General features: G+C 61.8%; 100 protein-coding genes, 3 tRNA genes, 1 other RNA gene and 4 pseudogenes (2 of these 108 cut by a window edge). 28 read left to right on the top strand and 80 right to left on the bottom strand.

Annotation, left to right across the window (positions count from 1 at the left end; genetic code table 11):
- The 4 genes from H9L06_RS04725 to H9L06_RS04740 form a co-directional block, all read right to left on the bottom strand.
- Positions 1–1457: the 5' portion of a helix-turn-helix transcriptional regulator gene (locus H9L06_RS04725; RefSeq protein ID WP_187556079.1), read on the bottom strand. 970 nt of this gene lie to the left of the window's left edge; the window shows 1457 of its 2427 coding nt (coding positions 1–1457); it begins with the start codon at positions 1455–1457; its stop codon lies beyond the left edge, outside the window.
- Between the two features lie 1079 nt (positions 1458–2536).
- The gene (locus H9L06_RS04730; RefSeq protein ID WP_223165216.1) at positions 2537–3376 is read right to left on the bottom strand and encodes a class C sortase; all 840 of its coding nucleotides are present in this window, start codon (positions 3374–3376) and stop codon (positions 2537–2539) included.
- 180 nt (positions 3377–3556) lie between these two features.
- Positions 3557–5044, bottom strand: a complete 1488-nt coding sequence (locus H9L06_RS04735; protein WP_187556081.1) for a SpaH/EbpB family LPXTG-anchored major pilin — start codon at positions 5042–5044, stop codon at positions 3557–3559.
- A 92-nt stretch (positions 5045–5136) separates the two neighbouring features.
- Positions 5137–7956, bottom strand: a complete 2820-nt coding sequence (locus H9L06_RS04740; RefSeq protein WP_187556082.1) for an Ig-like domain-containing protein — start codon at positions 7954–7956, stop codon at positions 5137–5139.
- A 248-nt stretch (positions 7957–8204) separates the two neighbouring features.
- On the opposite strand from H9L06_RS04740, the gene H9L06_RS04745 reads away from it, so the two are divergent.
- From H9L06_RS04745 to H9L06_RS04755, 3 genes are all read left to right on the top strand, one after another.
- Entirely contained in the window at positions 8205–9155 is a 951-nt protein-coding gene (locus H9L06_RS04745; protein WP_187556083.1) for an NADP-dependent oxidoreductase, read from the top strand.
- Between the two features lie 63 nt (positions 9156–9218).
- Positions 9219–9992, top strand: a complete 774-nt coding sequence (locus tag H9L06_RS04750) for an SCO4651 family lipoprotein (protein WP_187556084.1) — start codon at positions 9219–9221, stop codon at positions 9990–9992.
- Between the two features lie 104 nt (positions 9993–10096).
- Positions 10097–10900: an ABC transporter ATP-binding protein gene (locus tag H9L06_RS04755; protein ID WP_187556085.1), complete on the top strand. Its 804-nt coding sequence runs from the start codon at positions 10097–10099 to the stop codon at positions 10898–10900.
- Positions 10901–10967: 67 nt separating this feature from the next.
- On the opposite strand, the gene H9L06_RS04760 is transcribed toward H9L06_RS04755, so the two are convergent.
- Entirely contained in the window at positions 10968–11396 is a 429-nt protein-coding gene (locus H9L06_RS04760; protein WP_187556086.1) for a pyridoxamine 5'-phosphate oxidase family protein, read from the bottom strand.
- A gap of 72 nt (positions 11397–11468) precedes the next feature.
- Between H9L06_RS04760 and H9L06_RS04765 the strand changes: the two genes are divergently transcribed.
- From H9L06_RS04765 to H9L06_RS04780, 4 genes are all read left to right on the top strand, one after another.
- Positions 11469–12683 (top strand): MFS transporter, encoded by a 1215-nt coding sequence (locus H9L06_RS04765; RefSeq protein WP_187556087.1) that lies wholly within the window; start codon positions 11469–11471, stop codon positions 12681–12683.
- Between the two features lie 196 nt (positions 12684–12879).
- Positions 12880–14112: an L-lactate permease gene (locus tag H9L06_RS04770; RefSeq protein ID WP_343069261.1), complete on the top strand. Its 1233-nt coding sequence runs from the start codon at positions 12880–12882 to the stop codon at positions 14110–14112.
- Between the two features lie 83 nt (positions 14113–14195).
- A complete protein-coding gene (locus tag H9L06_RS04775; RefSeq protein ID WP_223165217.1) occupies positions 14196–15218 on the top strand; it encodes an NAD(P)H-dependent amine dehydrogenase family protein in 1023 nt (340 codons plus the stop codon).
- Between the two features lie 175 nt (positions 15219–15393).
- The gene (locus H9L06_RS04780; RefSeq protein WP_187556089.1) at positions 15394–17178 is read left to right on the top strand and encodes an N-acetylglutaminylglutamine amidotransferase; all 1785 of its coding nucleotides are present in this window, start codon (positions 15394–15396) and stop codon (positions 17176–17178) included.
- An 81-nt stretch (positions 17179–17259) separates the two neighbouring features.
- Here the strand turns inward: H9L06_RS04780 and H9L06_RS04785 are convergent.
- The 6 genes and pseudogenes from H9L06_RS04785 to H9L06_RS04810 form a co-directional block, all read right to left on the bottom strand.
- A tRNA-Phe gene (locus tag H9L06_RS04785) sits at positions 17260–17332 on the bottom strand.
- A 77-nt stretch (positions 17333–17409) separates the two neighbouring features.
- Positions 17410–17486: transfer RNA gene (locus H9L06_RS04790), tRNA-Asp, on the bottom strand.
- A gap of 30 nt (positions 17487–17516) precedes the next feature.
- Positions 17517–17589, bottom strand: a tRNA-Glu gene (locus H9L06_RS04795).
- A 113-nt stretch (positions 17590–17702) separates the two neighbouring features.
- Positions 17703–17987 (bottom strand): hypothetical protein, encoded by a 285-nt coding sequence (locus tag H9L06_RS04800; RefSeq protein ID WP_187556090.1) that lies wholly within the window; start codon positions 17985–17987, stop codon positions 17703–17705.
- 70 nt (positions 17988–18057) lie between these two features.
- Positions 18058–19400 (bottom strand): annotated as a pseudogene (locus H9L06_RS04805) (M18 family aminopeptidase).
- 21 nt (positions 19401–19421) lie between these two features.
- Positions 19422–20978, bottom strand: a complete 1557-nt coding sequence (locus H9L06_RS04810) for a leucyl aminopeptidase family protein (RefSeq protein ID WP_187556091.1) — start codon at positions 20976–20978, stop codon at positions 19422–19424.
- 52 nt (positions 20979–21030) lie between these two features.
- On the opposite strand from H9L06_RS04810, the gene H9L06_RS04815 reads away from it, so the two are divergent.
- From H9L06_RS04815 to H9L06_RS04825, 3 genes and pseudogenes are all read left to right on the top strand, one after another.
- A complete protein-coding gene (locus H9L06_RS04815; RefSeq protein ID WP_187556092.1) occupies positions 21031–22668 on the top strand; it encodes a SulP family inorganic anion transporter in 1638 nt (545 codons plus the stop codon).
- 68 nt (positions 22669–22736) lie between these two features.
- A pseudogene (locus H9L06_RS04820) lies at positions 22737–22985 on the top strand (LLM class flavin-dependent oxidoreductase); the annotation flags it as partial.
- A 217-nt stretch (positions 22986–23202) separates the two neighbouring features.
- Positions 23203–24162 (top strand): phosphotransferase family protein, encoded by a 960-nt coding sequence (locus H9L06_RS04825; RefSeq protein ID WP_141783620.1) that lies wholly within the window; start codon positions 23203–23205, stop codon positions 24160–24162.
- 90 nt (positions 24163–24252) lie between these two features.
- Here H9L06_RS04825 and H9L06_RS12035 read toward each other — a convergent pair whose 3' ends face one another.
- The 7 genes and pseudogenes from H9L06_RS12035 to H9L06_RS04860 all read right to left on the bottom strand — a co-directional run bounded on the left by H9L06_RS12035 (position 24253) and on the right by H9L06_RS04860 (position 30841).
- Positions 24253–25116 (bottom strand): hypothetical protein, encoded by an 864-nt coding sequence (locus H9L06_RS12035; RefSeq protein WP_382336369.1) that lies wholly within the window; start codon positions 25114–25116, stop codon positions 24253–24255.
- 460 nt (positions 25117–25576) lie between these two features.
- A pseudogene (locus H9L06_RS12040) lies at positions 25577–25990 on the bottom strand (relaxase/mobilization nuclease domain-containing protein); the annotation flags it as partial.
- Positions 25987–26577, bottom strand: coding sequence for a hypothetical protein (locus H9L06_RS04840; RefSeq protein WP_141783622.1), 591 nt, complete (start codon positions 26575–26577; stop codon positions 25987–25989). The gene H9L06_RS04840 and the pseudogene H9L06_RS12040, both read right to left, overlap by 4 nt.
- Positions 26574–28826 carry an RNA helicase gene (locus tag H9L06_RS04845; protein WP_211350533.1) on the bottom strand — a complete coding sequence of 751 codons (2253 nt, stop codon included), beginning with the start codon at positions 28824–28826 and terminating at the stop codon, positions 26574–26576. The genes H9L06_RS04840 and H9L06_RS04845 overlap by 4 nt, the downstream gene beginning before the upstream one ends.
- Complete coding sequence (locus H9L06_RS04850; RefSeq protein ID WP_141783623.1) at positions 28826–29074, bottom strand: hypothetical protein; 249 nt, start codon at positions 29072–29074, stop codon at positions 28826–28828. The genes H9L06_RS04845 and H9L06_RS04850 overlap by 1 nt, the downstream gene beginning before the upstream one ends.
- A complete protein-coding gene (locus tag H9L06_RS04855) occupies positions 29071–29286 on the bottom strand; it encodes a hypothetical protein (RefSeq protein WP_141783624.1) in 216 nt (71 codons plus the stop codon). Before H9L06_RS04855 ends, H9L06_RS04850 begins: the two co-directional genes overlap by 4 nt.
- 178 nt (positions 29287–29464) lie before the next feature.
- Positions 29465–30841 carry a recombinase family protein gene (locus H9L06_RS04860; RefSeq protein ID WP_425490010.1) on the bottom strand — a complete coding sequence of 459 codons (1377 nt, stop codon included), beginning with the start codon at positions 30839–30841 and terminating at the stop codon, positions 29465–29467.
- 92 nt (positions 30842–30933) lie between these two features.
- Between H9L06_RS04860 and H9L06_RS04865 the strand changes: the two are divergent.
- Positions 30934–31728: pseudogene (locus H9L06_RS04865) on the top strand (LLM class flavin-dependent oxidoreductase); the annotation flags it as partial.
- Between the two features lie 179 nt (positions 31729–31907).
- Here H9L06_RS04865 and H9L06_RS04870 read toward each other — a convergent pair.
- Positions 31908–32594: an aquaporin gene (locus H9L06_RS04870; protein ID WP_343069263.1), complete on the bottom strand. Its 687-nt coding sequence runs from the start codon at positions 32592–32594 to the stop codon at positions 31908–31910.
- Between the two features lie 5 nt (positions 32595–32599).
- Complete coding sequence (locus H9L06_RS04875; protein WP_187556096.1) at positions 32600–32950, bottom strand: ArsR/SmtB family transcription factor; 351 nt, start codon at positions 32948–32950, stop codon at positions 32600–32602.
- Positions 32951–33178: 228 nt separating this feature from the next.
- Here H9L06_RS04875 and H9L06_RS04880 point away from each other — a divergent pair, with 228 nt between their 5' ends.
- Positions 33179–33583, top strand: a complete 405-nt coding sequence (locus H9L06_RS04880; RefSeq protein WP_187556097.1) for an arsenate reductase ArsC — start codon at positions 33179–33181, stop codon at positions 33581–33583.
- Positions 33584–33782: 199 nt separating this feature from the next.
- On the opposite strand, the gene H9L06_RS04885 is transcribed toward H9L06_RS04880, so the two are convergent.
- On the bottom strand, positions 33783–34124 hold the full coding sequence (locus H9L06_RS04885; protein ID WP_187556098.1) for a hypothetical protein: 342 nt from the start codon (positions 34122–34124) through the stop codon (positions 33783–33785).
- A gap of 62 nt (positions 34125–34186) precedes the next feature.
- On the opposite strand from H9L06_RS04885, the gene relB reads away from it, so the two are divergent.
- The gene (gene relB, locus H9L06_RS04890) at positions 34187–34411 is read left to right on the top strand and encodes a type II toxin-antitoxin system RelB family antitoxin (RefSeq protein WP_187556099.1); all 225 of its coding nucleotides are present in this window, start codon (positions 34187–34189) and stop codon (positions 34409–34411) included.
- Between the two features lie 130 nt (positions 34412–34541).
- Here relB and H9L06_RS04895 read toward each other — a convergent pair whose 3' ends face one another.
- Together H9L06_RS04895 and H9L06_RS04900 are read right to left on the bottom strand one after the other, a co-directional pair.
- A complete protein-coding gene (locus H9L06_RS04895) occupies positions 34542–34952 on the bottom strand; it encodes an ASCH domain-containing protein (protein WP_187556354.1) in 411 nt (136 codons plus the stop codon).
- Between the two features lie 196 nt (positions 34953–35148).
- Entirely contained in the window at positions 35149–35610 is a 462-nt protein-coding gene (locus tag H9L06_RS04900) for a peptidoglycan-binding domain-containing protein (RefSeq protein WP_223165218.1), read from the bottom strand.
- A 168-nt stretch (positions 35611–35778) separates the two neighbouring features.
- On the opposite strand from H9L06_RS04900, the gene H9L06_RS04905 reads away from it, so the two are divergent.
- A complete protein-coding gene (locus tag H9L06_RS04905; protein WP_187556101.1) occupies positions 35779–36261 on the top strand; it encodes a GNAT family N-acetyltransferase in 483 nt (160 codons plus the stop codon).
- 83 nt (positions 36262–36344) lie between these two features.
- Here H9L06_RS04905 and tatA read toward each other — a convergent pair whose 3' ends face one another.
- The 4 genes from tatA to H9L06_RS04925 form a co-directional block, all read right to left on the bottom strand.
- Positions 36345–36569 carry a twin-arginine translocase TatA/TatE family subunit gene (gene tatA, locus H9L06_RS04910; RefSeq protein WP_187556102.1) on the bottom strand — a complete coding sequence of 75 codons (225 nt, stop codon included), beginning with the start codon at positions 36567–36569 and terminating at the stop codon, positions 36345–36347.
- A gap of 98 nt (positions 36570–36667) precedes the next feature.
- Positions 36668–36865, bottom strand: coding sequence for a twin-arginine translocase TatA/TatE family subunit (locus tag H9L06_RS04915; protein WP_187556103.1), 198 nt, complete (start codon positions 36863–36865; stop codon positions 36668–36670).
- Positions 36866–36904: 39 nt separating this feature from the next.
- Complete coding sequence (locus H9L06_RS04920; protein WP_187556104.1) at positions 36905–37270, bottom strand: hypothetical protein; 366 nt, start codon at positions 37268–37270, stop codon at positions 36905–36907.
- A gap of 34 nt (positions 37271–37304) precedes the next feature.
- Entirely contained in the window at positions 37305–37670 is a 366-nt protein-coding gene (locus H9L06_RS04925; RefSeq protein ID WP_187556105.1) for a sterol carrier family protein, read from the bottom strand.
- Positions 37671–37693: 23 nt separating this feature from the next.
- Here H9L06_RS04925 and purD point away from each other — a divergent pair, with 23 nt between their 5' ends.
- The gene (gene purD / locus H9L06_RS04930; RefSeq protein WP_187556106.1) at positions 37694–38956 is read left to right on the top strand and encodes a phosphoribosylamine--glycine ligase; all 1263 of its coding nucleotides are present in this window, start codon (positions 37694–37696) and stop codon (positions 38954–38956) included.
- A gap of 44 nt (positions 38957–39000) precedes the next feature.
- Here purD and H9L06_RS04935 read toward each other — a convergent pair whose 3' ends face one another.
- Positions 39001–39756 (bottom strand): SRPBCC family protein, encoded by a 756-nt coding sequence (locus H9L06_RS04935; protein ID WP_187556107.1) that lies wholly within the window; start codon positions 39754–39756, stop codon positions 39001–39003.
- A gap of 37 nt (positions 39757–39793) precedes the next feature.
- On the opposite strand from H9L06_RS04935, the gene H9L06_RS04940 reads away from it, so the two are divergent.
- From H9L06_RS04940 to purQ, 3 genes are read left to right on the top strand one after another with little or no spacing between them, the layout of a single operon-like run.
- Complete coding sequence (locus H9L06_RS04940) at positions 39794–40759, top strand: phosphoribosylaminoimidazolesuccinocarboxamide synthase (RefSeq protein ID WP_246454502.1); 966 nt, start codon at positions 39794–39796, stop codon at positions 40757–40759.
- A gap of 58 nt (positions 40760–40817) precedes the next feature.
- The gene (gene purS / locus H9L06_RS04945) at positions 40818–41084 is read left to right on the top strand and encodes a phosphoribosylformylglycinamidine synthase subunit PurS (protein ID WP_187556108.1); all 267 of its coding nucleotides are present in this window, start codon (positions 40818–40820) and stop codon (positions 41082–41084) included.
- Positions 41084–41788 (top strand): phosphoribosylformylglycinamidine synthase subunit PurQ, encoded by a 705-nt coding sequence (gene purQ / locus H9L06_RS04950; protein ID WP_187556109.1) that lies wholly within the window; start codon positions 41084–41086, stop codon positions 41786–41788. Before purS ends, purQ begins: the two co-directional genes overlap by 1 nt.
- Positions 41789–41921: 133 nt before the next feature.
- Here purQ and hemQ read toward each other — a convergent pair whose 3' ends face one another.
- From hemQ to H9L06_RS04980, 6 genes are all read right to left on the bottom strand, one after another.
- The gene (gene hemQ / locus H9L06_RS04955) at positions 41922–42608 is read right to left on the bottom strand and encodes a hydrogen peroxide-dependent heme synthase (RefSeq protein WP_187556110.1); all 687 of its coding nucleotides are present in this window, start codon (positions 42606–42608) and stop codon (positions 41922–41924) included.
- Complete coding sequence (locus tag H9L06_RS04960; protein WP_187556111.1) at positions 42605–43423, bottom strand: iron ABC transporter ATP-binding protein; 819 nt, start codon at positions 43421–43423, stop codon at positions 42605–42607. The genes hemQ and H9L06_RS04960 overlap by 4 nt, the downstream gene beginning before the upstream one ends.
- Positions 43420–44448: an iron chelate uptake ABC transporter family permease subunit gene (locus H9L06_RS04965; RefSeq protein WP_246454503.1), complete on the bottom strand. Its 1029-nt coding sequence runs from the start codon at positions 44446–44448 to the stop codon at positions 43420–43422. The genes H9L06_RS04960 and H9L06_RS04965 overlap by 4 nt, the downstream gene beginning before the upstream one ends.
- Positions 44441–45523, bottom strand: a complete 1083-nt coding sequence (locus H9L06_RS04970; RefSeq protein WP_187556112.1) for an ABC transporter permease — start codon at positions 45521–45523, stop codon at positions 44441–44443. The genes H9L06_RS04965 and H9L06_RS04970 overlap by 8 nt, the downstream gene beginning before the upstream one ends.
- Positions 45520–46527: a siderophore ABC transporter substrate-binding protein gene (locus H9L06_RS04975; RefSeq protein WP_223165219.1), complete on the bottom strand. Its 1008-nt coding sequence runs from the start codon at positions 46525–46527 to the stop codon at positions 45520–45522. The genes H9L06_RS04970 and H9L06_RS04975 overlap by 4 nt, the downstream gene beginning before the upstream one ends.
- Before the next feature lie 216 nt (positions 46528–46743).
- Entirely contained in the window at positions 46744–48096 is a 1353-nt protein-coding gene (locus tag H9L06_RS04980; RefSeq protein WP_187556113.1) for a hypothetical protein, read from the bottom strand.
- 115 nt (positions 48097–48211) lie between these two features.
- Here H9L06_RS04980 and purL point away from each other — a divergent pair, with 115 nt between their 5' ends.
- Positions 48212–50539: a phosphoribosylformylglycinamidine synthase subunit PurL gene (purL, locus tag H9L06_RS04985; protein WP_187556114.1), complete on the top strand. Its 2328-nt coding sequence runs from the start codon at positions 48212–48214 to the stop codon at positions 50537–50539.
- A 75-nt stretch (positions 50540–50614) separates the two neighbouring features.
- Here purL and hemL read toward each other — a convergent pair whose 3' ends face one another.
- From hemL to hemE, 6 genes are read right to left on the bottom strand one after another with little or no spacing between them, the layout of a single operon-like run.
- On the bottom strand, positions 50615–51922 hold the full coding sequence (hemL, locus tag H9L06_RS04990) for a glutamate-1-semialdehyde 2,1-aminomutase (RefSeq protein ID WP_187556115.1): 1308 nt from the start codon (positions 51920–51922) through the stop codon (positions 50615–50617).
- Positions 51919–52905 (bottom strand): porphobilinogen synthase, encoded by a 987-nt coding sequence (hemB, locus tag H9L06_RS04995; RefSeq protein WP_187556116.1) that lies wholly within the window; start codon positions 52903–52905, stop codon positions 51919–51921. The genes hemL and hemB overlap by 4 nt, the downstream gene beginning before the upstream one ends.
- Positions 52902–53714 (bottom strand): uroporphyrinogen-III synthase, encoded by an 813-nt coding sequence (locus tag H9L06_RS05000; RefSeq protein WP_187556117.1) that lies wholly within the window; start codon positions 53712–53714, stop codon positions 52902–52904. The genes hemB and H9L06_RS05000 overlap by 4 nt, the downstream gene beginning before the upstream one ends.
- Positions 53711–54736, bottom strand: a complete 1026-nt coding sequence (hemC, locus tag H9L06_RS05005) for a hydroxymethylbilane synthase (protein WP_187556118.1) — start codon at positions 54734–54736, stop codon at positions 53711–53713. Before hemC ends, H9L06_RS05000 begins: the two co-directional genes overlap by 4 nt.
- Positions 54733–56133 carry a protoporphyrinogen/coproporphyrinogen oxidase gene (locus H9L06_RS05010; RefSeq protein WP_187556119.1) on the bottom strand — a complete coding sequence of 467 codons (1401 nt, stop codon included), beginning with the start codon at positions 56131–56133 and terminating at the stop codon, positions 54733–54735. Before H9L06_RS05010 ends, hemC begins: the two co-directional genes overlap by 4 nt.
- Before the next feature lies 1 nt (position 56134).
- Positions 56135–57262, bottom strand: coding sequence for a uroporphyrinogen decarboxylase (gene hemE / locus H9L06_RS05015; protein ID WP_187556120.1), 1128 nt, complete (start codon positions 57260–57262; stop codon positions 56135–56137).
- Positions 57263–57371: 109 nt separating this feature from the next.
- Between hemE and H9L06_RS05020 the strand changes: the two genes are divergently transcribed.
- Entirely contained in the window at positions 57372–58736 is a 1365-nt protein-coding gene (locus tag H9L06_RS05020; RefSeq protein ID WP_187556121.1) for a glutamyl-tRNA reductase, read from the top strand.
- Here H9L06_RS05020 and H9L06_RS05025 read toward each other — a convergent pair.
- From H9L06_RS05025 to H9L06_RS05085, 13 genes are all read right to left on the bottom strand, one after another.
- Positions 58669–59889, bottom strand: coding sequence for a glycoside hydrolase family 3 N-terminal domain-containing protein (locus tag H9L06_RS05025; protein ID WP_187556122.1), 1221 nt, complete (start codon positions 59887–59889; stop codon positions 58669–58671). The two genes, H9L06_RS05020 and H9L06_RS05025, sit on opposite strands and share 68 nt — an antisense overlap.
- A 31-nt stretch (positions 59890–59920) precedes the next feature.
- Positions 59921–60871 (bottom strand): siderophore-interacting protein, encoded by a 951-nt coding sequence (locus H9L06_RS05030; RefSeq protein ID WP_187556123.1) that lies wholly within the window; start codon positions 60869–60871, stop codon positions 59921–59923.
- The gene (locus H9L06_RS05035) at positions 60849–61661 is read right to left on the bottom strand and encodes an ABC transporter ATP-binding protein (protein ID WP_187556358.1); all 813 of its coding nucleotides are present in this window, start codon (positions 61659–61661) and stop codon (positions 60849–60851) included. The genes H9L06_RS05030 and H9L06_RS05035 overlap by 23 nt, the downstream gene beginning before the upstream one ends.
- A 5-nt stretch (positions 61662–61666) precedes the next feature.
- Positions 61667–62740: a FecCD family ABC transporter permease gene (locus H9L06_RS05040; RefSeq protein WP_246454505.1), complete on the bottom strand. Its 1074-nt coding sequence runs from the start codon at positions 62738–62740 to the stop codon at positions 61667–61669.
- Complete coding sequence (locus H9L06_RS05045; protein WP_187556360.1) at positions 62737–63741, bottom strand: FecCD family ABC transporter permease; 1005 nt, start codon at positions 63739–63741, stop codon at positions 62737–62739. Before H9L06_RS05045 ends, H9L06_RS05040 begins: the two co-directional genes overlap by 4 nt.
- A gap of 41 nt (positions 63742–63782) precedes the next feature.
- Positions 63783–64817: an iron-siderophore ABC transporter substrate-binding protein gene (locus tag H9L06_RS05050; protein WP_187556124.1), complete on the bottom strand. Its 1035-nt coding sequence runs from the start codon at positions 64815–64817 to the stop codon at positions 63783–63785.
- 154 nt (positions 64818–64971) lie between these two features.
- The gene (tmk, locus tag H9L06_RS05055; RefSeq protein ID WP_187556125.1) at positions 64972–65613 is read right to left on the bottom strand and encodes a dTMP kinase; all 642 of its coding nucleotides are present in this window, start codon (positions 65611–65613) and stop codon (positions 64972–64974) included.
- On the bottom strand, positions 65614–68385 hold the full coding sequence (gene topA, locus H9L06_RS05060; protein ID WP_187556126.1) for a type I DNA topoisomerase: 2772 nt from the start codon (positions 68383–68385) through the stop codon (positions 65614–65616).
- A gap of 156 nt (positions 68386–68541) precedes the next feature.
- Positions 68542–68886 (bottom strand): Rv3654c family TadE-like protein, encoded by a 345-nt coding sequence (locus H9L06_RS05065; protein WP_246454506.1) that lies wholly within the window; start codon positions 68884–68886, stop codon positions 68542–68544.
- Between the two features lie 6 nt (positions 68887–68892).
- The gene (locus tag H9L06_RS05070) at positions 68893–69243 is read right to left on the bottom strand and encodes a TadE family type IV pilus minor pilin (protein ID WP_187556127.1); all 351 of its coding nucleotides are present in this window, start codon (positions 69241–69243) and stop codon (positions 68893–68895) included.
- Between the two features lie 13 nt (positions 69244–69256).
- The gene (locus H9L06_RS05075) at positions 69257–69670 is read right to left on the bottom strand and encodes a DUF4244 domain-containing protein (protein WP_246454507.1); all 414 of its coding nucleotides are present in this window, start codon (positions 69668–69670) and stop codon (positions 69257–69259) included.
- A gap of 36 nt (positions 69671–69706) precedes the next feature.
- On the bottom strand, positions 69707–70603 hold the full coding sequence (locus tag H9L06_RS05080; protein WP_187556128.1) for a type II secretion system F family protein: 897 nt from the start codon (positions 70601–70603) through the stop codon (positions 69707–69709).
- Between the two features lie 37 nt (positions 70604–70640).
- Positions 70641–71618, bottom strand: a complete 978-nt coding sequence (locus tag H9L06_RS05085) for a TadA family conjugal transfer-associated ATPase (protein ID WP_187556129.1) — start codon at positions 71616–71618, stop codon at positions 70641–70643.
- A gap of 154 nt (positions 71619–71772) precedes the next feature.
- Here H9L06_RS05085 and acs point away from each other — a divergent pair, with 154 nt between their 5' ends.
- Entirely contained in the window at positions 71773–73785 is a 2013-nt protein-coding gene (gene acs / locus H9L06_RS05090) for an acetate--CoA ligase (RefSeq protein WP_187556130.1), read from the top strand.
- Between the two features lie 168 nt (positions 73786–73953).
- Here acs and H9L06_RS05095 read toward each other — a convergent pair whose 3' ends face one another.
- Together H9L06_RS05095 and sp36 are read right to left on the bottom strand one after the other, a co-directional pair.
- Positions 73954–74430 (bottom strand): RidA family protein, encoded by a 477-nt coding sequence (locus H9L06_RS05095; protein WP_187556131.1) that lies wholly within the window; start codon positions 74428–74430, stop codon positions 73954–73956.
- A gap of 1 nt (position 74431) precedes the next feature.
- Positions 74432–74599: a Sp36 family protein gene (gene sp36, locus H9L06_RS05100; RefSeq protein WP_187556132.1), complete on the bottom strand. Its 168-nt coding sequence runs from the start codon at positions 74597–74599 to the stop codon at positions 74432–74434.
- Between the two features lie 91 nt (positions 74600–74690).
- On the opposite strand from sp36, the gene H9L06_RS05105 reads away from it, so the two are divergent.
- Together H9L06_RS05105 and H9L06_RS05110 are read left to right on the top strand one after the other, a co-directional pair.
- A complete protein-coding gene (locus H9L06_RS05105; RefSeq protein WP_246454508.1) occupies positions 74691–77318 on the top strand; it encodes a transglycosylase domain-containing protein in 2628 nt (875 codons plus the stop codon).
- Complete coding sequence (locus tag H9L06_RS05110; RefSeq protein ID WP_187556133.1) at positions 77302–78237, top strand: metallophosphoesterase; 936 nt, start codon at positions 77302–77304, stop codon at positions 78235–78237. Before H9L06_RS05105 ends, H9L06_RS05110 begins: the two co-directional genes overlap by 17 nt.
- On the opposite strand, the gene H9L06_RS05115 is transcribed toward H9L06_RS05110, so the two are convergent.
- The 5 genes from H9L06_RS05115 to H9L06_RS05135 all read right to left on the bottom strand — a co-directional run bounded on the left by H9L06_RS05115 (position 78206) and on the right by H9L06_RS05135 (position 85457).
- The gene (locus H9L06_RS05115; protein WP_187556134.1) at positions 78206–79450 is read right to left on the bottom strand and encodes an LL-diaminopimelate aminotransferase; all 1245 of its coding nucleotides are present in this window, start codon (positions 79448–79450) and stop codon (positions 78206–78208) included. The two genes, H9L06_RS05110 and H9L06_RS05115, sit on opposite strands and share 32 nt — an antisense overlap.
- Positions 79451–79478: 28 nt before the next feature.
- On the bottom strand, positions 79479–80546 hold the full coding sequence (locus H9L06_RS05120; RefSeq protein ID WP_187556135.1) for an aspartate-semialdehyde dehydrogenase: 1068 nt from the start codon (positions 80544–80546) through the stop codon (positions 79479–79481).
- Between the two features lie 45 nt (positions 80547–80591).
- Positions 80592–81869 (bottom strand): aspartate kinase, encoded by a 1278-nt coding sequence (locus H9L06_RS05125; protein WP_187556136.1) that lies wholly within the window; start codon positions 81867–81869, stop codon positions 80592–80594.
- Positions 81870–82143: 274 nt separating this feature from the next.
- A complete protein-coding gene (gene recR / locus H9L06_RS05130; RefSeq protein ID WP_187556137.1) occupies positions 82144–82758 on the bottom strand; it encodes a recombination mediator RecR in 615 nt (204 codons plus the stop codon).
- 2 nt (positions 82759–82760) lie between these two features.
- On the bottom strand, positions 82761–85457 hold the full coding sequence (locus H9L06_RS05135) for a DNA polymerase III subunit gamma and tau (protein ID WP_187556138.1): 2697 nt from the start codon (positions 85455–85457) through the stop codon (positions 82761–82763).
- A 102-nt stretch (positions 85458–85559) separates the two neighbouring features.
- Between H9L06_RS05135 and H9L06_RS05140 the strand changes: the two genes are divergently transcribed.
- Positions 85560–86912, top strand: a complete 1353-nt coding sequence (locus tag H9L06_RS05140; RefSeq protein ID WP_187556139.1) for a hypothetical protein — start codon at positions 85560–85562, stop codon at positions 86910–86912.
- Positions 86913–86946: 34 nt separating this feature from the next.
- On the opposite strand, the gene H9L06_RS05145 is transcribed toward H9L06_RS05140, so the two are convergent.
- The 7 genes from H9L06_RS05145 to H9L06_RS05175 form a co-directional block, all read right to left on the bottom strand.
- Entirely contained in the window at positions 86947–87777 is an 831-nt protein-coding gene (locus H9L06_RS05145) for a nitrilase-related carbon-nitrogen hydrolase (RefSeq protein WP_187556140.1), read from the bottom strand.
- A gap of 46 nt (positions 87778–87823) precedes the next feature.
- Positions 87824–89005 (bottom strand): acetate kinase, encoded by a 1182-nt coding sequence (locus tag H9L06_RS05150; protein ID WP_187556141.1) that lies wholly within the window; start codon positions 89003–89005, stop codon positions 87824–87826.
- Positions 89002–91116 carry a phosphate acetyltransferase gene (pta, locus tag H9L06_RS05155; RefSeq protein WP_187556142.1) on the bottom strand — a complete coding sequence of 705 codons (2115 nt, stop codon included), beginning with the start codon at positions 91114–91116 and terminating at the stop codon, positions 89002–89004. Before pta ends, H9L06_RS05150 begins: the two co-directional genes overlap by 4 nt.
- A 45-nt stretch (positions 91117–91161) precedes the next feature.
- Positions 91162–92421 carry a diaminobutyrate--2-oxoglutarate transaminase gene (gene ectB, locus H9L06_RS05160; RefSeq protein WP_187556143.1) on the bottom strand — a complete coding sequence of 420 codons (1260 nt, stop codon included), beginning with the start codon at positions 92419–92421 and terminating at the stop codon, positions 91162–91164.
- Between the two features lie 18 nt (positions 92422–92439).
- Positions 92440–92536: signal recognition particle sRNA small type (ffs, locus tag H9L06_RS05165), an RNA gene on the bottom strand.
- A gap of 31 nt (positions 92537–92567) precedes the next feature.
- Entirely contained in the window at positions 92568–94640 is a 2073-nt protein-coding gene (locus H9L06_RS05170; protein WP_187556144.1) for an ABC transporter ATP-binding protein, read from the bottom strand.
- Complete coding sequence (locus H9L06_RS05175; RefSeq protein WP_187556145.1) at positions 94640–96457, bottom strand: ABC transporter ATP-binding protein; 1818 nt, start codon at positions 96455–96457, stop codon at positions 94640–94642. Before H9L06_RS05175 ends, H9L06_RS05170 begins: the two co-directional genes overlap by 1 nt.
- A 468-nt stretch (positions 96458–96925) precedes the next feature.
- Here H9L06_RS05175 and H9L06_RS05180 point away from each other — a divergent pair, with 468 nt between their 5' ends.
- Both H9L06_RS05180 and H9L06_RS05185 read left to right on the top strand, forming a co-directional pair.
- A complete protein-coding gene (locus tag H9L06_RS05180) occupies positions 96926–98620 on the top strand; it encodes a sodium:solute symporter family protein (RefSeq protein ID WP_187556146.1) in 1695 nt (564 codons plus the stop codon).
- 12 nt (positions 98621–98632) lie between these two features.
- Positions 98633–98770, top strand: a complete 138-nt coding sequence (locus tag H9L06_RS05185; RefSeq protein WP_187556147.1) for a putative transporter small subunit — start codon at positions 98633–98635, stop codon at positions 98768–98770.
- A gap of 195 nt (positions 98771–98965) precedes the next feature.
- Here the strand turns inward: H9L06_RS05185 and H9L06_RS05190 are convergent, their stop codons facing one another.
- From H9L06_RS05190 to H9L06_RS05215, 6 genes are all read right to left on the bottom strand, one after another.
- A complete protein-coding gene (locus H9L06_RS05190) occupies positions 98966–99709 on the bottom strand; it encodes a hypothetical protein (RefSeq protein WP_187556148.1) in 744 nt (247 codons plus the stop codon).
- 351 nt (positions 99710–100060) lie between these two features.
- Positions 100061–101140: an ABC transporter permease gene (locus tag H9L06_RS05195; protein ID WP_187556149.1), complete on the bottom strand. Its 1080-nt coding sequence runs from the start codon at positions 101138–101140 to the stop codon at positions 100061–100063.
- Complete coding sequence (locus H9L06_RS05200) at positions 101137–102651, bottom strand: sugar ABC transporter ATP-binding protein (protein WP_187556150.1); 1515 nt, start codon at positions 102649–102651, stop codon at positions 101137–101139. The genes H9L06_RS05195 and H9L06_RS05200 overlap by 4 nt, the downstream gene beginning before the upstream one ends.
- A 10-nt stretch (positions 102652–102661) precedes the next feature.
- Complete coding sequence (gene torT, locus H9L06_RS05205; RefSeq protein WP_187556151.1) at positions 102662–103888, bottom strand: TMAO reductase system periplasmic protein TorT; 1227 nt, start codon at positions 103886–103888, stop codon at positions 102662–102664.
- Positions 103889–103953: 65 nt separating this feature from the next.
- Complete coding sequence (locus tag H9L06_RS05210) at positions 103954–104337, bottom strand: cupin domain-containing protein (RefSeq protein WP_246454509.1); 384 nt, start codon at positions 104335–104337, stop codon at positions 103954–103956.
- Between the two features lie 182 nt (positions 104338–104519).
- Complete coding sequence (locus tag H9L06_RS05215; RefSeq protein ID WP_187556152.1) at positions 104520–105125, bottom strand: TetR/AcrR family transcriptional regulator; 606 nt, start codon at positions 105123–105125, stop codon at positions 104520–104522.
- Between the two features lie 210 nt (positions 105126–105335).
- Here H9L06_RS05215 and H9L06_RS05220 point away from each other — a divergent pair, with 210 nt between their 5' ends.
- The gene (locus H9L06_RS05220) at positions 105336–106781 is read left to right on the top strand and encodes an aminobutyraldehyde dehydrogenase (RefSeq protein ID WP_187556153.1); all 1446 of its coding nucleotides are present in this window, start codon (positions 105336–105338) and stop codon (positions 106779–106781) included.
- A gap of 179 nt (positions 106782–106960) precedes the next feature.
- On the opposite strand, the gene rplL is transcribed toward H9L06_RS05220, so the two are convergent.
- The 3 genes from rplL to H9L06_RS05235 all read right to left on the bottom strand — a co-directional run bounded on the left by rplL (position 106961) and on the right by H9L06_RS05235 (position 109103).
- Positions 106961–107344: a 50S ribosomal protein L7/L12 gene (gene rplL / locus H9L06_RS05225; protein WP_187556154.1), complete on the bottom strand. Its 384-nt coding sequence runs from the start codon at positions 107342–107344 to the stop codon at positions 106961–106963.
- A 90-nt stretch (positions 107345–107434) separates the two neighbouring features.
- Positions 107435–107944: a 50S ribosomal protein L10 gene (gene rplJ, locus H9L06_RS05230; protein WP_187556155.1), complete on the bottom strand. Its 510-nt coding sequence runs from the start codon at positions 107942–107944 to the stop codon at positions 107435–107437.
- Between the two features lie 436 nt (positions 107945–108380).
- Positions 108381–109103: a response regulator transcription factor gene (locus H9L06_RS05235; RefSeq protein WP_187556156.1), complete on the bottom strand. Its 723-nt coding sequence runs from the start codon at positions 109101–109103 to the stop codon at positions 108381–108383.
- Between the two features lie 165 nt (positions 109104–109268).
- Between H9L06_RS05235 and H9L06_RS05240 the strand changes: the two genes are divergently transcribed.
- Entirely contained in the window at positions 109269–109874 is a 606-nt protein-coding gene (locus H9L06_RS05240; RefSeq protein ID WP_187556157.1) for a YqaJ viral recombinase family protein, read from the top strand.
- Positions 109875–109883: 9 nt separating this feature from the next.
- Here the strand turns inward: H9L06_RS05240 and H9L06_RS05245 are convergent, their stop codons facing one another.
- The 4 genes from H9L06_RS05245 to H9L06_RS05260 form a co-directional block, all read right to left on the bottom strand.
- Positions 109884–110552, bottom strand: coding sequence for a PH domain-containing protein (locus tag H9L06_RS05245; protein ID WP_187556158.1), 669 nt, complete (start codon positions 110550–110552; stop codon positions 109884–109886).
- A 19-nt stretch (positions 110553–110571) separates the two neighbouring features.
- Positions 110572–112209: a flotillin family protein gene (locus tag H9L06_RS05250; RefSeq protein ID WP_246454510.1), complete on the bottom strand. Its 1638-nt coding sequence runs from the start codon at positions 112207–112209 to the stop codon at positions 110572–110574.
- A 52-nt stretch (positions 112210–112261) separates the two neighbouring features.
- Positions 112262–112876 carry a hypothetical protein gene (locus H9L06_RS05255; protein WP_187556159.1) on the bottom strand — a complete coding sequence of 205 codons (615 nt, stop codon included), beginning with the start codon at positions 112874–112876 and terminating at the stop codon, positions 112262–112264.
- Positions 112877–112952: 76 nt separating this feature from the next.
- Positions 112953–115343, bottom strand: the 3' portion of a protein-coding gene (locus tag H9L06_RS05260; RefSeq protein WP_187556160.1) for an ABC transporter ATP-binding protein/permease. 78 nt of this gene lie beyond the right edge of the window; only the last 2391 of its 2469 coding nucleotides appear in the window; its start codon lies off the right edge, out of view — the gene reads right to left on this strand; the stop codon is at positions 112953–112955.

Below are 115343 nucleotides of genomic sequence, written 5' to 3' on the forward strand. Positions count from 1 at the left end.
TTGTAGTGCCCTTGCGCCAGCTGAGCCATGCCATAGAGAGCCCGCGCCGTGACCCTAATGCCTTCGGGGTCAAGGCGCTTAAGTTCTCGATAAACCCGCGTAGCATCTTTCAAGCGGCACCCAATCGTGAGCACCTGCAGTTGAGTTTCGAGAAGCACAATTTGTATGTTCTGAGGCAGGTCCTCTGTGACTTCAAGGGCAGCTTCAAACCCCTCAGGCACAGCTCTGCAATCGGCCAAAATACTGATTCGCTTCGCGTCGAGCATGCGGCCATACTCCTTGAGTTCTGGAGCGCGAGTTTCCAGCAGTTCAACAGCCTGGTCCACTTCAGACATCCTGTAGGCGAGCCACTCCGCCTGGCGCGCACAGAATTCTGCGCGAGAGGCGAGGTCTCCTGCTTCCCAATCTGTCTCAGTAAAAATGCGTTCGATCGTCGGGCACGTTGCCTCGAGCCCAATTTGGGAGAGCACCTCAAGGTAACTGTTCGCCGAACTCACGGTTGGGGTCTTCTCCCACTCATATGACGCGACCAACTGGAGTGTTTTCGAGTTCTCTCGAAGCATGCCCGCGAACAGTGCATCCTTCTGTTCCGCACCCGCGTCTGGCGTATCCCAAGTCGAGTCAATGTCGAAGTTTCTCGATGTTGTTCCAAGCACATCATTGATCCGCTCGGTGAGTCGAATACGTCGCGCTGAAAGTGGATCGTGACGAAAGTAACTATTGAACAGCGGCGGTACAACAGAAACCAAATTGCTCCGTGCGCCCTGCGCAAACGCAATCATCGCCCGTTCCTCGAGAACTTCGAGCGTGGTCCAGTCAACGAGATTCCTCACGGTTTCAACGTCAGCAGGGCCGATCATAGCGATCGTTTCGAGGGCGTCTCGGGCCACTGGCTCGAGACTTTCCAGGTGCATCTCCATGACAGCGCGCAATGCTGGACTCCATAACTCGCCAGCGGCCGTCCACGCATTTCCGTCGATTTGAACCAGCGCGCCATCACGGCTCATTGCGTCGACGAGCGAGAGCGCGAGACCCACATTTCCACCCGTCTTTGCATAGATGCGCCTCGACGTTCCGGGTTCTATTGGACCGCCGAGATAACTGCTTACCGCAGCGTCTAGGTCGTCAAACCGAAGCGGGAGCATATCGATAACATACGTTGGCTCCAACGTAGATGCGTGCAGACCTGTCGGCGTATGGCGTGCACGTAGCCCTTGGAGCCGCGAAATCACGATTGGTACACCGGTGGTACGTCGCACGTACTCAATGACACCCCAGGAAGCCTCGTCCAAGTCATCCCAGTCGTCGAGAAAGAAGACCGTCTGGTCATCAGTAACCAACTCAGTGAGTTGTCGCCCGATTTCTTCGATGACCCCATCGATGCGGCGGGCGGGCGCCAGCTCAACGATGCCTGAGAGCGCAAGAGCGGCGAATGCGTTCTGTCGCAAGGAAGCCACTCCACGAACCTGAAATACAGTCCATTGGTGACTGGTGAGGCGCGATGACAACTCCTGCATAAATGCAGTCCGGCCGCTCCCGCGGCTTCCTACAACATCTACGCTCAGCCCAGCCTCGATAAGGCTCTGAGCTTTCGCAAGACTTCGGTCGCGCCCCTTCACGTCCGGCGCCTCCCTCCTCATCGAGTTCCTCGCTTATCCTTAACGGTAACACGCGCCAAAAAGCTCGCGGAGCACGAAGCCCAATCCACTGACTGGCGTTTACGTGTGCGCTCCATCGACTCCCTAATCTTCAAACTGCGTCGCAATAACTATCTCGCCATGAGAGAAGCAGGACTCTTAGATGCGTCCCAGTGCTTCGCCAGCGTACGCGCACGCGCGTGGCTGTTTGCAACGGATGTCTAAGACTCAGGGCATCCAGTCTCAATTGCCGTATGAATTCTCATCCAATTAAGTAGTTAAGAGGCAAAAGTAAGTAGTGAGACGGTGCAATATGCGTGTTGAAAAGCGGTGACGATTGCGGAGATTGTCTCGAGAGGCAAACCTTTTCCCGCTCTCGCGCTGACATTCACCGATCCGCTCCGCGCTAAGCAAACACGTAAAGGTCTTTGATTTGAGACACAATCATGGCTTCTGCATACGTAAAGCAGAGACTTCTCCTACGTATTCTGACGCGATTCGTACGCAAAGTGACGAAATCGTCATTTCCTGGGGGCTCGGCAGGCCAAACTAGTGAACGTACTCGAGACCTCACCAAAGAGCATCCCCCAATTTAACTCCACGGTGCGGTTACCTCAGTACGACAGAACCCTATCTGTCAGACGCTCCGGTGGTTTCTCCCCCTAGTTACCACCGGAGCGTTGGGGTCTCTACGCAGTCACCCGCAAGACGAGTTCGACGCGGTCACACGCAGATATCAGCTAGGCACAGAAGCGATCACTAACGCAGCAGCCTATACGGCTGAAAGCTATGTATATGCGAACAGTCGACCAGGCGGCACTCGAAACTCAACAAGCGTTTCAGAGGTGTCCCCACAGCGGGTGTCAGGCAAATTGAACGACGGCCCTAGAACGGGCGCCTTATTGTCGTGCGCGCCGCCGTCCGCGTTGCCCGTTGCGATAGCCGGCGCGCCAGAAAGTAACCCAGACGGCTGCAGTGCCGACGGTGTAATAGACAGCCCACCAGGGAAATCCAGGCACCTGCGGGCGAGTATTCGCCATTGTGACATCTTCTGCGGGGGTTGGAGTCACCCGCTCACCAGTGATAAGTATGCGATGCGTGTTTATGCCAAGTGGCGTGCAGGTGACCAGCGTGACGAGATCTCTATGCGCTTCGGCGCGAATTTCTTCGGTCGCGTCGGGGTCGACGACCTCGATCTTCATTACTCGGTAGGTCAGCACTTCACCAAGAACCTCGATAATTATCGAGTCGCCCTTTTCGACTTTGTCGAGGTTGGTGAACATGGTCGAGTTCGCAAGGCCACGATGCCCTGTGAGCACAGAACGAGTGCCAGCTCCTCCGACCGGAAGTGAAGTACCCTGCAGATGGCCAACGCCTTTGAGCAAGGTCTCGTCGCTCGTGCCGTGGTAGACAGGCAGATCTAGATCGATTGATGGCACCAAGAGGCGCGCCATGGTTCCAGTCGGACTTGCTTTGAGGAGTTTCCAATAGTCGAAAGATTCGCCTGCTTCGGAAATAGCAATTCCGGTTCCCTCTGCGACATTCGCGCCACCTGAGTAGATTGCGCCAGATTGCAGAAGTTCATTATATTTGCGTGCCTCAGAGAGACCGACTTTCAATTTGTTTCGAGCTGCCTCGGCGTTAGCTTCAACTTGATCGAACACGATGTTCGACTGGTTGTACTGCGACACCCAGGCAGCCGCGGATGGGTAGAGAAGTAGCGAGAGTCCGACTTGCACGAGCAAGGCAATGGAAAGGCTTGATCTACTAAGTTTCCAATGTCGAATGCGTTGTGTGTCGCTAGTTCGTGCCATGACGAGGTTCCCCACCCTAGTTTTCGTTTGATAGCTGCATCGGGAGCGTGCCTTCAGAGGGATCTCCGATGACACGCTCCCAAGCCAGTAGCGTTTGCTAGTTGGCTATGCTTCCTGCGGCTGCTCTTCGCGACGGCGGCGGGCCACCAGGAAGATTCCAGCGCTGAGTGCGAGGAGGGATGCACCGGCTGCCATCATCAAGACGGTTCCCGACCCACCGGTGATTGGGAGCGAAGGCAGGTCGCCCTCAGTCGCGCCAACCTGATTATTCACGATTGTCACGTACGGTGAATCCGCATCGGCAACGTTCAGGAGCATTCCGCCGTTCAGCGGCTTGAAGCCGAGCGGAGTGACCGACTCGTAAACGCAGTAGTTGCCTTCAACCAGGGTGGTTTCCGATACGAAGCCGTTGGCGTCCGATTCGAGACCCGCGAACACGCGAGTCTCATTCGCATCTGGTTCAGCAGGACAATCTACGGCGTCAGCGGCCGCGGTATAGACGTCAAACTGTGCTCCAGCGAGAGGTGAGTTCGCCTGATTTTCATCTTTCCAGTTCGCCACTTTGTAGATCCACGACTTCGAAACAAATGTTTCCGGATCAACGACCTGGGGACCTGTGCCCGGATCAGTGCTCTTGTTGTTGACAGTGATTACTGCCTCATTCTCGGTTGAGGCCGTGCCATCTGCCTGACCGTCAATGGTGAGCACAATCTTTCCGCCGATGTTTGCGTCGAGCTTTGCGAGTCCGCTCGCCGTCAACGAGAGGACTACTTCTTCCCCGCCCACAGTCGAGGCAGCTGCAGGTGTCAACGTGTAGTCACCGCCATCAAGTGTGACTTCTGCCCCACTCGAATCATGCAACGCCACGGTTGCGCTCTCAAAGATAATCGCATCGTTCAGCTTGTCGTTGATGCGAAACTCTGAGTAGTTCTCCCCGTTGGAAAGAGGCATCACTGGGACGGTGACGGTAAAGGTGACCTGATCACCAACCATGTCCGCAGTTTTCGTTGAACCGGATCCAGCAACGATATTCTTCGGGTAGATCACTGGGTTGTAGTTCCACTGAGTACCAGAAGTACCGGGATACGGCAGCGTAATCAGCGATGGCTGCGCGACCGACACCGCGTTGGCCGCTGGGGTCGATTCGTAAACAACGTATGCGAGATCCGAAGCCAGGTCCGAGAACTGAGTTTCACCAGTGGTTCCGCTCGTGGTTTGTTCACTGCCACAGGTGAGCGTGAGCTGAGTCGCCCCCTCCATGACTACTGGCGTGTTGTCTACGCCGAGCGCAACACTCAGGTCAGTGAGTCGCTGCCAATCTGCCGACTTGGTGAGGTCGATTCCGTCAACCGAGCAGGCTGTGAAGCCAGCTACCAGTGGCGTTGCACCAGTGGTATCGAGCGCGGTGCCGTCGTTCGGGCCGAACGACGTCGAAGGCTGCTCTAGCTTGTAGACCGTAATCGAGCCGGGGGTCCCGTCTCCCGGTGCCGCAAAGGCAGGAGTTGCCACTGTGGCAAGTACGCCTGCCGCAAGCGCGGCAGCACCGAAGCGGGCGACTCGTCGCCTCGACGATGTGTGCGTGTTCTTGATCATTTGTTCCTCTCATTTGTTGGTTGTGCGTAAGCACGGCGGCGCGACAGCGCCCTCGGCAACTCGGTGCCGAAATCTGTTAAGACTGACGGTTTCTAGTGCATGGCCAGGCGTCGGCGTCGAGCTTCAAAGCCGATGAGTGCGAGTGAAAGTGCCCCCAGTCCAAGCGCAGTAAAGATCCAACTTCCAAGACCACCAGTCAGCGGAAGTGTCGGCCTGGCCTCGGCAGATACTGCGACCGTGCGGAAGATGTTTGGTTGGCCTTGAACGACAGTGTCTACCGCGTCCTTACCGCCGAGATCTTCCCAGCATTCTTCGGGCACAGTCGTTGGTACGGCAGACGCAGCCAGACAATCGTTGTCCTCAAGATTGAGCTTCTGAATCGCGAGTACTGTCGTCCCATCGGGAGCGGTCGCGCTGAGCGAGTATCCGCCCGGCAGAGTCTCAAGTACGTTTGCACCCGCTCCAAGTTCAAAGTTGAACTCTGAGTTTGAGGCCTCGGCGGAGAGGGTCCAATCACTCGTAGGCTCAAGAGTTTGGCCCCCAACCTGCTTCGTCACCAAGGCCGTGATTGCCGCTTGGTTAACAATCGAGCAGCGGATCGGTTCCTTCACGTCGTCCGTGAGGCTGATCTTGAGTTCACTGGCCTGTGGATCAAATATCTCATTCGGCAGTGTTACCCCATCGGCATCGGTACATGTAGGGGTGCCCTTCTGCACGTAAAAGGCGGCATTGCTGGAAGTGTTTTCATCTGAATGCAGACGCTCGCCAATCGTGTAGATCACGTCTCGTTCAAGCTTGACTGGATCGCTACCGTTCAACACGTACTCGCCGCTAGCGCTCGTGGCAGTGATGTCCCAGTTACCCGCCCCCGGTAGGGTGTTTCCAGACGGCCCGTTTTGTATAGGCGCGACGACCTTGGACCCCTGAGTCTCAACGCTCGTGGATACTCGAACCGCACACGGTGGTGCCGAGTGTTCCGATTCGTTTCCTGCTTCGTCGACCTGGGTAGCAGTGAAATTGTAGTTTCCGCTCTTGAACTCAGTGTCGAAGGTGTAGCTCCAGGTACTTCCAGAGATTGCTGCGTCGGCTACATATTCACCGTCTTGATACACGCGTACCGAAGCTCCAGCTTCAACACCTCCGCCACCAACGGTGGGAGTTGTGTCCTCAGTTGGCGATGCCGGACAATCCATCGAAACTGCCGCTGGCGCAACCGTATCTACGGTGAATGTCACACCCCAGCGTGTGGGAGCCTCGATATCGTCAGGGTTTGACGGGTCACTCGTAATACTGAACCCTGACGCATGTTCAGTTTGCAGTGCTACCACGGAGTAGGGCCCATCAATAAGTGGAGTCTCTGGCACAAAGGTATAGGTCCATCGACCAGACTCGTCGACCATCACTTCACAAGTTGCAGATTCGCAATCGTGATCGCCATCGGCGATGACATTAAGAGAGCTACTGTGCACGTCCGTGATCGTGGATGCTGCCCCAAACTTTAGAGTTATCGAATGTCCCGGTGAGCCGGTGCCACTCAAAACGATGCTGCCGTTGTTATTTGTGGAGGAACCGACGGCCGGCACTTCGATTACTGGCGCGTCTGGCGCATGAATTTCATACTTGTATACGGCTGTACCCGCGGTCCAACCTAATGCACGGGCAGCTTCAACCATTTCTCCGTCGGGTGCGAAAAGATCGCCAGCAGTGTACTGCGCCGCCGGTGCTTTTGACTCTGCTTCAGCATTTGTAATGTTCAGGGGGCTATGTGCCTCAGGCCATACGATGAGGCGGTAATAACCGGTTCCTCCGGCGTCCGTAAAGTCAACGGAACCATCCGTGCCAACTCTTTCAGTCAGACCCTGCGCGGCTGCTTCCTCGGTATACGCTAGCGTGGGCGCCCCAGGCGTTGCGGGAACAACATTCTTCACGACATTGCTGTTGCTCGCGGTGTATGGGCCGCGACTCGGAGTAACTCCGGACACATGTATCGGGGCGGTGTTGATCGCCGTAACCAGGCTGCCATCTTCGTGAACCCAAGCAAACCAAAATGAATCACTCACCGAATTTTCGGGTCCACTGTCTACCGAATTAAAGGCGTTGTTGACGAGTTCAACGCCAATAGAGTTTGCAGGAAGAACGCCAGGGCTGAAACCGTTGAGTCCGAAGTCGAGCACTGCTGCCCAGTTGGCCTGACGTTGTGACCACAATGAGTGCCGATCGTCGTACTGAACCTGCACAACCGGACCCTGTGTGGCGTTCACACCTTGGATGAAGCCTCCGTAGTTCCAGTAATCTACTGGAAACTTGGTGAGGGCAGAGCTGAACCAATTATTCGTATCGGCAGAATAGGATAAGTACCAGTTCATCTGACCCGGATCGACAATGTTCGGCACGGAATCGATGAGATTCATATCGCCAACAGCAGAGATGACAAGGAAGTCATTCTTGCCGCTCGAGATCACTTTGTGAATTGTGAAGTACTGGTCCTGGTTGCGTGACCAGCGATCTGCGCCAGCACCACCGTCCATGGTATTGAGGTAGTACAGATTTACTGGGTTGCCGTGCTTGCCGGCGAAGTCGTAACCCAGGCGCAAATAGTCGCCGTCAACAGCAGTGAGCTGTCCCGTGGTTGGATTCACATACCCTCGTGGCACTTTCAACACGAACGAGGTTCGAAATTCATCAACAGCCGTGTCGATCTTGTCATTGAACGCAATGAACTTGAAAACTTCAGGTGCTGCCTCGGCAGTCGCCGCGTGCGCCGCAGTTACATTCTGCGGCCCTACTGTAGTGGCTGCGCCAATCGAGCCTCCCAGCATCGTCGCTACGATTGCTGCCGCCCCAAACATGCGCCCGCGTGCGGCGACGCCATGTTTGCGTTTGCGACCGAAAATTCGAGCCGAAAGCTTCATTCGCCTACCTCAAGTTGACTAGAAAATGTGTATGACGTTTCGGCGTGATCTTCAAAGGTTCAGCCCGTCGTCAGCTCCCCGTATCGGGCAAGCACTAGTAAGTATGAGGTTGCGAAGGTTTAGAAATAGTTCTCTACCTATAGTTCAGAACATCAACCCCCAAGATTAAGTAGTCTTCGCTCGCGTTTAGGTAGTGGCGGGATCAAATTAAGTAGTCGAAGGAGAAACCATACGGAATACTGGGGGTCATGAACTCCGGATCCACAATGCGAGCAATTGGTCAGCAAGAACTTGGCGGAGCCGAGGTACTTGAAATATTCATGGCCGAACGACCCAAGCCTCGAGCGAACGAGGTTCTCATTCGAGTGCACGCAGCGAGCTTGAACCCAACGGACTGGAAGCACCGCGCGACGGGAGGATTTCTCGGATCACCTCCGTTCGTCCTCGGTTGGGACCTCTCGGGGACAGTGGAGGACGTAGGAGTTGGCGTCGCGAGGTTTGCGCCGGGCGACGAGGTGTTCGGAATGCTGACCTACCCGTTTGGCCATGGTGCGCATGCGGAATACGTGAGTGCTCCTGCAAGATTTTTCGCGCACAAACCAACCGAAGTGGATCATGCGCAAGCGGGGGCGCTCCCACTCGCATCTCTGACTGCCTGGCAGGCTCTTGTCGAGTACGCAGACGTACAGCCTGGCCAGCGTGTGCTCATTCACGCGGCAGCGGGTGGAGTAGGCCATCTCGCAGTACAGATCGCGAAGGCACGCGGAGCATATGTCATTGGAACCGCCAGCGAACCAAAGCACGAGTTCCTCAGAAGCATCGGGGCGGACGAGACGATCGATTATCGATCCACCGACTTTGCAGATGTACTTAGCGACATCGATGTCGTGCTCGATACGCTTGGCGACGACATCTCGATGGGGTCGTTGAGAGTATTGCGCCCTGGCGGAATTGTCGTGTCGATACGGCCCACTGGGCCGCAAGAGTTTTACGACGAAGCGGATCAACTAGGAGTGAGAGCCTTACGGATGCTCGTCGACTCGTCGGAGCACAACATGCGAGAAATAGCCGAACTCGTTTCAACAGGGAAACTACGCGCGACTATTGCGCAAAGCTTTCCGTTCACGGAAGCCGCAGAAGCTCATCGGCTGGGTGAAACAAATCGCACGGTTGGGAAGATAGTACTAACGATGGATTGAGTTATCCACAGTTAGACGCAAGCTGGGCGGGCAGCGCCAGCGATGCCCCTAGGATTGTGCACCATGAGTATTTTCTGGAAACGAACCCTTGCCATCACCACTATCACCGCAGCTGCGACCCTAGGCCTCACCGAATGTGGTGACGGGGCCGCCGAGAAAGCACCCTCGACAGAACAGTCAACCGAAACCCAGAAGACAGAATCCACTCAGCTCACCGAAGAAGATTTCGCTGAGCGAATTGGCGCAGCGCAGATTGCCGCCGGCAGCGTGCACAACGAGGTGACTATGACCGCAAATGGTCAGTCCACAATGATGAGCGGCGATGTCCAGCTTTCAGATGACCCCTCGGCCCTCAAGATGAGCATGTCGATGTCAGCCCCCAGCGCTATGCAAATCGTTGTCGTCGATTCCATGTTGTACATGAACATGGGAGAGATGACCCAGAACAAGTTCGTCGCAACAGACCTCAATTCTCCCGAGGCAGGCCAGTACGCTTCGATGATTTCGCAGAGCAACCCCCAGAAGCAGATGGAGCTGTTTTCTGAAGCACTCACTGATTTCGAGGTTTCTGATGAAACCGTTGAGGTCGACGGAGTCGAAACTTACGAATACACGCTCACACTTGACACAGCGACGCTGCTCTCGGGCCAGGGTGTGCCCACAGAGGGTGCAGAGCTCCCTGAAACAATGACCTACGTGATGAACGTAGGTGCCGACGATCTTCCTCGCCGATTCGTCATGGACCTGCAGGGCACTACCGCAGAGTCGAACTTCACCAAGTGGGGCGAACCCGTATCGATCGAGGCCCCATCGGCTGACCAAATCGTCGAGATGTAGCCGCGCTATTTACTCAGGTTTACGGGTGCCCTTCACTGGCGCGCTTTGTTTGATTGCTAGAGTTGCTCTGGTAGAACCACACTGGGCGCGATGGAGGGCACCTATTGACTGAGATCCTCAGACTCGAACACGTAGATTTCATACGGAGTCACCGCCACATACTTTCGGACATTAACTTCACTGTAAATGCCGGTGAACATTGGGCACTAATTGGGCCAAATGGTGCGGGGAAAAGCACCATCATGAGCATGTGCGGTGCCGTCAATCACCCCTCGGGCGGCTACGTATACGTGCTCGGGCACCGGCTAGGTCGCGTCGACATTCGTTTTCTCCGTCAAAAGATCGGCCATGTGAACCCCAGGCATCCGTTGAGATCTGCCCTCACGGGGCGGCAAGTTATGCTTACTGGACTCACCGGAACCACCGAGCTCATGGTGCGTTGGGAATCCGACGTCGACGCCGAGTCTCGTGCCGATGAACTTGTTGGACTACTCGGAATGCATGACCTCCAACATCGAAACTGGGAAACCATGTCGCAGGGAGAGCGCGGGCGCACGCTCATAGCGAGGGCGCTTATGTCTGATCCACCACTGCTGCTGCTCGATGAGCCATCAACCGGGCTCGATGTCGCGGCGAGGGAGGAATTTCTCGCCACCGTCGATGAGCTACACGAGCTCCAACCTGAGCTTGCGACCGTCTTAGTAACCCATCACCTCGAGGAGCTTCCCGAGACCACGACCCACGCGATGCTCATCAGGGACGGGCGAGTACACGCTTCAGGAGCAGCGACCGAGGTGCTCACAACCGAGCTCGTCTCAGAATGCTTTTCGTACCCCATCAAAATTGATCACCAAGACGGGCGTTGGCAAGCGCGCGCAATGCGTGTGAGATCGAAGGTGACGGCGTAAGGCCCGGGCCGGAAGGCGCCAGCCTTGGACCCCGCCTTCTAACGACCAAAGCGTGTGAGTCTACCTCTCACCCTTCTTGCTCTACTTCAGGTTCTGGCCCGAAAATGAAGGAGTTACCGGTAATTGCGTCGACCTCAATCCGCACAAAGGTCGGCTTCCGTGTCGCCACGTAGGGGCGTAGCGGCAGTTCTTCAGCGGCAGCGATCTCTTCATCGGTATCGAGTATGCGAGCTTGACCGTGAATGACGACACTCCACGCCCCCGTTTCACCGATGAGATCGACCTCAAAGGTCACTGCGGGGGTGATCGTGAGCCCAGCAAGCTTGCTTCCCGCACTCGTACGAATAACAAGCCCACCGTCACAAATGACGTAGTTCACTGGCACGATATCAACGAGCTCGCGAACACGCGTAGCGATGCGGCCGACGCTCTGTGTCGCAAGATGTTCCCAGCACTCAGATTCAGTGAGTTTCTGGACCGGCTCCCTATCGTTCATATCCCAATTCTTCCCTACCCAGCGGGCAAATGGAAGACACCTGTTGTCTGACCTCAAAGGTAGACTTCGGGGGTGCCCGAAACGCAGAAACCTCGCCTCCCGTTCGAGGTGTGGGCTCTCGTCGCAGGGGGTTTCAGCGTTGCACTCGGTTATGGGGTTGTGGCACCTGCGATCCCCCAATTTGCACTCGAGTTTGGTGTGACGAATTTCGCCGCCTCGGCGATTGTCAGTGCATTCGCACTCATGCGCCTGGTTGGCGCACCCCTCGCTGGTTGGGTGACAAACAAACTTGGTGAGCGACGCACCTACACGATGGGAATCCTCATCGTCGCCGCCTCGACCGGAGCCGCAGCACTCGCGCAGAACTACGTGCAGTTCCTCGGGCTCCGTGGCATTGGTGGCCTTGGATCCGCAATGTTCTCAATCTCGGCAACCGCGCTAATCATCAAGCTGAGCCCACCCGACGCACGGGGCCGAGTCGCAAGTCTCAACGCAGCAGGCTTCCTTCTCGGAGGCTTGCTCGGGCCCGTGTTTGGCGGACTCGTTGCAAGCTTCGGGATCCGCGCACCGTTTGTCTTCTACTTTTTCACCCTGCTCGCTGCTGCTCTCGTCGTCGCGGTTGCTCTGCGCAAGTCAACCCTTGCTGCCAGAGCCACCCCTGTCGATGGCGACGACACAGGCATGCGCTTTGGTGACGCGCTCAGAGTGCCTCAGTATCGCTCACTGCTTCTCTCCGTCTTCACATTTGGTTGGGCGTCGTTCGGGGTTCGGGTGTCCATCATCCCGATCCTTGTCGCAGTGGCGTACGGAGGCGACGCGGCGATGGCCGCATGGGTACTCGCTGGCTACGCGGCCGGTAACGCGCTGCTCATCTTCCCGTCAGGCAGATGGAACGACTCGATCGGCCGAAAGCCCATGCTCATCATCGGCATGGCCGTGCTCGCAGTCTCATACTTCGTCGTACCGGCATCACCGAATGTCTGGGTGGCCCTTGCTGTCATGGCGGTGGCCGGTGCTGGCTCAGCGCTCGTGAATCCCGGGCAACAGGCCGTACTCGCGGATGTGCTTGCGCAGCGCCGCGGCGGCAGCGTCGTGGCCGGCTATTCGATGACGAGCGACCTGGGCGGGGTGCTTGGCCCGCTCATCGCGGGCGCAATCGTGGATTTCGCGGGATTCGGATGGGCCTTCGGAGTGACAGCTGTGCTACTCGCGATAGCTGCAATCGTGTGGACAATACTGCCCGACTCACGCTCACTCAAGACCGATGAGACAGCGAAGGTCGAGTAGCTTGGAGTATTTTCTTGCTTCACTCCCACTAGCGGTCATAGTGCTGCTCCTACTGATTCGAGTCCCGGCTCTATATGCCATCTCAGCAACGATCGTGCTCACACTTATCTTGGCCTGGGAGTTCCCGCTACGATCTGCCGTACTGACAGAGTCTCTGCCTTCGACGCTTGAACTTTCAATTACACTCGCGCTTATCATGTTCGGTGGTATCGCACTCGCGAACCTGCTGCATGCCTCGGGGGCACAGAAAGACATCAACACCTGGTTGAATCGTCTCGTGGTGAGCCCCGAACGGGCCGCGCTGTTTTATGGGCTTGTGCTCGTGCCACTCATTGAGTCTCTAGTCGGATGGGGCCTCGGAGTGATCACGGGCATACCCATGCTGCTCGGCACTGGGCTTTCGAAACTCAAAGCGATCCAGATTGCCCTGCTCGGAATGATGCTGTGTCCCTGGGGAGCATTCGCACCATCGCTCATTGTCGCGTCTGACTTCACCGGTTTCAGCCAAACGACTATCGGCACGGTCACCGCGTTCTACAATGTGCCGGTCATCTTCATACTCGCGATCTCGATACTCGTGGTGCACGGCGGCGCGGCACTGCGCGTAAAGATGTGGATCGAGTGCCTTGCGACGGCTTCGATGATGGGCATCACGTTGATTGCTGTCAATGCGTTTGTGGCACCATCGCTCGCGGGAGTTTTGGCATCGCTAGGAGCAGCCGTCATCCTCGTGCTTTTTGCTCGCCGGGGACAACAGGAGTATCACCCACCAACAGCGTTGGCCGTGCGAGGCATGATGCCCTATGTGATCGTGCTCGTTGGGCTCGCGCTGAGCACGATCCTTGCCGCCTTCGTCGGGCCATCGACGTACACGAAGCTTCTTACGAACCCGGCCACCTGGCTCACAGTCGCGGTTGCCTTCACCCCGCTACTCGTTCGCATGGCGTCGCGCGACACCTGGAGTTCGCTGGCCTCGAGCACCCGCGCCTGGGGGCCAGCATTCAGCGTGACGTTACTGTTCGTGCTATTTGGTGTCTTGCTGAGCCTGAATGGAATGGGAACGTCGCTCGCAGAAGGCATCGCTCTGCTGGGCGGGGCGTTCGCTGTGCTTGTTCCGATAAGCGGCTTCATCGCGGGATTCGTCACCAGTTCTAATACCGCCTCTGCCGCGATGCTCGCCGGGCCTCTGAACGTTTCGGCATCCGGGCTCGGGTTAGATTCCGTGCACGCAGTCTCGGTGCAGACGGCGGCCTCAGGTGCCGCGGTGATGTGTTCGCCAGCTCGCGCGGAGGTTTCAAGGCAAACAGCGAATTTGCTCTCCCCTGGGGGCGACGAAGGTGTCACCGTCGCCCGAATACTGTCGCCGGCGCTCCTCGCTAACACAATCATTGTCGCCCTACTTGCCGGGCTCGGGTACATCTTTTTCTAGGCGACTCCCCCATCACTCGGCGCGCGTCACTAGTATGGGGGCCACGCGTCTTGCGTATTGAATTGCCAAAGGAGTCGATTCACGTGGGTACACCAACTGTTGTTATGTATGGAGTTGGCGCGATGGGAAGCATCATCGCGCGCATGCTGACCGAGCGCGGGGCCGAAATCGTCGGCGCCGTCGGCCGGTCGACGATCGGAAAGCCGCTCAGCGAGGTCACGGGCATACCGAACGTCACGGTCACTATTGAGGGTGACATCGAGGAAGTCGTGCAACGTACACGACCGGACCTAGTCGTGATGACTACCGCGAGCTACATGGAAGATGTGAAGGAGGGCGTGCTTGCGTGTCTGAAACACGGAGCAAACGTGATCTCACTCGCTGAGGAGAACCTCTACTCGTGGCACACAAGCCCAGAGGACACCGCCGAGATTGATGCAGTCGCGAAAGAGCACGGCGTCACATACACGTGCTCGGGTCACCAAGATGGGTACTGGGTGCAACTCGTCGCCACGCTCATGGGCACCGCGCACCACATTGATGAGGTACGCGGGCGGGCTTCGTGGAACGTCGAGGACTTCGGTCCTGAACTCGCGAGAGACCAGCAGGTCGGTGACACGCTCGAGGAGTTTGCAGAGTGGCTGCGTGGGGCTGAGCGCCCGCCGACATTCGGAAGGCCGACGCTCCACGCGGTGGCCGCGGCAAGCGGTCTCACCGTCGTTGAATCATCTACGGCGACCGAACCCGTTCTCGCGACCGAAGACACCTACTGCAAGGCGCTTGAAATGACAGTGCCTGCTGGCAAGGTGCTTGGTTTCACCGATATCGATACCGTGCGCACTGCTGAAGGGCCCGTACTCGTGCTCGAGATGACTGGCAAGGTGTACGTCGAGGGTCAAGCAGACAGCAACGCTTGGGAGCTAAAAGGTGAGCCCGACCTCGATCTCGAGAACCAAGTACTTCCGACGCACCTTACGACCTGCGCAACGCTCGTGAACCGTGTGCCGCAGGTATTGAACGCCGAGCCCGGTTACGTGTCAGTCGCTGAGTTGCCGCCCTTGCGGTTCCAGCCTGGCAATATTGCGGATCACCTCACCGCACGCTGAGCGAGTTAGATTATAGGTCATGAAGGGAGATACGCACAGTGGATACTGCCTCTTGGCGAGTTCGAGAAGAATGAATACACCAAGAGGGGTCGCTAACGGACAGATCCACCGTCGCTGACGCTGAGAGCATTACCAACCGCGCCCTTATCGCCACCAAGGAGGGCCCAGCTGAGACATGTGCGGAATTGTTGGAGAACTGCTGTTCACACCAGGTGCGCCAGATATGCGTGCTGTGGAGCGGATGATGGCATCAGTCGAGCATCGCGGCCCCGATGACGGAGGTATGTGGAGCCGGCAGTGGGCAGCATTCGGACACCATCGTCTTGCGATCATTGATCTCAGCGAGCGCGGGTCACAGCCAATGACCGACGAGAACCTCGGCCTTACCGTCGTGTTCAATGGGTGCATCTACAATCATCACGAACTGCGCGAAGAGCTACGGGACGAGTTCGAATTCACGTCAGAGAGCGACACTGAGGCAATACTCAAGGCGTACGCAAAGTGGGGCGAGGATTTTGCCGATCACTTGTATGGCATGTTCGCGATCGCAATCTTCGACGAACGCCGAAACCGCGTCGTTTTCGCGCGCGACCGCCTCGGCATCAAACCGCTCTACTTCACGCGCAACGATGGGAGGCTCCGATTCGCCTCGACGCTACCCGCACTCATCGCGGGCGGGGGCGTCGATACAACGCTCGACCCCATCGGACTGCACCACTACCTGAGTTGGCACTCGATCGTTCCCGCACCTCGCACGATCTTGCGGGGCGCAGAGAAGCTTCCGCCCGCCACCGTGCGGGTGGTTGAAAGTGATGGTCGCACCCGAGATCGCGTGTATTGGTCAGCCGACTACCGGAGAGACGCGAGCCGCTCAGAGTGGGATACCGACGACTGGATAGAGGCGCTGCATATGACGCTCAGCGCTGCGGTCAAGCGACGGCTGGTCTCGCATGTTCCGGTCGGTGTGCTGCTGTCGGGTGGACTCGACTCAAGCCTTATCGTCGCACTACTCAACGAACTGGGCGTCGAAGGTCTACAAACCTTCAGCATTGGCTTCGACAGCATCGGCGAACGGCAGGGTGACGAGTTTGCATACTCCGATCTCATCGCAAAGCACTTTGATACAGATCACCACCGATTGCACATTCCAGGAGACGACCTGCCGTCCGCCGTTCCTCACGTGATCGAGAGCATGAGCGAGCCTATGGCTTCGCACGATGTGGCCGCCTTCTACCTGCTCGCAGAAGCCGTCTCCGAGCACGTGAAAGTCGTGCAGACGGGGCAAGGTGCCGATGAATTGTTCGCGGGTTATGGCTACCATCAGCCACTTGCCGACGCCTCGCGGTTGCATGCGCTCGACCTGTTCACTGCTTCGTTTCGTGACCGCAGCCACGACGAGTTACGCGAGATACTCGAGGCCGAACACGTGGGCGAGACCGATGTGAGTATGAAGCTGCTTGAAGAGCAATTTGCCGACCTCGCAACCGACACTGCGGTCGACGCTGTACTGGGGCTCGACACCCACACGTTCATGCCCGACGACCCGGTGAAGCGAGTAGACAATATGACGATGGCATGGGGTCTCGAGGCGCGCGTTCCGTTTCTTGACCACGAGCTAGTTGAACTTGCGGCGCAGTGTCCGCCAGAGCTCAAGACGATGCAGGGCGGTAAAGGCCTGCTCAAGGAGTTGGGCAGAAGAATGCTGCCTCACGAGGTCGTTGACCGACCAAAGGGGTACTTTCCGGTACCCGGCTTCACCGAGTTGCGCGGTGAGGTGCTCGACATGGTCGGTGATGTTTTGACAAGCCGAGCAGCGCGCGACCGCGGAGTTTTCCGTGGCTCGTACGTCGACGAACTACTGAGCAATCCCAACGGGCACAACACCCCGGCGGGCAGTAACCCGCTGTGGTCAATCGCAGTGCTCGAGATGTGGTTGCAAAGACACCTTGTCGGGTCGTAACCCGAGGACTGCGGTAAAAATAAGGAACCCCCACGAGTAGAAGCCTCATGGGGGTTCAGCAGCGGCGTAATGACCGCTACGTGGCTCCGACCGGCATCGATCCGGTGACCTTTCGATTTTCAGTCGAACGCTCTACCAACTGAGCTACAGAGCCAGGCGATCTCTTGACCTGAAACCAGAGCAGTCAATCACCTGAGATAAAGAAACCCCTCCGAAGAAGGGTTCTTTATCTGGCGACCCTGACGGGACTTGAACCCGCGACCTCCGCCGTGACAGGGCGGCGCGCTAACCAACTGCGCTACAGGGCCATGGTGCTATTCAGTTGTAAGTGGTAACAGTGACCCCAACGGGATTCGAACCCGTGCTGCCGCCGTGAAAGGGCGGTGTCCTAGGCCGCTAAACGATGGGGCCGAAGCGATTTCTCGCTTGCTACCGAGATATGAGCTTATGGCACAAACCCGGTCACGCGCAAATCGAGACCCTCGCCGTGCAGCCCTGGCGTGTCGCAAGCCCGAAAACTTGCGTCACCCACCGAGCGCGCGCTGCACTCTGTTGAGTGAAATGTTCTCAAGTCGCTGCACACCGCTGCCGGTTCGCTGCTCGAAGTGATACCCCATACGCCCCTGACTCAGCATGCCTATGAGGTGTGGTTCATCTGGGTTCCACAAAATCCACGTGGGCTGACCATGTACATTTGGTCCGAGGAAGGTGAATTCGATCTCCGACTTACCAATACGTTGGATCTGCGGCGTGAGCCGCTCAGTGGAGAGCGCAACGATACCATCCCCGTGTTGTTGCACCTCGCTCATACGATGATCCTATCTAAACCACAGTGAAAATTCGACGCGAGCCACACCTTGGTTCAGATTCATTTATCCCTCATTTATCAGCGTAAAAAGCGCCGATCACGCGAGCAAGACCGTGCAGGTCGTCGACGTGAGCGAGCTCGCGTGCTGAGTGCATCGAGAGCAGCGGCACGCCGACGTCTACGGTGCGCATTCCGAGCCTCGTTGCGGTGAGCGGTCCGATCGTTGATCCACACGGAACAGTGTTGTTCGAAACGAACGACTGCGTTGGCACCTCGGCCGCTTCACACAGGCGCTGCCAGAGCGCGGCACCGTGCGCGTCGGTCGCGTAGCGCTGGTTTGCGTTGATCTTCAGCATGGGGCCTTTGCCCGCGAGTGGGCGAACGTTCGGATCATGTCGATCCGGGTAATTCGGGTGCACTGAGTGCCCGGCGTCGGCCGAGAGGCACCACGACCCAGCCATTGCCTGCGCTGCCTCTTCGCCACTCGCACCCAGGCCCGCGCGCAAACGAGCGAGCACGTCTTCGAGGAACGGCCCGCACGCCCCTGAGCGCGTCTCTGAGCCGAGTTCTTCATGATCAAACGAGGCGAACATCGAGATCGAATCTGGAGCCGTCTCGGCCTCGATAATCGCGACGAGGCCCGCGAACGTCGAGCTCAAATTATCGAGCCTCGGTGAGGCGAGAAACTCGCGATTCGCACCGATCCGCGCGCCGCTCTGGGTGTCGTAGAGACGCACGTCGGTGCCGACGATGTCGTGGGGGTGGATCGATCCACCATCTGCGGTCAAAACAACGGATGACGCCCCGCGAACGGTTCGCCAGGTTGCGGGAGGTTTGCCGCGTCAGCGAGGATGCGGAGCACCGATGCGCCCGGCGTCGAGACCGCGAGCACCGGCTGCATGTGCCGCTGCTTATCGAGCTCGAGCCCGTTGTTCACCCCGCGATCGAGGTGGATCGCAAGCTGCGGGATGCGCGCGACCGGTGGGGACTGCACGAGCTTCTCTTGCCCGTCACGGGTCACAATGCGACCGGCGAACCCGAGGTCTCGGTCGAGCCACGAGTTGATGAGCGGGCCGCCATACACCTCAACGCCGGCCTGCGACCATCCGTCAGAGACGAAGTCGGGCGAGGGCTTCAGCACGAAGCCAGGCGAGTCGGTGTGCGCACCGAGCACCCGAACCGGGCTCGTCGCGGTGACTTCGCTGCCCGCGCGCCAGGCAATGATCGCGCCGTCGCGCACCACGAAGCCGCGCGACCCAGGTGCCACAGGCCCCCAGGGTTCGGTCTCATCGTGCTCGGTGAACCCCGCCGCGTCGAGCAGGAGGGCCGAGAATCGTGCCGCGTGGTACGAACTCGGTGAAGACGAGACGAAGTTAATGATCTCGTCGATGAACGCATCGCGGTTCGCGAGCAAACTCTCGGCCACTGACGCTCCCTAGTTCGCTTCGCTCTGAGAGGTGCCTTCGCCCGACTCTTCAACCGTGGGCGCTTCGAACGCTGCGGCGAACTCTGCGAGCAGGCGAGCACCGAACCCGGTGGATCCCTGGCTTCGCCAGAGGTCATCGCGTTCAACCTCCATCGTCGCCGCGATGTCGAGGTGGCCCCACGGAAGGTCGTCGACAAATTCGTTCAAGAACAGAGCCGCGAGGATCGCGCCACCGAGCGGTCCTCCGATGTTCGAGAGGTCAGCAATGTTTGACTTCAGCTGTTCGCGGTACCTGTGGTCAAGAGGCAGCGGCCAGATCCGCTCGTCAGTGAGCTTCGCGGCGGCCGAAAGCTGCTCTGCGACATCCTCGTTGTTCGACAGGGTCGCCGCGGTTCCGAGGCCGAGCGCCGCCATCGCGTTGCCGGTGAGCGTCGCGATGTCGACAATTGCGTCTGGGCGACGCTCTTCTTCGGTTGCGAGCACAAGCCCATCGGCCATCACAAGACGACCTTCGGCGTCGCTGTTCTTCACCTCGACGGTCTTGCCGCCGCGCATCGTGAGCACGTCGCCGATCTTTGTCGCGGTGCCCGAGAGCATGTTGTCGGTGCACATGAGCCAGCCGGTCACGACCGACTTGACCCCGAGTTCACGGAACGAGGTCATTGCGGCAAGCACTGCGCCTGCGCCCATCATGTCCATCTTCATGCTGCCCATGGAGTTCGCGGGCTTCAGGCTGATGCCGCCCGAGTCGAACATGATGCCCTTGCCGACGAGTGCGAGGTGCGGGGTTTCTTCGGTCGCGCCCTCTGGCACGTAGCGCAGCTTGACCATGCGCGGTTCCTCGGTGCTGCCAGCGTTTACGCCGAGCAGGCCGCCTGTGCCGAGCTCGACGAGCGCGTCGTGGTCAAACACCTCAACCTCGAGCCCGTGCTTCGAGCCAAGTTCTTCTGAGAGCTCAGCGAATCGAACCGCGTTGAGGTGACGAGGCGGGGCGTTACCCAGGTCACGCGCCAGGCCAGCGATGCGGGAGAGCACAAGCGCCCGATCCACACCCTGCTGCGCGGAATCGCGGTCTGCGTCACCGACGCCGAGCACGAGCTTCTCGAGCGCAACCGTCTTCGCCTCGCTCTTCAGCGCCTCGAAGCGGTAGCGTGCGAGCACCGCACCCTCGGTCGCCGCGAGCGCCGCGTCATGCGCCGAAAGCTCGTCGGTCACCACGGCCGCGAGATCGACACCGAGCGTCGCCACTTCGCCAGCAGCGCGGGTAAAGGCCGCCACCGCGTCGCGCAAGTCGGCGGTCGAAGCAATGCCCTTGCCAACGCCGACGAGCACGCGCAGCGATGCTCCGGGAATGCGCAAGGTCTGCCCCGCAGCACCCGTAAATCCGGCCGCCTTCAGCGACTCGCGAGTGAGCCCGTCGAGCGCACTTGGCAGGTCGCCCTCGGCCGTGACAAACGTCGCGTAAGCCGGGGCCTCGGCGACATCGGCCGCGGTGCCAAGCACGACATCTGCGGTGAGCGCGAGAGAAGGGACGGGATCGAAGGATGAATCAATCACAACAGTCATGGTTCAACCCTACTCTCACAGACCTGCACCGTCGCGGTAAGATGAGGAGGCAATGAACCGCGCTTCGTTCCTCTCCCTGCTCCCCTCACGGGATGACTATAGAGATTTTCGACGCACTTGGAAGGACGATCTTGTCGCGGGCGTCACCGTTGGCATTGTCGCGTTGCCGCTCGCACTCGCGTTCGGCGTGAGCTCAGGTGCCGGCGCCGAGGCTGGGCTCATCACCGCGATCGTTGCGGGCCTCATCGCCGCGGTGTTCGGCGGATCGCACGTGCAGGTCTCGGGTCCGACAGGCGCCATGGTGGTCGTGCTCGCTCCCATCGTCGCCCTGCACGGCGTCGGCACGGTTGCGCTCATCAGTGTCATGGCGGGCATCATCGTCATAGTTGCGGGCGCACTACGGCTTGGCAGGGCGGTGACCTATATTCCCTGGCCGGTGATCGAGGGATTCACCGCGGGTATCGGCATCATCATCTTTATGCAGCAGGTGCCGGCGGCGGTGGGAGTCGCTAACGAAGGCCACTCGACGAACGCAGTCGTCGCAGCGTTTCAGTCGATCGGCGAGGCAAGTTGGCCGGCCGCATTCATGCCAGTCGCCGCGGTCGCAGCAACGGCCGCAATCATGCTCGTGCTCGGGCGCTTCCTCCCCCGCATCCCTGGCTCGTTCATCGCGATCCTTGTCGTGTCGGTCATCGTCATCGGGGCCGGTCTTCCGCTCGCATCGATCGGTGAGCTGCCGAGTTCGCTCCCCGCGCCGTCGCTCCCCTCGTTCAGTCCCGACTTACTCCTCACACTCACTGGCCCCGCGTTTGCCGTCGCAGCGCTCGCCGCAATCGAGTCGCTGCTGTCTGCGCGCGTTGCCGCGACTCTCGCCGACACCGGCACGGTGAATGCTGACCGCGAACTCGTCGGGCAGGGCTTGGCCTCGCTCGTGACCGGGTTCTTCGGTGGTATGCCAGCGACAGGCGCGATTGCGAGAACCGCAGTGAACGTACGCAGTGGGGCCCGCACGAGAGTCGCATCGATCGTGCACGCGCTCATTTTGCTGCTCGTGGTGCTCGTCGCTTCGACGGTCGTCTCAAAGATTCCGCTCGCTGCGCTCTCAGGCGTGCTCATGATGACCGCGGCGCGCATGGTTTCGATCTCGACCATGCGTCAGGTTGCTGGCTCCGGTCGGTCGAGTCTGGCCGTGTACGCAATCACGCTCTTTGTGACTGTTGCGTTTGACCTCGTCGTCGCTGTCGGTATCGGGCTCGCGTTCGCAGCGTTCTTCGCGCTTCGAGCACTCAGCCGCCTGAGCGGCGCGCATCGCGAACCTCTGCCGGGCGAACACGAGTCGGGTGACGAGCGCATCGCACTCTTCCGCATCGATGGGTCGCTGTTCTTTGGCGCGGCGGATCGCCTGAGCGACGAAATCACCCGAGTTCCAGGCATCGAAGTGGTCATTTTGCGGCTTTCGCAGCTGCAGCTCGTCGATTCAACGGGTGCGCACGCACTCGCAGAGCTCATTGAGGTGCTTGAGCGACGGGGCGCGACCGTGCTCATCAAGGGTGTGCGTGATGAGCACCGCGATCTCCTCGAGAAACTCGGAGTGCTCGACGCGCTGCGCCACCCCAATCACCTGTTCGCAGAGCTCGAACCCGCACTCGCTCACGCACGCGATCATGTGCAGCGTCCGCAAGATCATTGATCCACACCTGACGACCCAGCGATTTACATGCGCAGGAATGTAATTGCAACCCGCGCGTTATACCCCACATGCGTTCATTTGGATTTCTCTCGTTCGGTCATTACGGGCCAGTGCCCGGCTCACGCGTGCGCACAGCGGGCGAAATGCTCAAGCAGACGATCGAGCTCGCTGAGGGCGCCGATGAAATTGGTGTGAACGGCGCGTACGTGCGCGTGCACCACTTCGCGCGTCAGGCGGCGTCGCCGATCCCGCTGCTCACCGCGATGGCCGCCCGCACGAAGCACATCGAGGTCGGCACCGGCGTCATCGACATGCGGTAGCGCATATCTCTGCTGTAACACCGGCTATCGGACTGGCTTCGCATCCTTCTCCACCTGTAACGACAACATCAGCTTCGGTAATCGCTCGGGGTCAGCATCGTACGTAGGTGCACCCTCATTGAGAGGTCGTCGACTTGGGGGGCAGGTTCCGCTCACCGCGTTCAGTGCCAGCAGAACCCTACGTCCTGGACTCTGATTTGAGATGATGGATGGCATGGATGATGGAGACTCTGGTGCCCCGCTGGAAGTGATGGATCGACTCATCGCGGCTTCAGGCTTGCCTGCTCCTGTCTCAGTCCAAACGATTGACAGCGACGGCAATGGGCTAGACAACAGGCTGATGAGGGCCGAATTGACCGATGGCCGCATGGTAGTCATGCGGCAGAGCCGAGTGGCTACCACGTCACCGCGTCGGCGAGTCGACTTCCTGCGCGCCAACGGCATCAACACACCGAAGCTCTTTGCATCTGATGACGCTGGAGCCGCACTTTGGGAGTACATCTCCGGTCAAACACTGGCCGATTCAGTCGCGAACGGTACAGCGGACCGCACGGCATGGCGAAGGACCGGTGCTGCCCTGGCCGAATTGCACGCCGTCACATTTCCCGCCTCACTTGAGGGAACAATCGATGCAGATTCTTTGAGCCTACGAACTACCGATCCGGTCGAGAGTTTGCTCGACAACCTCGCTGCTAGCGGTCCATGGGTCGAGAAGCATCGTCCGCGACTGCGCGGTGCTCTCGAACACGTGAGGTGCTTTATCGCTGACCGGGCGACTCAGATCCGTACCGCCCGACCGAGCGTGCTTCATGGCGACGTCAACCTGCTGAACATCGTCGTCAACGAAGACGAAGCGCGGCTGATCGACTGGGATTTCCCACGTGTTGGCCAGCCCCTGGCCGAACTCTCCGCACTTGATGAGCACGCTTACCTCCACGGACTCGACGGTCTCCCTTCTTCGTTCTTCGAGGGGTACGACCGCCCCGTGCCTCGTGACCTGCTCCTGGCCTACCGAATCGTCGGATGCATCGGATGGCTCGCCAGTGGTGACTGGGAGGAGTGGGACCGTGCTCCAGAGCTCCCAGACGCGGCTCGGTCGCGCTTGGACAAGTGGCACCAGCGTCTACTCGACTGGTCGATTGGAATACCCGAGGTAATCACTACGCTCCGGTGATCAAGACTAGCCATCTGAATGACATAGGCCCAGGTCGAGCCACTCGAGCTCGCCTTCTTGGCTCACGCTGCACAGCAGGAGAAGCGCCAGTCACCCGCGCCCCCGCCAGGTCTCTACGAGGCCGGCGACCCAGCGGGCGGACGCGAAGAGCCCGTAGCCGGCCCCGGCGATGCCCACGGCGACCACGAGCCAGCGCCCGATGCCGAGCCACACGCTCCCGTCCACGTCCAGCGCCCACTGCGTGCCTGTGATGAGCCCGGCGATGCCCATCCAGAGCCCGGCGACGACCACGGCGACCGGCAGGAGGGCGAGGCACATCGCGGCGGCGGCACTCCAGAGCTGACGCGCTTCGAGCTTCGCTGTGGCGGCGATGATCCGCTCGGCCCAGGCGTTCGAGGCGTCGAGCTTCGCCGTGACGACCTGTCCTGCCTCCCCGGCGACCTGCTCGACGGCCTTCGCGACCCGATCCTCGGTCCGTTTCTCGATGCGCTGCACCGCGCCGCCGACCTGGCCCACGAGCTTCTGGTTCGCAGCCGCCTGCGCCTTGAGCCCGTCAATCGCCGAGGCCGTAGCCACGTGATTCTTCTGCGCTTCGGCGATCAAACTCTGCGAGGCGGCGCTCAGCCGCTTCCCGTCGAGACTCTTCACGAACTCGCTGAGCGTGCTCTCGATCTCGCTCAGCCTGCTCTCGACGCTCTCGATCTGCGGAGGCATGCCGACGGACTGCTGCGAGGTCGACGCCCGGTCGATGCGCTTCGCCAGCTCCTCGTCCATGACCTTCACGAAGCCCGCCAGCTTCTTCTGCTGCTCGGCCAGCCGGTCGATCCTCGCGTTCTGCGCCTCGACGGCGGCGAGGATCGAGGTCAAGGTCTCCATCATGTCCGGACTGCCAAGCTGCTGCGGCGATCCGCTCTGCTCGTTCTGCTGCTTCAGCCTGTCGAGCGCTGCGCTCATGTTCCTGCTCCTTCTGCTGCTGGTGGTAGTCGAAGAACGCCTGCGCGCCCTCCGGCGTGAAATCTGCCGAGAGTGCGCTCGTGCGCTTGCGGCGCTCGGCGCGCCCGGACTCGCCCCTGCGGTCCTCGATGTAGAGCGTCCAGGTCTCCTTGCCGACGTTCTTCCCGCGCTTGCTCACGGCGGTGTGCAGCCGCATCCGCGGCACCCGGTCGCCGTCATCGCCGAGCTGCTGGTTCTGCTCCGCGATCACCGCTTCGAGACCGGCCTTGTCCGTCGCGCGGGGATCCGCCAGGGCGGCACTCATCCGGTCGCCCATCTCGCGGTCGAGGCCACCCTCAGCGAAGTCCTCGCGGCGCAGCTCCCAGTCCTTCGGCGCGTGCTCCAGCCGCTTCACGACCGAGAGCCCGTGCTCGCGCATCAGCTCATCGTTCGCCGTCTGCACGCCCTTCTGGTTCCCGGCCTTGCGGTCGTGGAACGTCCGGTAGTCCGAAAGGGCCCTACCCGTCTCGTTGTTGTGGTTGATGACGAGGACGTGGTTGTGGGCCTTGCCGCCGCGACCATCGGTGTGGGTGACCACGAGGCAGTCGGAGCGCGGGTGCATCTTCTTCGCGAACTGGTAGCCCAGATCGTTCACCCGCTGCACGTCCTCCGGCCTCGTCGGGTCGAACTCCTCGTCGCTGAACGACTGGCGGTAGTGCAGCGCCTCGACATCCCGCTTGGTGTTCTGCGTGAGTGCCTGGGCGCGGCGCGCGAACGCGCCGGGGCCTCCCGGCACGTCGCACGTGACCGCGACCCCACGCTCGTCCCCCTTGCCTCGGATGTAGCGCTCCGTATCGGCGGCGCTGGCGCTCGGGCTGTAGTGCGTGGTGCTCATGAGGCCGTCCGATCCCCGAGCAGCTCGCGGACCTCGCGCAGCAGCTCGATCAGCTCGGGCACTTCCGCAGAGAGCGCCACGGGCTCACCGGCTCGTGCGCGGCGGTCGAGGTCGTTGACGTTGATCGCGAGCGGGCGCACCTTAGCGGCCAGCTCGCGGGCATCCGCCGAGGCCTGCACGTGCGCCTCGACCCCGAGCAGGTGCGCGGCCACTGCGGCGTCCAGTTCCTCGCTCCGAGAGGCATGGAGCGCATCACGCACGACGGTCCGCACCCACGTGCTCGGAGCCAGTCCGAGCCGCTTCGCACGAGTGCGAAGCGCCCCGAGCGTGGCGTCATCGAAGCGGGTATCGAGCCGCCCGCCGCTGCCACGACGACGCTTCGCGCCGCCGTGACTCTGGCGCACAGCCTCCGCATCAGCCCGACCGGTGTTCACCTGGGAGTCGGCCTGCTGCTCCACCTGTACGCCAGAGTGGCAAGCAGTAGCCCCGTCGGACACATCGCTGGCGCTCGTGTCCTCCGGAGCTGCTTGCGAGGGGCCTCCGGCCCCCTCGACCCCCTGGAAGAGCGCGTCCAGTTCGGTGCTCATCGCGCACCTCCCACGACCAGCAGACCGCCGTTCGCGCGAAGGCGCGCAACCTTCGCATCGAGCGCCTTCTGCTTTGCCTCAACACGGCGCTGGCGCTCGTCCTCGGAAAGCGCCGGGCACTCGTCACCGTGCCGCGCGTAGACGCCCGCCTGCGGGGTAGCACAGGTGCAGAGCCTCAGCTCGCGGTTGTGCTCCTCCAGCTCGGCGAGCCGCTTGCGCTGCTGCTGCTCGACGATCTCCCGGTCACGCTTCGCAGCCTCTTCGGCGGCGGAGATCTCCTCAGCACTCGGCTGGATCGGCTGACCGACTCCGGCGAACTCCGCGAACAGATCGTCTCCGTCGATCGCGTCCAGCTTGGGGCGGGCGATCCGGTCGTGCTGCTCCACGATCGGCGCGACCGTGCGCGCCTCGATCTCCCCGCGAACGCGCTGCCGCTCCGCCGTGTCCTTGATCGCCTTGCACCTGCGTGCCAGCAGCTCCAGATCCTGGCGCATATGCTCGTACCGCTCGTAGCTCTGGTACTCGCGGGTGCCATTAAGCACGCCGGAGTTCACGAAGATCGAGAACTCGCGCTCGGCGACCGGGATGATCACCGGGAAGCGGCGGAATCCCTGCCCGAGGTTCTCCGCTTCGTGCTTGACCCGCACGCCGCCCTGCATCGACTCGTACTCACCCGCCAGGCCGCGGAGGAACTCCTCGTAGCCCTCCGGCCCCGTCACGATGTTCACCCGGTTGATCAGCTGCGTCTTCGAGCCCTTGATGTTCACGATCGGCTTCTCGTCCGGCTCGCGCCACGGGCCGAGGATGCGGAAGAGCATGCCGCGGCTCTTCGCCGTGCGGATCATGTCGCCGACGCGCATGTCCTCCCAGATCACCACCGGCTCGCCGTCGTACCCCTCCCACGAAACGTTCTCGCCGCCTACCTTGAAGTATGGCTTGTCCGCCCCTGGAGCCAGGGCGCGAGCGAGCGCCTTCGCGAGCAAGTCCTTGCCCGTGCCGCCCTCGCCGAACACGTAGAAGTTCATGACCGACTCCGGCGCGTCCTGGTACGAGAGGAAGTCGCCGCGCAACTTCTGGAAGTGCGCCAGGTTGCCCTTCGCGAAGTAGATCGCGGGCTCCTGATCACGGACCTGCTTCAGTGTCAGCGAGCCCTTGCCCACAGCCTGGAAGAGCTTGCTGAGCTTCGCGCCACCGCCACCCTCAGCGGCATTGCGGCGCATCGCCATGTGCGCATCCAGCTCCCGGCCGAAGTCGAAGTTCGCGACGATCCGCCCCCGGCCGTACTGGTACTTACCGGGCTTGCCCTCCTGCGTCTTGTCCACGAGGTAGTGCCGATCCGACTGGTGGATACCGGGGATGGCGTCCTTCCCGCGCGACTCATGCGGCAGGTACTCGCTGAGGTCGAAGAACGCCTTCTCCGCAGCGCCGCGGCCCTTGTGCTCGGTTCCGTCCTGCTCCGCGGTCTCCTTCGGCGGCTTCACGCGAGCCGAGGGAATCGAGAACGCATCGGAGACCGTGCGGATCGTGGGGCGCGGACCCTCCGCGTCGGCGACCCACAGCACCATGTGCGCGTGCAGGCCCTTGATTCCGCAGCACACCGTCTCGCCGGTGCCTTCGTCCACCTCGACCAGGCGGTCATGCGGGTGCCACACGTAGGCCCAGCGATGCAGGCGATCGCCCAGCACCGCGAGCCCCTCGTCGAGCTGCTCCTGCGTGAGCATGACCTCGCCGGTCTCCGGGTGCTCGCGGTACTGCATCACCGAGAACACCCGCGACTGCATCCGGGCGCGCTTCACCTGCTCCGCGCTCTCCGCAGCCTTCGCACGGGCGAAGAACTCCTTCGCCTCGGCGACCTGCGCGGGCGTGGACTCGACAACGAAGGGCTCTACCTCATCGCTGGGATCGGCCCCCGGCACGTCCAGCTCGGCATAGTCCACGACTGCAACTGCGGTGGGCGCCTGTGCAGCCGTTTCCGAAACGGATGCGCGGCCACCCAAGGAGGGCCGCGCATGCTGATCGGCGTTGGTTCCCAGGTCAGAGGTGAGATCAGTGGTCGTGCTGGAGGCGTCGAACTTGATCGTTGCAGCCGTATAGCCGTTTCCTGCGAAATCTTGCTCGGCTGCACGAACGTGGTTCCCGTCGTCCGAATTGGCGACGGGCAGCCCGGCTCCGCCGGGTGCCAGGCCAGGCCCTCCGGGCGGGGTCAGGTCGGCGGGAGCGGTGCTGCTGGTGCGATCCGTGAGACTCATCAGCGCTCACCGCCCTTGCGGTAGCGCTTGATGACGGCCTGGTGGGTGACGCCGAGGGCGTCGCCGATCTTCGCCCAAGTCACGCCCTCGGTGCGGGCGCCGGCGACAGCGATCTCGACGGCCTCTTCCAACACGGAGCGAAGCACGCCGAGGTCGTAGAGGCGAGCCTCGGTATCGGCGAGGGAAGGGTCTCCCTGACGCCAGCGGAACGCATCGACGTGATCGAAGGCGGCAGTGTTGGCGCTCATCGGGCACCACCCATCACGGCGGCGACCGCGGCGCGCTGGCGCGGGGTCAGCGGGGTGCGGGCCAGTCGCTGACCAGCTACGCGGCCAGCTTCGCGAGCGGCTACGACTGCGGGGTCGAGGCCGTGGGCCTTCTTGGCGGGTGCGGTGCTCCGGTCAGGAACGGAGCAGTGGGGCGCAGATGCGCGAGAAGAGTCGATAACGACGGTAGACACTGGAAGTCCTCATGCTTGAACCTCCGGTTCCCCGCCACGGTAGTTGGGCTGTTTGACCGGCTGCTCATCCGGGAGTAGTACCGCCAGCTTCTAAGTCTGGCCCCCGGTGGGATCTTCTTGTCTGCAACCATTCTCCCATGACTCGACTCACCATTGCAATGATGAGTCGAGTCATGAGTCAGTCGCGTCTCGGCTCGATCCGAATGAGGTCGGGGTCGAACTTCACGTGACCAGGAACGATGGGCTCGATCGTCACCGTCACCAGCTCATCCACGAGCATCCGGCGGCGGTCCACGTCCAACGCCTTCCACTTCGACTCGACCACCTCGCGGCGTTCCGCGGTGCCGACCGGCTCGTCCACCTCCGCGAGCAGCTTCGCCGCCACCGACACCGAGCGGTCGAGCAGCTCCGCGTCGATCTCGTCGATGCGTGCCTTCACGTCGTTGATCGCCGCCGTGATCTCCAGGACCGGCTGGTGGATGTCGCGCAGCAGCGGACTCAGCTCCTTCACGCGTTCGACCAGGGCGTTCCGCTCAGTCAGCAGTTCTTCGCGGTCGGGCCCGGCGTCTTCCTGGGGCATCACGAGGTCGTGCACGTCCACCGAGGACAGACGGGTGAGCACCGCCTCGGCGACCATCGCATCGACGGGCTCGCGCTGGCGGGTCAGGTGGAACTTTTCGCCGCAGCGGTACGTCGGGTGCTTGCGGCTGTTCGTCCCCGAGACGAGCGTCGCGCCGCACTTCCCACACAGTCCGATCGTGGACAGAAGGTACTTCGGCTGATTGCCCTGCCTCGCCGACCTCCGCACATTGTCCTCCAGCTTCGCCACCGCGGCCCGCCACGTCTGCTCGCTCACGATGGGCGGGAACATCCCGTCCTGCACCGGGTACAGCTCGCCCGAGGCGTAGTGCTTGATGTAGCCAGCGTATTGCGGATTCGCCAGCAGGTAGCGCACGGCATCGACGGAGAACTCCGACCCGCGGGCAGTGCGGTGACCAGCGCGGTTCAGGTCCTCGCGGATGCGGCGGATCGACAGCGACGGCTCACCGAGGAACGCATCGAACGCCCGCCGAACGGCCTCAGCCTCATCCTCGATCAGTTCACCCTCCCTCGTCCAGCCGAATGCCTTCCACGTGGACGCCGGGATGCCCTCGGCTCGGCGACGCTCGTTCGACCTGATCTGACGTTCAGCCTTGCGCCGTGCCTCGAACCGGGCCAACGCGGCGAGCATCGTCGCCCGGAACTCGCCGTCGGCCGTAGAGAGGTCGATCTCGCCGTCCACCGTGACGACCCTCAGGCCGAGGTCGATCAGCGTGTTCAGATCCTTCGTGCTGCGCAGCAGCCGGTCCATGTCCACCGCGACCACCATCGAGAACCGGCCAGCCTTGGCGTCCTCCAGCATCTCGGCCCAGCGCGTGCCAGCACGGCGCTTCTTCGTCGCCGACACTGCGTTATCCTCGTAGACCTCGACCACATTCCAGTCCTTGGCCTCGGCGAGCGCCCTGATCTTCCGCAGTTGCGTATCGACCGTCCAGCGGTCGCCCTTGCGGTCCATGGAGGCGCGGACGTATGCCGCCACCTCGTTCGTCTTCCTCAGCGCTACCAGTTCGACCATGTAACCAAGCTTACGCGAACGAGTGTTTCAACCTCGATATGCACTACGAAAACCCGCTGTATCTCGCCGAAGAAGCCGCAGCGCTCGACTTCATCGCCGATGGCAGACTCGCGCTCGGCATCAGCCGCGGATCCCCCGAGCCAGCGATTCGCGGATACGAACACTTTGGGTACACGGGCTCGGAAGACCCTCGCGGCGCCGATCTCGCGCGCGAGAAATTCGACCTGTTCCTGCGTGCGATTTCAGGTGAGCGGATCGCAGAGGCCGATCCACAGATGGTGCCTCCCGGCAAGCTCGCGATCGAACCCCACTCACCTACACTGCGCGACCACGTTTGGTGGGGTGCAGGCTCGCGCGCGACCGCCGAAGAGACCGGCCGCAAGGGTTTGAACCTCATGAGCTCAACCCTGCTCACCGAGGCGACTGGCAAGCCGTTTCACGAGCTGCAACGTGAGCAAATCGACGTGTTTCGCGCCGCCTACCGCGAAGCAGGCCACAGTGGATCGCCCCGCGTTTCCGTGAGCCGCAGCGTGTTTCCGATCGTGAACGAACAGGATGAGATGTTCTTCGGGCTGCCGTCGCGCGAGAATCGCGATCAGGTGGGCGTCATCGACGGGATGCAGTCAACGTTCGGGAAGACGTACGCGGCGACGCCCGATGTGCTCATCGAGCAGTTGAAGGCCGACGAGGCCGTGATGGAGGCGGATACGCTGATGCTCACGATCCCGAACCAGCTCGGCCCCGAGTACAACCTGCACATCCTCGAGTCATTCGCGAAGCACGTCGCCCCCGCTCTGGGATGGCAGTCGAGCACAGAGAACGCGTAGCGTTCGAATGCTCGACTGGAGCCGCCACTGCGGCTGCCCACGGAGCGAAGCGAGGGGTGGACGTCAGGCGAGAAAGCACCGCTTTCGAGCCTCGCGTCCAGTGCTGCCCACGGCGGCAGCCCACGGAGCGAAGCGAGGGGTGAGCCGAACTGGGAAGGGCCAGTCGAAGGGAATCGGTTCTAGTCAGAAGCACGAGTCTCAGCCAGCGCTGCTTTTACTGAGGCATCTACGAGGAGTCGAGCAATGATGAGTCCGAGAAATCCGCCAACTATTTGAGCTGCCAGAAATCCCAGGGCACTCAGGGGCGCGATTCCGGCAAAGGTGTCAGAGAACACTCGCCCGAGGGTTACTGCAGGATTCGCAAACGCGGTAGAGCTGGTGGCGAAAAAGGCAGCGCCGATGTATGCCGCCACCGAAACAGCGATCTTCTGATGCTGTTTCAGGCTCACCAATACAAAAATCACGACAACGAGCCCTGCAGTGGCGATTACTTCTGACAGAGCGTGTGGCCAGCCCAATCGCTGGTGCGCACTGAACGAGACGGCATCCAGGCCAAACATGACGTTTGCTAATACCGCACCCACGACTCCCCCGGCGAGCTGTGCGAACACATATTGGAGTGCGTATGTGTTTGTATTACCCAACCCGCGATCAACCAGAGTGATCACCGGATTCAAGTGCGCACCACTGATCGGTTGGAAAATAGTGATCAGTACAAACAGCGCGGACGATGTCGCTAAGGCATTAATGAGCAGCTGAAGTCCCAGGTCATCTGGTGTGAGCCGAGAGGCGGCAATTCCAGACCCGATGATTGCTGCGACAAGCCCCGCGCTTCCGAGAAACTCAGCGAGTAGTCGGCGCATCATTGAGGTCATACAGTAGCGAGGAGGTGCGCGATGCTATCGAGCGCCCCCGGGACAAGACGATAGTAAGCCCAAGTGCCCCGCTTCGTCCGGTTGAGAAACCCAGCATCCACAAGTACCCGTAAATGGTGCGACACTGTCGGCTGGCTCAGGTCGAGAGGTTCGGTGAGATCACAGACACAGGCTTCGCCCTCGTCGTGCGCAGCCACCATCGAGATCAAACGCAGCCTAGCCGGATCAGCTAAGGCTTTTAACTTCCGCGCGAGCTCTTCAGCCTCTTCCGCAGTAACGATCTCACGAGAGATTGGTGCGCAACAGAGCTGCGTCTCGTGTACGTCAAGCGATTCGATAGTTGCCATATACATAGATTCTCATAAATATTGACGCCTGTCGATTTACGCACCATAATCGAAACATCGACATTCATCAATACAGAGAAACGAGCTAACATGTTTGACTGCTGCGACATGCCTGAGTGCCTAGAAATCTGCTTGGATTCCGTCGAGGAATGCTGCTAACGGAGCGCGTGCGCACGCCCCTGGCGGGCCTGCGCACGCGCTCCCCCGTAACCCCCAAGGAGACACCTAATGACCACAACGCCTTCAGTGCTCTTTGTTTGCGTTCATAATGCTGGTCGCTCACAAATCGCTGCCGGATATCTTCAGACCTTCGCAGGAGACAAGGTCAGAGTGCTTTCAGCCGGAAGCGAGCCCGTCGCGTCAATTAACCAGGTTGCCGTAGAGGTGATGGCCGAGGATGGCATCGATATCACCGCTAATACACCGAAACTGTTGAGCACCGATGCAGTGCGAGAGTCCGATGTTGTCATAACTATGGGGTGTGGCGACACCTGCCCCATTTTCCCTGGCAAGCGCTACGAAGACTGGGATCTGGAAGACCCTGCGGGGAAAGACATTAATACTGTACGCCGCATCAGGGATGAGATTCGGCAACGAGTCGAGACCCTCATTTCGGAGCTCTCAAGTCATTGACCGAGCCACACTCCATTTCACGAGCAAACGGTAGCGTCAACGAGACTTCGGCATTCATTAATTTGCATTGCAAAAACCTCCGAAGTATGTGCTTCATGAACCCTTCCCAGCAGCCCGGCCGGAGCAGCCACTGCGGCAGCCCACGGAACGAAGCGAGGGAGGAGCCCAGCTGGGAAGGACCAGTCACAGGCTATTCGATTTAGTCGTGCTCTGCCTCGTTCGCGCAAGCTTCGCCGGGTGGGGCCGAGCAGCCCGTGCCGGATTGGAATGCCGGTTCGCTAGGACCAAGAACGCCGAGGGCCACATAGGTGAGCGCGCCGATCACGATCCCGCCGCCAATCACGAGAAACACTCGCGCCTTGCGCGCTCGCCGGGCAACCGTAGCCGCCCCAACAATCAGCAGAACCGTGCCGATTATGGCTGCATAGAACGGACCGAACGAAGATCCATATAAGCCCGCGACAGCAGCAAGAATACCCAAGAGAACCCAACGGAATCGAACCCCTGGAGTTCCCGGAGTCGCATTCCGGTGATTCGTCATGTTGCGACTCTAGTTCAACTACCAAGAACTGAAAATGTTACGGTGTAACACAGGAGGACCTCATGGCCGCTACAACAATCACCCTTCGTCTCGCAGAGTCAGAGAAGCAGGTGATTGCTGATTTTTCAAAGACTTTCGGCATGAGCATTTCTGAGTTCGTGCGCACCGCAGCACTCTCACGCATCGAAGATGAGCTCGATCTCGTCGCTTGGGAAGACGCGAAGCGTGAGTTCGATGCCAACCCCAAGACACTAACTGCCGACGAGATCGCGGCAAAGTACCTCTAACTGTGGCGTCTCCTCTATTCTCAGCGAGTCGACACACAACTCAACAAGTTCGCCCCAGGTGTTCGCCGTGTCATCGTGGCCTGGCTCAATAAGAACATTGACGAGCGGCAGGATCACAATCTTTACCAGATCATCCTTCACGAATAGGCTCGGCGTAGAGCAGCCGAAAGCGCTCGCAGACAACCGGCATATCGGACACGTAGCCGCGTGGGTTCTCCGAGTAGTTGCGCCAGTAGTGTTCGTGAATTTCGCGCCATGCTGCGAGAGTACGCTCACCTTCGCCCTCTGCGTGCGCGTGTTCCTCAGTCACTTCGTCGAACGGGACAATTGAGATGGCAGTCGTCTCAAGTAATGCCCGCGGTGCGCCTCTCCCGTCCAGGATGATGCTGTATTCGCCTACTGTGGGCACGGGCTCCTTTGAGTGCTCGTAATCCCACAGAGGTGAGGCCGTTCCCGTCTTGATTCCATCAAGCACGAGAGCGAGCAAACCGTCGGCATGGTCTGGAGTAGCTCCGAAGGCCCACGCCTCAGGAATCTTCATGGGCAGAAATGGGATGTTTGAGCGGCAACGCTCCCAAAACTCAGCAATAGCAGACCCTGTACTCACTTCCCCATACTACTTAGCGGAGTGTGACACTATTAGGTACAAGTCAACTGTTTCCCGTAGCTGCTGAGAAGGAGCACGTAGCACGGATGTGTGTGGATCCGACCGAGATGGTTGCGAAGATACTCCTCGCTTAGTACCGCGAAATCGTCACGTATCCAATACCTGTCGAAGTCGCCTTCTCAACCTTGCACCCGGCGTTGTATGCCGCACTCCACGCTGCGTTCTTCGTGGATCCCGAGCTTGAATAGTTGAAGTTCACCTGACCTGCGTAGAAGCAGAGCTGGTTCCAGGTCTTTGGTCCAACAATTCCGTCAGCCGTGAGATGTGCAAACTTTTGGAAGCGCTGTACCTGGGTCTTTGTTTTCGGACCGAACTGGTTATCGACTGCGAGACCGTACCCGCCGTAGCTCTTGCCGTATGTCTGATTGATTCCATTCAGCATTTTCTGAATGTAGCCGATGCAAGCCGCATACCCTCCGTTGGTGTAGTTGTATGCCGTGCAACCCTTTCCGGAGGTTCCGCTGTACGCCTCCGCCTGCGCGGCGGGTGCGACCACACCGAATCCAGCGAGACCGAGAGCGAGTACCCCCACGATTGCCATCTTCTAAAGCGACTTCATTGGTGCCTTTCTTGTGCGCTGATAGTTTCAGCAGCTGTGCTGAAAAATTAGCAGCGCGCGTCGCTACCCCACATCTGACGTTTGGCCAATCTCAATTCGCAACGCGATGCGCGCCGCTTGGCCAAATGTACGATGGGGGTCATGACTACCCCCGACGCTACTCTCAAGGTTCGCCCAATAGCCCTCGTCGACGAGGCGCGCTGGAAAGAGCTCTTCCGCGGGTACCGTGAGTTCTACCGTCTCCCCGAATCCGAGGATGTGGTGGCTCGAGTGTGGTCTTGGCTCATGGACCCCGCACACGAGAGCGAGTCAATCGTCGCCGAGAGCGAGAACGGCATCGTCGCGTTCGGTAATTTCCGTCGCTTCTCCCGCCCCTCAACCGGCACCGTTGGAATCTGGCTCGACGACCTCTTCACTGACCCGAACCTACGCGGCAAAGGTGCGGGCCGCGCGATCATCACAAGGCTCACTGAGATTGCGAACGCAGAGGGGCGTTCCGTGGTGCGATGGATCACCGCCGACGACAACCACCAGGCCCAGGCGTTATATGACCAGATCGCGACTCGCACACACTGGGTCACCTACGATGCTGCACCTGCAGCGGATGAGACACATGAATACTGAGCTGAATCACTTAGTGGTCGCAACAGACGCGATTCTCTGCTCAGATCGCCGCTGCGGGGCGTCAGCGCAGTGCTCCCGGGAAGCTACTCGGGCTTCTTCGGGCTTTCGGGGTCTACGGTGCCGGTTGTGCCGGCATCGGGGGTACCGGGCTCAGCTGTCTTGTCGTCGTCGCCTGAGACCTCTTTCTTGAGGATCTTCATCGACTGGCCGAGGCTCTTCGCGAGCGCTGGGAGCTTCGGTGCACCAAACAACAGCAACACAATGAAGATAATGACGATGAGGGTCGGGCCACTCAAATTGCCGAACATGTGCGAAGTACTCCTCTTGGTGCTGCAAACTCAGGTAAAGCTTCAGTACAAACTACCGCAGATCACTGCGAGATGTGTGAGCAGAACTGAGGTGTGAACTACTTGTTGCTTTCAGTGCTCTCTGTTGAGTGAGGAACGGACTCAGATTGAGTACCTGTGTCGCTTACCTCTTGCTTCAAGATCCTCATTGACTGACCGAGGCTCTTCGCAAGCGCGGGAAGCTTCGGCGCACCAAACAAAAGCAGCACGAGAAAGACGATAACGATGAGGTGCGCGCCAGTAAGCCCTTGGATCATGTGCTGATTATTGCACGGAAGGCTTGGCGAAAACTCGGGTTATTTGGTGTCGTTAACTTCTTGCGCCGATTCGGATTCGGGGACCTCAGGAGCTTCGGGAGTTTCCGTTGCGGCAGGCACCTCGTGTGCCACAACATGATCCACCACTGCTGTGCCACGCTTGCGCTTCGCAACAGCGGTGAGAACAAGCGACAGTACACCGCCGATCGCGAGGCCAATAACCGCGCCGATGAGCAGCATGAACCCTGCGATCTGTCGCATCGTGTACAGCGCGCCCTCAGGGATCGGGAAGAAGAGCGTGATCAGCGCACCAAGTGCACCACCGAGAATCGCACCGCCAATGAGGAGGCGGCCGTAACGCACGGAGCGCTGAAGTTCTACGGTTTGCTGAGTTTCGCTTGCCATAGGTCCATTCTCGCAGGTCTCGCCTGGGAGAATTTCAGGGCTCGATCCGCCGCACGGGGAGCAAGCCCGCGAGATCCGCTCGCGACCCCGATGCGCTGACAGCGCCCGAATCGACGGCCGCGTCCCAGTCGATACGGCCGGTCGCGATGCCGATCCACGTCACTGCATCCATCTCAATCACATTCGGCGGCGTACCCCGCGTGTGCGTGAGACCGCCCACGCACTGCACCGCCCCGAATGGAGGCACTCGAACCTCGACGGCCTTGCCGGGAGCGCGCTCTGCGAGTTCTTCGAGCAGAAACCGGGTTGCGGTTGCCAGCGTGTTTCGCTCGTCGCTGCCCGACACCGCTGCGGCGAGCGCACTCACCCCGTCTTGCTCGCTGATTCTGCGCCTAGCCATGAGCCCAGACTATCCTTGAGTGTGTGAAGATTCTCGTCTTGGGGCCCGGCGCCCGCGAACACGCAATTGTCCTCTCCCTGATCTCAGAAGATGCGGGTCACGAAGTCGTCTGTGCGCCCGGCAACGCGGGGGTTGCGGCTCTTGGTGTTGAAACCGCTGATCTTGCGTTCACTGATCCCGAGGCTGTTGCCGCGTTCGTTGCGGATCGGGGCTTTGACCTCGTCGTCGTTGGTCCGGAGGCTCCGCTTGTTGCTGGGGTTGCCGATCCACTGCGCGCCGCAGGCGTACCCGTGTTTGGGCCTGACGCTGCGGCTGCTCAGCTCGAGGGCTCGAAGGCGTTTGCGAAGCGGATCATGGATGAGGCTGGCGTGCCCACCGGTCAGGCGCGCAAGGTGACCGGCACGGCTGACGCAGGGTCGGTGCTCGACGAGTTCGGTGCACCCTACGTGGTGAAGGCCGACGGCCTGGCCGCGGGCAAGGGCGTGCTCGTCACCGAGGATCGCGATGCGGCCCTCGAGCACGTCGCCACCTGGGCACCACACGGAGAGGTGCTCGTCGAAGAGTTTCTCGACGGCCAAGAGGTGTCGCTGTTCTTCTTCGCAGACGGCCACAACGTCGTACCGCTCACTCCGGCGCAAGACTACAAGCGCATCTTCGACGGCGATGAGGGCCCCAACACCGGCGGCATGGGCGCGTACTCGCCACTCCCCTGGCTGCCGGGCGGAACCGAAGCGTTCATCGACGAGATCACGCGCACCGTCGCGCTTCCGACCGTGCGTCAGCTCGAATCTGAGGGCACTCCGTTTGTTGGGTTGCTTTACTGCGGACTGATCGTTACGTCGAAGGGCGTGCGCGTGATCGAGTTCAACGCGAGGTTCGGCGACCCCGAAACGCAGGTCGTGCTCGCGAGACTCGAATCCCCGCTCAGCGCCTACCTGCTTGCTGCCGCGAAGGGCGACCTGACCGCGGTGCCCGCGCCTGAGTTTGCAGACGAGCCCGCAATGATTGTGGTGCTCGCGAGCGAGGGCTACCCCGGAGACGTCACGACGGGCCGCGAAATCACGGGCCTCGACGACGCTGCCAAGGTGCCGGGTGTGCACCTGGTTCACGCGGCAACGGCCCGCACTGATTCAGGGGGGTGGATCGCGACCGGCGGTCGAGTCCTCGGCGTCGTATCGCGCGGGGAGACCTTTGCAGAGGCCCGCTCACGCGCCTACGCCGCAATGGATGAGATCGGCCTCGAAGGCGGTCAGTTCAGAACCGACATCGCAGAGCGCGTCGCTTAGCCGTTTCAGCCTGAGACCGTTGATGTTCTGAGACGTTAACGGTCTCAGGCACCGCGGATGAGGTCGTCGAACGAAAGTTCCGCCTCGGTCTCTGACTCAGATTCAGTTTCAGCTTCGGATTCGGCTTTCAGTTCAGCTTCAGGCTCAACATTTGGCTCTGCTTCGGCATCAATTTCTGCTTCGGAGTCATCTTCACCGACCTCGGTCGAATCCGGTTCAGCGTCAGGCGAAGTTGGAGCATCAGGCGAAGCCTCAGAGCGATTCTCTTCGTATGGAGCTAGATTTTCGCCTGGCGCTGAGTCGGCAGTTTCAACTGCGGCCTCGACTGTGGTGACGAGGGCGGTGAGCAACTCGATCCACCCCTGCTGCGCGTCGGCGATGCGCTCGCTCGCATCTGCGAAACGACCGAAGCCAGTTTCACTCACAGTGATGTCGGTGCTCTCGCTGGCGCCGACGGCGCCGGAGGGGTACGCACTGTCGGCGCTACCGTCAGCGGTACTTTCGCCAGACCGCAGCGTGAGCAGCACTTCGGTTTCAAACTCATCGGCCGCGTCGCGCCAGCGGAAGCCGAGCACGTGCCCAGAAATGCAGACGTCGATAACGCCGCTCGCGTCGCGAACGACCTCGGAATCGCCCGCCCCGTCGCTCCACTGCTCCGACACCGATCCACCGAGTGAGGCCTCGACCTGCGAGCCTGGCCACCACACCTGCCTGAGTTCTGCATCGACGACGTGGGCCCACACGAGATCGCGAGGTGCACTTGCTGTTTTGCGTGCGAGAACGAGCCCGACTGTTGCCATGAAACAGAACCTCCCTCTCGCGCCCTCAGGCCATTCTATGTCTGAGAGAATGGACGGTGTGAACGCACTCCCCGCACCCCTCGCCCTTGACGGATGGACACATATCTATTCAGGAAAGGTGCGTGATCTGTACGTTCCCGCGGGCGAAGACGCGGCGACGTCGACGTATCTGCTTGTCGTCGCGAGCAACCGTGTGAGCGCGTTTGATCACGTTCTCGAGCCACCGATTCCCGGCAAGGGGGCGCTGCTCACTGCGCTTTCGAACTGGTGGTTCTCGCGCATCGACCTGCCGAACCACTTGGCTGGCGACGACGCACCCGCAGTGCCCGAAGAGGTTGCGGATCGCGCGGTAGTGACCCGCCGCCTCGAGATGTACCCGGTTGAGTGCGTTGTCCGTGGGGCGCTGACGGGCTCGGGGTACAAGGAGTACCTCGAGACGGGGGCGGTGTGCGGCATCGAGCTCCCCGTGGGCATCGCTGACGGCGACCTGCTCGATGAGCCGATCTACACGCCGGCCTACAAGGCGCCCTACGGGGAGCACGACGAGAACATCACGTTCGAGCGCTCGGTCGAGCTCGTAGGTCGCGAGGTTGCGGAGGCGCTGCGCGGCGCCTCACTCAAGATCTTTACGGCAGCGCGTAAGCTCGCGGCGGATCGAGGAGTGGTGCTCGCAGACACGAAGTTTGAGTTCGGACGCGATCCGCATACTGGCGAACTCACCCTCGCTGACGAGGTACTTACGAGCGACTCGTCGCGGTACTGGGACGCGTCGAGCTACCACGACACCGCACTGAGCGGCGCGCAGAGGCTCGCGTCGTTCGACAAGCAGATCGTGCGCAACTGGTTGAAGTCTAACTGGGACATGCAGGGCACTCCCCCTGAGCTTCCCGATGAAATTGTGGATCAGACCTACGAACGCTACCGCGAACTGTATGTGATTCTTACGGGCCACGAACCCCCGTATGCACCGCTCAGGTCTGCGGACGAGGTGTGGGGCGCATAGCCCAAATCTTGCGGCTAAACTAGTACCAGACTGTTCACTCGCGAGTTGGAGGCACTCTTTGCCCACGATTGTTGTTGATGTCATGCCGAAGGCAGAACTGCTCGACCCGCAGGGTAAGGCGACCACCGGTGCGCTGCACCGACTCGGTCACGGCTCGTTCGAAAACGTGCGCATTGGTAAGCGCTTCGAGTTCACCATCGAGGGCGAAGTTACCGACGCTGTGCTCGCTGAGGTGCGCAAGGTTGCCGACGAGATCCTCTCGAACTCGGTGATTGAAGATGTCGTCGCGATCAGCGTTGACGGCGTTGCCGCAGAGGTTCGCTAATGTCGGCCCGTATTGGTGTCATCACCTTCCCGGGTTCTCTCGACGACCGTGATGCGCAGCGCGCAGTTCGCCACGTAGGTGCCGAGCCGGTTGCCCTGTGGCACGGCACGCACGACCTGCAGGGCGTAGATGCGATCATTCTGCCTGGCGGATTCAGCTACGGCGACTACTTGCGCCCGGGCGCGATTGCCGCGTTCTCACCGATCATGACCGAGGTCATTGATGCTGCGAACAAGGGCATGCCCGTGCTCGGCATTTGCAACGGTTTTCAGATGCTTGTTGAGTCGCACCTGTTGCCGGGTGGGCTGATCCGCAATGCGCACCAGCAGTTCATTCGCCGCGACCAGCGCCTTGTCGTCGAGAACGCGTCTACTGCGTGGACGAACACGTTTGAGGCTGGCCAGGAGATCATCATCCCGTTGAAGAACGGCGACGGTGGGTACATTGCGAACGACGAAACCCTCAAGCAGCTTGAGGGCGACGGACTCATTGCGTTCCGCTACGCAGGCATTAACCCGAACGGTTCACTCAACGAAATTGCCGGGCTCACCAACGAGCGCGGCAACGTAGTCGGCCTCATGCCGCACCCTGAGCACGCCATTGAGCCAGGCTTTGGGCCGAATACACCGGCAGCGATGCGCTCGGGTGTCGACGGTCTCGGCTTCTTCGAGAGCGCACTGAACGCGATCACCGCGCGGGTGTAGGGATTCACCTCGCCCGCAGGGCATGGATTCGCAGAATCTGCGCAGAAAAATAGGCTCCACACTCACGTGAGAGCCTATTTTTCTGCGCAGATTTTGGGTGGTGGTGGTGGGTGGGCGCCGACGCCGCTCGCGCCTAGCGCAGGACGTCGAGTACCTCGCTGAGCTCGATGCGACGACCGGTGTAGAACGGTGTCTCCTCGCGCATGTGGCGACGCGCCTCGGTCGCGCGGAGGTGGCGCATGAGGTCAACGAGGTCGGTGAGCTCGTCGGACTCCATCGGAAGCAGCCACTCGTAGTCGCCCAGCGCAAACGCCGAGATCGTGTTGGCAACAACCGACGTGTGAGTCGCACCCTTGCGCCCGTGATCGGCGAGCATGCGAGCCCGATCCTCGTCAGGCATGAGATACCACTCTGCGTCGCGAACGAACGGGTAGAGCGTGAGCCAACCGCGTGCCGTCTCGCCGCGCAAGAAGCCAGGAACATGCGCGCGGTTGAACTCTGCCGTACGGTGCACGCCCATTGCGTTCCAGGTGGGAAGCAGGCGCGCAATCGGTGCCGCCCGGCGCAGTTCGCGAAGTGCAGCCTGAATCGCCTGCGCGTCGGGTCCGTGCAACCAGACCATGAGGTCAGAATCTGCTTTGAGGCCCGAAGTGTCGTACCACCCGCGGATCGTCACACCACTCGCCTCGACTGCCGCAGCAGCGCGCTCGAGCTCAGCCGCACCAGCTGAATCATCGGCTGGCTGTGCCGACGCAGGATTGCGCCTGAAGACTGCGAAAAGCGCGTAACCGAAAGCCTCTTGCTCGTTCTCGTTACTCATGTTGTGAGTGCTCCTTCGTGTTCCGCTGCCACATTGGCAGCGGGTTGTAGTGGTTCAACTCGGTAGTACAGCGCGACCTTGTGTTTGCCGTGCTGCACCACTTCAACTTCGGTGCCGAAGACCTCTTCGAGCACCTGGGGTTGCATGATCTCATCGGGCGTCCCAGACGCGATAACGCGTCCGTCAGCGAGTGCGACAATTCTATCGGCGTATGCTGAGGCGAAGTTCACATCGTGGACCACCAGCACGATCGTCTTGCCGAGCGCGTCTGCGGCCGCCCGAAGCTGACGCATCATGCTGGCAGCGTGACGCATATCAAGACCGGTGAGCGGCTCGTCGAGCAGCACGTAATCGGTATCCTGCGCGAGCACCATGGCGACGAAGGCACGCTGGCGCTGGCCACCCGAAAGCTCGTCGATAAACCGGTCTTCCATGCCCGCGAGGTCAAGAAAGGCGATCGCGGCGTGGATCGCTCGGCGATCCACCTCGGTGGGTCTGCCGTTCGAGTGCGGAAAGCGACCGAAGCTCACGAGCTGACGCACGGTGAGCCTCGCCATGAAGTGGTTTTCTTGGCGAAGGATCGAAACAACCTTCGCGAGTTCCTTCGGCTTCGAGGCGACAACATCGAGCCCACCAACTGTCACGCGACCGGTGTCCGCGGAGAGCAGGCGACCGATGATGGTGAGCATCGTCGACTTGCCCGCGCCATTTGGTCCGATAAGAGCTGTGATGCCGCCGGGCTCAATCTCGAGGTCGATCGGGCCAAGCACTCGGCGGCCCGCGTAGGTCTTGCCTACCTGTTCGAGCTGGATCATCGCAGCCCCTTTCTCAGTAGGACAATAAGGAACAAAACCCCTCCAACGAACTCAATGATGACGGTGATGAGCCCGCCGGCGGAGAAGATGTGCTTGAGCACGAACGTTGCGCCGAGGAGCGTGACGAGGCCAATGCCGATCGCGAGAGGCAGGGTTTCTGAGTGCGAATCGTTGCGCGCAAACTGGTACGCGAGCGTCGCGACGAGGAACCCGTAGAACGTCATGGGGCCGACCATGGTGACCGACACCGAAATGAGCACTGCGACGAGCACCAGAATGGTGACGATCTCGCGCTTGTAGTGCACACCGAGGCCGACTGACACGTCGTGCCCCAGCGCGACGACGTCGTAGATCTTTCGTTTGCGCCAAACGTACGCGACGATGAGCAGGGTGATGGCCGCGGCGTAGGGCAGGTAATCCACGTTGCCGTTGCCGATGCTGCCGAAGAGTTTGGCGCTCAAGATGTCGAACTCACTCGGTGTGAGGAGCCGCTGCATGAAGGTCGAGATCGATCCGAAGCCCATTCCGAGCACGACCCCGACGAGCAGTAGTAGGTGCAGATTCGCGCGTTTGCCCGAGAAGAGCCACCCGTAGAGCAGCGTCGCAAAGACGACCATGATGCCGCTCTGGGCGATGATCTTCGGGATGCCCTCCATACCAGCAGCCGCGGACCCAAACACGAACACGAGCGAGGTCTGCGTGAGCACGTAGAGCGCGTCAAAGCCCAGAATCGACGGAGTGAGGATTCGGTTCGATGATGCCGTGTGGAACAGTACCGTGGCGACGGATTGGCAGACCGCGACAAGCACGATCGTGGCAAGCGCGGTGAGCCGAGTGCCCACAATGATCCAAAACCCATCTGACCCAGCAGGCGCGGGATTGCCGTAGACAAGCACGGAGATCGCGAGCGCAACAGCAACGCCGAAAACGATGATGAGCGGCAAGAATTGCCGCCAGCGCGGGGCCTCGGGCTCGAGTTCGTCTGGGAGCACACCTTCGGGGCTCAGCCGAGTAATACTAACCACGGTATCTACTCCGCATCAGAATCGCGATGAAGACGACGCACCCGACGAGGCCGAGGACCATCGATACCGGCACCTCAAACGGAGCGCGCACCGTGCGACCGATGAGGTCGCACACGGTCACCAGCGCGACGCCACCGAGACACACCCAGGGCAGGTTGCTTCTCACGTTGTCGCCGCGGATCATTGCCACTGCGTTCGGAACAACGAGCCCTAAGAACGGCAGGAACCCTACGACAACCGTCGTAACACCCGCCGCAACAGCAACGAGCGCGGTACCCGCGATGAGAATCGTTTCGTACCGCATGCCAACGCTCGTTGCGACCTCTTTACCAAGGCCCGCAACGGTGATGCGATCAGCAAGCAAAAAGACGAGCAGCGTGACGATGGCGACAACCCAGAGCACCTCATAGCGACCGCGAACAACGCTCGTGAAGCTGCCCATGAACCAGGTACCGAGCATCTGCAGCAGATTCGTCTGCACGGCAAGAAATGTGGTGACGGCGCTGACCACGGCACCAAGCATGATGCCGATCAGGGGCACGACGAGTGTGGTGCGGATCACAACTCTGCGCAGAATCACCATAAACGTCATGGCACCCACAAACGCGAACGCGCTCGAGACCGCCATGCGCCCGGCAAGACCGATAGCCGGCGCGAAGATCGCCGTGAGGAGCAGTCCGAGCGACGCCCACTCTGTAGTGCCCGATGTGGTCGCGTCAACAAACCTGTTTTGGGTGAGCATCTGCATGACGACGCCGCTCGCCGCCATAGCTGCACCCGCAAGCAAGAGCGCAACTGTGCGGGGCACGCGCGTGATCCACATCATCTCTGCGCCCAACTCGCCATTCGTGACGTCATAGGCACCGACGAAAAGCGACGTTGCGAGCAGGCCAACGACGACGAGTGTTGCGAGCGCGAGGGGCCAGACTTTCGCGCGAGGTGCCGGGGAGACTTCCGTAGCTTCTGCGGCGTCTGTCGCCACCCGGCTCGCGGTTGGAAGAACAGGCGAACGCCCGCTCTTGCGAACGGGCGTTCCCTGACCACTCTGGCCGGTGGCGTCTTTCACCAGGCTCATGAGGCTGAGAGTGCATCCTTCAGCTGGGTAAAGAGCTCGGTGTAGAGCTGAATATCTTCGCGCAAGTAGAAGTTTGCGTCGAGGTACACGATCTGACCGTTCTGCACCGCTGTAACGTTCTGGAGCGCTTCTGAACCGGCGATGAGTTCGTCTGCTGGAACCGCAGATGCATCGCGGTTCTCGGGTGCGAATGATGCGTCGCGATCGAGAACGAGGAGCCAGTCAGGGTTTGACTGAGCGATTGCTTCAACGGAGATCTCGTCGCCGTGCGACTCGTCTTCGGCAGTCTGCTCGATTGCGGGCACGAGTCCGAGTGCCGGGAACACTGGGCCAACGCTGCGGCCATCGTTCGGCGCTGCGTATGCGATCTTGCCGCCCGAAGTGATGAGGCCCATGACGGTATCCTCACCGTTGTAGGCTTCCTTGGCGCCAGCGATCGCTGCGTCGAGGTCGTCGTTGAGCGCCTGCGCTTCATCTGCGTGGTCGAAGATCTCACCGAGCGCCGTGCTCATACGCTTGAGCTCTTCAACGAGGTCTTCGCCATCACGTGGCGCGAGCTCGATAACGACTGCCTGCGGGTTCTGGGCCTTGATGTCATCGTACGATCCACCGAAACGGCCGCCACCAATGATGAGATCGGGCTGCGCCGCCACGATCTGCTCAAGGTCTGGTTCGCGGTGCGTTCCGACGTCGAATACGTCGTCGTTCTCGCGGTACTCAGGCCAGAGGGTGCCCATCAGGCCCTTCGGTGCTGCAGCAAGCTCAACATCCCAGTCGCTGAGGGTCTGGTACACGTGGTTGTCGAGTGCAACTACGGTCTCGGGGTTTACCGGAACCTCGACCTCTCCGTGGTTGTCGGTGATGGTCACGGAGGTGGCCGCGGCAGGCTCTCCTTCTTCCGCGGCTTCAGTTGACGAGGAGCAGGCTGAAAGGGCGAGCGCCGCTGCCGTCGCGAGTGATGCTACTGCGAGCAGGCGGGAACTGCGTGCGTGTCGGAGTTTCACGTTGTCGTGTCTCTTTCGTAAGGGGGTGGGGAGAAAGCGCGCGATGCTTCGCGTGGAAGCAAATCAAGGTCTCAATGAAGGGGTCCGTGCACAGACCGGCTCCGCCATTGAAACCTTGCAAAGGTCAGCCTAACCTCAGATTCATCTGATGATCAAGCTGGATTTGCGAAGCTCTCTCTAAATCCCAGATCAGAGACTAAAAAATTGCCGAAATTGCTAGAGCTGTGGCGGCTGAGGCGCCCCTGGAACGCTGAAGTCTGGCTGGCCATCAGGACCAGCGGGGATCGGGCTGCCATCAGCAAACGTCGGCCACGGGAGCAGCTCTGGCTCTGGTTCGAAGTCAGATTGTGGCTCTGGCACCGGCACGGACTCAACAACCGGCTCGCCCATGGGCGCTGCCTGCTGCTGAGCATCGTGTGCGCGCTGCTGAAACTGGAACCCCTCGGGTTGCAGTAGCGTCGCACTCGCCTGAGTATCTTCATCGTCTTGAGCAGATTCACTCGCGGGAATCATGACCTCATCAACAACCGGACTCGCAGCGACCTGATCTGACTGTGACTCAGCGGGAGGAACCTGATCAACCCGCGTCTCTGCGACAGAAGCCTGAGGAGCCACATTAGTCTGAGGACTCAGATTCTGGGCCTCGTACCCGGCGGCAACGTTCTCGTTAGCCTGGCCCGTGTAATCCTGCGGCGGGTACTGAGCGGCATACGGTTGGGCAGGATACGTCTGACCGGCAACTGACTGGCCGCCATACCCCTGCCCTGCATACTGCTGAGAACCGTACTGCTGAGCAACATACGGCTGCCCTGCATACCCCTGGACAGCAAACGCTTGCGCCTCAGCGGCACGGGCCGACTCGCGGCGCGCTGCCCGCTCGTCCGATCCACTCGCCCAGCGCAACAGCAGGGTGACCGAAAGGCCCAGAGCAGTGAGGATCAGCACAGCGGTTGCGATCTTCCAGTACAGGTCGGGGATCTCGAGTTCAAAGGCCTCGATGCCAACTGGCGCGGTAAAGAGAATGCCCGAGAGCACTGCGAGCACGCTCGTAATAAAGGCGAAGGTATTGGTGGCCCCGCCCGACTTTGCGCCCGCACGCAGCAGCAGCTCGCAGCACAGGATCACAAGCCTGGTGACCACAATGACGAGCACCGACTTCCAGAAGATCTCGAACATGAGCGAGAACGCGTCGTACGGCGTGATCCAGATAACAATGAGCAGCAGACCCAAAATGTACGTGTTGGCGATGAGCGCGACCGGCGCGTACCAATCGTTCTGCTTCTCTCGACTCGTGTCGATGGCGGTAAATACGACGAACACCGCGAAGAGCGCGAACGTCGAGAAGACCCGCTCGAAACGCCCCTCAAAGTCGCCGATGAAGAGGAGAGAGATCGACGCCACGGTCAGGCCGATGAGCAAAATGATGCTCACCTTGAGGAACGTCGACATCTTCTTTGGAGCCGCAGCTGGTGACTGCGTTTGCGCGGCGTACCCTTGCGCAAATGTTGACGTCTCGTGGGCAGTCTGCGCCTGAGATTCTGCGAACTGCGGGTCGTGTGTATCGCTCATGCTCCCTAGTCTTCCGCCAAGGGGTGACAATTGGCAACACACACGCCTGAGAACATCGCTCAGTTAGGCCCAGCGAGCGGCATTCGTCGCGCGAAAAGCCACGTAGACTGAGGGGGTGACTGACAACTCTGCTTCCCTCGCCCACCCAGATACAGTTGCCGACGCGATCGCGACTCCTGAAAAAGAGCAGCCGTATGCTGCACTGGGCCTGAAGCCCGACGAATACGACAAGATTCGAGAGATTCTTGGCCGCCGCCCAACCTCGGGCGAGCTTGCCATGTACTCGGTCATGTGGTCTGAGCACTGCTCCTACAAGTCATCGAAGATCTACCTGCGCCAGTTTGGCAAGAAGGTCAACGACAAGATGCGCGAGCGCCTCTTGGTCGGCATCGGCGAGAACGCTGGTGTGATCGATGTCGGCGAGGGCTGGGCCGTCACGTTCAAGGTCGAGAGCCACAACCACCCCTCATACATTGAGCCGTTCCAGGGCGCCGCAACCGGCGTTGGCGGCATTATTCGCGACATCATTTCGATGGGCGCCCGCCCGGTCGCTGTGATGGATCAGCTGCGCTTCGGCGCGATCGATCACCCCGACACCGCCCGCGTCGTGCACGGTGTCGTCTCAGGCATCTCCTCATACGCGAACTGCCTCGGCCTGCCAAACATCGGCGGCGAGACCGTGTTTGATGGCGTGTACCAGGCAAACCCGCTCGTCAACGCACTCGGCGTTGGCGTGCTGCGCCACGAAGATCTGCACACCGCTAACGCTTCGGGCCTCGGCAACAAGGTCGTGCTCTTCGGCGCACGCACAGGTGGCGACGGCATCGGCGGTGCATCGATTCTCGCGTCAGACAGCTTCGACGAGGGTGGCCCCACCAAGCGCCCCGCGGTACAGGTCGGCGACCCGTTCGCTGAGAAGGTGCTCATCGAGTGCTGCCTCGAACTCTTCCAGGCAGAGCTTGTCGAGGGCATTCAAGACCTCGGCGCGGCGGGCATCTCGTGCGCGACGAGTGAGCTCGCGGCAAACGGCGACGGTGGTATGTTCATCGAGCTCGACAGCGTGCTCCTGCGCGACCCGTCGCTCACCGCCGAAGAGATCCTCATGTCAGAGAGTCAGGAGCGCATGATGGCGATCGTTGCTCCTGAGAAGCTCGACCAGTTCCTCGCTGTGACGAAGAAGTGGGACGTCGAGACGAGCGTGCTCGGCGAGGTGACCGACACGAACCGCCTCGTCATCAACTGGCGCGGCGAAGAGATCGTGAACGTCGATCCGTCGACCGTCGCAGTCGACGGCCCGGTCTATGAGCGCCCGGTCGCTTATCCTTCGTGGATCGACGAGCTCCAAGCAAACTCTGTGGTCGCTGCAGGCCTCGCCCGCGAAGACTCGGGCGAGAAGCTGCGCGAGCAGCTCATCCAGGTCGCGTCGTCGCCAAACCAGGCCGATGTGTCGTGGATCACGAACCAGTACGACCTGTACGTTGGCGGTAACACTGCACTCTCGTTCCCAGACGGCGCAGGCATGATCCGCGTCGACGAGGAGTCGGGGCTCGGCATCGCGATCTCGACCGACGCGAACGGCCGCTACTGCCAACTCGATCCATACGCTGGCGCACAGCTCGCACTCGCGGAGTCGTACCGTAACGTCGCAACATCTGGTGCGGTGCCCACAGCAGTCACCGACTGCCTGAACTTTGGCAGCCCCGAGAACCCCGAGGTCATGTGGCAGTTCTCGAGGGCTGTCGAGGGCCTCTCAGACGCCTGCCTCTCACTCGAGGTGCCGGTAACCGGCGGCAACGTTTCGTTCTACAACCAGACGGGCGATACCCCGATCCACCCAACGCCGGTCGTCGGTGTGCTCGGCATCATTGACGACGTGGCGCGTCGCGTGCCCTCGGGCTGGCAAGATCGCGGCGAGCACCTCTACCTGCTCGGCACCACTCGCGACGAGCTTGATGGCTCTGCGTGGGCTGAGGCCGTGCACGATCACCTCGGCGGGCTGCCCCCGAAGGCGAACCTTGACGACGAGCGCAATCTCGCCGAGCTGCTGCACGCTGCAACGCAGGGCGGGCTGCTCTCGGCCGCGGTCGACCTCTCTGAAGGCGGTCTCGCGCAGGCTGTCGTCGACGGCGCACTGCGCTTCGGCGTGGGCGCACGTGTGTGGATCGACGAGATCATGGAACGCGACGGCGTCGACGCGACTGCAGCACTCTTCTCGGAGTCGCAGGGCCGCGTGCTCGTTGCGGTTTCGCACGAGGAAGACGTGAAGTTCCGCGGCCTGTGCGAGGGTCGTAACTACCCAGTGCTCAAGGTCGGCGTCACCGATCTCACCGGCGACGAGGCAGCGCTCGAGCTGCAGGGCCGCTTTACCCTGCAGCTTTCCGAGCTGCGCGACGCGGTGCGCGCAACGCTTCCCGCAGCCTTCGGCCCGATCATCAGCGAGTAATTCGGTTTACTTCCCGCAAACGTAGAGGCAGCTACCCGGTCAATACTCGGGCAGCTGCCTCTACGTTTGCGCGGCTTAGGCTAAGGCCGCCGCCCGAGCTGCGGCTGGCAGCGCTTCGGCGATCCGCTCGAGTGCGCGCTCGTCGTGAGCCGCGCTTACGAACCACGCTTCGAACGCGCTCGGCGGCAGATTCACTCCGTCGGCGAGCATCGCGTGGAAGAACGCTCGGTGCTGCTCGATGTTTTGCGTGAGCACATCGTCGTAGATGCGTGGCGCTTCAGAGTACTCGCCGAACAGCACACTGAGCAGCGTGCCTGCCCGCTGTATGCGGTGCGCGACACCGGCCTCGGTGAGCGCCTCGGTGACCGAGGCAGCAACTGTATCGGCCGCCATTCCCAGCCGAGCGTAGGCTGCGCTATCGGCATGCTGAAGTGTCGCGAGGCCCGCGGCCACGGCCAGCGGATTCCCCGAGAGCGTTCCACCCTGGTAGACCGGGCCGAGCGGAGCGAGGAGATCCATCAGCTCGGCACGACCACCAAGCGCCGCGAGTGGCAAACCGCCGCCCACAACTTTGCCAAACGTGAAGAGGTCGGGAGTGACACCCTCGGCGACGTTTTCGCGCTCGATGCCCCAGTAGCCCGACGGGCCAGCACGGAACCCTGTGAGCACCTCGTCGGTGATGATGAGTGCGCCGTTCTTGTGCGCGATCGAGATGAGTCCCTCGGTGAACCCGGGCTCGGGCGGCAGCACGCCCATGTTCGCGGCCGCGGACTCAACAATGACCGCAGCGATCTGCCCGTCGTGAGCCGCGAATGCTGCCTCGACTGCGCTGAGGTCGTTGTACGACAGCACGAGCGTCTGTGCGGCTGTCGCATCGGTGACTCCGGCTGATCCGGGAAGGCCGAACGTCGCGAGGCCCGACCCTGCCGCGGCGAGCAGCCCGTCGGAGTGGCCGTGGTAGTGGCCAGCGAACTTGATGATGAGCGGCCTTGAAGTTGCGCCTCTGGCAATGCGGATCGCCGTCATCGTCGCCTCGGTGCCGGTTGAAACGAGGCGCACTCGTTCTACCTCGGGCATGCGCTCGATGATTGCCTCGGCAAGCTCCGCCTCGGCCGGCACGGAAGCGCCGAACCCGAGGCCGCGCGCCGCGGCCTCCTGCACTGCCGACACGACGGCTGGGTGCGCGTGCCCGAGCAGCGCCGGCCCCCAAGCGCCAACGAGGTCGACGTACTCGACACCATCGGCGTCGGTCACGGTCGGGCCACTGCCCGACACGAAGAAGCGCGGCGTGCCACCGACCGATCCGTACGCGCGAACCGGCGAATTCACACCGCCGGGAATCACCTTGGTCGCGCGCTCGGCGTACTGTTCGTTGAGGCTCATCGGATCCACCCCGCAATCTCGGTCGCGAAGTAGCTCAGAACGACATCAGCCCCCGCGCGCTTGATGCTGAGCACTGATTCTTCGATAGCACGCCTGCGGTCGATCCACCCCTGCGCGGCGGCGGCCTCGATCATCGCGGCCTCGCCCGAAACTTGGTATGCCCACACTGGAACGCTGCTCGCGGCGGCGACGTCGGCAAGCACATCGAGGTAGCTCATCGCCGGCTTCACCATCACAACGTCGGCGCCCTCAGCGATGTCGAGTTCGGCTTCGAGCAGCCCCTCGCGCCGGTTCGCCGGGTCCATTTGGTAGCCGCGTCGGTCGCCCGTGAGCTGCGAGTCGACGGCTTCGCGAAACGGCCCATAGAAAGCCGACGCGTATTTTGCCGAGTACGCGAGCAGTGCGGTGTCGGTGTGCCCTGCGGCGTCGAGGGTGGATCGAACCGCCGCAACCTGCCCGTCCATCATGCCTGAGAGGCCGAGCACCTGTGAACCTGCTTCGGCCTGTGCGAGCGCCATTGCGCGGTAGCGCTCGAGCGTCGCATCGTTGTCGACTTCGGCAGGGCCCCCGTCGGTCGACGGGGCAAGCACGCCACAGTGCCCGTGGTTGGTGAACTCATCGAGGCAGAGGTCGGTCTGCACGACGAGCGCGTCACCAACCTCTTCGACGACAGCGCGCGTCGCCACGTTGAGAATGCCCGCGGGGTCATCGGCCTGGCTGCCCTGCGCGTCACGTTCGGCGGGAATACCGAAGAGCATCACGCCACCGATACCCGCGGCCGCAGCCTCGGTCGCCGCGGCACGCAGCGAGTCGATTGTGTGTTGCATAACGCCAGGCATTGAAGCGATTGCGTTTGGCTGCGAGATCCCCTCGCGCACAAACATGGGCAGCACAAGATCTCGTGGGTGCAGTCGGGTTTCTGCGGCGAGTTCGCGGATCGCGCGGGTTGCGCGCAATCGGCGGGGCCGAACGGTGAGGGTCATGCGGTGACTCCTTCGCTGTGGGTGGATGGGTCTGTGACGTATTCAGCTAGCGCTCGCACGATGCCTTCGCTCGTTTGCTCGGTCGCTACGACGTGGGCGGTCATGCCGAGGCGGGCGAGTTCTCTCGCGGTTGGCTCGCCGATCGCGGCGATGATGGTGTTCGAATTCAGATCGCTGAATCGGTGCGAGAGCGCGCGGGCATTCGAGCTGCTCATTACGAGCACCGCACCGAGACTCGCGGCAAGTTGAGCATCGCGCTCTGGGTCTGCGGGTACTTCGAGCGTGCGGTACGCGGTGATTCGATGTGGATCATGACCAGCTTCACGAAGCGACTCTTCGAGCGTCGGCTCAGCTATCTCTGAGAGCGGAAGCAGCAGTCGGGCGCCACTCGACACGGGGTGCGCCTGCAGTTCTGCGACGAGCGCATCCGCCAGCGAGCGGCCCGTAAATTCATCGTCTGGTTGCAGGTCTACGCTGAAACCGACGGCCGCGAGTGCGCGTGCGGTCGCGGGTCCAACTGCGGCAACCTTGCCGTGACCAGAACGTGCGCCGGCCGCAGAGAACGCGAGAGCTCCCTGCGCACTAGTGACGGCGAGCCAGTCGTATTCCCCAGCGTTCCATCGCGCCACGGCATCGAGCAGCTCCCGCGGATCCGCGGGCGGGGCGTGCTCGATGAGCGGAACGAGTTCTGGGTTGCCGCCGTGTGAGCGCACGAGCTGGGCGATCCGCTCACCAGGCTCGCCCGCGCGCGGCACCAACACGCGCAGCCCGTCGAGCCCACGCTGCACGCCGCGATCGGCACCGCTCACTGGCGAGGCCCCAACGGCGCGAGGTCTGCCGCACCGCGCTCAAGAAGTTCTGCCGCCACCTGCTGCCCGAGCCGCTCGGGCACCGAACCAGCGGTCTCAGTCGTGGCTTCGGCGCTACTCCACGGCAGCGAGGCGGTCGCTGTGAGGCTGCGCGTACCATCGAGGCTGTACACGGTCGCACTGAGGGTCAGCGATCCACCGTCGACAGATGCCGTCGCCCCGATCGGAGCCGCGCACCCGGCTTCGAGCGTTCCAAGCATCACGCGCTCGGCGAGGGCCTCTGCCCGCGCCTGCGGATCTTCGAGCGCTGCGAGTGCCTGAGCGATCGTCGGGTCGCCGAGGTCTGCGCTTCGCACCTCGATCGCGAGCGCCCCCTGACCGGGCGCTGCTGGCGTCTTGGCAAGGTCGAACCGCTCGGTGATCGCGCTCTCGCGCCCAATGCGGTCGAGTCCCGCCGAAGCGAGCACCACGGCATCGAGGTCATTGCTCACGCGACCGAGCCGCGTGTCAACGTTGCCGCGAAGGTCGTGCACGTGGAGGTCTGGGCGACGCTCAAGCAGCTGCGCAACGCGCCTGGGCGAGCCGGTGCCGACGTTCGCGCCCGCAGGAAGCTCTTCGAGCGTGAGCCCGTCTCGCGCGCAGAGCGCATCTCGCGGATCCGCACGAACTGGCACCGCCCCGAGCGCAATGCCCTCGCACGGCCCCGTCGGCAAATCCTTGAGCGAGTGCACAGCGACATCGCAAGCACCACCGAGCAGTGCCTCGCGCAGCGCGCTCACGAACACTCCGGTGCCACCGAGCTGCGAGAGCGGAGCGGTCGACACATCGCCGTGTGTCTTGATGATGACGAGGGCGACATCACACCCGGTCGCCTGCGCAATTGCCTCGGCGACGGTCGTGGTCTGCGAAACCGCGAGCGCGCTCCCCCGCGTGCCCACGCGAATGAGCCCGAGTGCAGCGGCGAGCTGCCCCTCGGCCCGGTAGACGCGCCCTGCGGGCTGGCTGTGCGGTGTGGTGTTCATGTGGATCGCACCTGGCTTTCATCTGATTCGTTCAACGTGTGTTGAGCTTCTGCGAGCAGCGCACGCGCCGCCTGCCTGGCGCCCGGCACCACAGACGCGAGGCCGGTGCCGTGCACCCAGTCACCCGCGAGGCCGATTCCTGGCTGCGGAGTGAGCGGCTGGTTCGCATCAGTAGCAGTGCTGGTCACCCAGATCTTGCGCGCGGCGTCGCGAATAGCGTCTGCGCGAAGTTCGACCCCGAGTATGCGCGAGGCATCTTGGCGAGCCAGTTCGTAGGCTTCGGCATCACTGAGCGCCACGGTCTCTGGCTCGCTGCCAGCGCGGCCGTACGAGAGCCGCACGACGTGCACGGACGAGTCGCGCATCGCGCGACGATCCGCCCACTTCGCGGTCACGTGGGTGAGCGCCTTCGCGGCGATGCCGGGTGTGCCCGGCGCCACGAGCGCGCCCGTGCCGCGGGGTGCGGCGTCGAGCCGTGAGTCCTCGATCGCGAGCGCGATGACTTCAACGCGGGTGCCGGGCTGCAGTTCCCGGGGTTGATCGTCACCGACGGAATCTGCGTCGGAACTCGCAAGCAACGCGCGAGTCGTCACCTCTGGGGTCGCGAGCAAGATCGTGTCGGCGGGTTCCGCGCCATCGGGGGCGAACGTGCCGAGGTGCTCGACGCTGTGCCCGGTGTGGATCGACACCCCCAACCGCTCGAGATCGGCGGCGAGCGCAGTCACCAGCCCGGCCATTCCGCCTCGGAGCGCTGCGACGGCACCGCCCGCCGCGCTGCTGCTGTCGCGGAGGCTGCGTGCCGCGCGAATGAGTGATCCCTCGCGTTCGTATGCTTCGGCAAGGTCTCGGAGGCGTGACAGGCTGAGTTCTTCGGGCGCCGTGGAGTAGACCCCGAGGGCGACCGGGCGCACGAGTCTGTCGAGCACGCGCTCGCCGAGCCGCCTGCGCACGAGGTCGGCGAGTGTCGTCGCGCGATCCACCGTGCGGTCACGAGGGAGAAGCGGCTCGAGCGCTGCTCGCAGGGCACCCCAGGTGCCAAGCACGCGACGGGACGCGCGCCCGAGTGGCGCAGAAGGAATACCGAGCGCGCCGCCCGGTGGGAGCGGGAGCGAGCGCTCTTCAGTGACCACCCACGAGCCGAGCGGCTCAGGCCGCACCACTTCTGATGCGAGACGGAGTTCTTCGATGAGCTGCATGACAGCGCCACCGCGCGTCGCAAATGCTTCGGCCCCAATATCTATCGGAGCACCAGCGAGCGCCGTGCTTCGCACGCGCCCACCAAGCTCCGAAGCACGTTCGTACAGCGAGACCTCTGCCCCGCCGAGCGCGAGTTCTCGCGCCGCGACGAGCCCAGCGATCCCGCCACCAACGACGGCGACGGTGATTCGGGTACTCACATCACGAGGCATCAGACCACGCGTGAGCAAGCTCGACGATACGTGTGAGGGTGTCTGGGTCGGTCTCGGGCGGCACTCCGTGGCCGAGATTCAGAATGTGCGCGGGGGCGCGGCGGCCCCGCTCCAGCACATCTTCGAGGTGTGACTTGAGCACCTCTGGAGAAGCGCCAAGATACGCGGGATCGAGGTTGCCCTGCAACGGCACGGCATCGCCAAGTCGCGCGCTCGCCTCGTCAAGCGGGGTGCGCCAGTCGACGCCGAGCGCGCTCACGCCAATGTCGGCGAGCTCCTCGAGCAGGTGGCCCGATCCGACCGCGAAGTGAATGACTGGTACGTTGAGCGGGCGGTCGGCATACCCGTGAAGAGTCGGATGGGCGTAGTGTGTTGCCCTCACCGATTCGAGTGCCTTACGCGACGCCGGGGCGACGTGTTCGCGATAGTCGGCGACGCTGAGTGACCCGGCCCAGGAGTCAAAAAGCTGTACGGCACTCGCGCCCGCTTCGACCTGCGCCTCGAGAAAGACAGCGTCGAGCTCGGCAACCCAATCGAGCAGCGACTGCCAGGTCTCGGGGTCTGAGTGCATCAGGGTGCGCGCACGCAGGTGGTCACGTGATGGCCCGCCCTCGACCAGGTACGCAGCGAGGGTGAATGGCGCCCCCGCAAACCCGATGAGCGGCGTGTTGCCGAGCTCTTCTGTAGTTCGCGCAACCGCTTCGCGCACAGGATCGAGCGCTTCGCGCAATCTGTCGGCAGTGAACTCTTTGCGATGCTTCGCGACATCTGCCGCAGTGCGCAAGGGTTCTGAAAACACCGGTCCGCGGCCCGCAACAAGATCGACATCGACACCCACGAGCTTGAGCGGAACGACGATGTCGCTGAAAAAGACCGCCGCGTCGACGCCGTGCCTGCGCACGGGTTGCAGGGTGATTTCGCTCGCGAGTTCGGGGTTGAGGCACGCATCGAGCATGCGGTGCTCAGCCCGTAGAGCGCGGTATTCGGGCAGCGACCTGCCCGCCTGACGCATGAACCACACGGGCACTGTGTCGGGGCGGTCGCCGCGCAGCGCGCGAACAAGAGGAGCGTCGCTCGTAGGGCCACTGAGCGGATGGGCCGCAGAAAGAATGTTCATCGGTCGAGATATTAGCTCATAGATCTGATGTAATAGATCTGATCTACTCAGCTTTCCGTGATTTTCTTACTCTGTCACAAAAGAGAACCCGAGACCTCAGAAACAGCGTATGCTCCATTCCCTGTCATTTCACCTAGACCAGTGCTCTTTTGAGCTACTCGAGCGCCTCACACGTCGAAGCGAATCGGTGATCGACGCGCTAGATGACCCCGCTCTCACCGCTGGGTCGGTGGTAATTTCGACGTGCAATCGCTTTGAGGTGTACGTAGAGACAGGGGTGGATCGCAGTGAGGCGATACTCGCACGGGTCGCTGCGGCAGCGGATATCGAGGCTTCGGAGTTGCGCGATTCTGTCGCAATCGAGTCAGGTCACGGCACTGCCGAACACCTGTTCGCAGTTGCTTCAGGGTTGAAATCTGCTGTCGTCGGCGAGGGTGAAATCGCGGGGCAGGTGCGTCGCGCACACACTGAGGCACGCGAGCGCGGAACGCTCACACACGACCTCGAGCACCTCTTCAGAACGGCGACCCGCACCTCACGCGATGTCGGTCACCGCACGAGCCTTCGCTCGAACGGCCGCTCGCTCGTGCGGCTCGCGCTTCGCATGGCCGAGGCGCGCATCTCAGACTGGAGCAATGCAAATGTCTTACTCATTGGCACTGGCGCATACGCGGGAGCGTCTGTTGCTGCGCTTCGAGCACGGGGCGCCGAATCGATCCACGTCTATTCGCCCTCGGGCCGCGCCCCCACCTACGCCGAGCACCACGAGCTCACCGCGGTCGAGGCGGGTGATCTGACAGACGCGCTCGCGCGAGCTGATCTCGTGGTGGCGTGCACCCGCGCCGAAGATCCGGTGCTCACACCCAGCGATTTCGAGACGGTCGCGAACCCCGCTCGCCCCAAACTGCTCATCGACCTGGGCATGCCACACAACATCGATCCGACGATTGCGGCGCTTAAGGGCATTGAGCTGCTCGACCTCGAAACTGTCGCGAAGCACGCACCGGTTGCCGAGCTCGGCGCAGCCGCCGAGGCGCACGAGATTGTGCACGAGGCCGCCGCTGAATTCTCAGCGACCCAGGCGGAGCGCGACACATTGCCGGCGCTACTCGCGCTTCGCACTCATGTGATGGGAATTCTTGAAGACGAACTGTGCCGCGCCCGAAAGGCGGCAGGTGCGACGGGTTCCGCGGGATCCACCGCTGCTGACGGAACCGAAGTCGCCAACAACGACGGCGACGCTGGCAGTGACAGCGAGAGCACCCGAAATGCACCCGGCACCGACGATCGCGCCGCCGAAATTGAGGCGGCACTCAGACGATTCACGGGCAAGCTACTTCACACGCCGATGACGCGAATCCGCTCGCTTGGTCGTGAGGGCAGGGCGCACGACGCCGGCGCTGCGCTCAACTCACTGTTTGGTCTTGAGCCGTATCAAGATGCGAGTCACTCTGGCCTGAGTCAGCCAGAGTAAGCCGCAGCTCAGCGCAGTGAATCGCGGCCTCCCGCAATCGCTCACGCGGCAGCGCGCCTGACTCGACCGCGGCGGTCACTCCGTCGACAACGGCGACCACGCCATCCGTGTCCATGCCAACGACAACGAGCGCGAGATCGGCCCCCGCGCCGAGCGCCGTCACGACGTTCTTCACAGGATCTTGAAACTCGGCCTCCCCGCTCGCCTGCAGCATGCCGAGGTCGTCGGTCACGATGACACCCTCGAACCCGAGGTCTTCGCGCGCAATGTCGTACCACTCAGGTGCGAGTGACGCGGGCGCAGCCGAAACCTGCGTGAACCGCAGGTGCCCAAACATGAGCAGCTCGGCACCCGCCTCGATGCCTGCTTCGAAGGGCAACGCGTCGCTCGCTCGCCACTGCTCGAGCGACATGTCGGCCTGTGGAATCGTGAGGTGCGAGTCCCCCGGCGCGGCGCCGTGCCCGGGAAAGTGCTTGAGCGTTGTCGCTACGTCGCCGATTCGCTCGCCCGTCACTGCAGCGGCAACGCGCGTCGCTGCGGCCTGTGGGTCGTCACCGAGCGTGCGCAGGTAGATGAAACTGTTCGCGTCGCTCGTCACGTCGGCGACCACTCCGAAGTTCACGTTCAGACCCGATGCCGCGAGCAGTTCTGCGCGCCCCCGAAATGCTGCCTCGGTTTCGGTCGCGGGCGCAAACCGCAGGGTGTTCGCCCCCGCGAATTCGTCCCACGGCAACCTCGTCACCACGCCGCCTTCCTCGTCAACGGCGACGAGTGGTGGGAGCTGGGGATCCACCGTTAAGTTAGCTGTTAGCGCCGCAAGCTCGTCTGCCGTGGTCGGCACGTTCGACCCCATCATAATGAAGCCGCCGAGCCCCGCGGCCTCCATAACGCCGCGAAGCGCACCCGCATCGGTGCCCGAGATTGACGCCATAATGACGCTCCCCGCGAGTTCCCGCGGCGTGGCCTGGTCGACCCATGCGGTCGCAGCTTGGTGCCGCAGTTCCTCCGGGGTCGGTGGCTCAGGGGTCTCGGTTACCTGCGGTGGTTCAGGGCGTGGATCGGCCGCCTCCGGCGCACACCCGAGCAGCGCGACACCGAAAAGCGCGACCATCGCAATGATCGACGCTCCGAGGCGTGTGCGAACCGCTGGCATACCTCAAGTGTAGGCAGCCGGGCTCGCCCGCTTAGCCACGCATGGCGACGCCGTGACGCCAGTACCCCATGAACGCGACCTGCGCGCGGTCGACGCCGAGCGTCTTTACCAGGTGGCGGCGCAGGGTGGTGACGACGCCGCTCTCGCCCGCGATCCAAAAGTACCGGTCAGCGTGTGGATCGGACGCCTCAAGCTCGTCACCAAGGCCCGAGTACTTCGGGGTTTCCCACAGCAGCTCTTCTGAGTCGAGATCCTGGATCTGCAGCTCGGCGGCAACGCCAAGGTGGTCGGTCACCGCCGAGATGAGTCGCTCACCGTGGCCGCCCGTGGTCTTGTCTTCACCGCGCGCGATCCACCTCACTGTCACGCCCTGAGGCGCTGCGATCGCAAGCTCGTCTGACATCTCTGGCACCTCGATAAACACATCACCGCGGAGGTCCGCTGGAGCGTCTTCGAGAATCCGCGCGATGGCAGGAGCTGCTGTCTCGTCTCCCGCAAGCAACACTCGCGCTGCGTCCCCCGGGTCGAACTCAATCCCGCCGCCGTCAGTGCGGCCCCGGCGCGGGCCGATGAGCAGGAGTTCCTGGCCAACCTGCGCATCGGCTGCCCAGCACGACGCGGGGCCCGAGAGTCCGGGCGCAAGGTGAAGCACGAAGTCGATCACGACCTCGGTGCCCTGCGCTCCGGCTCGCACCTCACGAATCGAATAGGTGCGCATGGTGCCGCGCTCGGCCTCCGGCACGCTGAGCCACGCTTGGTACCAATCGGCTCCGGCGCCCGAAAGATCAGGAAGCAGGCCGGTCTCTGGCGGGAAGACGAGCTTGATCCGCTGATCGAACGTCGCGCCAGGGGTGCCGAAGTCGGCGAGTTCATCGCCCGCAAATGTGATGCGTGCAAAGCTCGGTGAGACGCGCTCAACGTGCGAGACTTTCGCGCGGACCATCTGAAACGGCGGCAACTCATTTGCGGTGTTCTCGGACATGATGCCTCCCGATCGGTGTGACTATTGGGGTTCCCGAAACGGGATCAGTGATGACTCTGTTTGAGAGCCCGAAGACTTCTGAGACCATGGCCTCGGTGACGACCTCGTGCGGTGCGCCAGCGCAGTAGACGGCGCCGTCGCGCATCGCGATGAGCTCACTCGAGTAGCGCGCAGCGAGGTTCAGATCGTGCAAGACCATGATGATCGTCGTTCCGCGCTCGCGGTTGAGGTCAGTGAGCAGATCGAGCACCTCAACCTGGTGTGCGACGTCGAGAAACGTCGTTGGCTCGTCGAGCAGCAAGATATCGGTTTCCTGCGCGAGAGCCATTGCGATCCACACCCGCTGGCGCTGGCCACCCGAGAGCTCATCAACCGAGCGATCTGCGAGGTCTGAGATGCCGGTGGCTTCGAGCGCGCCCGCGACGATCTCGTAGTCGCGCTGGCTCCAGCGTGCGAGTGCTTTCTGGTGAGGGTGACGGCCGCGACCAACGAGGTCTGCGACCGCGATGCCCTCGGGCGCAGTGGGGCTCTGCGGCAGAAGCCCGAGCATGCGCGCAAGCTGCTTCGACTGAATCTTGTGCAGCGTCTTCCCGTCGAGCACCGCGCGACCCGCCTGTGGTTTCAATAACCGCGAGAGCGCCCGCAGCAGCGTGGATTTGCCGCACCCGTTGGGGCCGACGATCGAGGTGACTGCACCGGGGGTGACCTGCAGGGTGAGGTCGCCCACGATCGTGCGGTCGCCGTACGCGAGGTGGATCCCTTCGGTACCCAGCTCGTGGCTTGTCTGAATCGCGGTCACAGGGTTCCTCCCGAGCGGTTCATGCGAATGAGGAGATAGACGAGGTACGGGGCGCCGAGCACACCCGTGATGACCCCCACCGGATAGCGGTGCTCGAACGCGTTCTGCCCGACAAAGTCGGCTGCGAGCACGAGCATTGCCCCGACGAGGCCCGCGGGAAGCAGCGGCGCGGCCCCGGTACCCACGAGCCGCGCGGCAATCGGCCCAGACATGAACGCGACGAACGCGATCGGACCACTCGCTGCGGTTGCAAACGCGAGCAGTGCCACCGCGCACAGAATGAGGAGTACGCGCACGCTTCGAACGTTGAGGCCAAGTCCCGCCGCCGAGTCATCACCGAGCCGCAGAACACCGAGACCACGACCGTTTGCGAGAAGCAACGGAACGAACAGCACGGTCGCGATTGCGAGCGGCAAGATCGCATCCCAGGTCGCCGAGTTCAGGCTGCCGGTGAGCCAGCGCATCGCCGTTTGCACGTCCCAGGCAGCAGCGCGAGAGAGCATGTAGGCGACCACGGCGTCGAGCATCGCTGCGACGCCGATGCCGATGAGGATCAGGCGTGCGCCCGCAAAACCCCCGCGGTGTGCGAGGAAATAGATGACAAGAGCGGTGAGTGCCGCCGCGAGCAGCGCGAGGATCGAAACGGTCGTCTCGCCGAGTGAAAAAGTAATGATGCCGATGACAGCCGCTGCGCTCGCCCCCGAGCTAATGCCAATAATGTCGGGCGATGCGAGCGGGTTTCGCAGCATGGTCTGGAACGTCACGCCCGCGATCCCGAACGCAAAGCCGGCAAGCACCCCCATTGATGCGCGCGGTAACCGCGACTCGCCAATGGTGAACGACGCGCCGGGCACATCGTTGCCGAGCAGCACGCTGATCACGTCTGCCGGGGCAACGAACGTCGATCCAAACATGAGCGATGCCGCGAACCCCACGAACACGAGTGCCGCAAGCACCCACGTGGTGCGCGCCCTGCTTCGCACCCTCGCTTGTCTGCCCGCGATAACATTCGCGACGTTCGTCGTGTTCGTGGCGTTCGTGGCGTTCCCGGCGCCGATCGTGCCGCTCACAGTTCACGCACTTTCTGCCTGCGCACGATCCAGATGAAAAATGGTGCGCCGAGCACGGCGGTCAAAATGCCAACTTCGATCTCTTCGGGGCGTGCGATCACGCGGCCCAGCGTGTCGGCCGCGGTGAGTAGCGCCGCGCCCACGATGGCCGAGAGCGGGAGCATCCATCGGTGGTCAGGCCCGATGAGCATGCGACACGCATGTGGCACCACGAGGCCGATGAAACCAATTGGCCCGGCAACGGCCACCGCTACCCCGCACAGCACGACCGCAGCGGCGGAGGCAATGATGCGAGTGCGCGCAACATTCGCGCCGAGGCCCGCGGCCAGGTCGTCACCGAGTGCGAGCGAGTTCATGCCACGAGCACTGCCGAGGCAGACGAGGGCCGCGACAACCAGCACTGGGGTGACGATCGCTATGCGATCCCAGGTCGCTCCCCCGACACCGCCGATCTGCCAAAACTGAAAATTCTTGATGATGTCGATTCGCGGAAGCAGCACGGCGCTCACGAGCGAGATGCAGGCTGCCCCCGTCGCGGCACCGGCGAGTGCGAGCTTCAACGGAGTAGCCCCGCCCCTGCCGAGCGAGCCAACTGCGTACACGAACACGGCGACAATCGCGGCGCCGCAGACGGCGACGATCATCGTCGGATACGCGCCACTCATTCCGAAGAATGCGATCGCGATGACCACCGCGAGTGATGCGCCGCTCGATACCCCGAGAATGCCCGGGTCTGCGAGCGGGTTCCGCGTGACAGCTTGCATTGCCGCGCCTGAGAGCGCGAGCGCTGCACCGACGAGCATCGCGAGCACCGTGCGCGGGATGCGCTTCGAGACCGCAGCCTCGGCGACGGTCTCAGTGGATCCACCGAATGCGCTCAGCACATCACCGAGGGTCACACCGAGCGAGCCGAACGCGACTGATGCGATGCCGAGCAGAGCGAGAACCGCGAGACCCACGCACCACCAGAGGGCAACGCGAATCGCCGCCCCACGCCGCATGACTGCGGCGGTGGACGGCGAATCAATCGCGGTGGCCTGGCTCAAGAGTTTGCTTGAGTGGCGGCAGCCAGAACCGCAAAGTACTCGTCGATGCCCCAACCGATTGAGAGCGGCGATGGGTTTGCCGAGGCTGCGAGCGGTGAGTTGTCGGCGAGAATCGCGATGTTGCCGTTTGCAATCGCGGGGATCTTTGAGAGGAGTGGGTCGGCCTGGAGCTGCTCGATCGTGTCGCCCTCGGGGTCGCCATATGTGACGAAGACATCGACGTCTGCGAAGCGATCGGCCTGCTCCGAGCTGACGGTCACGTAGAACGCGTCTGTGCCCTCGGTCTCTTCAGCGACGATCGAGGGAGCTGGGAGCCCCAGACCCTCGAAGAATCCTGGCCTCGTGTCGTGGCTCGTGTAGAAGCCGATCTGGCTGAGATCAGCGACGTCGATGTACGAGAACAAAAGCGCTGTGTCGGCGAGCTCTGGGTGAGCCTCAAGTGCTTCGTTGACCGTGCCGTGCAGTTCTTCGATGAGCGCGTCGCCCTCTTCGGCGAGGCCGAGTGCCTGCGAACTCATCTGAATCATCTGTTCATACGTGGTGCCCCACGCAACATCGGGGAACGCAACCACCGGAGCGATCTTCGAGAGGCGGTCGTATTCCTCTTGAGTGAGGCCCGAGTAGGCCGCGAGAATGACATCGGGCTGGGTCTCGTTCACCGCGTCGAAATCGATGCCGTCGGTCTCGTCGAACAGCACGGGGGTCTCTGCACCGAGTTCTTCGAGCTGATCCTCAACCCATGGCAGCACGCCGTCTGCATCGTCATCACCCCAGGTGGCTTTCGCCATGCCTACGGGCACGACACCGAGCGCGAGCGGTACCTCGTGATTTGCCCACGCAACGGTCGCTACGCGTTCGGGAGCGTCTTCGATGACGGTTTCTCCGTATGCGTGCTCGATGGTGACTGGAAAACCTTCGGCACTCGCGGTGTTCGAGTCCTGGTCTGATGCGGCGGCGCCGCCTGAGCAAGCTGCTAGGGGAAGTGCAACCGCAGCTGCTGCCACGATTCCGAGAATGCGTGAAACGCGCACGGGAGTCCTTTCGATCGGACGAACACATTCGTCCTATGAATAATGCGGACTTAGCTTAACCTTAGGTTCATCTGATGATCAACAAAAGGATGCGTTTTTTCGGGTTTCTGAACCCTGGCCCGTGCTCGCTCAGAGTTGCAATACTGGCGTGATGTCAGTCGAGAAGCGGGCTCACGCGCGCCCGAATTTTCTCCTGAATTTTTTCTGCGGATTGTTCTGCGTCTACAACCAGGAAGCGGTCGGGTTCTGCCTCTGCGAGTGCCAGAAACCCGTCTCTCACTGCAGTATGAAATTCGTGGGCCTCGGACTCAAGCCTGTCTGCTGTTTCGCCCTGAGCCCCGTCGCGCGATTCACGCCGCGCAACGGCCTTGGCCGCGTCGAGGTCGAGGAGCACCGTGAGATGCGGCCACAGACTGTCGACAGCCCACTCACTCACGCGGCGCACATCGTCGACGCTGAGCACCCTCCCGGCCCCCTGGTACGCGAGCGAGGAATCAATGTAGCGGTCTTGCACTACGACCGCTCCCCTTGCCAAGGCGGGACGTACCACGGTCGCGATGTGTTGCGCGCGATCGGCCGCGTAGAGCAGCGCCTCTGCACGCGGATCTACCGCCCCGATCTCATAACCACCGTGCAACAGAAGCCGGCGGATCTCGGCGCCGAGTGCCGTGCCTCCAGGTTCGCGGGTGCGCACTACCTCAAGGTCGCGAGACTCGAGCCACTCGGTGAGTAGCTGCGCCTGCGTCGATTTACCGACGCCGTCTCCCCCTTCGAGGGTGATGAATAGGCCGGGCATTTACTCGGCCGCCTCTGCCGCCTTTTTCGCAGCGTTTGCCTTGCGGGTTTCGGCAGCCTTCTTTGCCGCGGCTGACCGCGCCGGATCGACTGCCTTCTTCGCGGTTGTCTTCTTCGCCGCAGCCTTCTTTTTCGCTGGCGCCTTCTTCTTTGCCGGACCCTTGGCCCGCTTGATGGCGAGCAGCTCTACGGCCCGTTCGAAGGTGATGTCTTCGACCGAGTCGCCGCGCGGGATCGTCGCGTTTGTTTCGCCGTCGGTCACGTATGGGCCAAATCGCCCGTCGCGCACCTTGATGGGCTTGCCACTGACCGGATCCGCTTCGAATTCTTTGAGCGCTGAGCTCGCCCGTCGTGCACCATACTTGGGCTGGGCAAGTATTTCGAGGGCGCCCGCAAGATCGATCGAGAAGATCGCGTCTTCGCTCGGCAGGGTTCTGGTCTCGGTGCCCTTCTTGAGGTACGGGCCGTATCGACCGTTTTGTGCGGTGATCGGCTCGCCCGCTTCATCGGTACCGACGACGCGCGGGAGCGAAATGAGCGCCACAGCGGTGTCGAGATCGATCGTTGCCGGATCCATCGTCTTGAACAGCGACGCGGTGCGCGGCTTCTCGCCCTTAGGCAGCTCCTCGTCTTCGTTCGGAAGCTCCTGCACGTACGGCCCGAAGCGACCGTTCTTCGCAATGATGCGTTTGCCAGTCTCTGGGTGCAGGCCAACCACCCGGTCTTCTGCGGGCTCGGCTGCGGCAAGTTCGTGCGCGCGCTGCGGTGTGAGCTCGTCGGGAGCCATGCCGTCTGGAATATTCACGGCGCGCGGCTTCATCTCGCCGTTCTCGTCGACCTCGCTCTTCTCATCGAAGACCTCGAGGTACGGGCCATACTTGCCGTTGCGCAGCGAAATCTGGTCATCGATGCGGATCGTGTTGATCGCTCGTGCGTCGATCTCGCCGAGGTTGTCGACAACACCACGAAGCCCCGGGTGCACATCGGTACCGAAGTAGAACTCTTTGAGCCATTCAGAGCGGTCGGTCTTGCCAGCCGCGATCTCATCGAGGTCGTTCTCCATCTCGGCAGTGAAGTCATAGTTCACGAGTGCCGAGAAGTGTTCTTCGAGCAGGCGCACGACGGAGAACGCGATCCAGCTCGGGATCAGAGCCTGACCCTGCTTGGAGACGTACCCGCGATCCATGATCGTTGAGATTGTCGCCGCATAGGTCGATGGCCTGCCGATACCGAGTTCCTCGAGCCGCTTCGTCAAGCTTGCCTCGGTGTAGCGTGGCGGCGGGCTCGTCTCGTGTCCCTTAGCCTCTGGGTTTTCGATGCCAAGCCGCTGCTGCTCGGTGAGTTTCGGCAGCGAAACGTTCTGCTCCTGATCGCCGCGCTTCTCGTCTTTGCCTTCTTCATAGGCGAGGAGGAAGCCCGGGAACGTGATGACGGTACCGCTCGCAGTGAACTCAGCGTCGAGGGTTGCCGAGTTCTCAGCAATCGGCACTGCGAGGGTGACCGTGTCAGTGGATCCCTTTGCATCAGCCATCTGGCTTGCGATCGTGCGCTTCCAGATCAGGTCATAGAGTGCGAACTCACCCTGAGTGAGTTTGCCTTTGAGCTCGCTCGGGCGCTGGAAGACATCTCCTGCGGGGCGAATCGCCTCGTGGGCTTCCTGAGCACCCTTCGACTTGCCTGTGTAGACGCGCGGCTTCTCTGGGATGGTTTCAGCACCGTAGAGCGCAGATGCCTGAGAACGCGCAGCCTGAATCGCCTGCTGCGAAAGCGTCGGCGAATCGGTACGCATATAAGTAATGTGTCCGTTTTCGTAAAGCGACTGCGCAAACGACATGGTCTGGCGGGAGCTATAGCGAAGCTTTCGCGACGCCTCCTGCTGCAGTGTTGACGTGGTGAATGGCGCAGCGGGACGACGGGTGTGCGGCTTGGTCTCGAGTGAGCGCACGGTCGCGTCTGGGCCACTTTCTAACGCGGTTGCGAGAGCCGTAGCCCTGGCTGCGTCAAGCCCAATGACCTGAGCCTTCTGCGCCTTCTCGGTAAGCTCACCAGTGTCGCCGAAGTCGCCACCTGAAGCGATGCGCTTGCCATCAAGCCGAACAAGCTTGGCCTCGAACGGCACACGATCAGTAGCGTCATCTGCTGGCACAAACCGTGCCCCGATGCTCCAATACTCGGCAGCCACGAAGGCTTGGCGTTCGCGCTCACGGTCGACAACCAACCTAGTCGCGGCAGACTGCACGCGACCGGCCGAAAGCTTCGGAGCAACCTTGCGCCAGAGCACCGGCGAAATGTCGTAGCCGTAGAGCCGATCGAGAATTCGCCTAGTCTCTTGAGCATCAACCAGTGACGTATCAAGGTCTCGGGTGTTCGCCTTGGCTTCCTCGATCGCTTCCTGCGTGATCTCATGAAACACCATGCGGCGCACCGGAACCTTTGGCTTCAGAACTTCAAGCAGGTGCCACGCGATGGCCTCGCCCTCGCGGTCCTCATCAGTTGCGAGCCACAGCTCGTCCGCTCCCTTGAGAGCTCGCTTGAGCTCGGTGACCGTTTTCTTTTTGTTGTCGTTGACGACGTAATAGGGCGTAAAGCCGTTATCGATGTCAACCGCGAACTTGCCGAGCGGACCCTTCTTTAAGTCGCTCGGAAGTTCTGAGGGCTCAGCAAGATCGCGAATATGACCGACTGAGGCAATGACCTCATAGTCGTCGCCAAGGTATCCACCGATCGTGCGCGCCTTAGTTGGTGACTCCACGATGACGAGCTTCTTCGCCACGGCACTCCATTCTTACGTCGTCAAAATCCGCACTGCACTGTCGCTTGGCGGGGTTCGCTCCTCTATGTATCGCGTCACCCGATGAGCGAAAACAGGTGCTCTGCACGGTAACGATACACACACAAAGATGTAAATCCATTATCCCGCCAGAGAAACCTATGCCGAACCACCCGCCTCAGGCGGACCGGCGTGGGCCGATCTTGACACCGAAACAAGCCCGGTGCGGGCGACCGTTGTCACCCGAGCACTCCCACTCGATCCGTCAACCTCGCACGCTCGAAGCTCCAGGTTATTGCGCTCCGCAACCTCCGCGGCGAGCGCGCACGGATCCTCCACCACGACAGTGGAGAGCCCAACCGAGGCGTCGGCCGCCGCGAGCGCGGCAGCATCGGCAGCACTCGCCGCTCGGGCACCTGCCGCCACAGCGTTTGAGGCGACGAGGGCAGGTGTTCCAATAATGAGGACTCCGGCGGCGATCGCAGCCATGATTGGGGTGCTCATCGTCATCTACCCGCTTACGGCAGCTGACAGTGCGGCGCAACCTGTGCCTGAGATATGGAGCGCCGAAAGCAGCCCAGACTGAGGTGATGCGGTCGCGGTGATGCACAGCAATCGCCCATCATTTTCGCGCTGGATCGAGACCTGGGAGCCGGATTGCGACACGCGTTGCGCTGCGAGCGCCGCGTCTCCTCTGGCTTCGAGCCTGGCAAGCTCACCAGCAAATGATACGAGCGACACCCGCTCTGCGGCGAGGTGGATACTTCCGAGCACCAGCCCGAGAATAAGGAGTACCGCGGGAACAGTGAGCGCGAACTCAGCCGTCACCGACCCGCGGTCCTCCTTTACAAGGTCACGCAATGCTCGTGCTCGTTTAGCCCGCACTGTTCAGCGCATTTTGCACAAGCGTCAGCAGCATCTGGCGCACCTCATCTGAACGCAAGATGACGATCAATAGCCCCGCAAACGCTACCGCCGCCATGATGATCAGCGCGTATTCAGCAGTGACGGCGCCGCGGTCGTCTTCGGCAAGTTCTCGCGCAACTCTCGACGCGCGCCATCTAGCGAATCTGCCACGCACCGAGCGTCGCGAATGCTCTGGTTTGGCAGGCTCTGCCGGAAACCCGAGCCGCAGAAGTTCCTCGAGTTCGTCGTTGTCGCGTGTAAGTGTGCGCTCCATGTTGTGCTCCAATCGTTCGGTTGCGAGACGGAATCTGTCTCTGCCAGTTATCGTCGTCGGAATCGTGACGGCCCAAGCGCCTTTCAATCGAAATGTGGAAAAGTTCATATGCCTTCTGCGTAAACGCGCACTGTGAAGAAGCGGTCAGATCGCCGAAGCGACCGGAAACACGCTGCTGACGAGCCGCACGATGACGGGGAACACCCCGAGCACGATGAACGCTGGCAGTATGCACGTCGCGATTGGCACAAGAATTCGCACGCCCAACCGCTCGGCCGCGCGCTCGAGTTCTGCCTGGGTCTGCGCGCGCTGCGTGTGGGCCGCGTCGAGAAGCAGCGAGGAGGCGGGCACACCAACATTGACCGCCTCTTGTAGGGCCTGATCAAGCGGCGTTCCGCGGCAGAGGCTGGCGAACTCGATCCACTCGGCGCGAGCATCTGACACCGCATCGGCGACGCGCACCCGCGCGCGGCCCGGCGGCGCGCCACCAGAGAGCGCGATCCACATGAGTTCGCATTCGAGGCCCGCCACACGGTCTTGCGCTTCGACCTGTCGAGTGAGCTTGCGGGTCCACTGTAGGCCGAGCAGTTGCAGAAGCAGACCGAAGACGAGCAGCCCAGCGCCGAGCGGGGTGAGAAACACGGGCAGCGGATCGAAGCCGAGCAGTACCCCGACCCCGACCGAGGCGAGTGGCAGCCAGGCCACAAGACGGATCGTCATGCGTGGTGCGGCGAGCAGCACCTCCCTGCGCGCGCTGAGTTCGTCGATGCTCCGCAGCGCAAGCGCGATTCGGTCAAGCACTGGCGCGAACGCTGCTCCACTCTGCTCGGCGAGGTTCCATGCTGCGCCGAGCACTCGCCAATCGGGGCCGTCAATCTCGGCGAGCGCGTCTCCCGGTTTCTCACCCATGTCGATCCGCTCGACCACATTGAGTAGCAGAGGACTCACGGTCTCTCGCGCGAGCGAGCGCATTACCTGCACCGGGTGCAATCCACCCCGAAGCAGTGCGGCGGATCGCGCGGCGATCGATACCGCGGTCACCTCTTCGGGCTCGTCCTCGCGAGAACCCTTTAGCCTATTAAGCAGAGCCAATCTCACGGACTTCCACCCCCAATTCACTAGAGGCGCCAAGGGTGAATCTGCCGACCTGTTCGATGCGATGGTGACCGGCATGGCGACTCACGTGCACGATCGTGTGGAACGCCGACACCACCTGCGGGGCTAGCGCTTCGGGCGGCAGCCCCGCGAGAAACCCGAGCGCCTCGAGTCGCGCGGGCACGTCGCGCAGGCTATTGGCGTGGAGCGTGCCAGCGCCGCCCTCATGCCCGGTGTTGAGCGCGGCGAGCAGCGTCGCGATCTCTGCGCCGCGGCACTCGCCCAATACGATGCGGTCGGGGCGCATGCGAAGCGCCTCGCGCAATAGCCGTTCGAGCGATACTTCACCAGCGCCCTCAATGTTTGTTTGCCGCGTTTCAAGCGCAATGTGATGGTCGTGTCGGGGTCTGAGCTCCGCAACATCTTCGATTGTGATGATGCGTTCGCTCGGATGAACGAGTGACAGGAGCGAGGTGAGCAGGGTGGTTTTGCCGCTGCCAGTACCGCCGGTGATGAGAAGGTTGCGCCGATCCACCACATCGCGCGCGAGCATGCTCGCGGTCGCGTGCCCACACAACCCGGCGCTCACGAGCTCATCAAACGAGGCAGCCTGTGTTGCAGGCACGCGGATCGACACCACTGTGCCGAAGGCAGCGACGGGTGCGAGCACAGCGTGCACCCGAATCCCGTCTCCGAGCCGCACGTCGGCGCACGGGTTGAGTTCGTCAAGGTGCCGCCCGCCGGCCGCAATGAGAGCAATCGCGAACCGATTGACCATGTCTTCGGGAACCACCCAGCCCCTCACATGCTCAGCACCGCTTCCTCGGTCGAGAAAGAGCCTCCCGGCTCCGTCTTGCACGTGAATCATGAGGTCACGCAGCGTGGGATCGTCGATGAGCGGCAGCAGACCGCCGAGAACGCGCCGCACATCGGTGCCGAGTTTGGTGGATCGTAGTGACATCACCCCAGTACATAGGTTCGGGTGAGCGCAGAAAGGCGATTTCTGCGAAATGTGGACAACCCCACCCGCATACCTACTTTCGGGCGGACTGTGCACGGAGCTTGCGGGTCTAACATGGCAAAGGACAATGATGTTTAGCGATGAAAGGGCAGCCATGAGCGACGATCACGGCACAATCGAGAGTCTTTCTTCTCTCGCACACGAAACCCCCGACACCTACCCGCCTTCGGCAGAGTTCCGCGCTCAAGCGAACCAGAACAACTCGGAGATCTACCTCCGTGCTGCGGCGGATCCTGAAGGTTACTGGGCAGAGCAGGCGAGAACTCGACTTACCTGGACGAAGCCGTTCACCGAGGTACTCGATTGGACGAACCCGCCGTTCGCGAAGTGGTTCCAAGATGGCGAGCTCAATGTTGCGGCGAACTGCCTCGACCGCCACGTAGCGAACGGGCTCGGTGATCGTGTGGCGATCCACTTCGAGGGAGAGCCCGGCGACAGCCGCTCAATCACCTATGCCGAGCTCACCTACGAAGTGAAGCGCGCCGCGAACATGCTCACGAGCCTCGGCGTCACCGCTGGTGACCGGGTCGCGATCTACATGCCGATGATTCCCGAGACCATCATCTCGATGCTCGCGGTCGCCCGTCTCGGCGCGGCGCACTCTGTCGTGTTTGGCGGCTTCAGTGCCGAGAGCCTTCGCGCGCGCATCGATGACGCAGAGGCAGAGCTCGTGATTACCGCAGACGGCGGCTACCGCAAGGGCCGTGTTTCGCCGCTCAAGCCTGTCGTTGACCAGGCACTTGAGCTCGACGATGCCGACGGCAAGCCTTCTACCGTGAAGCACGTACTCGTCGTGCAACGCGGCAAGAACGACATCACCATGGAATCGGGGCGCGACCTGTGGTGGCACGAAGAGATCACCGCCTACGACGGTGAGCACCAGGCGCAGGGCTTCCCTGCTGAGAATCCCCTCTTCATCCTGTACACGTCGGGCACCACGGGCCGGCCGAAGGGCATCCTCCACACCTCGGGCGGCTACCTCACCCAGGTCACCACCACGCACAGCGATGTCTTCGATCTCAAGCCCGAGAGCGATGTCTGGTGGTGCACCGCCGACGTGGGCTGGGTCACCGGCCACAGTTACATCGTCTACGGGCCACTCGCGAACGGCGCGACCCAGGTCGTGTACGAAGGCACCCCCGACACCCCAGATTGGGGTCGCTGGTGGGAGATTATCCAGAAGTACGGCGTCACGACCTTCTACACCGCGCCCACGGCGATCCGCTCGTTCATGAAGGTCGGCCGCCAAGTACCCGAGAAGTACGACCTTTCGAGCATCCGCCTGCTCGGTTCAGTTGGTGAGCCGATCAACCCCGAGGCTTGGCGCTGGTACCACGAGGTCATTGGCGCGAGTCAGGTGCCGATCGTCGATACGTGGTGGCAGACCGAGACCGGCGCAATTATGGTGGCGCCGTTGCCGGGACTCACATCACTCAAGCCGGGCAGTTCGCAAATTGCGCAGCCGGGCATCGCGGTGAGCGTGCTCGACGAGTCGGGTGACAAAGTGGATCGGGGCCAGGGCGGCCTGCTCGTCGTCGAGCGTCCGTGGCCAGCAATGGTTCGCACCATTTGGGGTGATGACCAGCGCTTTATCGATACCTACTGGGAGAAGTTCGGCGACAAGTACTTCGCTGGCGACGGTGCAAGGCTCGACGAGGACGGCGACGTCTGGTTCATGGGTCGCGTCGACGACGTCATGAATGTGTCGGGTCACCGTCTCTCAACGACCGAGATTGAGTCAGCGCTCGTCGGACACCACGCAGTTGCAGAGGCCGCCGTGGTTGGTGCCGACGACGAGACGACCGGTCAGGCCGTGGTTGCGTTCGTTATCTTGAAGTCGCAGCAGCAGCTGCTCACCGAGGCTGAGGCTGAGGCGGAGCTCAAGAAGCACGTCGCTAGCCATATCGGGGCAATCGCCCGGCCACGCAACGTGTTCGTTGTGAACGAGCTGCCGAAGACGCGCTCGGGCAAGATCATGCGACGCTTGCTGAAGGACGCGGCTGAGGGCCGCACCATCGGTGATACCACGACCCTCGCGGACACCATGGTGATGCAGACCATCTCCGACCGAGTGGTTGCGGAGCGAGCTGCGTCGGCAAACGCGTAGCGTTTGCGCAGCTCGCTGTGCCGCCCACGGCGGCAGCCCACGGAGCGAAGCGAGGGGTGGCGAGCTGCGTCGGCAAACGCATAGTCACACTAAAACAAAAATGTGCGCAGGAATGTGCGTCAAATCCCATCGGAAAGACGCACATTCCTGCGCACATTTGTGAACTAACTAGTCGCGCACGCGGAACACGAACTCGATCTCCACTGGCGCATCGAGCGGAAGCACCGCGACGCCAACGGCTGAGCGCGCGTGAATGCCCGAGTCACCGAAGACCTTGCCGAGGAAGACCGAAGCGCCGTTCGCCACGGTTGGCTGGCCGGTGAATGATGGATCGGAGGCTACGAAAGCGTTGACCTTCACTACCTGCTCGACCTTGTCGAGCGATCCAACGAGACCGCGAACCGCAGCGAGTGCATTGAGCGCGCAAGTCTGCGCGAGCTCGGCGGCGGTTTCGGGATCAACTAGCCCCTCGCCCTCGCCTACCTTGCCAACTGCAGGCAGCCCGCCATCGACGAAGGGAAGCTGACCTGAGGTGTAGACGTAGTTGCCGTCGCGCAGCGCAGGCACATACGCGGCAACCGCCGCAGCGACCTCAGGAATCTCGAATCCGAGTTCGCGAACGCGATCTTCAATAACCGTTGCCATTTCAGGCCTTTCTCTTCATGTACGCGACGTTTCCGCCGGCAGGGCCTTCAATGATCTGCACGAGCTCCCACCCCTGCGATCCCCAATTGTTCAGAATCTGCGCCTCATTGTGCAGCAGCAATGGAGTGACGAAATACTCCCAGCGTTCGGTCTCTGTCGTGTCGGACACACAGACTCCTATCTTGGTTCTTCGTGAAAATTGCGTCGCAAATCGACGCGAGCGGCGCTGATTTTCAGCAACGTCACTTACCCTAGAGTCTATGACCCCAAAGGCCACCAAGTCTTCGAGAGTGCGCACCGCAAAGCCCCGTTCAGCCGGCGGCGTACTCGGAGGAATCCTAGGAATGCTCGCAATGAGCGCGATCGCAGGCATCCTCGTAACAGCTGCAATTACTCCAGTCGTCGCCCTGACAGGCGCTGCGGCGACCTCAGCGGTAAGCATCTTTGAGAACCTGCCAGGCAACCTGAAGCCTGGTCAGCTCGCACTTCCGACGACACTGTCGGCGATGAAAGACGGCAAGAAGGTGCAGTTTGCCGAGTTCTATGATCAAGACCGCGAGCCGGTCGAGTTCGATCAGATCTCGCCGTACGTCACTGACGCACTCGTCGCGATTGAAGATCCGCGGTTCTATACGCACGGCGGCGTTGACGCCCTCGCGGCATCACGCGCAGTGATCCAGAACATGACGGGCGATGACCTCTCAGGCGCCTCGACGATCACGATGCAGTACGTGCGCAACGTGCTCGTGCAAGAGGCGACTGCGATTCCTAATGAGGAAGCGCAGAAGGAAGCCTATAACGATGCGATGCGCCAAGATATGGATCGCAAGCTGAAGGAAATGAAGCTTGCGATTGGTGTTGAAAAGCAGTTCACCAAAGATGAGATCATCACCGGGTATTTGAACATCACGCTCTTCGGTCGCACGGTGTACGGCATCGAATCTGCTGCCCACTATTACTTTGGTACGACAGCGAAAGACCTGACCCTGCCGCAGGCCGCGAGCCTCATCGCGATCGTGAACTCACCGACGCGATACCAGCTCGATATCGAGGAGAACATTCCTGCGAATACCGAGCGCCGCAATTTGATCCTCAAGCAGATGCTCACGCACGGCAAGATCACTCAGGCTCAGTACGACGAGGCTGTTGAGACCCCGGTCGAGCCCAAGATCACGCCACGTATTCAGGGCTGTGCCGCTGCGGAGGCCACTTACGGGCTCGGTCACTTCTGTGATTACGTACAGCGTCAGCTCAAGCAAGACCCTGAGTTCGGCTCAGATCCTGAGACCCGCGAGTTCAACATGCGCCGCGGCGGCTACGACATCGTGACCACGATCGATCTCGACATGCAGAAGGCGGCGGTCGACGCGACCCGCGCGAACGTGGCCCAGACAATGGATGGCATCGACGTCGGCAGCGCGACTGTGAGTACTGAGGTGAACACGGGCCGCGTGCTGGTCATGGCACAGAATAGACCGTTTAGCACCGACGAATCCCTCCAATCCCAGGGATACACAGCGATCAACTACGGCACCGATTTTGAAGATGGTGGATCAAGCGGCTTCCAGGTTGGTTCGACGTTCAAGCCGGTTACGCTTGCTGAGTGGATCCGCACGGGGCACTCGGTTCGCGACATCGTGAACGTGAGCGGACGTACCGTGCAGCTGCAGAGCTTTAAGGCGAGCTGTATGCCTGGCGGCGTGTATGGCTATGGCGACTGGAAGTTCGGCAACGACAACCTTGGAGTGCAGGGCAACCAGACGGTTATGACCACGATCGCGCAGTCGCTCAACGGTGGTGTCGTCTCGATGCAGCAGAAGATGGACCTGTGCGGCACGTTCGACATGGCCGAGAAGATGGGCATGCACCGCGCAAGCAAGGCCACGAACCCAGACATGCCGAACAACGACACGTACAACCTCACCCGCACCCCGTCGAACACCTTCGGTGGTGTTGACGAGATGTCGCCTCTCACCATGTCTACGGCGTACGCGTCATTTGCTGGCGGTGGCACCACTTGCACCCCGGTAGCGATTGACTCGATCACCGGGCCAGATGGCGAGCCAGTACCGTTCCAGAAGAGCACGTGTTCAGAGGCCATGTCGTCTGACGTAGCTGCTGGCGTCGCTTACGTGTTACAGAACGCGATCTCGAACGGACTCGCGCGTCACGCTGCTTCGGCGTTCGGTATTCCGCACCTCGCAAAGACCGGTACCACCGACGACTACATCGACAACTGGACCATCGGTGCATCGAGCAAGGTCTCGACCGCGACGTGGGTCGGCAACGCGGCCCCGTTCTGTTACAGCGATAACAACTGTGCTCGCGTCGATACTCGAAACTTCGGCGGCTACCAGGGCCTCACCGCAGCAGACAGCCGCATCTGGCCTGAGGTTATGTACGTCGCAGACCAGAAGTATGGCGGCGAGGGCTTCGGCGATCCGGCAGCGGCCGCGCTCAAGCAGACCCTCGTTAAGGTGCCCGATTTCGCTGGGCAAACTTTCGAAGACGCGAAGAGCGCCCTCGAGACCGCAGGGTTCTCAGTTCGCGATGGCGGAGAGGTTGACTCATCACAGCCGAAGGGCATGGTGGCGCGCACCGATCCGAAGGCGGGCGACGAAGTTCCGCTCGGCTCAGAAGTCACCGTGTACCGCAGCCTCGGTAACTCTGGCAAGGTTCCAGACGGACTCACCGGAATGAGTGGGAGGGACGCGGAGTCTGCGCTCAGAGCCGCGAACTTCACGTCGGTGAACCTCGTGTGTGAGGGCGGCGACGGCCAGCCTCACCCGAACCGCAGCGAAGTGAAGTCGGTTTCACCGGGCAGCGGCACCGAAACACGCTTTAACTCGACAATTACGCTCACCGTCACCTGTGGCGAAGACGAGTAGCCGACGACCAGGCACAGCCGCGGTAATTGGTACCGCGGCTGGTGTCTTGGTGTGGTCCACACTTATCGAGCGACGTCTCTTTACGATTCGCCGCCATACGGTGCCGGTTCTTCCGGCTGGAGCCGCGCCGCTAAGGGTGCTGCAGCTCTCTGATCTGCACCTCGCACCGTGGCAGGTCGGCAAGATCAACTGGGTGCGGTCGCTCCGCAACCTGAACCCAGACCTGCTCGTACTCACGGGCGACCTCATGGGGCACACGCAGGCCAGGCCAGCACTGCTCAATATGCTCGAGGCGTTCTCAGACGTGCCCGCAGTCTTCGTCCACGGTTCGAACGACTATTATGGCCCCAGGTTCAAGAACCCACTTCGCTACCTCAAAGAGCCCAGCAGGCTTGCAACCCGTGAGCAAGACATCGACAACGCGGCCCTCACCCATGGGCTCGAAGGCCTCGGATTCATCGACCTCAATAATGCTGCGACGACGCTCGAACTACGCGGCACCGAGCTTGAACTGTTTGGGCTTGGTGATCCACATATCAAGCTCGACGATGAAGCCAAGATGCGCGAGGCGCGCGAATCGCTCGGCGCGAGCGACGCAGCGGTGCGGATCGGGGTGGTGCACGCCCCCTACCAGGCAGCCCTGAACTCGCTACTCGAAGCAGACGCCTCACTGCTGCTTGCGGGCCACACGCACGGCGGCCAGGTTCGCGTTCCCGGCGTCGGCTCGCTCACTGCGAACTGCGACCTACCAAACCGGCAGTCTCGGGGCTTAAGCGTCTGGTACAACGCACACACGGCGGCGTACCTGAACGTGAGTGCTGGCCTCGGTAATTCGATCTACGCGCCCGTGCGATTCGCTTGTAAACCCGAAGCCAGCCTCATCACGCTTACCGCTCCAGAGATACCTCGCGCGTCGTAAGCTTCGCGAAGACCTCAGCGAGCCGCTTGCTTGCCTCAAGAGTGACCTCGTACGAGTTGAACGCACTCAGCCTGAAGTAACCTGCGCCCGCTGGCCCGAAGCCCTCACCGGGGGTGCCGACGACCTGTGCGTCTTCGAGCAGCAGGTCGAAGAACTCCCAAGAGCTCATGTCGCCTGGGCAACGGAACCAAATGTACGGTGAGTGGTCACCACCGACCGCCTCGATTCCGGCGTTCTGCACTGCCTCTTTGAGCAGCTTCGCGTTGCGCCGGTAGTACTCGATGTCTTGCTCGATCTGTTCGCGCCCCTCGGGGCTGTACACGGCCTCTGCGGCGCGCTGCACGATGTACGGGGTGCCGTTGTACTTGGTCGCCTGGCGACGCGCCCAACCGTCGTGCAGTGACACTCCGTCGATCACGAGCTTCTTCGGCACGACGCTCCATGAGCAACGCAGACCGGTGAAGCCGGCTGTCTTCGAGAATGAGCCGAATTCGATCGCGACCTCGTCGGCGCCCTCGATCTCATAGATCGAGCGGGGAATCTCGTCGCCCTGAATGAATGCCCGGTACGCGACGTCGTAGAGGATCACGGCGCCATGCGCCTTCGCGTACGCAACCCACTCTTCGAGCTCTTCGCGCGTGAGCACAGCGCCCATCGGGTTGTTCGGCGAGCACAGGTAGATGATCTCTACGGGCTGCTTCGGCAGGGGCGCCTGAAATCCGTTCTCTACGGTGCAATCGAGGTAGGTGAGGCCGTTCCATCGATCGTTCTCGAACGTGCCGATACGACCTGCCAGTGCGTTCGCATCGACGTAAATCGGGTAGACCGGGTCAGTCACGGCAACGGTCGCCTGCTCAGTGAACAGTTCTTGCGCGTTTGCCATGTCGGTCTTCGCACCGTCACCGATGAAAACCTCGCTCGCCTCAACGTCGACACCGATCGACGCATACTCCCCCTGCGCGATTGCTTCGCGCAAGAAGTCGTACCCAAACTCGTTGCCGTACCCGCGGAAGGTTTCAGCGTGCGCCTGTTCCTCTACCGCCTTGTGCAGTGCCTCGATGATCGCTGGTGCGAGCGGGCGCGTCACGTCTCCAACGCCGAGCTTCAAGACCTTCGAGTCTGGGTGCTCCGCTTCGTACCGTCGTACTCGGTCGTTGACCTCGCCGAACAGGTATGCCGAGGGAATCCCCCGGAAGTTCGCGTTGATTGGCATCGGGGGTTCCTACCTTTGTGTTGCTGGGTCAGCCTGCGATTTTGCGGGCTACGGTTTCTGCGAGTTGTACGGTGTTGAGTGCTGCGCCCTTGCGCAGGTTGTCGTTGGAGACGAAGAACACGAGGCCACGGCCTGCGGGTGCAGACTGGTCCTCGCGGATCCGCCCAACATAAGACGCGTCTCGACCGGCAGCCTCGAGCGGCGTCGGAACGTCGCTGAGTTCAACACCAGGCGCCTCTGCGAGCACCTCGCGGGCGCGGTCAGCCGAGATTTCGTTTGCGAATTCTGCGTGGATCGCGAGCGAGTGGCCGGTGAAGACTGGCACGCGCACGCAGGTTCCTGCGACGAGCAGCTCTGGAAGTTCGAGGATCTTGCGACTCTCGTTGCGGAGCTTCTTCTCCTCGTCGGTCTCGCCTTCGCCGTCGTCTACGATCGATCCTGCGAGCGGCAGCACGTCAAACGCGATGGGCTTGACGTATACCTCGGGGTCGACAAAGTCGACGGCCTCTCCGTCGTGTACGAGCTCTTCGATCTTGCCCGTCGAAACCGCCGCGGTGACCTGATCCGCGAGTTCGCGCACGCCAGCGAGCCCCGAACCTGAGACCGCCTGGAATGTGGTCATCGTCATGCGCTCGAGACCTGCCGCGGCATCGAGCGCCTTCATGACCGGCATCGCTGCCATGGTTGTGCAGTTTGGATTCGCGACGATGCCGCTACCTGCTGCCACAATGTCGTCGAGTGCGTGCGGGTTCACTTCGCTCACCACAAGTGGAACCTCAGGGTCGAGACGCCATGCGCTCGAGTTGTCGATGACAATTGCCCCTGCGGCCGCGAACTCTGGCGCGTACTGCTTCGACGCGGCACCGCCCGCCGAGAAGAGCGCGATATCGATGCCGCTCTTGTCCGCGGTCGCGACATCTTCGACGACGACGTCTTCGCCGCGGAACGGAAGCGTCGTACCAGCCGAACGCGCACTCGAGAAGAAACGAATCTTCGAGATTGGGAAGTTGCGCTCGTCGAGCAGACGGCGCATCACCTTGCCGACCTGACCGGTCGCGCCAACGACCGCGACTGAGAGGCCCTGCGATTCAGCCATGTGTGTGGATCCTGTTCTGTGAAATCTGGTTGCGAAGTGAGCCGGTTAGCGGCCGGTGCCTGCGTAAACCGTTGCCTCGTCGTCTGAGTCGAGGTCGAATGCGGTGTGCAGCACACGCACGGCCTTCTCCATGAGGTCGGCGCGGGTGACCACTGAGATGCGAATCTCCGAGGTTGAGATCATCTCGATGTTGATTCCTGCCTCGTAGAGTGCGCGGAACAACTGAGCCGATACACCGCTCGAGGTGCGCATGCCCGCACCTACGACTGCGATCTTTGCGATCTGATCGTCGTAGAACAGCGTTTCGTATCCGAGGTTCTCGCGCTCTGCTTCAAGCGCCTCGGTGACCTTCGGGCCCTCTGCCATGGGAACTGTGAAGGAGATGTCGGTGCGGTTCGTGTCAGCGGCAGAAATGTTCTGCACAATGATGTCAATGTTCGCGTCTGTCTTGGCGACAACCTCGAAAATTCGAGCGGCAACCCCCGGAACGTCGGGAACTCCGCTGACGGTAATCTTTGCTTCGCTCGCTTCAGCGGCGATGCCTGTGATGACCGACTCTTCCATCTGGTCTCCCTTCGGGTGCCCCTTTGCCGGGGTGTAAACGATGGTGCCCTCTTCGCCTGAGAATGAGGAGCGCACATGAATCTCGACGCCGTGGCGTCTCGCGTATTCGACCGCGCGCAGGTGAAGCACCTTGGCGCCTGATGCCGCGAGTTCGAGCATCTCTTCAGATGAGATCGCGTCGATCTTGCGTGCGTGCGGTGCCATGCGTGGATCAGTCGTGAAGATGCCGTCGACATCGGTGTAGATTTCGCATACGTCGGCGTTGAGTGCTGCGGCGAGCGCAACCGCGGTCGTGTCCGACCCGCCGCGGCCGAGCGTCGTAATGTCTTTGGAGTCTGGGCTCACGCCTTGGAAGCCCGCGACGATCGCTACTGCGCCTCCGTCGAGGGCGTCGCGCACACGGCCCGGTGTGACGTCGACGATCTTTGCAGCGCCGTGATCGCCGGTCGTGATCATGCCTGCTTGGCTGCCCGTGAATGAGAGTGCTTCGACGCCCATACCCTTGATGGTCATCGCGAGGAGTGCCATCGAAATTCGTTCGCCGGCGGTGAGCAGCATGTCGAGTTCGCGGGGCGCAGCGATGGGCGTGCACTCGTCTGCGAGATCGAGCAGTTCATCGGTGGTGTCGCCCATCGCGCTCACGACTACGACGACCTCATTGCCCGCGCGACGGGTTTCGACGATGCGCTTCGCGACTCGCTTGATGCTTGTTGCATCGGCAACCGACGAACCCCCGAATTTTTGCACGATCAATGCCACGTGGGTCCTCCTAGTTTTGAGCCAAGGTCTATTCTAACCCGTGCCGCATACCAGAAGCCTGCGGGGCGGGTCTTGGGGGCCGTTTCTATGTTGAGATGTCAGTGCCTGTTGGTTCCCGCAAAGGTGGATCAGATTAGAATCCAGTAGCGCGTTGCTCGCGTGGCCCAATTCCATAAGACGAATATAGCCATTGAGAAGTCACTAATGGCTGCTTCGCGCGAGATGAAGCAACCTCTTCTGCCAAGTCAACCTCGTAGGGGGTGGATCGACGCCGTTAGTCGACGATGCGGCGACCTTCAAATGCGCGCCCGAGCGTGACCTCGTCTGCGAACTCGAGGTCGCCGCCGACTGGCAGACCGGAGGCGAGTCGCGAAACCGGCACCTCAATGCTGGTGAGGAGTCGGGAAAGGTAGGCCGCCGTAGCTTCGCCCTCGAGGTTTGGGTCGGTGGCGATGATGACCTCTTTCACCTGCACACCACCGTCTTCGGTCGCTGCGCTGAGCCTGCGCATGAGTGCGGGAATGCTCAGGTCGTCGGGGCCAATGCCGTCGATCGGGCTGATCGCCCCACCGAGCACGTGGTACAGCCCGCGGAACTGACGAGTGCGTTCGATTGCGACGACGTCTTTTGGTTCTTCGACCACGCAAATAATGGCCTGGTCACGGCGCGCGTCGCTGCAGATGCCGCACCGCACCTGCTCGGTGATGTTGCCGCATACCTCGCAGAAGCGTACCTTCTCGCGAACCTCACTGAGGAGCGAGGCGAGCCTCGACACGTCAAAGTTTTGGGTTTGCAGAATGTGGAACGCAATGCGCTGCGCTGACTTCGGACCAATGCCCGGGAGCCTGCCGAACTCGTCGATCAGGTCTTGAACGATGCCGTCGTACACGGCTACCTCCTGTGCTCAGGTAAAGGGTGTTCCTCGAGGAATACTGCGCCAAGCACCTCGCGCACGACCGACTCACCGTATCGCGTGAACTTTGGTGCGACTTTTGGTGACGGCTTCGGTGTGTCGCTGGGTTCGACCCCTGTCGCCGCTTGTACCTGGGGCACCGCCTCTGCTGGCGTTGCCGGGGCTGCGGGTTCTGGCATTGTCTGAGGTGATACCTGGGGCCGTTGCGCTGTCTGCACCACAGATGCACGATCTGACTCAGCAACAGAGTCATGCTCTGGCATGTCTCGTGCGATCCCAGCGTACGGGTCATCATGTGGATCGTCCCCCGCATCGAGCGGTTCAGGCTCATACAGCGGCTCCGAGGCAGCAGGAGTGAACTGTTCGGCAGGTGACTGCTGCTCACTTGCTGACCGTAGATCAGCAGGTCGGGGTTGCTGTGGTTCGACAGGATTCTGTAACCCGACCGGCTTCTGAGCCTCTGTCGGCGGTATCGGGTCGGCCCAGCCGGGGGCTGCAAGTTTCGGCCCGAGCGCACTCAGGCGCGCGGCCGCTCGCTCCACCGGGTCATCAGACCGCAAAGGATCGGGGCTTCCTCGGTGAGGCTCCTCTGATGCCGGTGCCGACCGTTCGCTTTGCTGTTCACGCGACTCACGTTGCGGCGCAACCTGGCGAGGCTTGTACTGCACGCGGAGACCGGTCGCCCCGAGAATTGCCTCGCGGAGTGGGCCTGCGCCCGTCGACTTGAACGCGGCAAGGTCTGAGTTGTTTGCAATACCAACGATCAACAACTCGCCCTCGAGCGCGAGTGGCTCAATAACCCGCACTGCGTTCCAGGCATCGCGATCTGTCTCGAGCAACTCTTCGAGCAGATCTGACCACATATCGCGGAGATCCTCGAAGCCTGGCAGTCCGTCTGAGTCAGCTGGTTGCACTGTCTCCGCGGGTGCGGCAGGTGCATCCGCTGTGGGTGCTGCCTGTGTCGGCGCAGATTGTGCCGGGTTTGTTCCTGCGGCCTGTGCTGTTGCAGGAGGCGCCGCGGCTGGTGTTTGTGTTGGTGCTGGCGAGCCCGCGCCAGTTGGTGCTTCGGATGCCTGCGCGGGAACTGGAGCTGGCTTCGTCGGCTCCGAGCCGATGCTCTCGATCTGCGAAGCGCTCAGCACGTCTGAGATCGGCCGTCCGAACCCTGCAGCACCCTCGTTTGGGTGCGGGATCTGATTCTGTCGCGGTGCCTCATTTGGACGTGTCGCCTTGTCCGCAGGCGGTGCCTGTGCAGCAGGCGGTATCTGCACGGCTGTTGGGGTTGGTGCAGCACCGGCATCATCGTTACGCAGAAACTCGCGGATCGACGCTGCAGTCTGCGCCACCTCATTCACCTTGGTTGGTGTGGGGGTTGTAGGCGCGGGCGTTGCCGGCGCGGGCGCAGTTTGTGCCGGCGCAGACGGTGCAGGAGTGGTCTGATTTTGAGGCACAGACGGCTGCGCCTGGACCTGCGACTGAGGGGCAACTCCACCCTGTCGCGGAGCCTGCCCCGAAGCAGGAGCCGCGGCTTGCTGCGGCACCTGAGCAGCCGCTGGCTGCGTCGCCTCACTGCCCAAGCTCACGAGCGCTCGCGCAATCATGAGTTCGAGGTGCAGCCTTGGCGGAGTCGCGCCGGTCATCTGGTCGAGCGTCTCGGCGACCGTGTCGGCGGTTCTCGAGAGTTCCTGTGCACCGAAAGTACGCGCCTGTTCGAACATGCGGGTGAGCTGATCTTGCGGCACACCACGAAGCACAGCGGCGGCACCGTCGACGGTTGTCGCATTCACAATAATGAGATCGCGCAACCGCTCGAGCAGGTCTTCGACAAAGCGCCTCGGGTCTTGACCGGTCTGAATCACGCGGTCGGTCGCGGCAAACGCGGCGGCCGAATCGCGTGACCCGAGCGCCGCAACAACGTCGTCAAGCAGCTCGCCGTGCGTGTACCCGAGCAGCCCCGCGGCTCGCTCAGCGGTCACACGATTGCCCTCAGAGCCAGCGATGAGCTGATCGAGAATCGAGAGCGTGTCTCGCACCGAGCCGCCGCCGGAGCGCACGACGAGCGAGAGCACGCCGGGCTCGACCTCAATGCCCTCGCTGTCGCACAACTGCTGTACGTACTGAATGAGGGTCGCCGGAGGAATGAGGCGGAACGGGTAGTGGTGCGTACGCGAACGGATCGTGCCAATGACCTTCTCGGGCTCGGTCGTCGCGAAGATGAACTTCACGTGTGGCGGCGGCTCTTCGACGATCTTGAGCAGCGCGTTGAACCCACCGGCCGTGACCATGTGGGCCTCGTCAATAATGAAGATTTTGTAGCGGTCGCGCGCCGGCGCAAATACAGCCCGCTCGCGCAGGTCTCGGGCGTCGTCAACGCCACCGTGGCTTGCTGCGTCAATCTCCACTACATCCAGCGACCCACCACCCGCGCGACTGAGCTCAACACAGCTCGGGCAGGTGCCGCATGGAGTGTCAGTAGGACCCTCTGCGCAATTGAGGCAGCGCGCAAGAATGCGCGCGCTCGTTGTCTTGCCGCAGCCTCTGGGGCCACTAAACAGGTAGGCGTGGCCGACGCGGCCGGTGCGAAGCGCAGTCATGAGCGGATCGGTCACTTGGGACTGCCCGATCATCTCTGAGAACGACTCGGGCCGATACCGTCTATACAGCGCTGCTACCACGAAGACCATGCTACCTGCGGGCACTGACATCGAGCGCAGTAATCCACAGGTGCGAGGCAACTCTAGACTTGTGAGGGTCTGAGTGCGGGAAGGAGGCACGCAATGAGCGCAGACTCTGTTCAACGCCCAAGCGAACCTCCGATCTCCCACGCGGCTCGGTTCGCCTCACTCGCGACAGCGGCGCTCATCGTGTGCGTACTCGTCTCTATCGCGCTTCCGCTCGAAACCACCGTGGCGGGTGTCGCGGCGCTCGTCGCGCTCGTGGGCTGCTTCCTCGTCGCCACCGCGAAGTCTCGCATCGTCGTGCTCCTACTCACCGGCGTGGGTGTTCTGAGCGCGATCATCGCTTTAACGGTGTTCGACGCTCGGCTCGAATGGGATCAGCTTGGTCGAGTGAACCAAGACCTCGTCGCGATGATCGCGGGTGGCGCGTTCATTCGCGGCGTTGTACCGCTAACACTCACCCAACCAAAGCCACGCCTCACAGGCACCGCAGCGCTCCTGCGCACCTCATTCCTCACGCACTTCTTCAGCTCGGTTCTCAACATGGTGTCGATCGGTATCGTCGGCGACCGGCTCGCGCGAAACGGCAAGCTCAGCCGCAACAACGCATCGCTCGTCTCACACTCGTTCGCGACCGCCGCACTGTGGTCGCCATTCTGGGCGATTACGGCGCTGATCGTCATCTACTTTCCGCACCTGAACCTGCTGCCCGTGACGCTCACTGGAATGGCCGGAGCCGTCATGATCCTCATCGTCATCGCACTCTGGAACGCAGCGCGGCGCACCCCGCAAGAACTCGCCGAACCCGGGTACCCGCTGCAGGCGAGTCTGCTGTGGCTGCCGCTCGCGCTCATCGGGTGCGTCATCGCCACACACTTCCTCATTCCCGGCACACCGGTGCCAAGGCTCGTGCTGCTCGCGTCGATCATCGTGCCGCTCCTCTTCGGCACAGTGCGCACCGGGCTACGCGAGACCCTTGCAAAATTCGCTCGGGTCGCGACGAGCGGCCTCACCTCTTCGGCGAATGAGTCGGCGCTGTTCATCGCCGCGGGCATTTTCACAGTCGGTGGATCAATGCTTACCGCAAACCTCCCCATCACTCTTGCGGGAGTGCCCCCGACCGTGTTTTCGGCCTGGCTGCTCACCGTCGCGATCATGCTGCTGTCGCTGCTCGGTGTGCACTCGATCGTGTCGATCTCGATCGCGGCGGCACTCATGCTCTTCACGCCGGGCAGCGAGTACCTTTACGCGACCGCGATGGCGTGGGGTTGGAGTCTCTCCGGAGCCACGGGCCCCCTATCGGGCACGATCATCTACGTTTCGCAGCGATACAGCCTCAATGGGCGCTCACTCATCGCCGCGAACTTGCCGGTTGCGTTGTTCATGGTCGCGCTCGCGTTCCCCGCAATCTGGATCGTCGCGAGGCTATCCGAAGCCTGGGGCCTCGCGTAGCGAATCCGACGATCACGCCCACGGGCGGCGCCGGTCACGGCAAGAAGTCGTACCCGAGCCTGATTCGCCGGTTAACGATTGCGGGTAGGGACTCGCGCGCGCGGTCCACCGCCTCGGGACCAATCTCGGCGACGAGCACACCCTCATCGCGAGGCCCGAGCGCAGAGACCACGGTGCCGAGGGGGTCGACGACGCGACTGAGCCCGACCGTGGCGGCGTTGCGCGATCCACCGCCAACGGTAGCGCAGGCGACGAACCAGCACACGTTCTCGATTGCGCGGGCTTGGGTAAGGGTTGTCCAGTGTTCTTCTTTGCCCTGCCCCGACGCCCATGCGGCAACGAGCAGCATCGCGTTTGCGCCGCGATCTGCCATGCTGCGAAACAGTTCTGGGAAGCGCACGTCGTAGCAGTTCGCGAGCCCGAAGGTGAGCTTCTCGCCGCCTGCCTCGACGTCGAACACGGGTGGCAGTTCGCTGCCCGGCGCGGTGTGCTCGGCCTCGCTCGCGGCAAACGCGACGTAGAGGTGCAGCTTGCGGTAACGGGCGAGCTCGGTGCCGTCAGGCGCAACAACAATCGTGGTGTTGAACGGCAGGCCATCTGGATTCGGCTCAAAGCCGGGCGCGACAACGACCGCGTTGTGGGTCGCCGCGAGCACAGCTGTAAGGGCCTCGAAGCGGCCCCACCACTCCGCAGCAATGCCCGACAGCCCCTCGATCGTCACGGCCTGCAGCAGCACCATCGCCTGTTCTGGGAACACGATCACGTGTGCACCCTTGTCCGCCGCCTCGGCCGCACGGCGGCGCATCTGCTCGAGGTTCTCGGCAGGATCGGTGGTAGGCGTGAACTGTACGGCTGCGATCTTCATGTGTCACTTCCCTGTGTTTTCAACGGCTTTGCTCGCGCGGCATTACTTACACCGTAGCAATCGTCTGCCTGGCGATCTCAGTTTCTTCGTCGGTGGGCACAACGAGCACGGTCACCGTCGAGTCGGCCGTGCTGATCACGCGCGCGCCACGGTCTGGCGCTTCGTTGAGCTCTGGGTCTATGTGGATCCCGCACCACTCGAATCCCGCACACACTCTCGCCCGCAGGTCGGGTGCGTTCTCGCCAAGCCCAGCCGTGAACACGATCGTGTCGGCCCCGCGAAGCACCGCGAGGTAGGCCCCGAGGTAATGTCTGGCCCGGTGCACATAGACGTCGATTGCGAGCTTCGCGTCGTGGTCGCCGCGAGCCGCCGCCTCACGCACATCGCGGAAGTCGTTCGACCCCGTGAACCCGAGAAAGCCCGAGCGCTTGTTGAGGAGCGTATCGATCGAGTCGACCGTTTCTCCCCTGCGCAGCAGGTGGAAGATAACGCCCGGATCAATGTCGCCGGATCGCGTGCCCATAACGAGCCCCTCAAGTGGCGTGAGGCCCATTGAGGTGTCGACCGACTCGCCGCCGTCGATCGCGCACATCGAGGCACCGTTGCCTAAGTGCAGAACTATTTGCTTGAGCGATTCGACTGGCTTGCCGAGGTGTTCGGCCGCCCTGCGCGAGACAACCGCGTGTGAAATGCCGTGAAACCCGTACCTGCGCACGCCGTGCTTCGCGGCGACCTCGGGAGCAATGGCGTAGGTGTATGCGGACTCTGGCATGGACTGGTGAAACGCAGTGTCGAACACCGCTATGTGTGGCAACTCTGGAAAGGTCGCGCGCGCCGCGACGATCGCAGCGTGGTGCCCGGGGTTGTGAAGCGGTGCGAGCTCGGCGAGAGCGAGAATGCGCTCCGCCACGCGATCGTCGATCAGGGTAGGCGCAATGAATTCGCTGCCCCCGTGCACAACGCGGTGCCCTACGGCAGAAATATCTAGCGATTCGATTGGAGCGCCCGCCTCTGCGAACGCGGCAACCATCTCAGCGAACCCAACCGTGTGGTCTGGAATTGCGAGTTCGCGCTCGACGCGCTTCTCCGCGCGATGTTCGATGCGACCCTGACTCGATTCGCCGATCCGCTCTACGAGCCCGTCGGCGAGGCGCTCACCACTCTCTGCGTGAATCACCTGGTACTTGATCGACGACGATCCCGAGTTCACAACAAGTACTGCGCTCATGCCTGCTTTGTCTCCCCCGCCTGCACCGCGGTGATTGCGACCGTGTTAAGAATGTCTTCGACAGTCGCGCCGCGCGACAGGTCGTTGACCGGTTTATTCAGCCCTTGCAACACCGGGCCAACGGCAACAGCACCAGCTGAGCGCTGCACCGCCTTATATGTGTTGTTGCCCGTATTCAGATCGGGGAATATGAACACGGTGGCGTGGCCAGCAACTTGCGACCCTGGCATCTTCGTCGCGCCGGTCTCGGGGTCGCTCGCCGCGTCGTACTGGATAGGCCCCTCGACCAACAGCTCTGGGTGTGACTCGCGCACGAGCGCTGTCGCAGCGCGCACCTTGTCGACGTCTGCACCCGAGCCTGACTCCCCCGTCGAGTACGAGAGCATCGCGATACGCGGATCTACACCAAACTGGGCGGCCGTCTGCGCAGACGAGGCCGCGATATCGGCGAGCTGTGTCGCGTCTGGGTCGGGGTTCACAGCGCAGTCTCCATAGACGAGCACTCGGTCTGCGAGCGCCATGAAGAACACACTCGAAACGACTGAGACGCCCGGTTTGGTCTTGATGAACTCGAGACTTGGGCGGATCGTGTGCGCCGTCGTGTTCGCAGCACCCGAAACCATGCCGTCGGCGAGTCCCAAGTGCACCATCATGGTGCCGAAGTAGCTCACGTCGACCAGGCGGTCTCTTGCGTCTTCAAGCGAGATGCCCTTGTGCGCGCGCAGTCGCTGGTACTCGACCGCGAACTGTTCGCGAAGTGGTGATGTCGTTGGATCGATCACGGTTGCGGCGTCGAGCGCGAGCCCGAGTTCACTCGACCGCTTGCGCACCGACTCTTCGTCGCCGAGCAACGTAAGCTTCACGACGCCGCGTGCGAGCAGCGTGCTCGCAGCCCGAAGAACCCGATCGTCGTGCCCCTCAGGAAGCACGATGTGCGCTTGCACCTCGGCCGCCCGGGCGAAAAGTTCGTAGGTGAACATCGCGGGCGTGCGCACGCTGCCCTTGTGTAGCCTGAGCCGTTCCTTGAGCGTTTCGGTGTCAACGTGGGCCTCAAACAGCGCGAGCGCAGTGTCAAACTTGAGCGGCGACTCCTCGGTGAGCAGGCCTCGCGAGTTTGTGATGCGCTGCGCTGTTGCGAACGTGCCGTAGGGCGAACGGATCACTGGAAGCACAGAGCCGATGCCATCCAGCAGCCGATCCACCGATTCGGGGACCTCGAAATCACCGTTCAACACAATCGCACCGAGCGTTGGGAACCCCGATGCCTCGTGCGCCATCGCAACGGCGAGCAGCGTCTCTGCGCGATCGGCCGCAATGACCACGACCGCGCCCTCAATGAGCCTGGGCAGTACGTTCTGCATTGACATGCCCGCAATGACGATATCGCTCACCTCACGGGCGAGCAGCTCTTCGCTGCCGCGCAGCAGTGTGCCGTCGACCGACCGCATAACCTCGGAGACGGGAGGCGCGACCAACAGTCGTTCCTCAGGGATCGCCCACACCGGCGTACCCTCGGGCACCGCCTGCGAAACGGCTTCAACAATCTCTTCGCGGAGGTCACCGTCAGCCCGATTCACGAGCGCCGCGAGCACCGTCGCGTGTTCGTCGCGCAATTCGGCGAGCCCGAGATCCACTATCTGCGCGATGTCAGCAGCGGTTCGCGCACCTGACTGCCCGAGCACCTCTGGCACCTCGGGGCTGCGCCCACTCACCACGAAGAGCACCGGCGTATCGAGGTTCGCAGCGATGCGCGCGTTCGTTGACAGCTCGGTCGGCACTGCGACGTCGGTGTAGTCAGAACCCACCACAACAATCGCGTCGCACTGCGCCTGAAGCGCGCGATACGCAGAAACGATCGAGGCCATGGCTTCGCCCGGGTTCTGGCTCAGCTCGTCGTAGGTCACGCCCACGCAATCGTCATAGCTCGCACCCGCGGTCGTCCGGCTGAGCAGCAACTCGAGCACGCGGTCACGCTCGGTTCGCGAACGGATCACAGGTCGAAACACCCCGACCCTCGGAGCATCGGCGCTGAGTGCATCGAGCACGCCGAGTGCGACAGCACTCTTGCCCGATCGCCCTTCGGCAGAGGTGAGATAGATACTTACAGCCACCATGCCAGCCTAAAGCAGGGCACCGACATTTCCCCTATCTCGACGCTAGAGCACCGAGGCGAGTGACTCGCGCACGATCGCAAGACCGCGGTCGAGCTCGTCAGCCGTGATCGTGAGCGCGGGGAGGAACTTCAGAACCTCGTCTTTCGCGCCCGAAGTCTCGATTACAAGACCACGCTCAAACGCGGCCTGCGAGACGGCACCTGCAAGCTCAGGCTTTGCCATCGACGCAAGACCGTACATGAGTCCGCGGCCGCGAACCGTGAACTCTGCCTGCGGAAACTCTGCCGCAATTGCCTCAAGCGCCGCGCGCAGTTGGGCTGACCGCTCGGCGATCGAGTCGGTGAACGCCGAATCTTGCCAGTACGTCTCGATCGCGATGCGGCCGGTGACGAACGCGGGGTTGTTGCCCCTGAACGTGCCGGTGTGCGCACCCGGCTCCCACACGTCGACCTCGGGCTTGAGTAACACGAGCGACATCGGAAGACCCGACGCTGAAATCGACTTCGAGATGGTCACTAGGTCGGGCACGATGCCAGACTCCTCGAAGCTGAAGAACGCACCGGTGCGCCCGACGCCAGCCTGAATGTCGTCAACGATGAGCAGAATTCCGCGTGCCTCGGTGATGGACCGAAGTCGCTGCAACCACTCTGCACTCGCAACGTTGATGCCGCCCTCGCCCTGTACGGCCTCAACGATGACAGTTGCGGGCAGGTCAAGGCCCGATCCTGTGTCGTCGAGCATGCGTTCGAAGAGGTCGAGGGTATCAATGCCCTCCCCCAAATATCCGTCGTACGGCAGGCGGGTCACATCGCCGAGCGCGGTGCCGCCAGCCCTGCGGTACTTCGCGTTGCTCGTCGCGGCAAGCGCACCGAGGCTCAAACCGTGGAACCCGTTTGTGAACGCAACAACATTGGAGCGCCCAGTCGCCTGACGTGCGACCTTCAGCGCGGCCTCAACAGCGTTCGCGCCCGTCGGCCCGGTGAACTGCAACTTGTAGTCGAGCCCGCGCGGTTCAAGAATGTGCTTCGTAAACGCCTCGATGAACGCGCGCTTGGCAACCGTGGCCATGTCGAGCCCGTGAATGATGCCGCCACTCTGCAGGTATTCGATGAGCGCGGGAATAAGGGCTGGGTTGTTGTGCCCGTAGTTGAGCACCCCTGCGCCGCTGAAGAAATCTAGATATTCGCTGCCGTCTGCGGCAAACAGTGTCGAACCAGAGGCGCGATCGAAAACTATAGGGAAGGAACGGATGTACCCGCGAACCTCGGACTCGTAGCGTTCGAAGATATCTAGATCATTCATATTGCGTGTCCCTTCACATTGAAAGACCCCTCACGCACCCGATAGAGCCCAGCTACCCTTGCTTCGTTTCCGACCTGGGGGAGTTCACCAAGATATCGCCACGTGAGGGGCCTCATTAGTCTAGCGGATCAAAACTGAGTCCCAGTTCACGAACCCTCAGTTGCAGGTTCTGCCTCCGCATCATCTGCACCCTGCTCCGTTACCGGAGCAGTTGGAGCGGCAGGATCGAGCGCTTCTTCGAGAGTAAAACTTTCTTCGGCGTCCTCGCCAGCAAACTGGGACTGGTAGAGCTCGTAATATGCGCCCTTCCTAGCGAGCAGTTCCTCGTGCGAGCCCTGCTCCACGATCCGACCGGCCTCCATCATGAGAATGGTGTCAGCGTCTCGAATCGTCGAGAGTCTGTGTGCGATCACGAACGAGGTGCGATCGCTGCGCAGCGCCCGCATAGCCTCCTGCACGAGCACCTCGGTACGCGTATCCACTGACGAGGTTGCTTCGTCGAGAATAAGCAGCGATGGATCCGCAATAAACGCACGAGCAATCGTGAGCAACTGGCGCTCGCCCGCCGAGAGCGACGAGGCGTTCTCTTCGATCACGGTGTCGTAGCCCTCTGGTAGCTGGCGCACGAACCGATCCACCATTGTCGCCTTCGCCGCCTCGACCACCTCGTCGTCGGTCGCGTCGAGGCGCCCGTACCGAATGTTCTCGCGAATCGTGCCACTGAACAGCCACGCGTCTTGCAACACCATGCCGACGTGCGAGCGCAGGTCGGAGCGCGTGAGCGCGGTGATGTCGACGCCGTCGAGCAGGATTCTGCCGCTGTTGAGCTCGTAGAACCGCATGATGAGGTTCACGAGCGTCGTCTTGCCGGCGCCTGTCGGGCCGACGATTGCGATCGTGTGGCCGGGGCGGGCCTCGAGCGACAGATCCTCGATGAGTGGGGTGTGTGGATCGTAGCTGAACGACACATTCTCAAACGAGACATGGCCGTCGGTACGCTCTGGCAGCTTCGCGCTCTCAGACTCGGGATCTTGCTCATCGGCGTCGAGCAGCTCAAAGGTGCGCTCGGCCGAGGCCACGCCCGACTGCAGCATGTTCGCCATGCCAGCCATCTGGCCCACGGGCTGCGCGAACTCGCGCGAGTACTGAATGAACGCGGTCACATCACCGAGCGTCAGGTTGCCACTCGTGACGCGCAGCGCACCCACCACAGCGATGAGCACGTAGGTGAGCGACTGCACGAAGTTCATCGACGGCATGATCGCGCCGGATAGCGCCTGCGCCTTGAACGAAGCGTCGAAGAGACCCTCGTTGCGGCGGTCGAACTCCTCGGTCATTTCTTTGTCACGGTTGAAGATGCGCACGAGTTCGTGCCCGGTAAACGACTCTTCAATGTGGCCGTTGAGGTCTCCCGTGTGCTTCCACTGAGCCGCGAAGAGCTTCTGCGCGCGCACGCCCACTACACCAGCGATGATGCCCGAGAGCGGCAGCGCGATGAGCGCGATAAGCGCGAGCTGCCACGAGACCACAAACATCATCGCGGTGATGCCGATTACGGTCAGCAGCGACTGCACGAGCTGCGAGAAGGCCTGCTGCAGCGCCTGCTGAATGTTGTCGACGTCGTTCGTTACGCGCGAGAGCGTGTCGCCGCGCTGCCGCCCATCGAAGTACGACAGTGGCAGCCGGTTGATCTTCTCTTCGATGTCAGCGCGAAGCTTGTAGACCACGCGCATCACGAGGCGGTTCAGAATATACCCCTGCAGCCACATCAAGAACGAAGCAACCAGGTACAAGCCGAGCACAACGACGATCAGCGAGCCGAGCAAGCCAAAGTCGATGCCCTCACCCGGCACGACGTTCGCGCCCTGCAGCATATCTGCGAACTGCGTCTGGCCGTCTGCGCGCAGCGACTCAATGATCACCTCGACCGGAACGCCGGCGGGCAACTGCATGCCGAGTACGCCGTTAAAGATCACGTCCATGGCCTGGCCGAGTACGCGCGGCGCGATGACCGTGAGCACCACAGATGCCACAACGAGCAGCACGACAAACGAGAACTTGCCCTTCTCGGGCCCGAGCAAACCAACGAGGCGCTTCGCCGACGGCCAGAAATGCTTGGCCTTCTTCGGTGGGGCTCCCTCGGCAAACATGTCGCCGCCGGGCTCGAAGTTCTCCCAGTCCTCTTCTTCGACGACTTCTGGTTCTATATTCTTGGCCATCACTCGACCTCTCGCTTCGCTCCGTAGGCTGCCGCTGTAGCGGCACCAGCCGACGAGTCGAACGCGATGCGTTCTTGGTCATCGTCTGCTTCCGCCTGCTCGAGCTGAGATCTCACGATCTCCTGATACACCTCGTTGGAGCCGAGAAGCTCATCGTGGGTACCACGGCCGACGATCTCGCCACCCTCGATGACGAGGATCTGATCCGCATCGGTAATCGTCGAAACACGCTGCGCAACGATGATCGTCGTCGCGCCCTGAGTCGCCGAGGGAAGCGCCGCGCGAAGCCTCGCGTCGGTCGCAACGTCGAGCGCAGAGAACGAGTCGTCGAACAGGTACACCTTCGGCTTCGAGACGAGCGCACGCGCGATCGAGAGGCGCTGCCGTTGACCGCCCGAGACGCTCGTGCCGCCCTGAGAAACAGGTTCGTCAAGACCGAGCTCACGCTCACGCACGAAGTCTTCACCCTGCGCGACCCTCAGGGCCTCCCACAGTTCTTCGTCGGTTGCTGCCGTGCGACCGAATCGCAGGTTCGAGCCAATGGTCCCCGAGAACATATACGGCCGCTGCGGCACCAGGCTCAGCGTGTCAGCGAGCTGGTCGCGAGTGAGCTCAGACACTGGGGCACCATCGACCGTAATTGACCCCTGCTGTGGATCGTAAAGCCTGAGCGCCAAATTCAGCAGTACTGTTTTGCCAGCGCCGGTCGATCCAATGATCGCCGTCGTCTTGCCCGGCTCGGCAGCGAAACTCACGTTCTTAATCACGGGCTTCTCTGCGCCCGGGAAGCCGAAGGTGACATTCTCGAAGACCACCCGACCGGCCTCTGGAGTCTCGAGCGTCGCCGCTTCAGGGAACGAGAGCGTCGACTTCGTGTCGAGCAGCTCGCGAATGCGCTCAGCACACACCACAGCGCGCGGAATCATCATGGTCATGAAGACGCCCATCATGACCGCCATAAGAATCTGCATGAGGTACTGCAGGAACGCCGTCAGCGATCCCACTTGAATGTCGCCGTCTGCGACCCGGTACCCGCCGAACCACAGCACCGCGCCGGTAGCGAGGTGCAGCACCATCATGATCACGGGGAACATGAGCACGAAGATATTGCCGACCTTGACCGACACATCGGTGATTTCGCGGTTCGCGACACCGTAGCGATCGGTCTCAAACGGCTCACGCACGAACGCGCGCACGACGCGGATACCCATGATCTGCTCGCGCAACACGTTGTTGATCGCGTCGACCTTGTCCTGCATCACTCGGAAGAGCGGCAGCAGGGCCCACACCAAGAACCCAACGATGACCGCGAGCACCGACACCGATACCCACACGAGCCACGAGAGCCCGGCGTCTTCGCGCAGCGCCATGATGATGCCGCCGATCATCATGATTGGGGCAGAGACCATGAAGTTCAGGGTCATGAGCACGAGCATCTGAATCTGCTGCACGTCATTCGTGCCGCGTGTGATCAGGGTGCCCGCGCCAAACTTGGTCGCCTCGAGCGTTGCGAGCGAGTCGACCTTTCTATACACCTCACGGCGCAGGTCGCGGCCGAAGCCCATCGCCGTGCGCGCGCCGAAGTAGACGGCCGCAACGGCGACGGCGAGTTGGCCGAACGAGGCGAGCAACATGATGCCGCCGGTTCGCCAAATAAAGTCGGTATCACCAAGCGCAATACCGCGGTCAATAATCTGAGCGTTCAGGCTCGGAAGCCAGAGCAGTGCCATCGTCGACAGCAACTGCAGAACGAGTACGAAAACGATAAAAACCCAGTAGGTTTTCGCATGGCGTAAAGCCAAGGAGATGAGTGCCACGAAATTCCCTCCAAGAGGATCCGGGTGACCTTAGAAAAGTCAACCGCACAACGCTAGCAGAGCCGCGTCGTAATGGCTACGTTTTTCTTGAAATGGGAGCCCGATAATTGTCGCCGCGAGTATCGCCGTGAGCTGAGCGAACTGGATATTCAGCCGAAATTGAGGTAGTACTTGATAGGTCAGGTGAATGCACGCGGCCGACCAGAGTATGAGGTCCGATCGCTGTTCCACCTGATTTTCTTTGCGCCGCGCGCGGCGAATACATACTGGCTGCGCGCACCCAAACTTCAACAAGGAGCAGCCCTATCTCACCCGCGTTCACGTTCGTTCCGGCCGATATGGCCACTCATCTCACATCTGTCCGCCCTCCGCTCCCCCTGGTGAGCGAGCAACGTATTCCCACTTAGCGAGTTTCCTTCCGATCAGCACCTCGGCAATCGCCGATCCGCATTGTGAAAGGAACCTCAAGTGGAAGCACTCCATCAACTTTCTGGCCCAGTAGTGCTGGGCCTATTTCTCGCGTTCTTTGGCGCGAGTCTCATCATCTCGCTGCGCATCAGTAAGAAGCGCGAGAACGCCGACGGGTATATGACCGGTGGCGGCAAGCTCGGTTTCGGCATTTCGGCCGCATCGATGACAGCGACGTGGATCTGGGCCGCGTCCATGTACGCCTCGGCCACTTCGGGCTACACCTACGGTTTGTCAGGCCCGATCCACTACGGCCTCTGGGGCGCGCTGATGATTCTGCTCATCTACCCATTCGGACGCAGAATTCGTAAGGTCGCCCCGCGCGCGCACACCATCGCAGAGGTCATGTTTGCGCGCCACGGCCGCTCGAGCCAGCTGCTGCTCGCGGGCTCAAACGTGCTCGGCAGCCTCATCAGCCTCACCTCGAACCTCATCGCGGGCGGCGCGCTCATCGACCTGCTCTCGCCGTTCACGTTCGGACAGGGCGTCATCGCCATCGGCGCGGGCGTGCTGCTGTACACGCTGTGGGCGGGGTTCCGCGCGTCGGTGCTCACCGACTTCATGCAGGTTCTCTTCATGCTTGGCGCTGTGGTCATCATCATTCCGGTCGTGTTCTTCGCGGCCGGTGGCCCCTCACTCTTCGAAACGGGCGCGCACAACCTCACGCCGCAGCAGAGCAGCTTCTTCTCGTCTGACGCCTTCTTCAACCAGGGTGCCCCATACATCGCGGCGGTGCTCGCCTACGCGATCGGCAACCAGACCATCGCCCAGCGCCTCTTCGCGGTGCGCGAGGATCTCATCAAAAAGACGTTCGTCACCGCGACCTTCGGGTACGGCGCGACGATCATCGGCATCGGCATGCTCGGCGTCATCGCACTGTATGCGGGCATTGACCCCATGGGCGGCGACACGAACAACCTGATCCCGCAGATGGCGGCAACGTACCTCACGCCCGCGCTGGTTGCCCTGTTCTTCGTCATGATCATCGGCTCGCTCTCGTCGACCGCAGACGCAGACCTGACCGCACTGTCGTCAATCGTGATGGCAGACATCTACGGCCAGAACGTTGCGGGCAAGCGCAACGCGAACCCACGCATCATGGTGCTCGTTGGCCGCATCACAATGATCGTCGCGATGACCGCCGGAATGTATTTCGCCGGTTCGCAACTCAACATTCTCGACCTGCTCGTGTTCGTCGGTGCACTCTGGGGCGCGCTCGTATTCCCGGTTATCGCGAGCTTCTACTGGAACCGCGTTACCAACGTCGCATTCAGCGTCTCGGTTGTTGCTGCGCTCGCCGTGTTCATTCCGGTGCGCTTCGAGTGGATCGACATGGTCGGCGGTGTCGCCATCGGCTTCGACGTGCTCTCAACCCTCGGTATTGGTGTGGTGCTCGGGCTCATGGCGTTCGGGTTCTTTGGCCTGCGAACCGCGCTCGTGGTCGGGATCGGATCCACCATCGCCGCCGCACCGTTCGCGATCGGGTTCTTGCACCAGTACGCGGTGCTCTCTGGTTCACTCGTCGCATACGCCGTGAGCACCATCTTGTGTGTCGTGCTCACGCTCGCGTCGAAGAAGGAGCGGTTCGACTTCTCGCTCATCAAGCTGCGCACGGGCGACTTCGACCCCGAGGAGGACTTCACCGGTACTCCCCCGCAGAGCGCAGAAATCGACATGTCGAGCATCAGGAAGTAGGAGGGAGAAAGCATGGAACTCAACACCGTATTACTCACCATTTACGTACTCATGTGGCCCGTGATTGTGACCGGCACACTGTTTGTCATCGTGCGCGCCTTTATTAAGGAGATGCGTAAGGCGAAGCGCGAGGGCCGCCAGATCGTTTAAGGGCCCGCCCTCTGCTTCATTCGGTGGTCAGTTTGATGCACTCTCCTTGAAGAAGTTGCACCAAACTGACCACCGAAGCAGGGGTGTGGATCCTTGGATCTGCGCCCTGGCCTTGCGCCAGCCCCCGGGCAAAGCGAAAGGGCGGGAACCGATTGGTTCCCGCCCTTTCTGCGTCTGCGCTTAGTAGCCGTGGGGCTATGCAGCTGTTTCGATGCGCTCAGGCGCAGTCGGAGCTACCGGGGCCTCCGGTGTCGTCGGAGCGTCCGCGGAAATTACCTCGGCGTAGTACGTCACCGTGGATGCGTCACCTGCGGCAACAACGCGAATGAAGTCGCCGACCTGAGCACCAGTGACCCACAGGGCACCGGAGCCAGCGCCGTCAGCGCCAACGGTGGTGGAGAAATCGCCGATCGTCTCGTATTCCCAATCATTGGCTTCGCTCATGATCTCGATCGTGCCATTGAGTGTTTCGTCTGGCAGGAAGCCAGCGAACTGCGGGGCAACGCCTTCTGCACTCTCGAGCTGTGCCGCGGTCACCCGGGCGGGGCCAGTCACGCTCGCACCGTCGAGGATAGTGAGTTCAATATCATCCGCATAAACGTACTCTGTTGTACCATCGACCACGTACGTGTAGTTCGCGGTCAGCGAGTAGTAAGGGTAGCCGTCTGCATCTGGCGCAACTGGTGAGCTCTCAGCCGGTGGCACGTAGGTGCCCTCAACAGTTCCATCAGCGTCCTCGTCGATGACTTCGAGTGCGTCACCGATGAGGCCGCTACCATTTGCGCCGCCCGAACCCACCATCACAGTCGCTTCGGTCACACCTTCAGGGAGAGTCAGCGTGAAGTTGATCCCGCTCCCCCAGCTGCCAGCGGTGAAGGTCGTCGTATCCGAATCAATGACGAGTGGATCACCCGGTGCAGCAAACGCTGGCGCGCTCACCAGCGTTTGCTCCGAGCGCGAGCGCTCCGACGATGGCCAGTTTTCCGCGAGTTTTCAGTCGCATAACTTCCTAAACTTTATGTGATGTGTTGGGCGCGCAGCGGCCCGCCCAGAGAACTTTGATGCCCCGCCTGCACCCCGTAAGCGAACGCACCTTTTTAACCCAATCACACGCTCAAGCACCCACGCAAAATTGAGATAAATCTGTTTATGCGAGCTTTATGTGAGCATCAGAATTTAACGCAAAAGGGGCGGGAACCAAACGGTTCCCGCCCCTTTTTTCGCCTAAGCGAAGAACTTACGCAAGCTTTACGCCAGCGCCAGCCTCTTTATAAATAAGGTATTGACTTGCTACCTCGCAGCGGTGACCTTCTTCGAGATGCGGAACCGCACCCGGAGCCGGTCAACCAGCAGTGCAATCACGAGCAGCGCGCCGAGCAAGATGTCTTGGATGTAGCTCTGCACGCGAATAAGGTCCATGCCGTTGCTCAGCAGCACAATGAACAATGCACCCATCACGGCGCCTGAAACGCGGCCTTCACCACCGGCGAGCGCGATACCACCAATAACCGCGGCGATGATCGACTCGAGTGGGTACTGAATACCGATGTTCGCTTCACCGGTAGAGACGCGTGCGGTCAGCATCACACCAACGAGTCCGGCGAGCACGCTGCCGAGCACCATCATGGTGAGGATCGTGCGCCCGACGTTCACACCCGACTGGAATGCCGCACTCGCGTTTCCACCAGCGGCATAGGCCTGACGACCGCGCCTAGTCCAATTGAGCAACACATAAGCGAGGGCAATGATGACGATGTAGATGATCGTCGGGAACGGCACGCCTGCTACGGACGAGGTGCCAAAGTACTTCGTGAATTCAGTGGGCAATCCGGTAACGGGCACGCCACCGGCAACGAGCAATGCGACGCCGGTTGCAGCGGATCCCATTCCAAGCGTCACCATGAATGACGAAATCTTGTAGTACCCAATGAGCACACCGTTGATGATGCCGACCACTAGCCCGATGATCACTGCGACCAAGACGCCCGCACCCATCGCACTCCAGGCGCCCGAACCGGTGCCAGTCATCGTCACCATGATCGTGGCACACACGATCGATGAGAGCGCGACTGTTCCACCGTTGGAAAGGTCGTAGTTGCCGGTGATGAGGTAGAACATCTGCCCGACAACGATGATTCCGAGGAAGCTCACTTGGCGTGCGACATTGATGAGGTTCTCGCCCGAAATAAAGCGCGGTTCGGTAATCGCGAACGCGACAATCAGCACAACCAGCAAAATCGGGAGGATGCCGTAGTTCACAAACTGGCTCCGGAAGAACCTGCTGAGTGCGCTCTCGCGGGCTTCCGGTTCTGGCCTACGAACGGCACCGGTTCGCGGCTCGCGCGTTAACTCGTCTAACTGGTTGCTCATGAGATTGGTTCCTTCATTTCCTGGAAGAAGTACGGAAGCATGTTGTCTTGACTCAGTTCGTCGCCGGTGAATTCTCCGACGACATATCCCTGAGAGATGACGTATGCGCGATGGACCAGACCGATAACTTCGGGCAGGTCAGATGAGATGACAAGCACGGCTGCGCCTGATTCAGCGAGCGCTTGCATTGCGTTGTAAATTTCTGCGCGCGCACCAACGTCGACCCCAGCGGTGGGTTCGTCAAATACGTGGATCGCATAGTCTCTGGTGAAGCCGCGCGCGAGCACGATCTTCTGCTGGTTACCACCCGAGAATGTGCCGGGAAGACTCTCGGGATGGTTTGGGCGAAGGTGCATTTTCTGGAGCACCTTCTCGGCGGCAGCGCGCTCAGCCTTTCGATTCACAAAACCGAACTTGGTCCAGGAGTCGAGCGCTGACAGCGTGGCATTCTGAAACGCAGCCATGGTCTGAATGAGACCATCGCGCTTTCGGTCTGACGGGTAGTAAATAATCTCTTGCTGAATTCGCTGTTCTGGCGAACCAGCTCCGATTTCTTCGCCATCAACCGTGATGCTTCCCGCGAGAACCTCGGCGAGTCCAAACACTGAGCGACCGACGTCACCCTTGCCTGAACCTACGAGACCTGTCACGCCGACAACTTCTCCGCGTCGTGCGGTGAGCGTGACATCGATAAGTTGCGACGTCGATACGCGACGCAACTCAAGTCCGCCCTCACGCGGATTGTGCGGAATGTCAGGGAAGAGGGACTCTACTTTTCTTCCCACCATGAGCGTTACGAGCTCTTCATCAGTGACATCCTGGATTTCCATCGTGTCGATGAGAGCACCATCACGCATCACCGAGACGGTGTCACCAATCTCGCGGATCTCACCCATTCGGTGCGTGATGTAGATGATTGCCAGGCCCTCTGCCTTGAGGCGCCGCACGACCTCAAACAGACGACTCGTCTCATCCTCGGTAAGCGAGGCCGTCGGTTCGTCAAGAATGAGAAGCTTTGCGGATCCCTGCAAGGCTCGCGCAATTTCGACGACCTGCTGATCGGCTCGACTCAGGTCGCGTGCTGCAGAATCGAGCGAAAGTGTCGAACCCGCCTGTACAAGCGCTTGCTCGGCTGCGCGTCGATTCTGTGCCCGATTCAAGAAACCGCTGCGCAGGTGCTCACGGCCCAAGGTGAGGTTCTCGGCTACCGAAAGAGTTCCTACAAGAGCTGGCTCCTGAAACACTGACGAGATTCCGAGCTCACGGGCCCGCTGGGGGCTGACCAGGTCAGCCCCCACACCCTCAATCTCCACGGTTCCCTCTGTCGGCTGGTGCACGCCCGAGAGCACATTGATGAGCGTCGATTTTCCTGCACCATTCTCACCGAACAGCACATGCACCTTCCCCTGGTAGAAATCGATGCTCACGTCACGAAGAGCGGTCACCGCCTGGAAATTCTTCGTGACATGCTTCACCGATACAACGGGGACATCACCAGTGTGGGTATCCATGAAGATGCTCCTAGTTCTTCACCGAGAACGTCGGCTTAAAGCCCTCTGGCGGAAGGTTGAGCTGCTTCACCAGCGTGTCAAGATTATTGAACTGCTCACCAGCAGCCGATCCACACACTACGTTCGCTGCCATACCGATGTGGTTGCCACCATTAAACGGCTGACCTTCAAGCACGCGGAGCGCCATGTCGACTGCAATCTTGCCGAGGATGAGGTCGTTGCCCGCGCTTGAGCAGGTAGCGCCGCCCGACTCGAGAAGCGAGTACACCTCTGGGGTGAAGTAGTACGAAGCGGTTTGTACCTGGCCAGCGATTCCGCGCTCGGTGAGCGGCCCGACCGCGGCATCAACCGTGGTCGCACTGCCAATGATGTAGTTCATCTCGGGGTACGCCGAAAGCGCGTTCTCCACGAGAGCAAGCTGGGCGTCTTTTCCGGTGTCACCGTAAGAGACTCCGAGCACCTCTACATTGCTTCCCTCGGTCTGCGCCTCGAAGCATGACATAAGTTGCTCAAGCGATCCCACGCCTGCGGGGCCAGGGAACCATACAGCCTTTACCTCTTCGCCGCTCTCTGCAAGGTGACGACCAAGGTTGCCACCGAGCGTGCAGTAGTCGAAGAGTGCTCGACCATCAACGTTCGTAGAGGTCACACCGTTGACCGCGTCGATGACAGGAATGCCCTTCGCCGCAATCTGGTCAATCGTCGCGTTGAGCGCCTCATTCGAGACCGCGCTCACGATAACCGCATCTGCACCGTTCGCAACACAGTTCGACAGCTGGTCGAGCTGCGTACCGATTTCGGTGTACCCGCCAGCCTCATAGACCTGGAGCCCTACCTGAGCGCGCTGAGCTTCTTGAACGAGGTTCGCATCAATGCCGAGCCAGTATGGATCCTTCACGTGCGGTACAACCGCGCACAATTCCCAATCCTCGGTGATCTCATCGGGCGAGAGAGGCGTGTAGACGCTCTGCGTGCGTTCGCCATCACAACCCGGCTCGCCACAGTCGATGATTTCAACCGGAACTGCCCAGTCATCTGAAGTCACAGCCTTGACGAGTGCATCTGAACTGTTTTGGGTTGGGTCGGCAGAAAGGCCGTTTGCCTCAGCAACCGCAGCGGTCGGAGCCGGCTGTTCGGCACGTTCTGATGCATCGGGTTCCGTTGTGCAGCCCGCGAGTACGAGCCCAAGCGCTGCGGCGATAGCCACAACTGCAAGGGGCCTACGTGTGTTGCGCATTCGTTTCTCCTTTGAAAATGCGTACATATTTTGCGGTGAGTACTCACTCGCCGCGGAAAAGTTGTTTAGAGTTCCTCGTACTTAAACTGGCTCGACTCCTCGCCATTTGGGTTCGACCCATAGACGCCGAGCATACGAGCGAATACTGGCGCCTCGTATCGGCCGAGCTTGCCTGCGGGAACCGTAGCGGAATCCCCCGTTTTCAGGACTACCGTCTTTCCGTCGACGGTAATGTGCAGTTCGCCTTCCAGCACGTAATTGTACTCAGGGTGCGGGTGAAAGTCTTCCCAAGCTGCGCCTTCGAGCGACCACTCTGCGACGAGAAAATCACTCCACCCTTCCCTGCGAATGGGAATAATCGCGTTGTTCCGCATCCGAGGCCACTCCTCTTTGAACAGCGGTAGCTCTATTGCCGGAAAGTAATCGATTTGACCGTCCTCGCGAGACATCTTTGTCCTCCAGTTGTTCGTTCGGTGGCTCTGCGTTCGCCACTGGAGAGACAGTATCAAGGACACTTGTCTACGTCAAGCGACTAAGACACTTGTCCAAGAAGTATTTTTCGCACAGCAAGAATGCCCCCGGAGATCCGAGGGCATTCTTTCCAAAGAAACTAAATACGGGAGCCTCTTCCCTAGACCGGTGCGTGTTCTCCGAGCACGGAGTCCACGAGATTTCGAATCAAGAAGAAGAAATTCTCCTTGTGCACAGTCAAGTCAGGTTGGAGCAAATACTGCAGGCTGCAGCCGTCGAACACTGTCAGCAGAAGTCGAACAAACTCTCTAGCCTTGAACGTCTGGCCGGGCCGCTCGTTTTCGAGAGCAGCAGCGAAGATCCCCGAAAGCTCATCCTCGTAGCCGGTATAGATGAGTGGCCTCAGTTCGTCATCGTGGCGAGCTGACCACAGCACGAGTTCAATCTGGGCGAGGACATCGTTGGGAGTTCGCTCTAAATCGGCCCAGTACAGTTCGGCAAATGAGAGCACTGCAGCACCAAATCCCGCAGTAGTCGGAATGTTCGCAGCATAGCCAACCATGTTGGCAAGCCATCGAACGACCGCGGCCCGAATGAGAGCTTCTTTGTTTTCAAAGCAATAGTGCACGGTTGCCAACGGAGCGTTCGCCCGCTTTGCGATTGTGCGGAGCGTAATGGACTGAACGCCTTGCTCTTGCATGACAGCGATCGTTGCTTCGATGAGCTGTTCGCGCCGCTCATCTAACGGCACTCTTGGATTCGCCATAACCCCATTCCGTTCTGGTCGCCACCCTATTCACCACGTCTACCCTACTCTCGGGTTTTTCTTATGGCATTCACAGGGAGCGAGTTTCCTCATTCTGGACAGTTGACTTAGACGCATGACTAAGACTAGCATCTCAGCAGTGCCGTGGTGCCGAGCGCGCGGCCAACACCGAGACACTTCGGTGAGTGAATTACATCCAATGGAGGAAACATGGCACAGCAGCATCTCGAGCTACTCATCGGCGGAGAATGGGTCGCCCCAGCTGAGGGAGGCACTCGTGAGATCGTTAATCCCGCGACAGGCGAGGTGATCGCCGTCGTCGCTGAAGGGTCAAGCGCAGATGTGGATCGCGCCGTCGAGGCGGCAACCGAAGCTTTCAAGACCTGGAGAAAGACCACACCACGCGAGCGGTCGCAGCTCCTCGCGGAGTACGCGGATCGAGTTGAAGCGCGCAAGGAAGAACTCATTCAGCAGGAAGCGCTCAATGGCGGAAAGCCACTGTTTGGGGCTCGCTGGGAGATTGAGGACTTTGTCATCGACGGACTCAAGTACTTTGCGGGTGCTGCGCGCAACCTTGACGGAGTCGCATCGGCCGACTACCAAGAGGGTCGCACCAGCGTGCTGCGCCGCGAGCCACTCGGTGTCGTCGCGGGCATCGTTCCATGGAACTACCCGGCAGAGATTGCTGCTTGGAAGATCGGCCCGGTTCTTGCAGCGGGTAATACGCTCGTGCTGAAGCCCTCCGAAGGCACCCCGCTTTCGGCACTTATTCTCGCCGAGATTGCCACTGAGGTCTTCCCTCCGGGCGTTATTAACCTCGTCTTGGGAGACGGTAAGGTCGGTGCCGCAATGTCGGAGCATCCGGGCATCGCCGCAATCTCGGTCACCGGGTCGGAGCGCACTGGCGTCGCCGTCGCAGAGAAGGCCGCGAAGAACCTGAAGCACGTTGATCTCGAACTCGGTGGCAACGCGCCAGTAGTGGTCTTCCCAGACGCAAACCTTGATCTACTCGTTGAGACCCTGCGCATGGGCACCTTTTACAACGCAGGCCAGGATTGCACAGCGGCCACCCGGCTCATCGTGCACTCGAGCGTCTACGACGACTTCATCGCAGCGGCAAAGACGATGTCCGAGAGCGTTGTGTACGGCGATCCACTCGCTGACGGAAATTCTGATGTCGAGATGGGGCCGCTCGCTTCTGAGGTTCAACGCGAGCGCGTAGAGGGATTCGTGAGTCGCGCCGTCGCTGGTGGCGCACAGGTCATCACCGGTGGATCGAAGGCAGACGGCCCGGGTTACTTCTTCCAGCCGACCATCATCACCAACGTCGATCAGCATGACGAGATTGTGCAGGAGGAAGTGTTCGGACCCCTCATGACCGTGCAGCGGTTCGAGACCGAGGAAGAGGCGATCGCGCTCGGGAACGATGTGCGACAGGGCCTCTCTGCGTCTGTATGGACGAAGGATCTCGGCATCGCGACCCGTGTCAGCGGCGCCCTGAGCTTCGGCACCGTTTGGGTGAACGAGCACCTCCCGCTTGTGTCTGAACTCCCCCACAGCGGGCACAAGATGAGTGGGTACGGCTCGAGCATGTCGAAGTACAACCTTGAGCAGTACACAAACACGAAGCATGTCATGATCCGCCACGACATCTAGGTCACTCGGCCGCGACCGCTCGATGTCGAGCGCTTCGGTGGTCAGTTTGGTGCACTTTTATTGCGCGAAGTGCACCAAACTGGCCACTGAAGCACGTGTGTGGATCGGCAGCCGCGGCATCAGGGTAAAAAAAGAGGGCCACCCCGAAGGGTGACCCTCTTTTCGCCTAAGCGAAGAACTTACGCAAGCTTTACGCCAGCGCCAGCCTCTTCGAGCTTGGTCTTTGCTTCCTCAGCAGCGTCCTTCTTGGCGCCCTCGAGAACAGCCTTCGGTGCTTCCTCAACGAGAGCCTTTGCCTCACCGAGGCCCAGGCCGGTGAGCTCACGCACAACCTTGATGACCTGGATCTTCTTGTCGCCTGCCGACTCGAGGATGACGTCGAACTCATCCTTCTCTTCAGCAGCCTCAGCTGCGCCACCGGCAGCCGGAGCAGCAGCAACTGCAACCGGAGCAGCAGCCGATACGTCGAAGGTCTCCTCGAATGCCTTTACGAACTCCGAGAGCTCGATGAGGGTGAGCTCCTTGAACTGCTCAAGCAGCTCTTCAGTTGAAAGCTTAGCCATTGTGTTTCTCCTTGATTTTTGCCCTGCACGATGTCCGTAGACGGAGTGCGCAGGAGCGTTTGATTCTTGCGGATCAGCGGGTGCCGATCCTTACGCGTCCTGCTTCTCCTGCAGCGCGCCGAAGCCGCGAGCGGCCTTGGCGGGCAGAGCGTTGAACAGCTGTGCAGCACCGATCAGCGAAGCCTTCATAGCGCCGGCAGCCTTAGCCAACAGCACCTCACGGCTCTCGAGATCGGCAAGCTTGCCTACCTCAGCGGCGGTCAAAGGCTTGCCATCGAAGTAGCCTGCCTTGATCACCAAAAGAGGGTTTGCCTTGGCGAAGTCACGCAGCGCCTTCGCGACGGCGACAGTGTCACCGTGCACGAACGCGATTGCCGACGGGCCGTTGAGCTCGTCGTCAAACGCGTCGATTCCGGCCTTATTGGCCGCAATCTTGGTCAGCGTGTTCTTCGCCACAGCGTACGTCGCGTGCTCGCGGATGCTGTTGCGGAGTGACCGCATTTCAGAAACCGTGAGACCGCGGTACTCAGTCAGCAGCACGGCGCTCGACTCTTCAAACTGCTTCTGAAGATCGGCGACCGTAGCGTCCTTCGTAGCCATGGCGCTCCCTTTGTTGTCGTATCCGTACGGCGAGTGCCGCACGGTGGCCGTGCCGCTCGGAGCGATTCTCAAACGAAAAAAGCTCCGGCGCGCACGCACGGAGCTCTAGGAGATGGAACGAAGTTCACACTCAAGGAATTCTGTACCTGCGCAGGTCTTCACTTTCGTGAACGTTACGGAGTTCTTGCGAACGCTACCGACGGTCTTGGGCCAACGAATACTCTACCACACGAGAAAGGCAGCTACGAATTGAAGCGGGCCGGATTCGGGGCACGGTCGACAGGCTGGGTCTGGCAGCGAGCGAAGCGAGCCGGAAGGCGAACGTGCCCCGAATCCGGCCCGCTGAAACCTCAATCCGCTGGTTTGACCATGTAGCCCGCCATCCCGCGCTTCGCTCCGTGGGCTGCCGCCGTGGGCGGCACCGCGGGCCGCATGGTCAATCCGCTGGTTTGACCATGTAGCCCGCGCCACGCACCGTGTGGATCATTGCGGGCCGCCCCGAATCGATCTTGCGGCGCAGGTACGAGATGTACAGCTCAACGACGGTCGGCTTGCCAGAAAAGTCGTAGCTCCACACACGGTCGAGAATCTGCGCTTTCGAAAGCACTCGCCCTGAGTTACGCATGAGGTACCGCAACAGCTCAAACTCGGTGCTCGTCAACTGAATGAACTCATCGCCACGGGTCACCTCGTAGCTATCTTCGTTCAGCTCAAGATCTCCGACGCGAAGAATCGGGTTCGGCTGCGAGTCAAGCACAATCTGCGAGCGGCGCACGAGACCGCGGAGCCGCGCGAGTAGCTCCTCAAGACTGAAGGGCTTCACGACGTAATCATCGCCGCCGGCTGTGAGGCCCGCTACGCGATCCTCAACTGAATCGAGCGCGGTGAGGAACAGCACCGGAAAGATCTCACCGGCCGAACGCACCCGCGACAGCAACTGCATGCCATCGAAGTCGGGCAACAGAATGTCGAACACCGCGACATCTGGCTTGAACGTGCGCACGGCTTCGAGCGCCTCTTCCGAGTTCGAGGCCGTTGAGACTTCCCAGCCCTCGTAGCGCAAGGCCATCGCGATAAGCTGCGTGATCGAAGACTCGTCGTCGACCACCAGCGCGCGCACAGTTGTGCCGTCAGGCTTGGTCGGCACCTCAATATTCATGTCATTCATTTTGCATGTAACGACTGGGTATCAACTGGGCAGCGGCTTAGAATCTCACGTGTAAAATACGCGCGAAGATCATCTTCACGCACTGTCCAAACATAGTGGATCGCACCGCGATCCACGCCGCGCCGCAGGCTTGCCCGCCCGCGTTTCCATGGAAGAATGGTGGCCGTGCCGGTCTCACCAACTCTTTCCGAAGCGCAGCTTAAGCGCATCGTGACCGACGGCACTGACCGCATGGCTTGGCTGCGGGCCCGCGCACGCGGGGTTACTGCAACTGACATCGCGAAGCTTTCGACTCCGCGCTCGATTCAGTCTGCGGCGTACACGAAGCTGCACGGCAGCAGCTTCACCGGCAACGCCTTCACCGAGCACGGAAAGGCGCGCGAGCCCGAAATCGCGGCGTGGGTCGTCTCCGAGTACGACATTCACCCGAGCTCGGCTCTGTTTCACGCCGAGAACGACCTTAGGCATCTCGCCACGCCCGACGGAGCGGTTTTGCGCGAAAACGGCATCCTCGAGTTGTGCGAGATTAAGACGACGAATAAGGCGTGGCGTACGATTCCGCGCAACTACATGAGACAAATTTGGTGGCAGCAGTACGTGCTCGGTGCTGAGCGCACGCTCATGGTGTGGGAGCAGCACGAAGATTTCGTGCCTGTGGGTGAGCCGCAGTTTCGGTGGGTGGATCGAGACGAGTCAGAAATCGAGCGCCTCGTGAAGCTCGCTGGCGACCTCATCGACGTGCTCATCGCCCGCACAACGTAGGGTTGTCGGCTAAAACCCGAACCCGGTCGACCGGATCTGCTCGTCGTAGCTGCGCTCTGAGAGTTCTTGAATGGCTGCGTGCAGATCTTTCACCCCGGGCGCGTCTGTGATGCGGGTGGCTTCAGCGCCGACGAAGAGGTCGATGTCGCCTGACCCGAACATGCGCTGAATGGGGTTCTGCTTCGAGCGCACCTCGCGCACGCGTGCGAGCGAGACTTCGCTGCGATGCCGCACGAAGAACCCGTGGTGCACAATGGCGCGGCGCGAGGTGATGACGGCGCGGCGCGAGAGCCAGGCGAGGATCGGCAGAATACCCAGCACAATTGCGAGTGCGCCGGCCGCGCCGGCCGCGAGCAGGTTCATCCACGGCTCGGGGAATGTTCCGATGAAGTACCCGGACGCCGCAAAGATCACCAGCAGGGCGAGCACCGGGAACGTGAGGTGCCGCCCGTGCCGTCGCACGCGGACAACGATGACTTCAGGCGGTTGGCCAGAAGCCGACGGCGCCGACGGTGCCGCGGCGACCGAAGCCTGCGGTCCGAGCCCCAGTGGATCGGGCGCCGAACCCGGCGCCCCCGCACCGGACCCAGCCCCTGCGCCCCGAGGCAGGTGCGACTCAGACGACGGCAGCACCGTCGTCTCGTCGTTTGCCCTGCGGCTCGAGCTTCTCCCCCACATGATGGTGTTCGCTTACTGCCTACTGCTCGGGTGCGTAACCACCGCGGCCGTCAGCGGCCTCCTGTGCAGCGTGCGCGGCTTCGGCTGCAGCATCGACTGCTGCGTCTGCGGCGTCCGCAGTCAACTCTGCGGCGCGGCGACCCGCGCGGCTCGCAAATGCCTGGGCCTCGCTTGAGGTGTCTCCGGCGTCACTCGCAGAGTCGCCCGCTGAACCGGTTGAACCCGCTGAACCAGCAGCGTTCGACTCGCTCGACCGCGAAGCGCGCCCGGCTGCAGCGCCAGCGGCGCTCCCGGTCACGACTCCGTTGAGCATGCCGACAAGGTCGACGCCCACGGTTTCGCGCGCCATTTCGAGCAGGCCCTTGATGTTGCCCATCGCGTCGCCTGCGACCTTCGAGGTGCCGTCTGCCGACACGACGGTCATGTTGTCGATCGCGCCGATCGCCTGCGCGTATTCGGCGGCAATCTCTGGGAGCAGGTGGATCAGCTCTTGGGCGAGCACCGCCTCAGACTGGGTCTCGAGGGCGCGTGCACGGGCATCAATCGCCGACGCCTCAGCGGTACCCTTTGCCTCGATTGCCTCGGCCTCTGCACGACCCTCGGCAGCGAGCGCGGCCGCGGCGGCAATACGTGCCTCACGCGCGGCAATACCCTCGCGCTCCACGGCCTGCGCGCGACCCTCGGCCGCTGAAACCGCCGCGGCTGCGTCTGCCCGCGCGAGCGCTTCGACCCGGTACGCCTCGGCCTCGGCGACGGCACGCACGTCTGCGTTCAGCTTCTCGGTGCGCAGCGCGACCTCTTTCTGCGCGGTGATCTGCTGCTGCGCAACGATGGCCTGCTGCTGAATTGCCTGCTCCAGTGGATCCGCCGCCTGCGCCTGCGCGTTGGCCTTGTCGGTCTCGGCCTGAATCTCGGCTTGACGCAGCTTGAGTTCACGGTTGCGGTCGAGCAGCACCTTCTCCGCGGCGATCTTCGCCTCTTCAGATGCCTGGTAGGCGTTGGTCTCGGCGATCTCAGCGGTCTGACGCACCTGCGCGGCCTCGGGCCGACCAATGTTGGTGATGTAATCCGATCCATCGCGAATTTCTTGGATCTGCAGCGTATCGACAACAAGACCCTGCTTGGTGAGCGCCTCTTCAGCCGCTTCGAGCACGCTCTGCGCAACGACGGCGCGGTCGCGAATGATCTGCAAGACAGTGAGCCCACCGATGATCGAACGGAGCGAACCCGAGAGCACCTCTTGCGTCGACTCGTCGATCTCATCTGAGTTCGAGAGGAAGCGCTGGGCAGCCGCGCGAATCATCTCTTGCGTTCCGCCGACCTTCACCACGGCGACGGCCTGCGCCTGAATCGTAATGCCGTCGGTGGTCTGTGCTTCGGTGGTGATCGAGAGTCTGCGCGAGCGCAGCGAGATGGTGAACGACTTCTGCACGAACGGAACGACGAATACGCCACCGCCGGTGACGACCTTCTGGCCTGAGAGGTCGCGCGTCACAGACCCATCTGCCGTGCGCACCTCCTTGCCCTTTCCGCCGGTAACAATGATTGCCTCGTCGGGCTTCGCGATGCGATACCGCTTAATAATGACGAGCGCGATAAGCACGAGCGCAACAACGGCGCCAAAAATGCCAACTATGGCGGGGGTCATAAGAATCATGTCTTCTCTCAGAGAGGTCGTGGGCGTGTAGTCGATCTAGGTCTGTTGCTGGTTACGAGTCAGTGTTGGTTTCAGGGCCAGGGTGTGGATCGGGCTGCGCGCCCGGCTGCGAATCTGCCTCGGCGCTCACGGGCAGCGGCTCTACCCGCACGGAGGTGGCAGTGAGTGAGTGGGTGATGCGCACTTGGGCACCGCGCGCGATCGCTACGTCTGACGACGCAGACAGCGACACCCGCTCGCCGTGGCGCACAAGCGCGACCTCGCCGAGGCCGCCCGCGGGTATCGCGAGCACGACGTTTGCGATCGACCCGACGACCTCGTCGCCCGAGATCGCGGTCGACGACTCAGCACTGCGGATCGCACGACTCAACCACCACGCAGCGGCACCGCCGAGCACTCCCGCGAGCGCGCCAAGCGCACCCGCCATCGGCGTGCCAAGCCCGGCGCCCACGAGCGCGAACGACGTGAACCCAAAAATCGCGGTGAACGCGGCAATTGTGGTGAGGCTCAGCGGCCCGTCGCCGAAGTCGAACGCGTCGAAGATGCCGTCGAGCACGAGCGAGATAACAAGCAGGACACCGCCGACAATGCCGATGACGAGAAAGATGCCGCCCGCCATGAGCGACCCATCGAGAAGCCTCGACAGCCAGTCACCAATCGCGTCCACGTGCACCTCTTCGTTTTTCGTTTATGTTCCCAGCGTAGCAATGGCCTCGGACATTCGACCGCCCAATTTTGGTGGGCTATGCGGCGGGGAGTCGCGGAACCGCATCGAGCAGCTCGCGGGTGTAGTCGGCCTGTGGATCCACAAGCACTCGCCCACCCTGCTCGACAATGTGCCCGTGCCGCAGCACAACCACCTCATCGCACAGCTCGTGCACGACCGCGAGATCGTGCGAAATCACGAGCAGCGCAAGCCCATAGGACTCGCGCAACTCCGTGAGTAGCTTGATGATATCGGCCTGCACCGACACGTCGAGCGCGCTCGTCGCCTCATCGGCGATGAGCAGCTGCGGATTCACCGCGAGCGCTCGCGCAATGGCGACGCGCTGGCGCTGGCCACCCGAAAGTTCATGAGGGTACGCGTCGGCAGTCTCGGGCGCGAGCCCCACTTGGCCCAGCAACTCGAGCACCCTCGCGCGCTCAAGCCTGCGCGGCACGACTCGGTTGACGCGCAGCACCTCAGTAATCGCAGTGCCCGCTGTGCGGCGAGGGTTGAGTGACGACGCCGGATCCTGCGGAATGAGCTGAATCTTCGTGCGCAGCTGCTTGGGCCTGCGCCCGCGGGCGATGGGGCGACCCATGAACTCGATCGATCCACCAGCGAGCGGGAGTTCGCCCGTGATCGCGCGCGCGATCGTGGTCTTGCCCGAGCCCGACTCGCCGACGAGGCCTGTGGATCCGCGCACCTCGAACGACGCGCCCTCAACCGCGCGGGTGCGACCGTACTTGAGGTCGAGGTCGCGGACCGCGAGCACAGGTGTGGTCGAACTCGCCTGGGCCCCTCTCGGTGGATCGCCCGCTTGCCCAGGCAGCGCGGGCACCGCGTCGAGGAGCGCGCGGGTGTAGGGGTGCTCGGGCTCGACGAGTACGTTGCGGGTGGGGCCGACCTCGAGGATCTGCCCGGCGCGCATGACCGCGACCCGCTCGGTGATCTCGGCGACGACGGCGAGGTCGTGACTCACAAGCACGAGGGTGAGCCCGCGCTCGCGCCGCAGCGTGTCGAGCAGTGTGAGCACCTCGCGCTGCACGGTGACGTCGAGCGCGGTCGTGGGTTCGTCGGCGAGCAGCACGGCGGGGTTGCTCGCGAGCGCGATCGCGATGACGACGCGCTGGCGTTGCCCGCCCGAGAGCTCGTGGGGGTACGCGCGGGCGATTCGCTCGGGGTCGCGCAACCGCACGTCGGCAAGCAGTTCGAGCACGCGCGCCCGTGGGTTCGGCGCTCCGGCCGCTTCGCAAGCCTCGCGCAGCTGGGTGCCCACGCGCGTGAGTGGGTCGAGGGCCGCCAGTGGATCCTGAAACACCATCCCCACGTGACCCCCGAGCGAGACCTCGCCCGACTCGCACGCCACGCCTGGCGGCAGCAGCCCCGCGATCGCGCGCAGGGTGAGGCTCTTGCCCGAGCCAGACTCCCCCACGATGCCGAGCGCCTCGCCCGGTGCGACCTCAAAGCTGACACCGTCGACGAGGCGCGAGGTGGCCGGGTTGGTGGCGGTGGTGTTCGTGGTGGATCGCGTCAGCGCCACAAGCGTAAGAGATTTCACGCGAAGACTGCCCGGCACAACCCCACTGGCGCCGGTGCGGCCGGGGCTTGGATGGGTGTGGGTGGCGCGGGAGCGCCGCGATCCACCGCGAACACCAACAGCGCGGCCGGACCCGCGGCCGCCCGCGCGCCCCGCAACGCGCATGGCGTCACCGAGCCCGTCGCCGAGCAGCGACAGCGCGATGCCCGTCACGACAACGGCGAGGCCCGGCAACGCCGACAGCCACCAGTGCGAGGTGACGAAGGCTTGCCCGTCGGCGATCATGGTGCCCCAGTCGGGGGTCGGCGGGCGAATGCCGAGGCCGAGATACCCGAGTGTCACGATGGCGACCATGATGAGCACGACCTCGGTCGCGAGCAGCACGACCGCCTGCGGCAGCACGTTCGGCAACACATGGCGCACGAGTACGCGGGCGTCGCTGAGTCCGCCGCCGCGCGCCGCACGCACCCAACCCTGATCGCGCATTGAGGCAGTGAGGGCCCGGATCACACGGGCGTAGCCGACCCATCCGACGAGGGCGAACGCGACGACGATACCCCCGGCCCCGGCGCCGAGCGCGAACACGAGCGCGATGACGAGCACATAGAAGGGGAACGCGATGACTGTGTCGGTGACGCGCGAGATGACCCAGTCGGTTGCTCGCCCGAAGTAGCCCGAGACGAGCCCGAGCGTCACGCCAACGACGAAGGGAGTCAGGGCCGCGGCGAAGGCGATGCCGAGGTCGGTCCTTGCGGCGAAGAGCACGCGCGAGAACACGTCGCGCCCAAGCTGATCGGTGCCGAAGAGGTGCTCGGCAGACGGCGGCAGCAGGCCGGCCGAGAGATCTTGCGCGGTCGGCGAGTGCGGCGCGAGGGCGGGCGCAAAGACGGC

Origin of the sequence: Leucobacter denitrificans (genome assembly GCF_014396385.1) — a bacterium.
Taxonomy (GTDB): Bacteria; Actinomycetota; Actinomycetes; order Actinomycetales; family Microbacteriaceae; genus Leucobacter; species Leucobacter denitrificans.

Bases quoted from the DNA above. Each gene is read 5' to 3' on its own strand.
- H9L06_RS04750 (WP_187556084.1), top strand. From the start codon at position 9,219: ATGAGTATTTTCTGGAAACGAACCCTTGCCATCACCACTATCACCGCA.
- H9L06_RS05065 (WP_246454506.1), bottom strand. From the start codon at position 68,886: ATGAGCACCCCAATCATGGCTGCGATCGCCGCCGGAGTCCTCATTATT.
- H9L06_RS04880 (WP_187556097.1), top strand. From the start codon at position 33,179: ATGACCACAACGCCTTCAGTGCTCTTTGTTTGCGTTCATAATGCTGGT.
- H9L06_RS05170 (WP_187556144.1), bottom strand. From the start codon at position 94,640: ATGGCCAAGAATATAGAACCAGAAGTCGTCGAAGAAGAGGACTGGGAG.
- H9L06_RS04875 (WP_187556096.1), bottom strand. From the start codon at position 32,950: ATGGCAACTATCGAATCGCTTGACGTACACGAGACGCAGCTCTGTTGC.
- H9L06_RS05045 (WP_187556360.1), bottom strand. From the start codon at position 63,741: ATGCGGCGTGGGGCGGCGATTCGCGTTGCCCTCTGGTGGTGCGTGGGT.
- H9L06_RS04920 (WP_187556104.1), bottom strand. From the start codon at position 37,270: ATGGCAAGCGAAACTCAGCAAACCGTAGAACTTCAGCGCTCCGTGCGT.
- H9L06_RS04925 (WP_187556105.1), bottom strand. From the start codon at position 37,670: ATGGCTAGGCGCAGAATCAGCGAGCAAGACGGGGTGAGTGCGCTCGCC.
- H9L06_RS05085 (WP_187556129.1), bottom strand. From the start codon at position 71,618: ATGTCACTACGATCCACCAAACTCGGCACCGATGTGCGGCGCGTTCTC.
- hemB (WP_187556116.1), bottom strand. From the start codon at position 52,905: ATGACCCTCACCGTTCGGCCCCGCCGATTGCGCGCAACCCGCGCGATC.
- acs (WP_187556130.1), top strand. From the start codon at position 71,773: ATGAGCGACGATCACGGCACAATCGAGAGTCTTTCTTCTCTCGCACAC.
- H9L06_RS04770 (WP_343069261.1), top strand. From the start codon at position 12,880: ATGTTCGGTGGTATCGCACTCGCGAACCTGCTGCATGCCTCGGGGGCA.
- H9L06_RS05220 (WP_187556153.1), top strand. From the start codon at position 105,336: ATGGCACAGCAGCATCTCGAGCTACTCATCGGCGGAGAATGGGTCGCC.
- torT (WP_187556151.1), bottom strand. From the start codon at position 103,888: ATGCGCAACACACGTAGGCCCCTTGCAGTTGTGGCTATCGCCGCAGCG.
- H9L06_RS04800 (WP_187556090.1), bottom strand. From the start codon at position 17,987: ATGAGCGAGGTGCAACAACACGGGGATGGTATCGTTGCGCTCTCCACT.
- purQ (WP_187556109.1), top strand. From the start codon at position 41,084: ATGTCGGCCCGTATTGGTGTCATCACCTTCCCGGGTTCTCTCGACGAC.
- H9L06_RS04885 (WP_187556098.1), bottom strand. From the start codon at position 34,124: ATGACGAATCACCGGAATGCGACTCCGGGAACTCCAGGGGTTCGATTC.
- H9L06_RS04905 (WP_187556101.1), top strand. From the start codon at position 35,779: ATGACTACCCCCGACGCTACTCTCAAGGTTCGCCCAATAGCCCTCGTC.
- H9L06_RS05140 (WP_187556139.1), top strand. From the start codon at position 85,560: ATGAGCGCAGACTCTGTTCAACGCCCAAGCGAACCTCCGATCTCCCAC.
- H9L06_RS04895 (WP_187556354.1), bottom strand. From the start codon at position 34,952: ATGAAGATTCCTGAGGCGTGGGCCTTCGGAGCTACTCCAGACCATGCC.
- H9L06_RS04740 (WP_187556082.1), bottom strand. From the start codon at position 7,956: ATGAAGCTTTCGGCTCGAATTTTCGGTCGCAAACGCAAACATGGCGTC.
- H9L06_RS04745 (WP_187556083.1), top strand. From the start codon at position 8,205: ATGAACTCCGGATCCACAATGCGAGCAATTGGTCAGCAAGAACTTGGC.
- H9L06_RS04850 (WP_141783623.1), bottom strand. From the start codon at position 29,074: ATGAGCGCCAACACTGCCGCCTTCGATCACGTCGATGCGTTCCGCTGG.
- tatA (WP_187556102.1), bottom strand. From the start codon at position 36,569: ATGTTCGGCAATTTGAGTGGCCCGACCCTCATCGTCATTATCTTCATT.
- H9L06_RS05120 (WP_187556135.1), bottom strand. From the start codon at position 80,546: ATGGCTGAATCGCAGGGCCTCTCAGTCGCGGTCGTTGGCGCGACCGGT.
- H9L06_RS04960 (WP_187556111.1), bottom strand. From the start codon at position 43,423: ATGATCCAGCTCGAACAGGTAGGCAAGACCTACGCGGGCCGCCGAGTG.
- H9L06_RS04915 (WP_187556103.1), bottom strand. From the start codon at position 36,865: ATGATCCAAGGGCTTACTGGCGCGCACCTCATCGTTATCGTCTTTCTC.
- H9L06_RS04870 (WP_343069263.1), bottom strand. From the start codon at position 32,594: ATGATGCGCCGACTACTCGCTGAGTTTCTCGGAAGCGCGGGGCTTGTC.
- H9L06_RS05215 (WP_187556152.1), bottom strand. From the start codon at position 105,125: ATGGCGAATCCAAGAGTGCCGTTAGATGAGCGGCGCGAACAGCTCATC.
- H9L06_RS05240 (WP_187556157.1), top strand. From the start codon at position 109,269: ATGGTGGCCGTGCCGGTCTCACCAACTCTTTCCGAAGCGCAGCTTAAG.
- H9L06_RS05025 (WP_187556122.1), bottom strand. From the start codon at position 59,889: ATGCCAGCGGTTCGCACACGCCTCGGAGCGTCGATCATTGCGATGGTC.
- H9L06_RS04845 (WP_211350533.1), bottom strand. From the start codon at position 28,826: ATGAGTCTCACGGATCGCACCAGCAGCACCGCTCCCGCCGACCTGACC.
- H9L06_RS04760 (WP_187556086.1), bottom strand. From the start codon at position 11,396: ATGAACGATAGGGAGCCGGTCCAGAAACTCACTGAATCTGAGTGCTGG.
- hemL (WP_187556115.1), bottom strand. From the start codon at position 51,922: ATGAGCCTCAACGAACAGTACGCCGAGCGCGCGACCAAGGTGATTCCC.
- rplL (WP_187556154.1), bottom strand. From the start codon at position 107,344: ATGGCTAAGCTTTCAACTGAAGAGCTGCTTGAGCAGTTCAAGGAGCTC.
- H9L06_RS05195 (WP_187556149.1), bottom strand. From the start codon at position 101,140: ATGAGCAACCAGTTAGACGAGTTAACGCGCGAGCCGCGAACCGGTGCC.
- H9L06_RS05095 (WP_187556131.1), bottom strand. From the start codon at position 74,430: ATGGCAACGGTTATTGAAGATCGCGTTCGCGAACTCGGATTCGAGATT.
- H9L06_RS04810 (WP_187556091.1), bottom strand. From the start codon at position 20,978: ATGACTGTTGTGATTGATTCATCCTTCGATCCCGTCCCTTCTCTCGCG.
- H9L06_RS04935 (WP_187556107.1), bottom strand. From the start codon at position 39,756: ATGGCAACAGTCGGGCTCGTTCTCGCACGCAAAACAGCAAGTGCACCT.
- H9L06_RS04735 (WP_187556081.1), bottom strand. From the start codon at position 5,044: ATGATCAAGAACACGCACACATCGTCGAGGCGACGAGTCGCCCGCTTC.
- H9L06_RS04815 (WP_187556092.1), top strand. From the start codon at position 21,031: ATGAACCGCGCTTCGTTCCTCTCCCTGCTCCCCTCACGGGATGACTAT.
- H9L06_RS04940 (WP_246454502.1), top strand. From the start codon at position 39,794: ATGTCTGAGAGAATGGACGGTGTGAACGCACTCCCCGCACCCCTCGCC.
- H9L06_RS12035 (WP_382336369.1), bottom strand. From the start codon at position 25,116: ATGAGCGCAGCGCTCGACAGGCTGAAGCAGCAGAACGAGCAGAGCGGA.
- H9L06_RS05020 (WP_187556121.1), top strand. From the start codon at position 57,372: ATGCTCCATTCCCTGTCATTTCACCTAGACCAGTGCTCTTTTGAGCTA.
- H9L06_RS05145 (WP_187556140.1), bottom strand. From the start codon at position 87,777: ATGAAGATCGCAGCCGTACAGTTCACGCCTACCACCGATCCTGCCGAG.
- H9L06_RS04825 (WP_141783620.1), top strand. From the start codon at position 23,203: ATGGATGATGGAGACTCTGGTGCCCCGCTGGAAGTGATGGATCGACTC.
- H9L06_RS04840 (WP_141783622.1), bottom strand. From the start codon at position 26,577: ATGAGCACCGAACTGGACGCGCTCTTCCAGGGGGTCGAGGGGGCCGGA.
- H9L06_RS05150 (WP_187556141.1), bottom strand. From the start codon at position 89,005: ATGAGCGCAGTACTTGTTGTGAACTCGGGATCGTCGTCGATCAAGTAC.
- H9L06_RS04970 (WP_187556112.1), bottom strand. From the start codon at position 45,523: ATGAGCCTGGTGAAAGACGCCACCGGCCAGAGTGGTCAGGGAACGCCC.
- H9L06_RS05075 (WP_246454507.1), bottom strand. From the start codon at position 69,670: ATGAACTTTTCCACATTTCGATTGAAAGGCGCTTGGGCCGTCACGATT.
- H9L06_RS04980 (WP_187556113.1), bottom strand. From the start codon at position 48,096: ATGAGCGATACACACGACCCGCAGTTCGCAGAATCTCAGGCGCAGACT.
- H9L06_RS05235 (WP_187556156.1), bottom strand. From the start codon at position 109,103: ATGAATATTGAGGTGCCGACCAAGCCTGACGGCACAACTGTGCGCGCG.
- tmk (WP_187556125.1), bottom strand. From the start codon at position 65,613: ATGCCCGGCCTATTCATCACCCTCGAAGGGGGAGACGGCGTCGGTAAA.
- H9L06_RS05210 (WP_246454509.1), bottom strand. From the start codon at position 104,337: ATGTCTCGCGAGGACGGTCAAATCGATTACTTTCCGGCAATAGAGCTA.
- H9L06_RS05185 (WP_187556147.1), top strand. From the start codon at position 98,633: ATGGAACTCAACACCGTATTACTCACCATTTACGTACTCATGTGGCCC.
- H9L06_RS05105 (WP_246454508.1), top strand. From the start codon at position 74,691: ATGACCCCAAAGGCCACCAAGTCTTCGAGAGTGCGCACCGCAAAGCCC.
- H9L06_RS05250 (WP_246454510.1), bottom strand. From the start codon at position 112,209: ATGATTCTTATGACCCCCGCCATAGTTGGCATTTTTGGCGCCGTTGTT.
- H9L06_RS05115 (WP_187556134.1), bottom strand. From the start codon at position 79,450: ATGCCAATCAACGCGAACTTCCGGGGGATTCCCTCGGCATACCTGTTC.
- relB (WP_187556099.1), top strand. From the start codon at position 34,187: ATGGCCGCTACAACAATCACCCTTCGTCTCGCAGAGTCAGAGAAGCAG.
- hemC (WP_187556118.1), bottom strand. From the start codon at position 54,736: ATGAACACCACACCGCACAGCCAGCCCGCAGGGCGCGTCTACCGGGCC.
- hemQ (WP_187556110.1), bottom strand. From the start codon at position 42,608: ATGAGTAACGAGAACGAGCAAGAGGCTTTCGGTTACGCGCTTTTCGCA.
- H9L06_RS04780 (WP_187556089.1), top strand. From the start codon at position 15,394: ATGTGCGGAATTGTTGGAGAACTGCTGTTCACACCAGGTGCGCCAGAT.
- H9L06_RS05030 (WP_187556123.1), bottom strand. From the start codon at position 60,871: ATGTCCGAGAACACCGCAAATGAGTTGCCGCCGTTTCAGATGGTCCGC.
- H9L06_RS05200 (WP_187556150.1), bottom strand. From the start codon at position 102,651: ATGGATACCCACACTGGTGATGTCCCCGTTGTATCGGTGAAGCATGTC.
- ectB (WP_187556143.1), bottom strand. From the start codon at position 92,421: ATGAATGATCTAGATATCTTCGAACGCTACGAGTCCGAGGTTCGCGGG.
- H9L06_RS04860 (WP_425490010.1), bottom strand. From the start codon at position 30,841: ATGGACCGCAAGGGCGACCGCTGGACGGTCGATACGCAACTGCGGAAG.
- rplJ (WP_187556155.1), bottom strand. From the start codon at position 107,944: ATGGCTACGAAGGACGCTACGGTCGCCGATCTTCAGAAGCAGTTTGAA.
- hemE (WP_187556120.1), bottom strand. From the start codon at position 57,262: ATGAACATTCTTTCTGCGGCCCATCCGCTCAGTGGCCCTACGAGCGAC.
- H9L06_RS05245 (WP_187556158.1), bottom strand. From the start codon at position 110,552: ATGTGGGGGAGAAGCTCGAGCCGCAGGGCAAACGACGAGACGACGGTG.